Source organism: Mycobacterium sp. URHB0044 (assembly GCF_000620625.1).
Classification (GTDB): Bacteria; Actinomycetota; Actinomycetes; order Mycobacteriales; family Mycobacteriaceae; genus Mycobacterium.
Window position 1 is genome coordinate 1 of record NZ_JIAW01000020.1, and the last position, 113,932, is coordinate 113,932.

107 protein-coding genes, 1 tRNA gene and 1 riboswitch are annotated in these 113,932 nt (G+C 68.1%); of the genes, 43 read left to right on the top strand and 65 right to left on the bottom strand.

The annotated features are described in order from the left end of the window. The 3 genes from N536_RS39775 to N536_RS0128665 form a co-directional block, all read right to left on the bottom strand. The coding region (locus N536_RS39775) for a DUF222 domain-containing protein (RefSeq protein ID WP_036437990.1) at positions 1–268 on the bottom strand (268 nt) is incomplete at its 3' end. 69 nt (positions 269–337) lie between these two features. Further along, positions 338–1,084 carry a 3-hydroxybutyrate dehydrogenase gene (locus N536_RS0128660; RefSeq protein ID WP_029116755.1) on the bottom strand — a complete coding sequence of 249 codons (747 nt, stop codon included), beginning with the start codon at positions 1,082–1,084 and terminating at the stop codon, positions 338–340. After that, the gene (locus N536_RS0128665) at positions 1,081–2,472 is read right to left on the bottom strand and encodes an MFS transporter (protein WP_029116756.1); all 1,392 of its coding nucleotides are present in this window, start codon (positions 2,470–2,472) and stop codon (positions 1,081–1,083) included. The genes N536_RS0128660 and N536_RS0128665 overlap by 4 nt, the downstream gene beginning before the upstream one ends. A 70-nt stretch (positions 2,473–2,542) precedes the next feature. On the opposite strand from N536_RS0128665, the gene N536_RS0128670 reads away from it, so the two are divergent. The 3 genes from N536_RS0128670 to N536_RS0128680 are packed head-to-tail and all read left to right on the top strand — an operon-like array spanning position 2,543 to position 5,273. Then, positions 2,543–3,508, top strand: a complete 966-nt coding sequence (locus tag N536_RS0128670) for a LysR family transcriptional regulator (protein ID WP_051574841.1) — start codon at positions 2,543–2,545, stop codon at positions 3,506–3,508. Between the two features lie 44 nt (positions 3,509–3,552). Next, positions 3,553–4,329, top strand: a complete 777-nt coding sequence (locus N536_RS0128675) for an alpha/beta fold hydrolase (RefSeq protein WP_029116758.1) — start codon at positions 3,553–3,555, stop codon at positions 4,327–4,329. 17 nt (positions 4,330–4,346) lie between these two features. Continuing rightward, a complete protein-coding gene (locus N536_RS0128680; protein WP_155948778.1) occupies positions 4,347–5,273 on the top strand; it encodes a hypothetical protein in 927 nt (308 codons plus the stop codon). A gap of 12 nt (positions 5,274–5,285) precedes the next feature. On the opposite strand, the gene N536_RS42375 is transcribed toward N536_RS0128680, so the two are convergent. The 5 genes from N536_RS42375 to hsaA all read right to left on the bottom strand — a co-directional run bounded on the left by N536_RS42375 (position 5,286) and on the right by hsaA (position 10,605). Beyond that, complete coding sequence (locus N536_RS42375; RefSeq protein WP_155948779.1) at positions 5,286–6,857, bottom strand: PGRS repeat-containing protein; 1,572 nt, start codon at positions 6,855–6,857, stop codon at positions 5,286–5,288. A 172-nt stretch (positions 6,858–7,029) separates the two neighbouring features. Next, entirely contained in the window at positions 7,030–7,593 is a 564-nt protein-coding gene (hsaB, locus tag N536_RS0128690; protein WP_029116760.1) for a 3-hydroxy-9,10-secoandrosta-1,3,5(10)-triene-9,17-dione monooxygenase reductase subunit, read from the bottom strand. 38 nt (positions 7,594–7,631) lie between these two features. After that, on the bottom strand, positions 7,632–8,531 hold the full coding sequence (hsaC, locus tag N536_RS0128695; protein ID WP_029116761.1) for an iron-dependent extradiol dioxygenase HsaC: 900 nt from the start codon (positions 8,529–8,531) through the stop codon (positions 7,632–7,634). Beyond that, positions 8,528–9,421 (bottom strand): 4,5:9,10-diseco-3-hydroxy-5,9,17-trioxoandrosta-1(10),2-diene-4-oate hydrolase, encoded by an 894-nt coding sequence (hsaD, locus tag N536_RS0128700; RefSeq protein ID WP_029116762.1) that lies wholly within the window; start codon positions 9,419–9,421, stop codon positions 8,528–8,530. Before hsaD ends, hsaC begins: the two co-directional genes overlap by 4 nt. Continuing rightward, on the bottom strand, positions 9,421–10,605 hold the full coding sequence (gene hsaA, locus N536_RS0128705) for a 3-hydroxy-9,10-secoandrosta-1,3,5(10)-triene-9,17-dione monooxygenase oxygenase subunit (RefSeq protein ID WP_029116763.1): 1,185 nt from the start codon (positions 10,603–10,605) through the stop codon (positions 9,421–9,423). Before hsaA ends, hsaD begins: the two co-directional genes overlap by 1 nt. 178 nt (positions 10,606–10,783) lie before the next feature. Between hsaA and N536_RS0128710 the strand changes: the two genes are divergently transcribed. From N536_RS0128710 to N536_RS39785, 3 genes are all read left to right on the top strand, one after another. Further along, complete coding sequence (locus tag N536_RS0128710) at positions 10,784–11,842, top strand: ferredoxin--NADP reductase (protein WP_029116764.1); 1,059 nt, start codon at positions 10,784–10,786, stop codon at positions 11,840–11,842. 58 nt (positions 11,843–11,900) lie between these two features. Then, on the top strand, positions 11,901–12,446 hold the full coding sequence (locus tag N536_RS0128715; RefSeq protein ID WP_036437992.1) for a hypothetical protein: 546 nt from the start codon (positions 11,901–11,903) through the stop codon (positions 12,444–12,446). Between the two features lie 218 nt (positions 12,447–12,664). Then, positions 12,665–13,129 (top strand): nuclear transport factor 2 family protein, encoded by a 465-nt coding sequence (locus tag N536_RS39785; protein ID WP_051574843.1) that lies wholly within the window; start codon positions 12,665–12,667, stop codon positions 13,127–13,129. On the opposite strand, the gene N536_RS0128725 is transcribed toward N536_RS39785, so the two are convergent. Next, complete coding sequence (locus tag N536_RS0128725; protein WP_029116766.1) at positions 13,126–15,240, bottom strand: acyl-CoA dehydrogenase; 2,115 nt, start codon at positions 15,238–15,240, stop codon at positions 13,126–13,128. The genes N536_RS39785 and N536_RS0128725 overlap by 4 nt on opposite strands. 279 nt (positions 15,241–15,519) lie before the next feature. Here N536_RS0128725 and kstR point away from each other — a divergent pair, with 279 nt between their 5' ends. Next, positions 15,520–16,125 carry a cholesterol catabolism transcriptional regulator KstR gene (gene kstR / locus N536_RS0128730; RefSeq protein ID WP_197040260.1) on the top strand — a complete coding sequence of 202 codons (606 nt, stop codon included), beginning with the start codon at positions 15,520–15,522 and terminating at the stop codon, positions 16,123–16,125. Positions 16,126–16,164: 39 nt separating this feature from the next. Beyond that, on the top strand, positions 16,165–16,908 hold the full coding sequence (gene otsB / locus N536_RS0128735; RefSeq protein WP_029116768.1) for a trehalose-phosphatase: 744 nt from the start codon (positions 16,165–16,167) through the stop codon (positions 16,906–16,908). Positions 16,909–17,038: 130 nt separating this feature from the next. On the opposite strand, the gene N536_RS0128740 is transcribed toward otsB, so the two are convergent. From N536_RS0128740 to N536_RS0128760, 5 genes are read right to left on the bottom strand one after another with little or no spacing between them, the layout of a single operon-like run. Then, positions 17,039–18,139, bottom strand: a complete 1,101-nt coding sequence (locus N536_RS0128740; protein ID WP_029116769.1) for a LacI family DNA-binding transcriptional regulator — start codon at positions 18,137–18,139, stop codon at positions 17,039–17,041. Between the two features lie 11 nt (positions 18,140–18,150). Continuing rightward, positions 18,151–19,056 carry a metal ABC transporter permease gene (locus N536_RS39790; protein ID WP_051574844.1) on the bottom strand — a complete coding sequence of 302 codons (906 nt, stop codon included), beginning with the start codon at positions 19,054–19,056 and terminating at the stop codon, positions 18,151–18,153. Further along, positions 19,056–19,838 carry a metal ABC transporter ATP-binding protein gene (locus tag N536_RS0128750; RefSeq protein ID WP_029116770.1) on the bottom strand — a complete coding sequence of 261 codons (783 nt, stop codon included), beginning with the start codon at positions 19,836–19,838 and terminating at the stop codon, positions 19,056–19,058. Before N536_RS0128750 ends, N536_RS39790 begins: the two co-directional genes overlap by 1 nt. Further along, complete coding sequence (locus N536_RS0128755; protein WP_036437996.1) at positions 19,825–20,784, bottom strand: metal ABC transporter solute-binding protein, Zn/Mn family; 960 nt, start codon at positions 20,782–20,784, stop codon at positions 19,825–19,827. Before N536_RS0128755 ends, N536_RS0128750 begins: the two co-directional genes overlap by 14 nt. A 32-nt stretch (positions 20,785–20,816) precedes the next feature. Further along, positions 20,817–21,644, bottom strand: coding sequence for a sulfurtransferase (locus tag N536_RS0128760; protein ID WP_036437999.1), 828 nt, complete (start codon positions 21,642–21,644; stop codon positions 20,817–20,819). A gap of 80 nt (positions 21,645–21,724) precedes the next feature. On the opposite strand from N536_RS0128760, the gene bluB reads away from it, so the two are divergent. Genes bluB through N536_RS0128780 form a run of 4 tightly spaced genes read left to right on the top strand, consistent with a single transcriptional unit; the run spans position 21,725 to position 25,306 of the window. Continuing rightward, positions 21,725–22,393 carry a 5,6-dimethylbenzimidazole synthase gene (bluB, locus tag N536_RS0128765; protein WP_029116773.1) on the top strand — a complete coding sequence of 223 codons (669 nt, stop codon included), beginning with the start codon at positions 21,725–21,727 and terminating at the stop codon, positions 22,391–22,393. 2 nt (positions 22,394–22,395) lie between these two features. After that, a complete protein-coding gene (locus N536_RS0128770) occupies positions 22,396–23,151 on the top strand; it encodes a LamB/YcsF family protein (RefSeq protein ID WP_029116774.1) in 756 nt (251 codons plus the stop codon). Next, the gene (locus N536_RS0128775; protein WP_029116775.1) at positions 23,151–24,071 is read left to right on the top strand and encodes an MBL fold metallo-hydrolase; all 921 of its coding nucleotides are present in this window, start codon (positions 23,151–23,153) and stop codon (positions 24,069–24,071) included. Before N536_RS0128770 ends, N536_RS0128775 begins: the two co-directional genes overlap by 1 nt. Beyond that, a complete protein-coding gene (locus tag N536_RS0128780; protein ID WP_155948780.1) occupies positions 24,062–25,306 on the top strand; it encodes an SLC13 family permease in 1,245 nt (414 codons plus the stop codon). The genes N536_RS0128775 and N536_RS0128780 overlap by 10 nt, the downstream gene beginning before the upstream one ends. Here the strand turns inward: N536_RS0128780 and rlmB are convergent. From rlmB to carD, 4 genes are read right to left on the bottom strand one after another with little or no spacing between them, the layout of a single operon-like run. Beyond that, positions 25,303–26,247 carry a 23S rRNA (guanosine(2251)-2'-O)-methyltransferase RlmB gene (rlmB, locus tag N536_RS0128785; protein ID WP_029116777.1) on the bottom strand — a complete coding sequence of 315 codons (945 nt, stop codon included), beginning with the start codon at positions 26,245–26,247 and terminating at the stop codon, positions 25,303–25,305. The genes N536_RS0128780 and rlmB overlap by 4 nt on opposite strands. Next, positions 26,247–27,656, bottom strand: a complete 1,410-nt coding sequence (gene cysS / locus N536_RS0128790) for a cysteine--tRNA ligase (protein WP_029116778.1) — start codon at positions 27,654–27,656, stop codon at positions 26,247–26,249. The genes rlmB and cysS overlap by 1 nt, the downstream gene beginning before the upstream one ends. Before the next feature lie 58 nt (positions 27,657–27,714). Next, entirely contained in the window at positions 27,715–28,194 is a 480-nt protein-coding gene (gene ispF / locus N536_RS0128795) for a 2-C-methyl-D-erythritol 2,4-cyclodiphosphate synthase (RefSeq protein ID WP_029116779.1), read from the bottom strand. 14 nt (positions 28,195–28,208) lie between these two features. Continuing rightward, positions 28,209–28,697 (bottom strand): RNA polymerase-binding transcription factor CarD, encoded by a 489-nt coding sequence (gene carD / locus N536_RS0128800; RefSeq protein WP_029116780.1) that lies wholly within the window; start codon positions 28,695–28,697, stop codon positions 28,209–28,211. A 348-nt stretch (positions 28,698–29,045) separates the two neighbouring features. Here carD and N536_RS0128805 point away from each other — a divergent pair, with 348 nt between their 5' ends. From N536_RS0128805 to disA, 3 genes are read left to right on the top strand one after another with little or no spacing between them, the layout of a single operon-like run. Then, positions 29,046–29,642 (top strand): hypothetical protein, encoded by a 597-nt coding sequence (locus tag N536_RS0128805; RefSeq protein WP_036438003.1) that lies wholly within the window; start codon positions 29,046–29,048, stop codon positions 29,640–29,642. 43 nt (positions 29,643–29,685) lie between these two features. Then, a complete protein-coding gene (gene radA / locus N536_RS0128810) occupies positions 29,686–31,077 on the top strand; it encodes a DNA repair protein RadA (protein WP_029116782.1) in 1,392 nt (463 codons plus the stop codon). 8 nt (positions 31,078–31,085) lie between these two features. Next, a complete protein-coding gene (gene disA / locus N536_RS0128815; protein WP_029116783.1) occupies positions 31,086–32,207 on the top strand; it encodes a DNA integrity scanning diadenylate cyclase DisA in 1,122 nt (373 codons plus the stop codon). Between the two features lie 4 nt (positions 32,208–32,211). Here disA and N536_RS0128820 read toward each other — a convergent pair whose 3' ends face one another. Continuing rightward, positions 32,212–32,997, bottom strand: coding sequence for a hypothetical protein (locus N536_RS0128820; RefSeq protein WP_197040261.1), 786 nt, complete (start codon positions 32,995–32,997; stop codon positions 32,212–32,214). Positions 32,998–33,057: 60 nt separating this feature from the next. After that, a complete protein-coding gene (locus N536_RS0128825) occupies positions 33,058–33,678 on the bottom strand; it encodes a carbonic anhydrase (RefSeq protein WP_029116785.1) in 621 nt (206 codons plus the stop codon). 28 nt (positions 33,679–33,706) lie between these two features. Between N536_RS0128825 and N536_RS0128830 the strand changes: the two genes are divergently transcribed. Next, positions 33,707–34,603 (top strand): A/G-specific adenine glycosylase, encoded by an 897-nt coding sequence (locus N536_RS0128830; protein ID WP_029116786.1) that lies wholly within the window; start codon positions 33,707–33,709, stop codon positions 34,601–34,603. A gap of 9 nt (positions 34,604–34,612) precedes the next feature. After that, the gene (locus tag N536_RS0128835; protein WP_029116787.1) at positions 34,613–36,031 is read left to right on the top strand and encodes an adenylate/guanylate cyclase domain-containing protein; all 1,419 of its coding nucleotides are present in this window, start codon (positions 34,613–34,615) and stop codon (positions 36,029–36,031) included. On the opposite strand, the gene N536_RS0128840 is transcribed toward N536_RS0128835, so the two are convergent. Next, positions 35,980–36,957, bottom strand: a complete 978-nt coding sequence (locus tag N536_RS0128840) for a GlxA family transcriptional regulator (protein WP_029116788.1) — start codon at positions 36,955–36,957, stop codon at positions 35,980–35,982. The two genes, N536_RS0128835 and N536_RS0128840, sit on opposite strands and share 52 nt — an antisense overlap. Positions 36,958–37,028: 71 nt before the next feature. Between N536_RS0128840 and N536_RS0128845 the strand changes: the two genes are divergently transcribed. Together N536_RS0128845 and N536_RS39795 are read left to right on the top strand one after the other, a co-directional pair. Continuing rightward, positions 37,029–37,250, top strand: a complete 222-nt coding sequence (locus tag N536_RS0128845) for a hypothetical protein (protein WP_029116789.1) — start codon at positions 37,029–37,031, stop codon at positions 37,248–37,250. Between the two features lie 112 nt (positions 37,251–37,362). Beyond that, positions 37,363–37,572, top strand: a complete 210-nt coding sequence (locus tag N536_RS39795) for a hypothetical protein (protein WP_036438005.1) — start codon at positions 37,363–37,365, stop codon at positions 37,570–37,572. Positions 37,573–37,593: 21 nt separating this feature from the next. Here N536_RS39795 and N536_RS0128855 read toward each other — a convergent pair whose 3' ends face one another. Beyond that, the gene (locus tag N536_RS0128855) at positions 37,594–38,355 is read right to left on the bottom strand and encodes an alpha/beta fold hydrolase (protein WP_029116790.1); all 762 of its coding nucleotides are present in this window, start codon (positions 38,353–38,355) and stop codon (positions 37,594–37,596) included. A gap of 52 nt (positions 38,356–38,407) precedes the next feature. Here N536_RS0128855 and mhuD point away from each other — a divergent pair, with 52 nt between their 5' ends. Then, entirely contained in the window at positions 38,408–38,719 is a 312-nt protein-coding gene (gene mhuD / locus N536_RS0128860; protein WP_029116791.1) for a mycobilin-forming heme oxygenase MhuD, read from the top strand. A gap of 17 nt (positions 38,720–38,736) precedes the next feature. Next, a complete protein-coding gene (locus N536_RS0128865) occupies positions 38,737–40,110 on the top strand; it encodes a serine hydrolase (protein WP_029116792.1) in 1,374 nt (457 codons plus the stop codon). A gap of 1 nt (position 40,111) precedes the next feature. Here the strand turns inward: N536_RS0128865 and N536_RS0128870 are convergent, their stop codons facing one another. From N536_RS0128870 to ftsH, 17 genes are all read right to left on the bottom strand, one after another. After that, positions 40,112–40,663 (bottom strand): histidine phosphatase family protein, encoded by a 552-nt coding sequence (locus N536_RS0128870; RefSeq protein WP_029116793.1) that lies wholly within the window; start codon positions 40,661–40,663, stop codon positions 40,112–40,114. Between the two features lie 13 nt (positions 40,664–40,676). Further along, positions 40,677–41,471, bottom strand: coding sequence for a CbtA family protein (locus N536_RS0128875; protein ID WP_029116794.1), 795 nt, complete (start codon positions 41,469–41,471; stop codon positions 40,677–40,679). 1 nt (position 41,472) lies between these two features. Continuing rightward, positions 41,473–41,688 (bottom strand): CbtB-domain containing protein, encoded by a 216-nt coding sequence (locus tag N536_RS0128880; RefSeq protein ID WP_029116795.1) that lies wholly within the window; start codon positions 41,686–41,688, stop codon positions 41,473–41,475. A 38-nt stretch (positions 41,689–41,726) separates the two neighbouring features. After that, a riboswitch (cobalamin riboswitch) is annotated at positions 41,727–41,830 on the bottom strand. A gap of 75 nt (positions 41,831–41,905) precedes the next feature. Beyond that, entirely contained in the window at positions 41,906–44,452 is a 2,547-nt protein-coding gene (locus tag N536_RS0128885; protein WP_029116796.1) for an ATP-dependent Clp protease ATP-binding subunit, read from the bottom strand. Between the two features lie 262 nt (positions 44,453–44,714). After that, the gene (lsr2, locus tag N536_RS0128890; RefSeq protein ID WP_029116797.1) at positions 44,715–45,056 is read right to left on the bottom strand and encodes a histone-like nucleoid-structuring protein Lsr2; all 342 of its coding nucleotides are present in this window, start codon (positions 45,054–45,056) and stop codon (positions 44,715–44,717) included. Between the two features lie 109 nt (positions 45,057–45,165). After that, positions 45,166–46,689, bottom strand: coding sequence for a lysine--tRNA ligase (gene lysS / locus N536_RS0128895; protein WP_029116798.1), 1,524 nt, complete (start codon positions 46,687–46,689; stop codon positions 45,166–45,168). A gap of 123 nt (positions 46,690–46,812) precedes the next feature. Beyond that, positions 46,813–47,628, bottom strand: coding sequence for a type III pantothenate kinase (locus N536_RS0128900; protein ID WP_029116799.1), 816 nt, complete (start codon positions 47,626–47,628; stop codon positions 46,813–46,815). Between the two features lie 5 nt (positions 47,629–47,633). Continuing rightward, positions 47,634–48,041, bottom strand: a complete 408-nt coding sequence (gene panD, locus N536_RS0128905; RefSeq protein ID WP_029116800.1) for an aspartate 1-decarboxylase — start codon at positions 48,039–48,041, stop codon at positions 47,634–47,636. Next, positions 48,041–48,985 (bottom strand): pantoate--beta-alanine ligase, encoded by a 945-nt coding sequence (panC, locus tag N536_RS0128910; RefSeq protein ID WP_029116801.1) that lies wholly within the window; start codon positions 48,983–48,985, stop codon positions 48,041–48,043. Before panC ends, panD begins: the two co-directional genes overlap by 1 nt. Continuing rightward, positions 48,982–49,941, bottom strand: a complete 960-nt coding sequence (locus tag N536_RS0128915; protein WP_036438009.1) for a DUF2520 domain-containing protein — start codon at positions 49,939–49,941, stop codon at positions 48,982–48,984. The genes panC and N536_RS0128915 overlap by 4 nt, the downstream gene beginning before the upstream one ends. Before the next feature lie 57 nt (positions 49,942–49,998). After that, positions 49,999–51,417, bottom strand: a complete 1,419-nt coding sequence (locus N536_RS0128920) for a DUF6779 domain-containing protein (protein WP_029116803.1) — start codon at positions 51,415–51,417, stop codon at positions 49,999–50,001. Positions 51,418–51,493: 76 nt separating this feature from the next. After that, on the bottom strand, positions 51,494–51,970 hold the full coding sequence (locus N536_RS0128925; protein ID WP_029116804.1) for a DUF3180 domain-containing protein: 477 nt from the start codon (positions 51,968–51,970) through the stop codon (positions 51,494–51,496). Further along, on the bottom strand, positions 51,970–52,485 hold the full coding sequence (folK, locus tag N536_RS0128930) for a 2-amino-4-hydroxy-6-hydroxymethyldihydropteridine diphosphokinase (RefSeq protein ID WP_029116805.1): 516 nt from the start codon (positions 52,483–52,485) through the stop codon (positions 51,970–51,972). Before folK ends, N536_RS0128925 begins: the two co-directional genes overlap by 1 nt. Then, entirely contained in the window at positions 52,482–52,853 is a 372-nt protein-coding gene (gene folB, locus N536_RS0128935) for a dihydroneopterin aldolase (RefSeq protein WP_029116806.1), read from the bottom strand. The genes folK and folB overlap by 4 nt, the downstream gene beginning before the upstream one ends. Beyond that, the gene (gene folP / locus N536_RS0128940; protein WP_029116807.1) at positions 52,853–53,653 is read right to left on the bottom strand and encodes a dihydropteroate synthase; all 801 of its coding nucleotides are present in this window, start codon (positions 53,651–53,653) and stop codon (positions 52,853–52,855) included. The genes folB and folP overlap by 1 nt, the downstream gene beginning before the upstream one ends. Positions 53,654–53,697: 44 nt before the next feature. Beyond that, positions 53,698–54,306, bottom strand: a complete 609-nt coding sequence (folE, locus tag N536_RS0128945; protein WP_029116808.1) for a GTP cyclohydrolase I FolE — start codon at positions 54,304–54,306, stop codon at positions 53,698–53,700. Between the two features lie 18 nt (positions 54,307–54,324). Then, the gene (gene ftsH / locus N536_RS0128950) at positions 54,325–56,688 is read right to left on the bottom strand and encodes an ATP-dependent zinc metalloprotease FtsH (protein ID WP_029116809.1); all 2,364 of its coding nucleotides are present in this window, start codon (positions 56,686–56,688) and stop codon (positions 54,325–54,327) included. A 152-nt stretch (positions 56,689–56,840) separates the two neighbouring features. Between ftsH and N536_RS0128955 the strand changes: the two genes are divergently transcribed. From N536_RS0128955 to N536_RS0128965, 3 genes are read left to right on the top strand one after another with little or no spacing between them, the layout of a single operon-like run. Beyond that, positions 56,841–57,803 carry an alpha/beta fold hydrolase gene (locus tag N536_RS0128955; protein WP_029116810.1) on the top strand — a complete coding sequence of 321 codons (963 nt, stop codon included), beginning with the start codon at positions 56,841–56,843 and terminating at the stop codon, positions 57,801–57,803. Continuing rightward, the gene (locus N536_RS0128960) at positions 57,800–59,017 is read left to right on the top strand and encodes an LLM class flavin-dependent oxidoreductase (protein ID WP_029116811.1); all 1,218 of its coding nucleotides are present in this window, start codon (positions 57,800–57,802) and stop codon (positions 59,015–59,017) included. Before N536_RS0128955 ends, N536_RS0128960 begins: the two co-directional genes overlap by 4 nt. A gap of 10 nt (positions 59,018–59,027) precedes the next feature. Next, positions 59,028–59,765 carry an SIMPL domain-containing protein gene (locus N536_RS0128965; protein ID WP_029116812.1) on the top strand — a complete coding sequence of 246 codons (738 nt, stop codon included), beginning with the start codon at positions 59,028–59,030 and terminating at the stop codon, positions 59,763–59,765. Between the two features lie 10 nt (positions 59,766–59,775). Here the strand turns inward: N536_RS0128965 and N536_RS0128970 are convergent, their stop codons facing one another. From N536_RS0128970 to dacB, 5 genes are read right to left on the bottom strand one after another with little or no spacing between them, the layout of a single operon-like run. Next, positions 59,776–62,028: a molybdopterin-dependent oxidoreductase gene (locus tag N536_RS0128970; protein ID WP_029116813.1), complete on the bottom strand. Its 2,253-nt coding sequence runs from the start codon at positions 62,026–62,028 to the stop codon at positions 59,776–59,778. Positions 62,029–62,071: 43 nt separating this feature from the next. Next, positions 62,072–62,659: a hypoxanthine phosphoribosyltransferase gene (gene hpt, locus N536_RS0128975; RefSeq protein ID WP_029116814.1), complete on the bottom strand. Its 588-nt coding sequence runs from the start codon at positions 62,657–62,659 to the stop codon at positions 62,072–62,074. Positions 62,660–62,717: 58 nt separating this feature from the next. Continuing rightward, a complete protein-coding gene (tilS, locus tag N536_RS0128980; RefSeq protein WP_029116815.1) occupies positions 62,718–63,677 on the bottom strand; it encodes a tRNA lysidine(34) synthetase TilS in 960 nt (319 codons plus the stop codon). Further along, entirely contained in the window at positions 63,656–64,714 is a 1,059-nt protein-coding gene (locus tag N536_RS0128985) for a zinc-dependent metalloprotease (protein ID WP_029116816.1), read from the bottom strand. Before N536_RS0128985 ends, tilS begins: the two co-directional genes overlap by 22 nt. After that, positions 64,711–66,099, bottom strand: coding sequence for a D-alanyl-D-alanine carboxypeptidase/D-alanyl-D-alanine-endopeptidase (gene dacB, locus N536_RS0128990; RefSeq protein ID WP_029116817.1), 1,389 nt, complete (start codon positions 66,097–66,099; stop codon positions 64,711–64,713). The genes N536_RS0128985 and dacB overlap by 4 nt, the downstream gene beginning before the upstream one ends. 135 nt (positions 66,100–66,234) lie before the next feature. Between dacB and N536_RS0128995 the strand changes: the two genes are divergently transcribed. The 4 genes from N536_RS0128995 to N536_RS0129010 all read left to right on the top strand — a co-directional run bounded on the left by N536_RS0128995 (position 66,235) and on the right by N536_RS0129010 (position 69,540). Beyond that, entirely contained in the window at positions 66,235–66,723 is a 489-nt protein-coding gene (locus N536_RS0128995; protein WP_029116818.1) for an inorganic diphosphatase, read from the top strand. A gap of 62 nt (positions 66,724–66,785) precedes the next feature. After that, positions 66,786–67,307 carry a 2-oxo-4-hydroxy-4-carboxy-5-ureidoimidazoline decarboxylase gene (locus tag N536_RS0129000; RefSeq protein WP_029116819.1) on the top strand — a complete coding sequence of 174 codons (522 nt, stop codon included), beginning with the start codon at positions 66,786–66,788 and terminating at the stop codon, positions 67,305–67,307. A 29-nt stretch (positions 67,308–67,336) separates the two neighbouring features. Continuing rightward, on the top strand, positions 67,337–68,377 hold the full coding sequence (gene alc / locus N536_RS0129005) for an allantoicase (RefSeq protein ID WP_029116820.1): 1,041 nt from the start codon (positions 67,337–67,339) through the stop codon (positions 68,375–68,377). Positions 68,378–68,394: 17 nt separating this feature from the next. Then, entirely contained in the window at positions 68,395–69,540 is a 1,146-nt protein-coding gene (locus N536_RS0129010) for an EstA family serine hydrolase (protein WP_029116821.1), read from the top strand. Here the strand turns inward: N536_RS0129010 and N536_RS39800 are convergent. From N536_RS39800 to N536_RS0129060, 10 genes are all read right to left on the bottom strand, one after another. Beyond that, the gene (locus N536_RS39800) at positions 69,522–70,853 is read right to left on the bottom strand and encodes an acyltransferase (RefSeq protein WP_064751598.1); all 1,332 of its coding nucleotides are present in this window, start codon (positions 70,851–70,853) and stop codon (positions 69,522–69,524) included. The genes N536_RS0129010 and N536_RS39800 overlap by 19 nt on opposite strands. Before the next feature lie 476 nt (positions 70,854–71,329). Next, the gene (locus N536_RS0129020) at positions 71,330–72,310 is read right to left on the bottom strand and encodes a 2-hydroxyacid dehydrogenase (protein WP_029116822.1); all 981 of its coding nucleotides are present in this window, start codon (positions 72,308–72,310) and stop codon (positions 71,330–71,332) included. Positions 72,311–72,315: 5 nt separating this feature from the next. After that, entirely contained in the window at positions 72,316–73,677 is a 1,362-nt protein-coding gene (locus tag N536_RS0129025; RefSeq protein WP_029116823.1) for an enolase C-terminal domain-like protein, read from the bottom strand. 91 nt (positions 73,678–73,768) lie between these two features. Further along, entirely contained in the window at positions 73,769–74,578 is an 810-nt protein-coding gene (locus N536_RS0129030; RefSeq protein ID WP_036438018.1) for an IclR family transcriptional regulator, read from the bottom strand. After that, entirely contained in the window at positions 74,575–75,297 is a 723-nt protein-coding gene (locus tag N536_RS0129035; RefSeq protein ID WP_029116825.1) for a sulfite exporter TauE/SafE family protein, read from the bottom strand. Before N536_RS0129035 ends, N536_RS0129030 begins: the two co-directional genes overlap by 4 nt. Then, positions 75,294–76,316 (bottom strand): ABC transporter ATP-binding protein, encoded by a 1,023-nt coding sequence (locus tag N536_RS0129040; protein ID WP_029116826.1) that lies wholly within the window; start codon positions 76,314–76,316, stop codon positions 75,294–75,296. Before N536_RS0129040 ends, N536_RS0129035 begins: the two co-directional genes overlap by 4 nt. Beyond that, positions 76,309–77,331, bottom strand: a complete 1,023-nt coding sequence (locus N536_RS0129045) for an ABC transporter ATP-binding protein (RefSeq protein WP_029116827.1) — start codon at positions 77,329–77,331, stop codon at positions 76,309–76,311. The genes N536_RS0129040 and N536_RS0129045 overlap by 8 nt, the downstream gene beginning before the upstream one ends. Next, positions 77,328–78,320 (bottom strand): ABC transporter permease, encoded by a 993-nt coding sequence (locus N536_RS0129050; protein ID WP_029116828.1) that lies wholly within the window; start codon positions 78,318–78,320, stop codon positions 77,328–77,330. The genes N536_RS0129045 and N536_RS0129050 overlap by 4 nt, the downstream gene beginning before the upstream one ends. Positions 78,321–78,342: 22 nt before the next feature. Next, the gene (locus N536_RS0129055) at positions 78,343–79,269 is read right to left on the bottom strand and encodes an ABC transporter permease (protein ID WP_029116829.1); all 927 of its coding nucleotides are present in this window, start codon (positions 79,267–79,269) and stop codon (positions 78,343–78,345) included. A 20-nt stretch (positions 79,270–79,289) separates the two neighbouring features. Next, positions 79,290–80,870 (bottom strand): ABC transporter substrate-binding protein, encoded by a 1,581-nt coding sequence (locus tag N536_RS0129060; protein WP_029116830.1) that lies wholly within the window; start codon positions 80,868–80,870, stop codon positions 79,290–79,292. Between the two features lie 309 nt (positions 80,871–81,179). On the opposite strand from N536_RS0129060, the gene N536_RS0129065 reads away from it, so the two are divergent. After that, positions 81,180–82,142: a 2-hydroxyacid dehydrogenase gene (locus tag N536_RS0129065; protein WP_036438021.1), complete on the top strand. Its 963-nt coding sequence runs from the start codon at positions 81,180–81,182 to the stop codon at positions 82,140–82,142. On the opposite strand, the gene N536_RS0129070 is transcribed toward N536_RS0129065, so the two are convergent. From N536_RS0129070 to N536_RS0129090, 5 genes are all read right to left on the bottom strand, one after another. Then, the gene (locus N536_RS0129070; RefSeq protein ID WP_029116832.1) at positions 82,139–83,068 is read right to left on the bottom strand and encodes a LysR substrate-binding domain-containing protein; all 930 of its coding nucleotides are present in this window, start codon (positions 83,066–83,068) and stop codon (positions 82,139–82,141) included. The genes N536_RS0129065 and N536_RS0129070 overlap by 4 nt on opposite strands. A 68-nt stretch (positions 83,069–83,136) precedes the next feature. Continuing rightward, complete coding sequence (locus tag N536_RS0129075) at positions 83,137–84,408, bottom strand: glucarate dehydratase family protein (protein ID WP_029116898.1); 1,272 nt, start codon at positions 84,406–84,408, stop codon at positions 83,137–83,139. Next, complete coding sequence (locus N536_RS0129080) at positions 84,405–85,343, bottom strand: 5-dehydro-4-deoxyglucarate dehydratase (protein WP_029116833.1); 939 nt, start codon at positions 85,341–85,343, stop codon at positions 84,405–84,407. Before N536_RS0129080 ends, N536_RS0129075 begins: the two co-directional genes overlap by 4 nt. 32 nt (positions 85,344–85,375) lie before the next feature. Beyond that, the gene (locus N536_RS0129085; RefSeq protein WP_029116834.1) at positions 85,376–86,974 is read right to left on the bottom strand and encodes an aldehyde dehydrogenase (NADP(+)); all 1,599 of its coding nucleotides are present in this window, start codon (positions 86,972–86,974) and stop codon (positions 85,376–85,378) included. 109 nt (positions 86,975–87,083) lie between these two features. Further along, positions 87,084–87,458, bottom strand: a complete 375-nt coding sequence (locus tag N536_RS0129090; protein ID WP_036438027.1) for a hypothetical protein — start codon at positions 87,456–87,458, stop codon at positions 87,084–87,086. A 76-nt stretch (positions 87,459–87,534) separates the two neighbouring features. On the opposite strand from N536_RS0129090, the gene N536_RS0129095 reads away from it, so the two are divergent. Genes N536_RS0129095 through N536_RS0129120 form a run of 6 tightly spaced genes read left to right on the top strand, consistent with a single transcriptional unit; the run spans position 87,535 to position 95,730 of the window. After that, positions 87,535–88,164 (top strand): DedA family protein, encoded by a 630-nt coding sequence (locus N536_RS0129095; RefSeq protein ID WP_029116836.1) that lies wholly within the window; start codon positions 87,535–87,537, stop codon positions 88,162–88,164. Between the two features lie 12 nt (positions 88,165–88,176). Next, positions 88,177–92,100, top strand: a complete 3,924-nt coding sequence (locus N536_RS39805; RefSeq protein WP_036438030.1) for a Pls/PosA family non-ribosomal peptide synthetase — start codon at positions 88,177–88,179, stop codon at positions 92,098–92,100. Beyond that, the gene (locus N536_RS0129105; protein ID WP_029116837.1) at positions 92,097–93,419 is read left to right on the top strand and encodes a M1 family metallopeptidase; all 1,323 of its coding nucleotides are present in this window, start codon (positions 92,097–92,099) and stop codon (positions 93,417–93,419) included. The genes N536_RS39805 and N536_RS0129105 overlap by 4 nt, the downstream gene beginning before the upstream one ends. Further along, positions 93,416–94,669: a hypothetical protein gene (locus N536_RS0129110; RefSeq protein ID WP_029116838.1), complete on the top strand. Its 1,254-nt coding sequence runs from the start codon at positions 93,416–93,418 to the stop codon at positions 94,667–94,669. Before N536_RS0129105 ends, N536_RS0129110 begins: the two co-directional genes overlap by 4 nt. 9 nt (positions 94,670–94,678) lie before the next feature. Continuing rightward, positions 94,679–95,383, top strand: coding sequence for a glycosyltransferase family 2 protein (locus N536_RS0129115; RefSeq protein ID WP_036438033.1), 705 nt, complete (start codon positions 94,679–94,681; stop codon positions 95,381–95,383). Further along, positions 95,380–95,730, top strand: coding sequence for a DUF2304 domain-containing protein (locus N536_RS0129120; protein ID WP_029116840.1), 351 nt, complete (start codon positions 95,380–95,382; stop codon positions 95,728–95,730). Before N536_RS0129115 ends, N536_RS0129120 begins: the two co-directional genes overlap by 4 nt. On the opposite strand, the gene N536_RS0129125 is transcribed toward N536_RS0129120, so the two are convergent. Beyond that, the gene (locus N536_RS0129125) at positions 95,721–96,656 is read right to left on the bottom strand and encodes a GDP-mannose 4,6-dehydratase (RefSeq protein ID WP_029116841.1); all 936 of its coding nucleotides are present in this window, start codon (positions 96,654–96,656) and stop codon (positions 95,721–95,723) included. The genes N536_RS0129120 and N536_RS0129125 overlap by 10 nt on opposite strands. Positions 96,657–96,707: 51 nt before the next feature. Between N536_RS0129125 and N536_RS0129130 the strand changes: the two genes are divergently transcribed. The 5 genes from N536_RS0129130 (at position 96,708) to N536_RS0129150 (ending at position 102,829) form a co-directional block, all read left to right on the top strand. Further along, a complete protein-coding gene (locus N536_RS0129130) occupies positions 96,708–98,486 on the top strand; it encodes a hypothetical protein (protein ID WP_029116842.1) in 1,779 nt (592 codons plus the stop codon). Positions 98,487–98,542: 56 nt separating this feature from the next. After that, entirely contained in the window at positions 98,543–100,708 is a 2,166-nt protein-coding gene (locus N536_RS0129135) for an EspA/EspE family type VII secretion system effector (RefSeq protein WP_231514676.1), read from the top strand. Continuing rightward, positions 100,705–101,520 carry a hypothetical protein gene (locus tag N536_RS0129140; RefSeq protein ID WP_029116844.1) on the top strand — a complete coding sequence of 272 codons (816 nt, stop codon included), beginning with the start codon at positions 100,705–100,707 and terminating at the stop codon, positions 101,518–101,520. Before N536_RS0129135 ends, N536_RS0129140 begins: the two co-directional genes overlap by 4 nt. Before the next feature lie 24 nt (positions 101,521–101,544). After that, on the top strand, positions 101,545–101,913 hold the full coding sequence (locus tag N536_RS0129145; RefSeq protein ID WP_029116845.1) for a carboxymuconolactone decarboxylase family protein: 369 nt from the start codon (positions 101,545–101,547) through the stop codon (positions 101,911–101,913). A gap of 127 nt (positions 101,914–102,040) precedes the next feature. Further along, on the top strand, positions 102,041–102,829 hold the full coding sequence (locus tag N536_RS0129150) for an alpha/beta fold hydrolase (protein WP_231514669.1): 789 nt from the start codon (positions 102,041–102,043) through the stop codon (positions 102,827–102,829). 89 nt (positions 102,830–102,918) lie between these two features. Here the strand turns inward: N536_RS0129150 and N536_RS0129155 are convergent. Continuing rightward, a tRNA-Thr gene (locus N536_RS0129155) sits at positions 102,919–102,991 on the bottom strand. Positions 102,992–103,057: 66 nt separating this feature from the next. Next, a complete protein-coding gene (locus N536_RS0129160; RefSeq protein ID WP_029116847.1) occupies positions 103,058–104,269 on the bottom strand; it encodes a DNA polymerase III subunit delta' in 1,212 nt (403 codons plus the stop codon). 80 nt (positions 104,270–104,349) lie between these two features. Here N536_RS0129160 and N536_RS0129165 point away from each other — a divergent pair, with 80 nt between their 5' ends. Then, a complete protein-coding gene (locus N536_RS0129165; protein WP_029116848.1) occupies positions 104,350–105,945 on the top strand; it encodes an adenylate/guanylate cyclase domain-containing protein in 1,596 nt (531 codons plus the stop codon). Here N536_RS0129165 and topA read toward each other — a convergent pair. The 3 genes from topA to N536_RS0129180 form a co-directional block, all read right to left on the bottom strand. Continuing rightward, positions 105,942–108,773 (bottom strand): type I DNA topoisomerase, encoded by a 2,832-nt coding sequence (topA, locus tag N536_RS0129170; RefSeq protein WP_029116849.1) that lies wholly within the window; start codon positions 108,771–108,773, stop codon positions 105,942–105,944. The genes N536_RS0129165 and topA overlap by 4 nt on opposite strands. Positions 108,774–108,908: 135 nt before the next feature. Further along, positions 108,909–109,502, bottom strand: coding sequence for a hypothetical protein (locus N536_RS0129175; protein WP_029116850.1), 594 nt, complete (start codon positions 109,500–109,502; stop codon positions 108,909–108,911). 125 nt (positions 109,503–109,627) lie between these two features. Then, complete coding sequence (locus N536_RS0129180) at positions 109,628–109,831, bottom strand: cold-shock protein (protein ID WP_029116851.1); 204 nt, start codon at positions 109,829–109,831, stop codon at positions 109,628–109,630. Positions 109,832–110,126: 295 nt separating this feature from the next. Here N536_RS0129180 and N536_RS0129185 point away from each other — a divergent pair, with 295 nt between their 5' ends. Beyond that, on the top strand, positions 110,127–112,466 hold the full coding sequence (locus N536_RS0129185; protein WP_029116852.1) for a DEAD/DEAH box helicase: 2,340 nt from the start codon (positions 110,127–110,129) through the stop codon (positions 112,464–112,466). A gap of 300 nt (positions 112,467–112,766) precedes the next feature. Further along, positions 112,767–113,837: a PAS domain-containing protein gene (locus tag N536_RS39810; protein ID WP_036438039.1), complete on the top strand. Its 1,071-nt coding sequence runs from the start codon at positions 112,767–112,769 to the stop codon at positions 113,835–113,837. Positions 113,838–113,932 lie beyond the last annotated feature (95 nt).

Sequence of the window (113,932 nt, forward strand, 5' to 3'; positions counted from 1 at the left end):
TCGCCACCATCGGTAGCCGCTCACACAAGGTGCGCCCATAGTTGATCTGGCCCACCGCGCGGGCATGGCTGACGTTCTGCGCCGCCGACACTTCGGCAGCCACCTCGGCGGTCACATCGTTACGCCACGTATTCCACTGCGCCAACTCCACCGCCCGACGGGCATACAACCTGCCCACCGCCAACAACCGCTGCGCCACCGCCGTCGACTCATCACGCGTCGCCTCACCCATCACCTCGATGAGCTCAAACTCCGGACCGTCGAACACATGTGCGAGTCTACAAGGACCCACCGACGCGTTGACTCATCAAAAATGCGCGCGAAGGGCCGACATTGGTCAGCGCGCGCTCCAGCCGCCGTCCATCGTGTACGACGCGCCGGTCACCATTCCAGCACTCGGTGATGCCAGCCAGCCGACCAGCGCCGCTACCTCCTCGGGTTCGACCAGTCGCTTGATCGCACTCTCGGACAGCAGGATGGTCTCCACGACCTCCTGCTCGGGCACGCCGTGGGTGCGGGCCTGATCGGCGATCTGCTTGGCTACCAATGGCGTTCGGACGTAACCCGGGTTGACGCAGTTGCTTGTCACGTCGTGCGGCCCGCCTTCGAGCGCGGTCACCTTGGACAGGCCCTCGAGCCCATGCTTGGCCGTCACATAGGCCACCTTGAACTCCGACGCCCGCAGGCCGTGCACCGACGAGATGTTGACGATCCGCCCGAAGCGCTGCTCGTACATGTGCGGCAGCGCGGCGCGGATCAGCAGAAACGGCACCTCGACCATCAGAGCGAGCATCGACCGGAAGCGCTCGGGCTCGAAGTCGACGATCGGGTCGACGGTCTGCACGCCCGCGTTGTTCACCAGCACGTCGACGTCGAGCCGAAGCGACTCGAGCGCACCGACGTCGAGAAGGTCTACGGCCCAGGCCTTTCCGCCGACCTCGTGAGCGAGCGCCTTGGCCGCCACGTCGTCGACGTCGGCAACCGTCACGGTGGCCCCGCGCCCCGCGAGCTCGCGCACACAGGCCGCGCCGATGCCGCTCGCCCCGCCAGTGACGAGGGCCGTGCGTCCGCTCAGGTCGGTCATACCGCGGCGCCCCTTCGCGCGTCGGACTTCGCCACGTCCTCGGCATCGGCCACGTCGAGGGCATTCAGGTCGATTCCGTTGGTCTCGCGGGTGAACAAAACCGCGACGAGAGTGATGGCGCAGGCTGCGGCGAGGTAGATGGCGATCGGCACCGAGGAGTCGTAGATCTCGAGCAGCTTCACGGCGATGAGCGGCGCCAACGAGCCCGCCACGATCGAGGTGACCTGATAGCCAAGGGACACACCGGAATAACGCATCCGGGTCGGGAACATCTCCGCCATGATCGCCGGTTGCGGCGCGTACATGAAGGCGTGGATCATCAGGCCGAGCGTGACGGCGGCCGTGATGACGACGTAATTGGCGCTGTTCATCATCGGGAAGGCGAAGAAGCCCCACGTGGCGCCCAGTACCGCGCCGACCATGTACACCGGGCGCCGCCCGAAGCGGTCGGACAGCCACCCGACGAGGGGAACGATCGCGAAGTGCACCGCGTGCGCGAAGAGCAGGTACCACAGGATCGAACTGGTGTTGGCGCCCACCTGCACCTTCAGATACGTGATGGAGAAGGTGACCACTAGGTAGTACATGATGTTCTCGCCGAACCGCAGCCCCATCGCGGTGAAGACGCCGCGCGGGTAGCGCTTGAGCACCTCGACCACGCTGAACGACGTCGCCTTGATTCGCTCCGCCTCCTGTTGCGCCGCAACGAAGATCGGCGCGTCGGTGACCTTGGTGCGGATGTAGTAGCCGATCAGCACGACCACCGCCGACAGCCAGAACGCGACCCGCCAGCCCCACGACAGGAAGGCGGCGTCGTCCAGCGTCCCCGTCAACACCAGCAGGACCACGGTGGCGAGCAGGTTGCCCACCGGCACCCCCGCCTGCGGCCAGCTGGCCCAGAACCCGCGTTGCCTGTCGGGGCTGTGTTCGGCGACGAGAAGCACCGCACCGCCCCACTCGCCGCCGACCGCGAAGCCCTGAATGAATCGCAGAGTCACCAACAGCCCGGGCGCCCAGTAGCCGATCTGTCCGAACGTCGGCAGACAGCCCATGAGGAACGTCGCGGCGCCGACCAGCAGCAGGCTGAACTGCAGCAGTTTCTTGCGGCCGAACTTGTCGCCGTAGTGGCCGAACACCACCCCGCCGACCGGACGCGCGACGAAGCCGACGGCGTAGGTGGCGAACGCCAGGAAGATGGCGTTGAGCTCGCTGGTGGTCTCCGAGAAGAAGATCTTGTTGAACACCAGGGTGGCCGCGGTGCCGTAGAGGAAGAACTCGTACCACTCCACGACCGTGCCTGCCATCGACGCGACGACGACTCGTTTGAGCCCAGTCGAGATGGGCCCGGGCTTGGTGTCCTCGGGCCGTGGCTGGTCGCCGACGCTCATCGCTGCTCCTCTAATTGTGATGCCCACCACATGCTTGTCGTGAGTATTCCTGCAGATACCCCGTGCTGCAATGGCCAAAACTGCAGGAGCTATCTGCAAAAATGCAGTTGTGCCGCCACAGAAGATTCAGCCATCGGCCCGCCGGCCAAGCGCCGACGACCTGCTCGTGTTGCTGGCCGTCGGCCGATCCGGCCGATACAACACCGCGGCGGAGGAGTTGGGGCTCAACCACACGACCATCTCGCGGCGCATCGCCGCATTGGAGCAGGCGATCGGGGGCCGCGTCCTGGCCCGGGTGGCCGGCGGCTGGGAGCTCACCGATCTTGGGCGCGACGCGCTGGCGGCCGCCGAGGCCGTGGAATCGGCGGTGCGTTCGCTGACCGTCGACCCTGGCGGTGAACGCACCCTGGAGGGCCTGGTGCGGATCTCGGCCACCGACGGTTTCTCGGCCTACATCGCGGCCCCTGCCGCCGCGCACGTGCAGCGCCGGCATCCCAAGGTCGCGGTCGAGATCGTCACCGCGACGCGTCGCGCCACCCAGCAGCGCTCGGGCCTGGACATCGAGGTGGTGGTCGGTGAACCCCAGGTGCACCGCGCGGAGGCCATCCGCCTCGGCGACTACCGACTGGGCCTGTACGGGTCGGCTGACTACCTCGCCGAGCACGGCACACCGGCGTCGCGGGCCGAGCTCGCAGGCCACCCGCTCGTCTACTTCATCGACTCCATGCTGCAGGTCGACGATCTCGACCTGGCGCGCAGCTTCGCCCCCACGATGCGGGAATCCATCACGTCCACCAACGTCTTCGTGCACGTCGAGGCGACAAGAGCGGCAGCCGGTCTCGGTCTGTTGCCGTGTTTCATGGCCGACCGGCACGCCGACCTGATCCGGGTGTTGCGCGACGCGGTGGCGATCCAGTTGAGCTACTGGCTGGTGACCCGGCCGGAGACGTTGCGCCGACCGGAGGTGTCCGCCGTCGTCGACGAAATCCGCGCCAGGATGGCGGAGCAGCGTGACGTGCTCCTCGGAGACACCTGATCGAATCCCTTGCGCGGACACGGTTTTCCTGGTGCAGTCTGGGCATGCCATTTCTGGACACCGACGGCGGCAAGGCGTACTACCGGCACTGGGGCGCATTGCGGCCTCGCGCCGCCGTGATCTTCCTGCACGGCTTCGGCGAGCACACCGGCGTGTACCACCGGTACGGCTTCGCGCTCAACGCCGCCGACATCGACCTGTGGGCCGTCGACCAGTTCGGCCACGGACTCAGCCCCGGCGATCGCGGTGACTTCGGCTCGCTTGAGGCAAGCGCCGGGCTTGCCGATCAGCTCGTGACGCTCGCCCAAGCCGAGACTTCCGGCATTCCGCTTGTCGCGCAAGGTCATTCGTTCGGCGCGGTAGTCACCCTGGCACGCCTGATCGACGACCCCGGCCCGTATCAGGCTGGGGTGATCTCGGGGGCGCCGCTGGTCCCGATCGCCGGGATGCTCGATGCCGACAGCTCATTCGACCTCGACCCGAGCTGGTTGTCCGCCGACCCCTTCTACCTGGATTCCCTCGAGAACGATCCGCTGGCCTTCGTCGACGCCGACGGTGCGCCGCTGACCCGGGAACTGGACCGGGCGTGGGACCGGTTCGGCGCAGACCTGCCGAAGCTGCGGGTACCGACGCTGGCGATCCACGGCAGCGACGACCCGGTCGCCGACGTGGGCGCGGTGCGGGCCTACGCCGAGCAGATCGACGCGCTCCGGCTCGAGGAGATCGCCGGCGGACGGCACGACATCCTCAACGACACCGCCCACCGCGAGGTGGCGGCCGCGGCGATCGAGTTCGTGCTCGGCGTCGCGCCGTCGCAGTGAAATCAAGGTCGCTGGCGGTGGCGGCCTGCCTCGTGCTGGCCGCCTGCTCCTCCACCGATACGCCGCCGCCCCCACCATCCTCCGAGCACGTGTTCGATGGCACGTTCGCCGTCCAGTTCGGTCCGCGGACCACCGTGCAGGGCACCGAGGTTCCCGATACGACGATCGCCGTCACCTGGGTGGCGCGCTCCGTGTGCGGAGGCGACGGATGTGTCGCTACCGCAACGGAACTCACCCCGGCGAAGCCCGGCGATCCACGGCCGCCCAAGATGGTCTTCGACTTCATCGACGGAAGGTGGGTGTCGGTCAGGGAGGTGCCGTCGCAGTGCGTCACCGCCGAGGGGCAGACGATCGACGTCCAGGGCTGGCAGGCGTACACGCTGGAACCCAAGCCCGACGGCACGCTGGTCGGCAGGTACACCAACCGGTCTTCGGTCGGCGGCGCATGCCAAAGCTCGTCGCAATCGGTCACGCTCAGGCGGACGGGTGACGCCCAACCCGACGTGCAGGTCGCCGATCCCGCAGCCCAACCGACGCGGATCTCCTCACCCGGTGCGGCGTTGTGGGGCGACTACCGACAGACGCAGACCAACCCGCAGACCGGCGAGGTGTACCCGCCGGCCACCTATGGCGGCAACACCCAATGCCTTCGCACGGTCGATCGCTGCCTGAGCTACCTCGTCGACCCGCAGACGAAGGCCGTCCTGGTGCTGACCTTCGCGTCGGGCGGGTGGACGTCCACCAGCGCACCGGTCGACTCACCATGCCCCAGCGGCCGCCCGGGATCGTCGGTGCTGACCGGTGAATTCGATCTGCCACAACCGGTTTCGGATCCGATCCTCAAGTTGACGGGTACCCAAAGCACCACGCGAACCGGCGTCTGCCCCGGCGCGCTGACGCTGGACGTCACGCTCGAACGCACCGGAGACGGTCCCGGCCGGTGACGAGTGGTTCGGCTAGGTGCCTGCCGCGTGCTTGACGCCGTCGGCCCCGTCCTGGCCGTCGGCACCCTTGGCGCCGGTGTCGCCCGTGGTGCCAGTGCCGCCCGTGCTGCCCGACGCGGCAGTGCCGCCGCCGCTCAAGACTCCGCTGTGGCCGCCCGCGCCAGCCGCTCCGCCGTCGCCGCCGGTTCCACCGCTGCCACCGGCGCCGCCGGTACCGCCCTGGCCACCTTTGCCGGGAGCACTGCTGTCCTCGGACCCCGGATCGAACAGCTGGAACAGGCCGTCGCCACCCTTGCCGCCGTTTCCGGCGTCGCCGCCCTTGCCACCAGTACCGCCCGTGCCGCCGGTGCCACCGGCACCGCCCGTACCGCCGGTGCCCATTACCAGGCCACCGTTTCCGCCCTTGCCGCCAGCACCACCGGTCGTGCCGGTCCCCCCGGTCGCACCGGTTCCGCCGTTGCCGCCATTGCCACCGTCGTTGCCGAACGAAAAGACGACTTGCGAGTAGCCGTATCCCCCATCACCACCGTCGCCGCCGTTCGCACCGGTACCGCCGTTGCCGCCGTCACCGCCCTTGCCGCCCAACGCTCCGGAGGTGTGTGAAGTCCCGTTGCCGCCTGCTCCACCATTCCCGCCGGGAGCTCCCGCGCCGCCATCACCGCCATCACCGCCGTCGCCGCCCAGGCCGTGCCCCTCCTCGCTGTAGGTGAACCAGGTGCCGCCGCCACCAGCGCCGCCATCGCCACCGGCCCGCCCTGGGATGCCGCCGTCGATTCCCGGGCCACCTGGCCCGCCAATCGCATCGTTGGTCGGGGGGTGCGGCGCGCCGTCGAGCCCGTAGATCACGTTCGCGCCGGGGGCACCGTTGGGTGATTTCGATCCGTCGGCAGCGGGTGCTGTCCCGACCGCGCCCTGAAGGCCGGCGCCGCCCTTACCGCCGTTGCCACCATTGCCGAACAGTCCGGCGTTGCCGCCGTCGCCACCGTTCTGGCCTGCCAGACCGTCGCCGCCGTTTCCGCCGTTGCCGAACAAGAATCCGCCACGGCCGCCGTTCTGGCCGGCCGCGCCGTTGGCGCCATTGCCGATGAGCAGGCCCGCGTCGGGGTGCTCCAGGGTGCCGTCGCTGATGAACACCGCGATCAGCGCGAGGATCGGATTGGTCATCGTCGGGGACGGCGCGAGCGACAGCGCGCGACCGATACCGGCTGTGGGCACGGTCAGGGGGTCGGCGAGGGTCGGCGTCGATTGGCCCCCGCCGCCGACGGAAATCCGCGCCGCGGCCAGTGCCGTGGTGGTGGGCGTGAAGAAGGAGCCGGGAATTACTTCGGCCGGCGTGAAATCGGTTCGGGACGCCGACATGAACGCAAGGGGGCCTTCTTCGGCAATCGGTGCGCCGGTGAAGACCCGGATTGGCTGGGGGCCTGGGCCGTTCGCCCCCGCCACCAGTGGTTCGGTCGCCGCGGTCAGTGCGGGTGTCAATGCCGGAGCCGGCGCCGGAGCCGGCGCCGACGGGCCCGAGGCTGCGGAACCGTCCCAGTCGCTGTGGGTCGTAGCTATGCCGGCCGCGCTCACGGTGCCGCTCACTACGAGCATTCCGGTTGCCAGCGCGGCGGTGATGCGAGGTTGAGTGTGGCGGCCCCTACGATGGCGGCCCCTGCCGGTCACAGCATTCTTCACGCGATCATTCATGTGGGTCACGCCCGCGAACGTAACTTTCGCCCGCGCCACAAGATATAGGGTGTTTCCCTATAGAAGCCTAGAGCCAGGTATCGGCGGTCGTGGTCGTGATGAAGGCCTCGAGGTCGTCGCGCCACTGGGCGGGCGTGGTCTTGTCCGGTTCGATGCCGGTGTACTCGCCGCGGTAGAACAACAACGGTCTGGGCTTCTTCTTCGGCACCTCGGAGAGCGAATGCACCGCGCCGAACACCACGAAGTGGTCGCCGCCGTCGTGAACGGAGTTCACCGTGCAGTCGATGTGGGCCAGCGTGCCGTCGATCACTGGCGAGCCCAGCGGTGAAGGTCGCCAGTCGATTCCGGCGAACTTGTCGGGCTCCTTGGAACCGAACCTGGCCGAGACGTCCTTCTGCTTCTCGTGCAGCACGTTGACGCAGAACTTGCCGCTGGCCTCGATGGCCTGCCAGGAGCGCGACTGCTTGGTCGGGCAGAACAACACCAGCGGAGGATCCAACGACAAGGCCGCGAAGGACTGGCAGGCGAATCCGACCGGTACGTCGTCGTGCACCGTGGTGATGATCGTGATGCCCGTGCAGAACTGTCCCAGTACCTGGCGGAAGGTGCGCGGGTCGAGCTGGTCGGCCATGGTCAGATGTTCTTCGCGCAAGCGCTCATCGCGGCCGTCTACTTGAAGCCGACGGTGAAGTCGTGGCCCCACAGGCTGACGGCCGTGCTCTCCCGGGCAATCCAGTCGTCGTCGGCGACTTGGCGTCCCTCGCAACCGAATTCGATGTCGAAGCCGCCAGGCGTCTTCATGTAGAACGACAGCATCAGGTCGTTGACGTGCCTGCCGAGGGTGGCCGACATCGGCACCTTGCGGCGCAGCGCGCGATCCAGGCACAGCCCGACGTCGTCGCTGTTGCCCACCTCGATCATCAGGTGGACGATGCCGCTGGGTGTCTCGCCGGGCATGAACGCGAGGCTGTGGTGGCGCGGGTTGACGCCGAAGAATCGCAGCCACGCCGGGGGACCGTCGGCGGGCCTGCCCACCAGCTGAGGTGGCAGCCTCATCGAGTCACGCAGTTTGAAGTCGAGCACGTCGCGGTAGAAGTGCAGCGACTCCGCATCGTCACGGGTGGTCAACACCACGTGGCCGAGGCCCTGCTCTTCGGTGATGAACTTGTGGCCGTACGGGCTCACCACCCGACGGTGCTCGAGGGCCGCGCCGTGGAACACCTCCAGCGTGTTGCCGGACGGATCGTCGAAGACGATCATCTCGTCGACCCGACGGTCGGCCAACTCGGTGGCGGTGGCCTCCTTGTACGGCGTGCCCTCGACGTCGAGGCGCTTCCGAATCTCCTGCAGGCCTTGGGCATTCGCGGTCTCCCAGCCGGACGACATCAGCCGGTCGTGCTCGCCGGGAACGATGACCAGCCGGGCCGGGAAGTCGTCCATGCGCAGGTAGAGCGCGCCATCGGTCGAACCCTTGCCCTCGACCATGCCGAGAACCTTCAACCCGTACTCACGCCATGCCGCCATGTCGGTGGCCTCGATGCGGAGGTATCCCAGTGACCGGATGCTCACTTCTTCGCTCCATCCAGGAAATCGATGGTCAGCTTGTTGAATTCGTCGAACTTCTCGAGCTGGGCCCAGTGCCCGCACTGACCGAAGACGTGTAGCTGAACGCGGGGGATCTGCTTGAGCGCCACCAGCGCACCGTCGAGCGGATTGACCCGATCCTCACGGCCCCAGATCAGCAGCACCGGCTGGCGCAGCTTGTACACCTCGCGCCACATCATGCCGAGCTCGAAGTCCGTGCCGGCGAACGACTTTCCCATCGCCCGCGCGGCGGCCAGCGATTCCGGCTGACTGGCGATGGCGAAGCGTTCGTCGATCAGCTCGGGGGTGACGAGCTTCTGGTCGAAGACCATGATGCGCAGGAACTTCTCCAGGTTCTCGCGCGTGGGCTCGACCGTGAACTTGCCGAGCAGCTTGACGCCCTCAGTGGGGTCGGGTGCGAACAGGTTCACCGAAAGTCCGCCCGGACCCATCAGCACCAGCCGGCCGGCGCGCTTCGGGTTGTCGAGCGCGAACCGTACCGCGGTGCCGCCGCCAAGCGAATTGCCCACCAGCGCAGCGCGTTCGATGCCGAGATGGTCGAACAGGTTCAGCAACGCAGTGGCGCTGTACCGGTTGTACTGCTCGTGTTCGGTGTGCTTGTCGGAGTGCCCGTAGCCGGGCTGATCCACCGCGAGAACGTGGAAGTGCCGTGCCAGCACCGCGATGTTCTTCGAGAAGTTCGACCAGCTCGACGCGCCGGGACCACCGCCGTGCAGCAGGACCACCGTCTCGGCGTTGCCGACACCCGCTTCGTGGTAGTGCAGGCGCATGTCGTCGCGGACCTGCGCGTACCGCGAAGTCGACTCGAAGGTGATCTCGACCTGTTGTTCGGTCTCTTGGATGTAGGACGTCATCAGACCATCGTGTCCTGGGGCGGCAGCCCGAACTCGTTGTTGCCGAAGATGAGGTATGCCCGCTCGGGCTCGTTCGCCGCGTGTACGCGCCCGGCGTGGGCGTCACGCCAGAACCGTTGCACCGGAGCGTCATTGTTCAACGCGGTGGCACCCGACGCCTCGAAGAGCCGGTCGACCGACGAGATCGCGCGGGCGGTGGCACGCACCTGGTCGCGACGCGCGCGGGCCCGCAGCTCGAACGGAATCTCCTTGCCCGCCTCGAGCAGCGCGTACTCGTCGGCGACGTTGCCCATCAGCTGACGCCAGCCCGCGTCGATGTCACTGGCCGCCTCCGCGATGCGCACCTTGGCGAACGGGTCGTCCTTGGACTTCTCCCCCGCGAACGCCGCGCGCACACGCTTGCCCTGATGCTCGACGTGCGCGGCGTAGGCGCCGTACGCCATGCCCATGATCGGCGCCGAGATGGTGGTGGGATGCACGGTGCCCCACGGCATCTTGTACACCGGGGCGGTGTTGTTCTCCAGGCCACCGGCGGTGCGGTCGTTCATCGACTTGTACGACAGGAAGCGGTGCGACGGCACGAACACGTCCTTGACCACCACGGTGTTGCTACCAGTGCCGCGCAGTCCGACGACGTGCCAGACGTCGTCGATGCGGTACTCGCTGCGCGGGATCAGGAAGCTGCCGAAGTCGACCGGGCGGCCGTCCTTGATGACCGGACCGCCGAGGAACGCCCACGTCGCGTGGTCACAACCCGAGGACCAGTTCCACGAACCGCTCACCAGGTAGCCGCCGTCGACCACGGTTCCGGCGCCCATGGGGGCGTAGGAGGAGGAAACGCGCACGGTCGGGTCGTCACCCCAGACCTCGTCCTGTGCCTTCTGATCGAACAGTGCGAGGTGCCAGTTGTGCACGCCGATGATCGAGCCCACCCAGCCGGTGGAGCCGCACGCGCTGCCGAGCCGGCGGACCGCCTCGTAGAAGATCGTGGGGTCGCACTGCAGGCCGCCCCACTGCTCGGGCTGCAGCAGCTTGAAGAAGCCGACCTCGTCGAGCTCGGCGACCGTCTCATCGGGCAGCCGCCGCAGGTCCTCGCAGGCCTGCGCACGCTTGCTGATCAATGGCAACAAGTCATCGATGCCATCTAGGACGGACTGCACGTCACGTTGTTCAATGGACGTCACTGGTTGCCTCCAGGATCGGTGGGCTAGATATCGAGAGTATCCAGAACTGTTCAAAGATTAGAACACGTTACGATTTGTGTCGAGCAGGGCATTCCTACGGTGGCTAGACCTGCGGAAGCGCATTTTTGTAACATGTTCTAGTTCTGGCCCCCGCAGCACGACGAAAGGAACACCGACCGTGACGGACGAGCCGCTCGGCAGCCACGTGCTCGAGCTGCAATTGGCAGACGTGGTCGCCGAGACCGCGGATGCGCGTTCGCTGGTCTTCAAGGTGCCCGACGGATCCGCGATTCCGCCCGAGCGGCTGCGGTACGCGCCGGGGCAGTTCCTCACCCTGCGGGTGCCCAGCGACCGCACCGGCTCGGTGGCCCGCTGCTACTCGCTGTGCAGCTCCCCGTTCACCGACGATGCACTGACCGTCACCGTCAAGCGCACCGACGGCGGATACGCGTCGAACTGGCTGTGCGACAACGCCCATCCGGGCATGCACCTGCACGTGCTGGCGCCGTCGGGGACGTTCGTACCCAAGACCCTGGACACCGACTTCCTGCTGCTGGCCGCGGGCAGCGGGATCACGCCGATGATGGCGATCCTGAAGTCCGCGCTGTCGGAGGGCAGCGGAAAGGTGGCGTTGATCTACGCCAACCGCGACGAGAAGTCGGTGATCTTCGCGACGGCGTTGCGCGAGCTCGCGGCCAAGTACCCCGACCGGCTGACCGTGGTGCACTGGCTCGAGTCGGTGCAGGGTTTGCCGTCCACGACGGCGCTTGGCGAGCTGGTCGGGCACTTCCACGGCCACGACGCGTTCATCTGCGGTCCGGGCCCGTTCATGGCGGCCGCCGAGCAGGCCCTCAAGACCGCGGGCGCCGCACCCGAACGAATCCACATCGAGGTCTTCAAGTCGCTGGAGTCCGACCCATTCGCGGCCGTGGTCATAGAAGACGACGACAGCGACGAGGGTCCGGCAACCGCGGTGGTGACGCTGGACGGCGAAACCCACGAGATCAGCTGGCCGCGCAACGCGAAACTGCTCGACGTCCTGCTCGACAAGGGCCTCGACGCGCCGTTCTCGTGCCGCGAAGGGCACTGCGGTGCGTGCGCCGTGCTCAAGAAGAGCGGCGACGTGGAAATGGAGATCAACGACGTACTCGAGGCGTCGGATCTCGACGAGGGCCTGATCCTCGGATGCCAGGCGAAGCCCAAGTCCGATTCGGTCGAAGTCACGTATGACGAATGAGTCGCGGGCTAACATGCGCCGAACCACGAGGCGCCGGATCAGAAGGCAAGGGAGCACCATGAAGCGGTTTGCCGGCTCAGCCGCACTGATCTCAGCGGCCTGGCTCGCCTTGGCGCTCATCACGCCGACGGCCGTGTCGTCCGCCGCCGAGAATTCGGCCACCGCATCGATCCCCGTCGACCCCGTGACCACGCTGGAGATCCACACCACCGCCAACTGCGTGAAGGCGGCCAACCAGTGTTACTTCACCTCCGCGGCGAACCTGCTCACGCCGGACGGGCCGACGGGCTTCCCGCCCCAGTTCTATGCGCGGCAGAACACCACGCTGCGGTCGATGGACCGCCTCGCGTACCTGGACACCGACTTCAATGCGCCCAACACCCGGATGTTCAAATCCATTGGGCCCGTTGAACTCAGCACCGTTTACTTCGACGGTGGCCCGCCCGAGAAGTTCACCGTCAACGGCAACACCTGGACCACCGACTGGTCCACCGGCCAGCCGAAGCTGGATGCGGACTTCATCGTGTGCTCGTACATCCAGGTGGTCTACGCGAACGTCAACCTGACTTCGCCAACGGCCTGCGCACGCACGACGTACTCCTGAGAGTTCTTCTCCAGCGGACCAACCCGCGTCGCGACCGTGCGGTTTGGTACGCGAGATCGGCGCGTCCCGTACGACTCCGCACACTTGACGTTCCCTGCGTCAGCTGCATGCCCATCGTTGACATACATGCAGTCGGTACGTAACTTACGTACTGTCTGTATGCAAATGAGAGGGGTTCACATGCAAGACTTGATTCAGCGCTACACCGACGCGTCGCAATGACCGTCCAGGGCGCGACCAAGACGTCGGCCTCCGAGTTCGTCGAATTCTTCGCGGCGGGTTGGAAACTCGGAGCGCGTGACGCGGAGGGATTCTTCCGGCACTTCGGCCCCCGTATGCACCCCGACACCGTGTTGGTCCAGCCGATCGCTTCACCGGCCCGAGGGCCTGGCGCGTTGAAGGAGCTATTCGGACCGCTATTCACGGCCATGCCCGACCTGCACGGAACGATCACACGATGGGGTGAGACCGCGGACGGGGTGTTCATCGAACTCGTGTTGAGCGGCCACCTCGGTCGCAAGTCACTCGAGTGGACGGTCGTCGACCGAATCATTCTGGAGGACGGCCTGATTCGGGAGCGCCGGTCGTACTTCCACCCCGCACCCGTGCTGAGGGCGGTGGCCAGCCGGCCGTACGCTGCGCGTGCGCTCCTGTCAGCGGTGTTCCGCAGGTCCCGCGGCTAGCGCGGCAGACCCAACAGCCGTTCCCCTGCCACCGTGAGCAGGATCTGCTCGGTGCCGCCCGCGATGGACAGGCAGCGGGTGTTCAGGAAGTACCGCACGTCGGGCGAATCGACGATCCCCGAGCCGTCGTAGGACTCCATGATCGTCTCGGCCAGCGACTGCCGGTAACGCACGCCGATCAGCTTGCGCACGCTCGACGCCGCACCCGGATCATGGCCGCCCACAGCCATCTTCGCGATGAGCTGGTCGAGCAGCGAGCCCACCTGAGCCGCTGCGATCAGCACGCCCAACCGGTCCAGTTCGACGGCGTCCAAGTCGCGACCCTCGACGACGTCGAGCAGGTGCTCCATGCCCTTGTCGAGCGCGCCGCCACTGGCCATCGCGACCCGCTCGTTGGCCAGCGTGGTGCGGGCCAGCGGCCAGCCGCCGTCGACGGTGCCGACCACCATCTCGTCGGGCACGAACAGGTCGTCGAAGAACACTTCGTTGAACAGGTTTTCGCCGGTGATCTCACGCAGCGGCCGGATGTCGATGCCCGGTGAACGCATGTCGACCAGGAAGTAGGTGATGCCCTTGTGCTTTGGCGCATCCGGGTTGGTGCGCGCCAGGCACACACCCCAGTCGGCGCGGTGCGCGTTCGACGTCCACACCTTCTGTCCGGTCAGCAGCCAGCCACCGTCTGTGCGAACGGCCTTGGTGCGCAACGACGCAAGGTCCGAACCGGCGCCAGGCTCGCTGAACAGCTGGCACCAATACACCTCGCCGGTGAGCGTGGCGGGAATGAATCGCTCGATCTGTTCGGGCGTGCCGTGCTCGAGGATGGTCGGCGCGGCCCACCAGCCGATCGAGATGTCGGGCCGCTGCACACCGGCTGCGGCCAGCTCCTGATCGATCACCAGCTGCTCGGCAGGCGAGGCACCCCGGCCGTACGGCTTGGGCCAGTGCGGCGCCATCAACCCGGTCTCGGCCAGCGCGACCTGTCGCTTCTCCTGCGGCAGCACGGCGATGTCCGCGGCGATGGCCGCGATCTCGGGCCGGATGTCGTCGGCACCGGTGACGTCGACGTGCAGTTGCCTGCGCACCCCGGCCCTGGTCAGCTCCGCACTGCGACGCAGCCAGCGCGACTTGCCGCCGAGGAACTGCGCCAAGGCGTAGGCCCGGCGCATGTACAGGTGCGCATCGTGTTCCCACGTGATACCGATGCCACCGAGGACCTGAATGCAGTCGCGCGCGTTGACCTTTGCCGCCTCGATGCCGATGGCAGCGGCGACCGCGACCGCGATCGACAGCTGTGACTCGTCCGGGTCGGTTACGGCGCCTGCGGCGTCGGCGGCCGCGACGGCGACCTGCTCGGAGCGCAGCAGCATCTCGGCGCACATGTGCTTGACCGCCTGGAAACTGCCGATCGGCTTGCCGAACTGCTCGCGCACCTTCGCGTACTCGTTTGCGGTCTCCAGCATCCAGCGCGCCAGCCCGGCGGCCTCGGCGGCCAGGACCGTCGCGGCGAGGTCACCGAAGCGCTGCCGTGACACGTCGAGCACCGTCGCGGGTGCCGACGACAGCGTGACGCGCGCCAGTGGGCGGGAGAAGTCGGTGGCGGCCAACGGTTCGACGGTGACGCCGTCAGCGGTGGCGTCGACCAACAACACCTGCTCACCGGCGACGAGCACCAGCACGCCATCCGCCAGCCCGCCCAACACGAACTCGGCGGTGCCGGTCGCGGTGCCCGACTCATAGGCGATGTCCGACTTCAGCGCGACGCCCGCGGTGCGCTCCCCCGAAGCGAGCGCTTCGAGCACCGTCCCGTCGGCGATGACCAGGGTGGCCAACGCCGTCGTCGCGACTGGCCCTGGGACGAGCGCGGCGGCGGCTTCGTCGACCATGAGGCAGAGATCTTCGACGCTGCCGCCCGCACCGCCCAGTTCCTCGGGAAGCGCGACGCCGAAGATGCCGAGGCCGGCGAGTCCCCGGTACGGGGCGCGCCACGCGTCGGGATCACCCTGCTCGACGGCGCGCACGGCCGCGATCGAGCCCGAACCCCCCGCCCAGCTACGGACCATGTCGCGCACGGCAAACTGTTCGTCAGTGATGGTGGCGGATGCAACAGGCATCTCCGGCCTCCTAGGCTTGGTGCGAGAAGACGATGCTTCCCACTAGAACGTGTTCTAATGGTGACAGCGTTCGAACGTCAAGTCGACCGCCATAACAGCAGGACACTCCGGTGTCCCGGCGCACCGGAGGTGGGAAATCAGAGTTCGGCTTGCGTATCGTTTTCACCCAGTGCGCAATGTGAAGGAGCTGCCCGCCGAATGTCTGGGTCGTCGCTGCCAGCCGCAACCAATCCGGGTCGGGGGTCCGATTCGGCCTCCGGTCCGCGTCAGGTGATCAACGTGGCCGTTCTTGCCGAGTCCGAACTCGGATCCGAAGCGCAACGGGAGCGCCGCAAGCGCATCCTCGATGCCACCCTCGCCATCGCCTCCAAGGGTGGTTACGAAGCAGTTCAGATGCGTGCCGTGGCCGAACGCGCGGACGTCGCCGTCGGCACGCTGTACCGCTACTTTCCGTCGAAGGTGCACCTGCTGGTCTCCGCGCTCGGCCGCGAATTCGAACGCATCGACGCCAAGACCGACCGGGCGTCGCTCATGGGCGGCACCCCATATCAGCGGCTCAACGTCATGGTCGGCAAGCTCAACCGCTCGATGCAGCGCAACCCCCTGCTGACCGAGGCCATGACGCGGGCATTCGTGTTCGCCGACGCGTCCGCCGCAGGTGAGGTTGATCACGTCGGCAAGTTGATGGACGGCATGTTCGCGCGCGCCATGAGTGACGGCGAACCCACCGAGGACCAGTTCCACATCGCCCGGGTCATCTCCGACGTGTGGCTGTCCAACCTGCTGGCGTGGCTGACGCGCCGGGCATCGGCCACCGACGTGAGCAAGCGTCTGGACCTCGCGGTCCGGCTGCTCATCGGCGATGGGGAGCACCCTAAGATCTGACCGGTGGGCAGGAGCGGCAGCGACTCGGGGGATGTACCGGTGGGACTCCCGCCAGACCTCGTCCGCGCACTCGACGGCGCCGCTTCGACTGCGCGCCTGCTCGTCGCGTCGGACTTCGACGGCACCCTCGCACCGATCGTGAGCAATCCGGCGGACGCCCGTCCGCTGCCCCACGCCGCCGACGCCTTGCTGGCCCTGGCCGAGCTGCCGTCCACCTCCGTCGCGCTGGTATCCGGGCGCGCCCTGGCCACGTTGCGGGAGCTGTCGTCGATGCCGTCGGCGGTGAACCTGATCGGCAGCCACGGCGCCGAGTTCGACAGCGGGTTCGCCCACCCGATCGACCGTGACTTGCTGGACCGGATCACGGCCGACCTGACCGCGATCGCGTCGAGCCGGCCGGGCGTGACCGTCGAACCCAAGCCCGCCAGCGTCGCGCTGCACGTGCGCAATGCCAGCGAGGCCGACGGCGCGGACGCACTCGACGCGGCGCGGGCCGCGGCGCGCGAGTGGGATGCCGAACTCACCGAGGGCAAGGCGGTGGTGGAGTTCGCGGTGATCTCGACCGACAAGGGTGAGGCCATCGACATCGTCCGCGAGCGCGACGACGCCACCGCGGTGGTGTACTTCGGCGACGACGTCACCGACGAGAAGGCGTTCCGGCGGATGCGCGACGGCGACGTCGCGGTCAAGGTCGGCCCCGGCGACACGTTGGCCGGCTACCGCGTGGAATCGCCTGAGGACGTCGCGAGCGCGCTGGAATACCTTCTGGCGCAACGTCGCTAGATCCCCAACGACTCTCGTCCAGATTTCGCGGGAATTTTGCCGAGATCTGCACATGAGTCGTGGTCCGTGTCGCGCAACGACGCTCCTGCAGAAATCGGCGTGGAAGTCGCGAGATCTGCTCCAGGGCGGGTTAGACCGGCGGGCCCGACGTGCGGCCGCGCACCAACTCGGTGGCGAGCAGCTCGAGCACCGGCAGGCCGGACCGTGGCGGGTTGTGCAACAGCCGCCCGGCGCGACGGCCCTTGTCGACGCTGGGTTGCTTCACCGTCGTGAGGCCACGCGCCAAAGCGTCTGGGATGCCGTCGAATCCGGTCACCGTCATCTGTCCGGGTACGTAGATCCCCCGTGCCCGCAGGTGGTCCATCGCCGAGAGCGCCAGCACGTCGGCGGTACACATCAGCGCGGTGATCCGCGGATTGGCCTCCAGTGCAACCTCGGCGGCCGCCCCACCGGAGGTGGGCAGGTGCTCGTAGCTCTCCACGACGGTCAACGATCCCGGGTCCAGCCCGGCGTCGAGCATCGCCTCGTAGACGCCGCTGATGCGTTCGCGCTGGACGTGGAAGTGCGGGGTCTTCAGCCGCTCCGGATCGGCCAGCGCGGGACTGGACAGCCCGTGCGGCCACTCGCGCCCCAATCGCATTGTGAGCAGCCCGATCTCGCGGTGGCCGAGGCCGAGGACGTAGTCCGCCATCGCACGCATCGCCGCACGGTCGTCGATGCCGACGCGGGAGGCGCCCGGCACGTCCTTGGGCTGGTCGACGACCACGACGGGAAGGGCACGCTGCGCCACCACCGGAAGGTACGGGTCGTCGTCGGAGGCCGAGTAGACCACGAATCCGTCTACGCCAGCGGCCAGGACGGCTGCGGTGCCGTCGTCCACGGTGCGGTTGGGCCCGACCGCGACGAGCAGCAGACCCTGCCCCGCCTCCTCACACGACTCGGCAAGGCCGGCGACGAAGTCCAGCGCGGCCGGGTCGCTGAACGAGTAGTTGAGCGGCTCGGTGATCACCAGGCCGACGGCGCCTGCCCTGCGCGTGCGCAGGGAACGCGCCACCGGGTCAGGTCCGGCGTAACCCAACCGCTTGGCCGTCTCCAGCACGCGCTCCCGCAAATCGGCCGAGAGTTGGTCCGGCCGGTTGTAGGCATTGGAGATCGTGGTGCGCGAAACCTTGAGTTCGGCGGCCAACGAGGCCAGGGTCGCGCGCCGTCGCGGAGCAGGACCTCTGGACATGCTCCATGAGGCTAATGGATGTGACGTCCGTCATCGGCGCCAACCGCCCCGTGGCTCGCCGTCGGGATCTTGCGATCGGTTCCGGTGCGCTGCGCGACGGACCACACCGCGAGCCACACGACGCACACGATGCTCACGATGACGAAGCTCGGCGGCACGTTGAACATCGCCGAAACCGCGAGGCCCGCCCACACCGAGAACACGGCGAGCACCGTCGACACCGCCATCGCCAGTCCCGGCCGGGCGACCAGCATGATGGCCGTCGCGGCCGGTGTTACCACCAACGCGAACAGCAACAGGGTGCCAACGGCCTGCACCGCCATCGTCACCGCGAGGCCCAACAGCGCCATGAAGATTACCGACAGCGCACGCACCGGCACGCCCTTGGCTTCGGCTACCTCTGGATTGACCGACGCGAACAGCAGCGGCCGGTAGACGAAGGCCACGACGACGGCGACGACGGCCACCGCCCCGGCAAAGATCATCAATTGGTCACTCGTCACCGCGAGCAGGTTCCCGAACAGGACGTTGGTGACGGTGCTGCTGCTCTTGGTCGCCAGGGAGCTGAAGAACAGGCCCAACCCCGTCGCGGCGGCCAGCACCGTTCCGGTGGCGACCTCGCGTTCGTCGGCGCGCTTTCCCAAAGCTCCAATGATCAGCGCACCGCCGATGCAGAACGTGGCGAGGCCGACGGTGACCGGCAGCCCGAAGAGCACCGCGCCCGTTGCACCGGGAAAGCCGATGTGCGCCAATGCATGTGCGGCGAACGCACTGCTGCGCACCACGATGAAGTAGCCGATCAGACCTGCGGCGAGCGCGACGAGCGTGCCACCCACCAAGGCGTTGCGCATGAACGACGACGTCAGGATCTGCACCCAATTGTCCTGGTAGCCAAGGGCCAGCACCGACGCCCGCATCAGACGCTCCGCATGTAGAGATCGCCCTGCGGCGTGTGCACGACTTGGATCGAGGTGCCGTAGAGGTGGCTGAGCAGGTCCTCGCTGACCACCTCGTCCATGGTGTCGAAGTGGGCGTGGCCGTCGAGCAGGTAGATGGCGCCGTCGAGCACTCCGAGCAATGGGTTGAGGTCGTGCGCGACGACCATGATCGTCACGCCGAGGTCCTCCCTGATCTTCGCGAGCAGCTTGACGATGTCGCGCTGGTTGCGCACGTCGAGCGCGGTCAGCGGTTCGTCGAGGATGAGCAGGCGGGGTTGCCCGACGAGCGCCTCGGCGATGGCGATGCGCTGGCGTTGTCCACCGGACAGCTGGGACAGTCGTCGGTGGGCGAACGCGCCGGCGTCGACCGCCTCGAGGATCTCCGCCACGCGGCGCCGCTGCTCGGCGGTCGCACGGCCGAAACCCCAACGGCTGCCGGTCAATCCGAGCAGCACCGCGTCACAGGCACGAATCGCATTGCCCGCCGCGACGGCGTAGTTCTGCGGCACGTAGCCGATCAGCCCGGTCGCCGCGCCTGGTGCCTTGCCGAGCACCCTGATCTCACCGGACGCCGTTGGGATCATGCCGAGTACGGCGTGCAGCAGCGTCGTCTTGCCCGAGCCACTCGACCCGATGATGGCGAAGACCCCGCCGGACGGCACGTTGAAGGTGCCCTCCGACCAGATCAACCTGCCGCCGCGGACGACGCTGACGTCGTCGAACGACAGTGCCGGCGCCGCGAGGTGTTCAGGCTCTGACACCGAGGGCCTTGGCTAGAGCGGTGAGTTGGTCCACCTGCCAAGCCTCGAACGATTTCGCGTCCGGCGCCACCGTTTCGGTCACGTTGACCACCGGGATGCCCGCGCTCTCGGCCGCGCTGCGGATCTGCTCGGGCACCGATCCCTCGGTCTGGGTGTTGTAGATCAGCACGTCGACGCCCTTGGCGGCGAGCAGTTTGAGGAACGCGTCGAGATCCGCCGGTGACGGGTCGGCCTCGTTGCTCGCGGCGGCCTGGTAGCCATCGGGCGTCTTGTTCTGCAGGCCCACCGCGGTCGCCATGTAATCGAAGACGCTCTCGGTGGTGGCGTAGGTCTTGCCGGACGCACCGGCCTTGATGGCGCTGATCTCGTCGGTGTAGGGCTTCATGGCGTCGGTGAACGCGCTGCGCTGCTTGGCGAAGTAGTCGCCTGCCTCCGGGGCCAGCTTGGTCAGTTCCGCGGTCACCGCGTCGGCGACGGCAGTGACGGTGGCGGGGTTGTACCAAACGTGCGGATTCGCGGTGTCGCCGCCAACCTCGGCGGCGTCGATGGTGGCGGCGTCCGGGGCCGATCCGGCGGCGAGCTTGCTGGCCCACTCGTCGTAGTGGGCGCCGTTGACGACCACCAGCTTGGCGCCTTCGAAGGTCGCGGCGTCCGCGGGGGACGGCTCGTAGTCGTGCGGGTCGACCGATGAACTGGCCAGCACGGTCTTGACCTGAGCGCAGCTGCCACCCAGTTCGGAGACGATGTCGCCCCACTGATCGACACTGACCACCACGTCGACGGGTGTGGTCGGGCAGGCTCCGGCCTGCGCCGTCGACGAGGCCGACGGCTGGTCACCGCCACTGGAACACGACGCGACACCGAAGGGGGTGGCCAACAGGGCGGCGGCCGCGACGGCACGCAGCGCAGACTTTTGCATCACGACGATAACGATAACCGTTTCCATTAGGGCCCGTACAGCGGACCCTCCTTGGCATGTCAGTCGCCGGTGGCCACGGGGTGCGCGCGATCGGCACACCACTGCGACCACGATCCCGGAAACAGGGCCACATCCACCCCGGCAGCGGCCGCCGCCGCGACGACCACCGACGCCGTGACACCGGACCCGCAATACGCCCCCACCGCATCACCCAACGCCCGCCGCAACTCTGGTTCGGGAAGGAAGGCACCGTCGGCCAGCAGCGCCGTGCTGGGGACGTTGGTGGCGCCCGGGATGTGCCCGGCGACTGGATCGACGGGTTCGGTGTCACCGCGGAAGCGTTCGGGCGCTCGCGCGTCGACCAGCCGGGCACTCAGCGCCGCTGCGTCGTCGGCGCTCAGCGTCTGCATGGCACCCGCGTACAGGTCGTCGTGCGCCACGGTGACGTCTCCGGGCTCGGGGGTGACGCGGCCCGTCTCCAGCGCTCCACCCGCTGCGGTCCACGCCGCCAGCCCGCCGTCGAGGATCCGCACGTCGGGCAGTCCCGCGGCCTTGAGCACCCACCACGCCCGTGCCGAGCCGGCGCGGTTCCAGTCGTCGTATGCCACGACCGTGCTGTCCTTGCCGATCCCCCACCGCCGAGCGGCCGCCTCGACGGCCCTTCCCGAGGGCAACGGATGCCTGCCCCGGCCGGGCGCGGTGTGATCGGTGAGATCGTCCTCGAGCGACACGTAGACCGCGCCGGGGACGTGGCCCGCCTCATACGCCTCGCGGCCGTCGGGGTGAGCGAGTTCCCAGCGCACGTCCAGGATCGCCACCGGTCCGCCCTTCGCCAGGAGTCGTTCGAGTTCGGTTGCGGTGACCAGCACCTCGGCACGCTCGTCCATGTTCGTCCTTCCTTTTCGTCTCATGATTCCAAAGGCCCACTTTTCAAAGGCCTACGGTTCAAAGGCTTACGCTTGCCCGCGTGGGCGAGCACGGGTTCAGTACTTCAGAGCGGCAGGCCGTCTACCGGGTCATCTCGGAACGCCGGGACATGCGCCGGTTCGTGCCCGGCGCGGTGGTGCCCGACGACGTGCTGGCCCGGCTGCTCGGCGCGGCGCACGCCGCTCCGAGTGTCGGCCTGATGCAGCCGTGGCGGTTCATCCGCATCACCGATGACGCATTGCGCCGAAACATCCACGGGCTCGTCGACGAGGAACGGGTGCAGACCGCTCGTGCGCTGGGCTCGCGCAGCGACGAGTTCCTTGCGCTGAAGGTGGAGGGCATCCTCGAGTGCGCCGAACTGTTCGTCGTCGCGCTCGGTGAGGGCCGTGGCGACCACGTGTTCGGCCGTCGCACCTTGCCGCAGATGGACCTGGCCTCGGTGTCCTGCGCCATCCAGAATCTGTGGCTGGCCGCGCGCGCGGAAGGTCTCGGGATGGGCTGGGTGTCGATCTTCGACCCGGTCCGGCTCGGCCGGCTGCTCGGCATGCCCGACGACGCGGAGCCCGTGGCGATCCTGTGCCTCGGCCCGGTGCCCGCGTTCCCCGACCGGCCGGCGTTGGAGCTCGACCAGTGGGCGTTCGGACGGCCGCTGGCGGAGTTCGTCTCGGAGAACGGCTGGCCTGCGCCGGCCGTGGGTGTGCCGTCGTGACCGTGACCGTCGACCTGAACGCCGACCTCGGCGAGGGCTTCGGGGTGTGGCGTCTCGGCGACGACGACGCCATGCTCGACGTGGTCACCAGCGCCAACGTGGCGTGCGGCTTCCACGCCGGCGACCCGTCGCTGCTGTTGCGGACGTGTAAGGCGGCCGCCGACAGGGGCGTTCGGATCGGCGCGCAAGTCAGCTACCGCGACCTCGCGGGGTTCGGCCGCCGCTTCATCGACGTGCAGGCGGGTGAACTGACCGCCGAGATCATCTACCAGATCGGCGCGCTGCAGGCCCTGGCAAGCGTCGCCGGCTCGACGGTCGGCTACGTCAAACCCCATGGCGCGCTGTACAACACGATCGTGACCGACCGCGACCAGGCCGAGGCGGTCGCCAAGGCCGTACACGCCGTGGACCCGGCATTGCCGGTGCTGGGCCTCGCCGGTTCGGCGTTCTTCCAGGCCGCCGAACGACTGGGCCTGCGCACGGTGCCCGAGGCCTTCGCCGACCGTGCGTACCGCCCCGACGGACGGCTGGTGTCGCGTCGGGAACGCAATGCCGTGCTGCACGACGTCGACAAGATCGCCGAGCGGGTGGCATCGATGATCGGGCGCGGACAGGTCACCGCGGTCGATGGATCCACCATCCCGATAACCGTGGAATCGGTTTGCGTGCACGGTGATTCACCCGGCGCCGTGGACATCGCCACGGCGGTGCGCTCGCGGCTGGTGGCCGATGGCGTCACGCTGGAGGCGTTCACCTGATGCGGATCAAGTTCGGCCGCCCCGATCTGGCGGATTACGCGGCCTATTTCGACCAGCCCGCCGCCACCGACTCCTCGCCGCTGACGGTGACGTGGGCGGGCGTCACCACACTGCTGATCGACGACGGCGAGTCCGCGGTGATGACCGACGGCTTCTTCTCCCGGCCCGGTCTGCTGACGGTCGGGACGCGTGCGCTGTCGCCGTCGCTGCCGCGCATCGACGGCTGTCTGGCCCGCCTGAAGGTGGACCGGCTGGACGCGGTGCTGCCCGTGCACACTCACTTCGACCATGCGATGGATTCCGCGGTGGTCGCCGAGCGCACCGGGGCCGCACTCGTCGGCGGGGTGTCGGCCGCCCAGGTCGGTCGCGGTGGGGGCCTGCCGGATGATCGCCTCGTCGTCGCGACGCCCGGATCTCCGCTGACGCTAGGCGCATTCGACGTGACCCTCGTCGAAGGTGACCACTGTCCGCCGGACCGGTTCCCCGGCCCCATCACCGCGCCGGTCGTCCCGCCGGTCAAGGCTGCCGCCTACAAGTGCGGCGAGGCGTGGTCCACCATGATCGCGCATCGGCCCAGCGGTCGTCGCCTGCTGATCGTCGGCAGCGCAGGCTACGTTCCAGGCGCACTGGCCGAACACCGCGCCGACGTGGTGTATCTCGGCATCGGACAACTCGGACTGCAGCCGGAGCGCTATCTGGTCGAGTATTGGTCGGAGACCGTCCGTACCGTCGGCGCGCGACGCGTGGTGCTCATCCACTGGGACGACTTCTTCCGGCCGCTGCACCAGCCGCTGCGCGCATTGCCCTACGCCGGTGACGATCTCGACGTGTCGATGCGGGTGCTGTCCCGCCTCGCGCGCGAAGACGGTGTGGCCCTTCATCTTCCGACACCGTGGGAGCGCGCCGACCCGTGGAGCTGACGCTGGCGCTCGTCGCGCTGGCCGTCGTGCTGGGATTCGCGATGTTCCGTCCCCGCGGCTGGCCGGAGGCCGTCGCCGCGCTGCCCGCCGCCGGCCTGTTGATCGCGACCGGGGTTGTCTCGACCGACGACGCGCTGGCAGAGGTGAACCAGCTGCTGCCCGTCGTGGGCTTCCTCGCGGCGGTGCTGGTGCTGGCGAAGCTGTGCGACGACGAGGGCCTGTTTCAGGCCGCCGGCGTTGCGATGGCCCGGCGCAGCGGCGGTGAGCCCCGCAAGCTCCTGGGCACCGTGTTCGTCACCGCCGCCTGCACGACGGCCGTCCTGAGCCTGGATGCGACCGTCGTGTTGCTGACGCCGGTGGTGCTGGCGACGGCACGGACGCTGGGCATCCCGTCCCGGCCGCACGCCTATGCCACCGCGCATCTGTCCAACAGTGCGTCGCTGCTGTTGCCGGTGTCGAACCTGACCAACCTGCTGGCCTTCACCGCTGCGGGGTTGAGCTTCGAGCACTTCAGCGCCGTCATGACGGCGCCGTGGTTGTTGGCCATCGCGGCCGAGTACGTCGTGCTGCGCGTGGTGTTCCGGCGTGAACTGGCCGACGGCCCCCGCAATGCCGAGCCGCCGCCACCGATCGACATGCCCGTCGTCGTGCTCGTCGTGCTCGCCCTGACGCTGGCCGGTTTCGCAGGCACGTCACTGCTCGGCGTGGCCCCGGCCTGGGCGGCGCTGGCGGGCGCCGTCGTGCTGGGAATCCGCGGCCTGGTGCGCGGCCGCAGCACGATCACCGGCATCGCCGGCGCCGCCAACGTGCCGTTCCTGGCGTTCGTGCTCTGCCTCGGCGTGGTGGTGACCGCGGTGATGAACCATGGCCTGGCGAGCGCGATGCGCGACGTCCTGCCCACCGGAACCACGTTGCCTGCGCTGCTCGGCATCGCCGTCGCCGCCGCGCTCCTGTCGAACGTCGTCAACAACCTACCCGCCGTGCTGGTGCTGTTGCCGCTCGTCGCAGGCGCAGGTCCCGCCGCCGTGCTGGCCGTACTGATCGGCGTGAACGTCGGGCCCAACCTGACCTACCCAGGTTCATTGTCGAATCTGCTGTGGCGCAGCGTCGTCCACCGCGAAGGCCTTCCGGCCGGGTTCGGTGAGTTCAGCCGGATCGGCGCGTGCACGGTGCCGGTGACGTTGATCGTTTCCGTGCTGGGCCTGTGGCTGGGTATCCGGCTGTTCGGGCTCTAACGCCGTCGCTGGCGGGCGATCTCGGCCAGCACGACGCCCGCGGCCACCGAGGCGTTCAGCGACTCCGTGCGTCCGGCCATCGGAATCGACACGATCGCGTCGCAGTTCTCCCGGACCAGCCGCGAGAGCCCCTTGCCCTCCGAACCGACCACCACGACCATCGGTCCCGTGCCGTCGATCTCGTCGAGCGGGGTGTCACCGTCGGCATCGAGACCAACCACCTGCAGACCGCCGTCGGCCCAACTCTTCAGCGTCCGAGTCAGATTCGTGGCACGCGCGACGCGTAGCCGGGCCGCAGCGCCAGCACTGGTGCGCCATGCGACGGCAGTCACCGAGGCCGACCTGCGCTGCGGGATCAACACGCCGTGACCGCCGAACGCAGCGACCGACCGCACGATGGCGCCGAGGTTGCGCGGGTCGGAGATGTTGTCCAACGCGACCAGCAGCGCGGGCGACGCCTCTGCCTTGGCCTCCCGCAGCATGTCGTCGGGGTGCGCGTAGTCATACGGCGGCACCTGCAGCGCGATGCCCTGGTGCAGACCGTTGGTGCTCATCCGGTCCAGATCGGTGCGCGGTACCTCAAGGATGGCGATCCCGGAGTCGGCGGCGCGGGTGACCGCCTCCGTCATCCGCTCATCGGTCTCGGCCCCGAGCGCGACGTACAGCGCCGTGGCGGGCACTCCGGCGCGGAGGCATTCCACCACCGGGTTGCGGCCAAGCACGATCTCGGTCTCGTCCGTCTTGCGGGGAGCCCTGCCACGCTGCTGCTTGGCGGCCTTCGTCGCGCGCTTGGCGGCCGGATGGTGCGGTCGCTGACTCGCGGGCGGCGTAGCGCCCCTGCCCTCCAGGCCGCGTCGCCGGACGCCACCCGAACCGACCGTCGGCCCCTTCTTGGTGCCCGCCTTGCGCACCGCGCCGCGCCGCTGTGAATTTCCAGCCATTACTTCGTATTCCCGTCCAGCAACGACCACTGCGGTCCATCGGCAGTGTCAGTCACGTCTATGCCCGCTTCCTTGAGCTGGTCGCGGATCTTGTCGGCCTGCGCCCAGTCCCGCGCTTCGCGGGCCTCGTTCCGCTGCGTCAGCGCCCACTGCACCAGCACGTCGACCGCGGCCAGCGCCGCCGACGTCTCGTCCCCGGACTCCCAGCGCTCGTCGAGCGGGTCGCAACCCAAGATCGCCATCATCGCCCGGATCGACCGTGCCTGCGTCATCGCCATCTCGTGGTCGCCTGCGTCGAGCGCCCGGTTGCCCTCGGCGCGAGCGGCGTGCACCTCGGCCAACGCCATGGGCACCGACAGGTCGTCGTCGAGCGCGGCGGCGAACTTCTCCGTCGGCTCGCTCGGCACGACCGTCCCCACGCGGTTGCGCACCCGGTGCAGGAAGTCCTCGATCCCCGCGTAGGCCTTCACCGCGTCCTGCAGTGCGGTCTCGGAGAATTCGAGCATCGACCGGTAGTGCGCGCTGCCAAGGTAGTAGCGCAGCTCGGCGGGCCGCACCCTGCTGAGCACCGCGGGAATGGAGAGCACGTTGCCGAGCGACTTGCTCATCTTCTCGCCGCCCATGGTCACCCAGCCGTTGTGCAGCCAGTAGCGCGCGAAGCGATCGCCCGCGGCTTCTGCCTGCGCGATCTCGTTCTCGTGATGTGGGAACACGAGATCCATGCCGCCGGCGTGGATGTCGAATTCCGAACCGAGGTACGCCTCGCACATCGCGACGCATTCGGTGTGCCAACCCGGCCGCCCGCGCCCCCACGGCGTCGGCCACGACGGCTCACCCGGCTTGGCGCCCTTCCACAGCGTGAAGTCGCGCTGGTCGCGCTTGCCGGTGGCGACGCCCTCGCCCTGGTGCACGTCGTCGATCCTGTGGCCCGACAACTTTCCGTAGTCGGCGAGGCTGTGCACGTCGAAGTACACGTCACCGCCGCCGGCATATGCGTGACCCCGCTCGATCAGCCGCTCGATCAGCTCGATGATCTGGGTGATGTGCCCGGTGGCCCGCGGCTCTGCCGACGGCGGCAGCACCCCCAGCGCGTCGTAGGCCGCCGAAAACGCCCGCTCGAAGGTCGCGGCCCACTCCCACCACGGCCTGCCTGCGTCGGCGGCCTTGTTCAGGATCTTGTCGTCGATGTCGGTGACGTTGCGGATGAAGGCGACGTCGTAGCCCTTGGCGGTCAGCCAGCGCCGCAGCACGTCGAACGCGACACCGCTGCGCACATGTCCGATGTGGGGCAGGCCCTGAACGGTTGCGCCGCACAGGTAGATCGACGCGTGGCCGTCGCGCAACGGGACGAACTCACGCACGCCACCCGTCATGGTGTCGTGGAGTCTCAGGCCCCCGCGATCGGTCACGACGGGCCAGCTTACCGGCCCATTCGTGCTCACCCGACAACACCGACCACATCCTCGATCACGAGAGGATCACGAGCGCGGTGGCGATGGCGGCCAACCCCTCTCCGCGACCGGTCAGCCCGAGGCCGTCGGTGGTGGTGGCCGACACCGAAACCGGCGCGTCGAGTAATTCGGAGAGCACGTTCTGCGCCTCGGCACGACGCGGCCCGATCTTCGGTCGGTTGCCGATCACCTGGACCGCCGCGTTGCCGATCCGGTAGCCCTCGGCAGCCAGCAACGAATGCACGTGGCGCAGCATGTCGGCGCCGCCAACGCCGCGCCACTCCGGGCGATCGGTGCCGAACACGTCGCCAAGGTCACCTAGGCCGGCTGCACTCAGCAACGCGTCGCACAGTGCGTGCGCTGCGACGTCACCATCGGAATGCCCGGCGCAGCCGTCAGCGTCGTCGAACAACAAGCACAGCAGCCAACACGGCCGGCCTGGCTCGATCGGATGCACGTCGGTGCCAAGACCAATTCGAGGCACCGCTTCCGTCATCGATTCATGCCGCGTCAGGAGGCGGCAGCCAGCACCTCGTCGAGGATGGTCTCGGCCTTCTCGTCGTCGGTGTTCTCGGCAAGCGCGAGTTCACCGACGAGGATCTGCCGCGCCTTCGCCAGCATGCGCTTCTCGCCTGCGGACAGGCCACGCTCCTGATCGCGACGCCACAGGTCGCGAACGACCTCGGCGACCTTGTTCACGTCTCCGGACGCCAGCTTCTCGAGGTTGGCCTTGTACCGGCGCGACCAGTTGGTCGGCTCCTCGGTGTGCGGGGCCCGCAACACCTGGAAGACCTTGTCCAGGCCTTCCTGACCCACGACGTCACGGACACCGACGTACTCGGCGTTGTCTGCAGGAACTCGAACGGTGAGATCGCCCTGGGCAACCTTCAGGACGAGATATTCCTTCTGCTCGCCTTTGATGGTTCGGGTTTCGATCGCCTCGATCAACGCAGCACCGTGATGTGGATAGACAACGGTGTCTCCGACCTTGAAAATCATCAGATTAGAGCCCCTTTCACCCCCTAATGCTAGCACGGGGCCCAGACACGTGCGGATCAACTATGCAGGTCAGGGGCACCGTGGGTGAAGACTAGGGGTTGACAGGGTGGTGTTTACGTGCAACGCAGCGCCTCACCAGCGAACCCTCGGGAGTGGTTGCGAGGCTACCTCCGGCGGGGCTTTCGGGCCGCCGCGAAGCGCTGAGCAAGCACGGTGGACTCCCCGCCGGAACCGGTTTCGGCCGCCGGGCGCCCTCGGCTACCGCGCTCAACCGTCACCTACTACTCTCCATAGTCGACACACCCCGACGACGCCACGGTCGTCGCGTGGGCCGAGCAGGAGGCTTGAGTGAACCGCCAAAGATCCCGCGCCTTCGCCGTCATCCCTGGCCTGAGTGCCTGCGGGCTGGCAGCAGCGGTCCTACTGTCCGGCTGCGGCGCGGGCCAGGTCTCCCAGACCGCCGTCCAGGAGCCCGCCATCAACGGCACCGCGGCCTGGGCCGGCGAGCCCACCTCCGGGGTGGCGTTGCGCAACGTTCACCTCCGCGCTCCTCAAACCAGCGACTACGTGCGGCCCGGCAGCAACGTCGAGCTGCTGTTCGTCGCCGTCAACGAATCTCCCGCCGAGGCGGACCGCCTGGTGTCCATCACGTCCGACGTCGCCTCCGTGACGGTGGCCGGGAACCCGACGGTGCCGCCCGGCGGCACGCTCGTCGTCGGCACGCCGGACGGCCAGCCCAGCCCACTGGACGCGACCGAGCGTGCCGACACCGTGCAGGCGGAGGTCACGTTGACCAAGCCGATCACCAACGGCCTGACCTACCCCTTCACGTTCAAGTTCCAGCGGTCCGGCGAGGTCACCGTCGAGGTGCCGATCTCCGCTGGGGAAAACCAGCGTCGCGAGGCCGAGGCCAAGGCCGAGCAGGACACGGGCGAAGCACACTAGGTCGCTACGGCGTTCTGTCGGCCACGACGGATACCGTCACTGAGTGGCTCGATCGGGTTCCAAGGCACGTTCGCAATTCCGTTGCTCGGAATGCGGGCACGTCGCCGCCAAGTGGGTGGGCCGCTGCCCGGACTGCAACACCTGGGGCACGGTCAACGAGGTCGCGGTCCTCACGTCGCTGAGCTCCACACCGGGCCGTGCGCTCGCCCCCGCCTCCCCTGCCGTCCCGATCAGTTCCATCGATCCAGGCGCGACGCGCCACTTCCGTACGGGGATAAGCGAATTGGACCGCGTGCTTGGTGGCGGCCTGGTCCCCGGATCGGTGACACTGCTGGCGGGCGATCCGGGGGTCGGCAAGTCGACGCTGCTGCTCGAGGTCGTCCACCGCTGGGCCGAATCGGGCCGCCGGGCGCTCTACCTGTCGGGTGAGGAGTCGGCCGGACAGATCCGACTGCGGGCCGAGCGCACCGGATGCACTCACGACGATGTGTTCCTGGCCGCCGAATCCGACTTGCAGACCGCGCTTGGCCACATCGAGGCGGTTCGGCCCACATTGGTCGTTGTCGACTCGGTGCAGACCATGACGACCGCAGAAGCCGACGGCGTCAGCGGTGGCGTCACCCAGGTCCGTGCGGTGACGACGGCGCTCACCATGGCGGCCAAGACCACTGGCATCGCGATGGTCCTGGTCGGCCACGTCACCAAGGACGGCGCCATCGCGGGGCCGCGCTCGCTCGAGCACCTGGTCGACGTCGTGCTGCACTTCGAGGGTGACCGGGCGTCCACGCTGCGCATGGTGCGCGGCGTCAAGAACCGGTTCGGCGCCGCCGACGAGGTCGGCTGTTTCCAGTTGCACGACAGCGGAATCGAGGGCATCGCCGACCCTTCCGGACTGTTCCGCGATCAACGGCCGACACCGGTCGCGGGCACCGCGGTGACGGTGACGCTGGACGGCAAGCGACCGTTGATCGGCGAGGTGCAGGCGCTCGTCGCCGAAGCGACCGCCGGCATCCCGCGCCGGGCCACCAGCGGCATCGATTCCTCCCGCGCGGCAATGATCCTGGCCGTGCTGGAGAAGCGGGCCAAGTTGCCACTCGGCAAGTGCGACGTGTACCTGTCGACGGTCGGCGGCATGCGACTCAGTGACCCTGCGTCGGACCTGGCCCTGGCCGCCGCGATCGCGTCCGCCGCCAGGGACGTGCCCATGCCCGCCGACGCGGTCTTCATCGGCGAGGTGGGGCTCGCCGGCGACATTCGGCGGGTCACGGGCATGGATCGCAGGCTCGCCGAGGCTGCACGGCTGGGCTTCAGATGGGCGATGGTGCCGCCCGGCGTCAAGGATGTGCCCGCGGGCCTGCAGACCATTACCTGCGAGGACATCGGCAGACTGTTGCAAGGCGTGCAGCGCATCGCGGACAATGGCGGCCGATCCTAGGAGACGAGATGGCTGTGAAGGCAGGCGGCAGGACCGCCCGCAGCACCGTCGTGCAACTCACCCGGCCGACACTGCGCGAGACGCTGGGCCGGTTGGCCCCCGGTACCGCGCTGCGCGACGGCCTCGAGCGCATCCTGCGTGGCCGCACCGGCGCGCTCATCGTGTTGGGCTACGACGACAGCGTCGAGGCCATCTGCGACGGCGGCTTCGAGCTCGACGTCCGGTACGCCCCCACCAAGCTGCGGGAGCTGTCGAAGATGGACGGCGCCGTCGTGTTGTCCAGCGACGGCTCCCGGATCCTGCGGGCCAACGTCCAGCTGGTCCCCGATCCGTCGATCCCCACCGACGAGTCCGGCACCCGACACCGCTCGGCCGAGCGCACCGCCGTGCAAACCGGCTATCCGGTGGTGTCGGTGAGCCACTCGATGAGCATCGTGACGGTGTACGTCGCCGGTGAGCGGCACGTCGTGCCCGACTCGGCGACCATCCTGTCGCGGACCAACCAGACCATCGCCACGCTCGAGCGGTACAAGTCCCGGCTCACCGAGGTCAACCGCCAGCTGTCCACCGCGGAGATCGAGGACTTCGTCACGCTGCGCGACGTGATGACGGTGGTGCAGCGCCTGGAGATGGTGCGCCGGATCAGCCTGGAGATCGACGCCGACGTCGTCGAACTCGGCACCGACGGACGTCAGCTCAAATTGCAGCTCGAAGAACTCGTCGGCGACAACGAGACGGCCCGTGAGCTGATCGTGCGCGACTACCACGCCAATCCCGATCCGCCCGACGCCACTCAGGTGATGGCCACGCTCGAAGAGCTGGACGCGCTGTCGGACAACGAACTGCTCGACTTCACCGCGCTGGCAAGGGTTTTCGGCTATCCCTCGACGCTGGAGGCGCAGGACTCGGCGATGAGTTCGCGGGGCTACCGCGCGATGGCGGGCATCCCACGGCTGCAGTTCGCCCACGTCGATCTATTGGTTCGGTCGTTCGGGTCGCTGCAGGGCGTGCTGGCGGCCAGCGCGAGCGACCTGCAATCGGTGGACGGCATCGGCTCGATGTGGGCCCGCCACATCCGGGAGGGTTTGTCCGCGCTGGCCGAGTCGACCATCGCCGACCAGCTCGCCTGACCGGTTAGCCCGGAACCGGCGCTCCACCCTCTGGCGCGGGTGCTCCCTCGGCAGGCGGCGGAGGCGGCTCCTCGCCGGGCGGCGGCGCAGCCGCGGGGTCGGCCAGGATGAACGGCACCGCAGCGGAGCGCAGATTGCCCAGCTGGACCACCAGGTTGTAGGTGCCGGGCCCGATCGGCTGCCGGGGCAGCGGGCAGTTCGGCGCCGAACCCATGCCGGTCCAGGTCACCTCGGTGGTGACCTGCTCACCGGGGCTGAACGTCTTGACCAGCGTCTCGTTGGACGGGGCGCAGTCCAGGTTCGACCACAGCCGCTCGTTGTTCAGCGAATACACGTACGCGGCGAGCACGGCCGCGCCGACGTCGCGCTTGCAGGCGACCAATCCGATGTTGGTGACCACCATGGTGAACTTCGGCTGATCACCGACGACGAAGTCGGGCTGGCTGGTGATGCCCTTCACCGCGAGCGTCGAGTCGGGGCAGTCGTCGCCCTCCTTGAGCACCGGCGGCGGCGTCACCGCGGCCGATGGGGTGGGCGTAGGCGGCGGCATTTGTTGCGCAGGCGGTTGAACCGGGGTCTTGACCTCGGGGTTCTCACCGGGAAGCGGGGTCGGAGGCGCGGCACTCGTGGAGGCAGAGGCGGTCTTGGAGTCGCCGGTGCTGTTGCTCACCACCAGGAACGCGATCGCGGCGACGATGGCCACCACGACCACGCCAACGCCGATCGCCAGTGCGCGCCGCCGCCAGTAGATCTGGGAGGGCAGCGGGCCATGCGGTTCGAGATCCAGCACGAGCTCCACGGTAAGGCCAGGTCACGCACACTCGTCCGACCCGGCTCGGCGTGTCGCGGCTCAGCCTTCGCCGATGTCGCCTATGTAGTCCCGCAACACGACGCGTCCGTCGGCCAGGTGGTAGGTGAGGCCGACGATCGCCACGCTGCCGTCGATGACCCGCTGGGCGATCGGCGCCGACCGGATCCGCAGCTGCGCGACGGTCTCGTTGACGTGCCGGGTTTCGAACTCGTCGACGCGGCTCAATCCCGAATGACGGCCGAGCAGGATCGACGGCGTGACGCGCTCGACGATGTCGCGCACGTAGCCGGTGGGCATTTCGCCGTTCTCGAGGGCGTCGAGCGTTGCCTGCACGGCGCCGCAGCTGTCATGGCCGAGCACCACGATCAACGGCACGTCGAGCACCGTCACGGCGTACTCGATCGAGCCGAGAACCGCCAAGTCGGCGACGTGACCCGCGGTGCGGACCACGAACATGTCGCCGAGTCCCGCGTCGAAGATGATCTCGGCTGCCACGCGGCTGTCGGCACAACCGAACACCACCGCAGTGGGTTTCTGGCCGTGCGCCAACCGGGCGCGGTCGTCGATGCCCTGGCTGGGGTGCTCGACATGGCCAGAGACGAATCGGTCGTTACCCTCTTTGAGTGCTTTCCATGCGGTTACTGGGCTGGTACGCGGCATGCCGATCATTGTGCCGGAGCGGAGCTCGATGATCGATTCGGGTGAGCTGCTGGCCTGGTACGAGCGCGAGCAGCGCGATCTGCCGTGGCGACGTCCCGGCACCAGCGCGTGGCAGATCCTGGTCAGCGAGTTCATGTTGCAGCAGACGCCGGTGGCACGGGTGGAGCCGATCTGGCGCGACTGGGTGGCACGCTGGCCGACGCCATCGGCGACGGCGGCCGCCAGCGCCGCCGACGTGTTGCGCGCCTGGGGCAAGCTCGGCTATCCGCGCCGCGCCAAGCGGTTGCACGAGTGCGCTGGGGTGATCGCCGAGCTGTTCGGCGGCGTGGTGCCGTCGGACGTCCCGACGCTGTTGACGCTGCCGGGCATCGGTGCCTACACCGCGCGTGCGGTGGCGTGCTTCGCCTACGGCCAGCGGGTTCCCGTCGTCGACACGAACGTGCGCCGCGTGGTCGCCAGAGCCGTGCACGGTCGGGCCGACTCGCCCGCCAGCGTCAGCGACCTGCTCGACGTCGACGCCTTGCTGCCCAATGACGATGCCGCGCCCCGGTTTTCGGTCGCCTTGATGGAGCTCGGCGCGACGGTGTGCACCGCGAGGTCGCCGCGCTGCGGCCTCTGCCCGCTGAGTGCGTGCGCGTGGCGGTCTGCCGGCTTCCCGGCCGCCAGCGCACCGGCCCGCAAGCCGCAGCGTTACGCGGGTACGGACCGCCAGGTGCGCGGCCGGTTGCTGGATGTGTTGCGCGGCAATGCGATTCCCGTTACGAGGGCGCAATTGGACGTGGCGTGGTTGTCCGACACCGCGCAGCGCGACCGTGCGCTGGACTCGCTGCTGATCGACGGGCTGGTCGAGCAGACCGCGGACGGACTGTTCGCACTGGCCGGCGAAGGTGGCGAAGCCGGGCCACCGCCCGTCCCGGTCAACTAGCCTGTGGCGGTGGCCTTAACTGGTGCGCAGCCACCGCGAACTCGCTACGCGTCGCGCGGTGACCTCGACATCGCCTACCAGGTGCTCGGCGACGGCCCGGCAGATCTGATCGTCATGCCGGGACCGTTCATCCCCATCGACTCGATCGACGACGAGCCCTCGATGTACCGCTTCTATCGCCGCCTGGCGTCGTTCTGCCGGGTGATCAGGTTCGACCACCGCGGCATGGGCATGTCGTCGCGGATTGGGTCGGCCGACACCATCACCCTGTCGTGTTGGGCGGAGGACGCCATCACGGTGCTGAATGCCGTTGGGTGCGAACGCGCTACGGTGCTCGGCTCCGGCATCAACGCCCTGAGCGCGCTGCTGTTGGCGGCTGATCATCCGGAGCGGGTGACGAGCCTGGTGATCGTCAACGGTGCCGCCCGCGCACTGTGGGCGCCCGACTACGAAGTCGGGGTCCAGGCGACGAGCGCCCATCCGTACACGACCGTGGCGTTGACGCCGGACGCAGTCGAGCAGGGCTTCGACGTCCTCGAGATGGTCGCGCCATCGGTCGCCGCCGATCACGCGTTCCGCAGGTGGTGGGACGTCGCAGGCAACCGCGCTGCGTCACCCAGCATGGCGCGCATGTCGAGCCGGGTGCTGGTCGAAGCCGATGTGCGCGCCAAGCTGCCCCTCATCACCGCGCCGACGTTGGTCCTGCATCGTGCCGACTCGGCGTTCGTGCGGGTCGGGCACGGCCGCTATCTCGCCGAACACGTCGTCGGCGCGCGTTACGTCGAGCTGCCGGGCGCCGACTCGCTGTACTGGGTGGGCGATGCCACCTCGATCCTCGACGAGGTCGAGGAGTTCATCACCGGGGTGCGCGGCGGCTCGGACGCGGAGCGCGTGCTGATCACCATCCTGTTCACCGACATCGTCGGTTCGACGGCACATGCCGCGGCGCTCGGCGACGACCGCTGGCGCGACCTACTCGACAACCACGATGCCGTCGTCCGCCACGAGCTCGCGCGGTTTCAGGGCCTCGAGGTGAATACCGCCGGTGACGGTTTCGTCGCGACGTTCATCAGCCCGAGCGTGGCGCTCGACTGTGCGGAGGCGATCGTCGATGCCGTTGCCGCGCTTGGCATCGCGGTGCGGGTGGGCGTGCACTCCGGCGAGGTGGAAGTGCGCGGCGACGACGTTGCGGGCATGGCCGTGCACATCGGCGCGCGGGTCAGCGGGTTGGCGGGACCGCACGAGGTCCTCGTCTCGTCGACCGTGCGCGAGATCGTGACCGGGTCACGCCGGACCTTCACCGAGCATGGCGAACACGAACTGAAGGGCGTGCCGGGCCGGTGGCGGATCTACGCCCTCGACCGCGACCGCCTGCGTCAAGCCGTTGCGGCGGACATGGAGTCGTCGCAGGAGAAGCGCCGACGGTAGTCCGACGGCGTGACACCGATGACCCGGCGGAAGTGGTGGCGCAGCAGCGTCGCCGTGCCGAAGCCCGATCGGTCCGCGATCCGGTCGATGTCGAGGTCGGTTTCCTCGAGCAGGCGGCGTGCGTACAGCACGCGCTGATCGGTCACCCACTGCATCGGGGTGCGGCCGGTCTCCTCGACGAAGCGGCGGGCGAACGTGCGTGCCGACATGTTCACCCGGCGGGCCAGCATGGCGACCGTCAGCGGTTTGTCGAGATTGGAGAGCACCCAGTCGAGGTGCGGGGCGAAGCCCTCCGAACATCGCACCGGGATCGGCTGGTCGATGTACTGGCGCTGTCCCCCGTCGCGTTGCGGCGGCACCACCATGCGGCGCGCGATCTTGTTGGTCACCTCGCTGCCGAGTTCCCGGCGGACCAGGTGCAGGCACGCGTCGATGCCCGCCGCGGTGCCTGCGCTGGTGATGAGATTGCCGTCGTCGACGAACAACACGTTGCGGTCGACCTTCGCCGTCGGATACAGCCGGGCGAGTTCGTCGGCGTGCATCCAGTGCGTGGTGCACGGCCTGCCGTCGAGCAGGCCGGCGGCGCCCGCCACGAAGGCGCCCGAGCAGACGGTGAGGATGATCGATCCCGAGTCGGCGGCGGCCCGGACGGCCTCGAGTGCCGCGGGCAGATAGCCGTCGTTCTGGCTGGCGATCGCGGGAATCGCCACCAGGTCGGCACCGACGAGGTCGTCGAATCCGTGGTCGGGGGTGATCGTCGCGCCGACCGACGTCCGAAGCGGCTTGCCCGGCTCGGGGCCGCAGACCTTGAAGTCGAAGTTGGGGACGCCGTCGGCCGACCGGTCGATCCCGAAGACTTCGCAGATGACGCCGAATTCGAAGACGGCGAGGCCGTCCAGCACCAACGTCGAAACGGTCTTGATCATGGCAGTATCTTATCGCAGGCGGGCAGTGCTGCCACTGTTGGCGGAATATTTCTCATTGAACGATTGCTGCCATGAACATGTTGCTGACCTTCCTGATCCTCACCGCACCGTTCGCTCTGGCCGCCGGTCTGAGCTGGGCTTCTCACCGCCGCCATCCCCTGCGCGCGTATCTGGCGGGCGTGGCCGAAGACCGTGACGACTATCGCGTCGAACACGATCTCGACGCCGTCAGAACGCGCTTCGAGCGGAATCCCACCTGGCCCGTCTCAGGCGTGAAGGGCGAACGACGCTAAGAACAAGCCGACGGCGCCGGGGTATTCCCATGATCGTTTTGGCAGTATTTGTCTGCAAGGTGTCGTTCCTGCCACTGTTGGCGGGATATACATCAAGAGCAGCATTACTGCCATGACCATTGCCCTGGTACTCCTCATCATGATCGCCCCCTTCGCTCTGGCAGCGGCGCTCAGCTGGACCGCCCGCCGCAGCGGCACGCTTCGCATCCACTACGACCGGTACCGCTGGTCCACCCCGGAATTGGGCCGGCTGTTCGAAGACGACCGGGACGGCTTCCGCATCGCGCACGACGTCGACGCGATCCGCACCCGCTTTGAGTAGCAACCCCTTTGGGTCAACCGGTCACCGAAGGGCGAGCGTCGACAAGAACGACTGGACCGCATCACGATAGTCCTGCGGAGCATCGTCGTGAACCAGATGCCCAGCGCCAGGAACGCGCAAATACGTTGTCCTATAGCCAGTCTCGTTCATCTCATGCATCTGCCCCGGTGGCGTCACCGAATTGCCCGCCTCGATCAGCAGCGCCGGTGCCCGCACCGAATGCCACTGCGCCCAATAGTCTCTGGTCCCCCACTCCGCGGCGATCTCGATCCAGCGCTCGGGCGGCCCGTGCAGCCGCCAACCCGTAGCCGTCCGGTCGAACGCCTCAAGGAAGTACTGCCCGGCAACGTCGCCGAACTCGTCGAAAACCTGCTGCTCCGAAGTGAACTCGGCAGGCAAGGCATGCAGCCACGGCTCCCACGGACCGGTGGTGCGGCCGCGGAAGTCGGGAGCCATGTCCTCGACCACCAGGGCCGCCACCAATTCCGGGCGAGCCGCCGCCAGACACCACGAGTGCAGGCCCCCCATCGAGTGCCCGATCAAGGTGACCGGCCCAATGTCGGAAACGGCGTCGGCGAGGTCGGTGACGAACCGCTCGGTGCTGATCGGGTGTGGGTCGGCGACGTCACGGCCGCGATGCCACGGCGCGTCGTAGGTGTACACCCGGCCCGCCTCCGTCAGCCAAGGGAGCTGACGCGACCACGTGCTGCCCCGGCCCATCAGGCCGTGGACGAGCACGATGGGCGCTCCGCTACCGCCCCTCGCGGTCAGTTCGGTGCGCATGCCGCCATCCTGCCTTCCCGCCGGTGTCGAGTCGGGCGGTAACCTGATGCCCATGCCCGTGGTGAAGATCAACGCGATCGAAGTTCCCCCCAACGCCGGTCCGGAGTTGGAGAAGCGGTTCGCGAATCGTGCACACGCCGTCGACAACCAGCCCGGTTTCCTCGGATTCCAGTTGCTGCGCCCGGTCAAGGGCGAGGACCGCTACTTCGTGGTCACGCAGTGGGAAACCGAGGAGGCGTTCCAGGCCTGGGCCAGCGGCCCCGCCGTCGAGGCGCACGCCGGGCAGCGCGCCAATCCCGTCGCCACCGGTGCGTCGCTCCTCGAATTCGAGGTCGTGTTGGACGTTCAGAAGTCGGGGGCGTAGCGACTTGGGGATCTACGTTGCGGGGACCGGCGCTTAGCTCAGGCCGGGGACGACGCCGCGCGGCCGGGCTCCCGGTCGTCTTCGCGCTCATCGTCGCCCTGGCTTGCGGCTGCGCCCACGCAGGCCCGCCTCCGGCAGAGGCCGCTGCCTACGGGGTGCACATCGACATCAACACCCCGCAGGGCCTGCACGCCAAGCAGACCCTGGACATGATCAACTCCGACTGGCCCATCGGCCCCGTTGGAGTCCGCACGCTCGCCGTCCCCGCTCAGGTCGACAGCGTCGTCGCTGCCCTTGATCGGCTGTGGTGGGACCGGCCGATCACCGTGACGAGCATCGACGTCGGTGCTGGCGCGGCGACGCTGCACACGCTGACGTCCTACGGGGCGGCTCAAGACATCGAATTGCGAACGAGCAATGGTGGTTTGGTGGACCGCTTCAAGGTCACCATCCAGCCGCCCCCGATCCGGAAATGGTCCGACATCGATGCGGAGCTGACGAAGTCCGGTGCCCGCTACTCCTACCAGGTGTCGAAGGTGAGCGACGGCAAGTGCACGAGGTTGGCGGGCAGCAACGTCGACCAGTCACTTCCACTGGCGTCCATCTTCAAACTGTATGTGCTGCTTGCCGTTGCGGACGCCGTCAACGCAGGCACGTTGAGCTGGACCGATCAGCTCACCATCACCGCCGAGGACAAAGCCGTCGGCTCGGCCGGCTTCGACCACCTTCCACCCGGCGCCAAGGTGTCGGTGCGCGACGCCGCCCAGCAGATGATCTCGGCCAGCGACAACATGGCCACCGATCTCCTCATTGGCAGGCTCGGCCCCGGCGCCGTCGATAGGGCCCTGGTGCGGGCCGGCCACCACGATCCCGCGAGCATGACGCCGTTCCCCACCGCACACCAGTTGTTCGCCATCGGTTGGGGCGATCCCGACATCCGCGAGCAGTGGAAGAAGGCCGTCGAGCACGGTGGGCCGCAGGCCCGCACGCAGGTACTCGCGATGACCAACGAGAACCCCTACGACCCCGATCCGTACCGAACCCACACGCCCGCTTCGGAATTCGGCGCCGAGTGGTACGGCAGCGCCGCCGACATCTGCCGGGTGCACGCCGCGTTGCAGACGGCGGCGGTCGGCCCCGCGGCGCCGGTCCGCGACATCGTGTCGGCCACCCCCGGCATCGATCTGGACCAGGCGAACTGGCGCTACATCGGCGCCAAGGGCGGAAACCTGCCAGGAGACCTGACCTTCAGCTGGTACGCCGAGGACCGCACCGGCCAGGCGTGGGTAGTGAGCTTCCAGCTGAACTGGCCGAAATACCGCAGCCTGGCGGCGGCCGAGTGGCTGCTCTCGATCGCAAAGCAGGCGTTCGGGCTCATCCCGGTTGGGTGAGTCAACCCGTCGACCGCAACGTCCACGCCTGCCCGCGGAAGTGCAGCACCGTCCGGCTGGCCGGGCCCACGTCGATGCGCCAGAACGACCTCGGCGGCGAATCGAGCACCACCAGGATCGCCGCACGGATCACGGACGGATGCGTCACGGCCACCAACCGGCCGCGCTGACCGCTCACCGAGCCCAGCCAAGCACGCACCCGGGCGATCAGGTCGACCACCGACTCACCGCCGTGCGGGGCCTGTGCGGGTTCGGTCAGCCACATCGCCAAGTCCGCAGGCAGCACTCCGCCGAGGACGTTGCCGCGCCAGGCGCCGCAGTCCAGATCGGCCAGCCGAGGTTCGGTGCGCGCGCGCAGGCCGAGTAGCTCAGCGGTCTGGCGGGTGCGTTTCTCGGGCCCGCACAGCGCCGCGTCGACGGGCCCGAGTTCGACGGTCGCATCCACCTGGCGATGACCGACGGCGTTCAGTGGTTCGTCGGTGGGAAATCGTCCGGCCGCCATCGCGTCGGTCATGGCGTGTGACACGAGGGTCAGCCGGACGACCTCACTCACTCAAAGCCCAAACTCACGTAGCAGCCGACACCGTCTTCGGCCGAGCCGTGTCCAGCAGCCGGGACACCAGTGCGCCGAACACCAGCCCGATCGTCGCCCACATCACGACCTGCGTTCCGAGCGAGTACAGCCGGAACTCGTACAGGTCGTCGGCGGGGAAGCCGCCGAACACGATGTTGCCTGCGTCGTCGCGCAGCGGACCGGGCGTCTCGTCGATCGTCGGCAGGATCAGCATGACGATCGCGACGGCCACGACGTAGCTGCCCGCCGCGGCCAGACCGGCGTTCCACCCTCCCAGTCGCGGCGCCAGCCGACGGCCCAGGTAGACCGCGGCCACCAGCAGCGCCACCGACAACACGACCATCAGCAGGTACAGCAGCGTGCGCTGCCGAATCGTCTCGTCCAGGCTGGTCGCCGGCGGGCTCGCCGGGTACTTGAGGAACGGAACGACGTAGACGCTCAACAACATTCCGCCTGCCACCAACAACGACAGCGCCCGCGCGGACACATTGGCGACGCGGCCGTACGCCACGCAGAACACGACCGCGAACAGCGCACTCATCGCCACGCTGAACGCGAGCACCCCGAACCCCATCCCGACGTTGGCCTGCACACCGCGGGTGAACAGTTCCACCCCGTGTTCGTGCCCGTGACCGCCGTGCGCGCCCTCGTGAGCGGCGCTGAGTCCGTCCTCGAAGGCGATGGCGCGCTCGATCACGGGTTCGACGAAGACCCGCGCGAAGGCGAAGGAGAGCACACCGGCGAGGGCGCCGGCCAGCAGACCGCGCCCGATGATTCGCTTTTCCATGTCAGTGGCAGGGGAAGCCGAGCAGGTGCCGGGCGTCGTGCACGAACTCGTGCACGTGGGTGTCGCTGCCGAAGATCGACGTCGCACCCTGGTCCATGCCGACGAAGTAGAGCACCAGAAGGGCCAGGAAGGCGGTGGCCGAGAGCCAGACGGCCGCCCGGGTCACCGAGAGATCGAGTGCGGGCGCTGCGCTGCGGCGAGCGTCGGAAGAGGTCATGTTTACGTTCCTTTCGGGATTTCGCGTCCCGTATCCAAGGGTGATGACGTACGTCGGGTCTGACTTTTCACAGTGGCGCGACCGTTCTGGATTTGCACCAGAATTCCGTCGTCCGTCGATTACCCGAGCATCATAAGCACGGCGGTCGTCACCGCCATGCCCGACAACGCAAAAGTCCCCGGAATCCGAAGATTCCGGGGACCTCGCTGGAGCAGTGTTACTCGGCGACCGTGGTGGCAGCGGGCGCGCCGGCGAGGGCGGAGTCTGCTGCCGCGTCGGCGGTGGTCCTGGCGGCACCCGAGAACGTGAACACCGCATCCTCGATGTTGTTGCTCTCGCCGTCCCAGTTGTCCACGTCGACCGTGACGAGCTGACCCGGTCCGACCTCGTCGAAGAGGATCTTCTCGCTCAACGCGTCCTCGATCTCGCGCTGGATGGTCCGCCGCAACGGGCGGGCACCCAGCACCGGGTCGAAGCCACGCTTCGCCAGCAGTGCCTTCGCCTTGTCGGTCAGCTCCATGGTCATGTCCTTGGCCTTGAGCTGCTTGCCGACCCGGCCGATCATCAGCTCCACCATCTGGACGATCTCCGGCTGCGTCAGCTGGTGGAAGACGATGATGTCGTCGATGCGGTTCAGGAACTCCGGGCGGAAGTGTTTCTTCAGCTCGTCGTTGACCTTCTGCTTCATCCGCTCGTAGTTGTTCTCGCCGCCACCCTGGGTGAAGCCGAGGCCAACCGCCTTGCTGATGTCAGACGTACCGAGGTTCGAGGTGAAGATCAGCACGGTGTTCTTGAAGTCGACCGTGCGCCCCTGACCGTCGGTGAGACGACCATCCTCGAGCACTTGCAGGAGGCTGTTGTAGATCTCCTGGTGCGCCTTCTCGATCTCGTCGAACAGCACGACCGAGAACGGCTTGCGCCGCACCTTCTCGGTGAGCTGGCCGCCCTCCTCGTAGCCGACGTACCCCGGAGGGGCACCGAACAGCCGCGAGGCGGTGAAGCGGTCGTGGAACTCGCCCATGTCGATCTGAATCAGTGCGTCGTCGTCGCCGAACAGGAACTCGGCCAGCGCCTTGGACAGCTCGGTCTTACCGACACCGGACGGGCCGGCAAAGATGAACGAGCCCGACGGACGCTTCGGATCCTTCAGCCCGGCACGGGTACGCCGGATGGCCTTTGAAACAGCACGGACGGCATCTTCCTGGCCGATGATCCGCTTGTGGATCTCGTCCTCCATGCGCAGCAGGCGCGTGGTCTCGGCCTCGGTCAGCTTGAACACCGGGATACCGGTCCAGTTGCCGAGCACCTCGGCGATCTGCTCGTCGTCGACCTCCGCGACCACGTCGAGATCGCCTGAGCGCCACTGCTTCTCACGCTCGGCCCGCTGACCCACCAGGGTCTTCTCGCGGTCCCGAAGGTTGGCCGCCTTCTCGAAGTCCTGCGCGTCGATCGCGGACTCCTTCTCCCTGCGGGCGTCGGCGATCTTCTCGTCGAACTCGCGCAGGTCTGGCGGCGCGGTCATGCGGCGGATCCGCATCCGGGCGCCGGCCTCGTCGATCAGGTCGATGGCCTTGTCCGGAAGGAACCGGTCGTTGATGTAGCGGTCGGCCAGCGTGGCCGCCGCGGCGATCGCACCGTCGGTGATCGAGACGCGGTGATGCGCCTCGTACCGGTCGCGCAGACCCTTGAGGATCTCGATGGTGTGCTCGACGGTCGGCTCGCCCACCTGCACGGGCTGGAAGCGGCGCTCCAGGGCGGCGTCCTTCTCGATGTACTTGCGGTACTCGTCGAGAGTGGTGGCACCGATGGTCTGCAGCTCGCCGCGGGCCAGCTTCGGCTTGAGGATCGATGCGGCGTCGATCGCGCCCTCGGCGGCACCCGCGCCGACGAGCGTGTGCAGCTCGTCGATGAACAGGATGATGTCGCCGCGGGTGTTGATCTCCTTGAGCACCTTCTTCAGGCGTTCCTCGAAGTCACCGCGGTAACGGCTGCCTGCGACCAGCGAACCGAGGTCAAGCGTGTAGAGCTGCTTGTCCTTCAGCGTCTCCGGAACGTCGCCGTGGACGATGGCCTGCGCGAGACCCTCGACGACGGCGGTCTTGCCGACGCCGGGCTCACCGATCAGGACCGGGTTGTTCTTGGTACGGCGGCTCAGCACCTGCATGACCCGCTCGATTTCCTTCTCGCGGCCGATGACGGGGTCGAGCTTGCCCTCCATCGCGGCGGCGGTCAGGTTGCGGCCGAACTGGTCGAGCACCAGCGACGTGGACGGGTTGCCCGCCTCGCCACCGCGGCCACCCGTGCCTGCCTCGGCGGTCTCCTTGCCCTGGTAGCCGCTCAGCAGCTGAATGACCTGCTGGCGCACGCGGGTCAGCTCGGCACCCAACTTGACCAGCACCTGGGCGGCGACGCCCTCGCCCTCACGAATGAGGCCGAGCAGGATGTGCTCGGTGCCGATGTAGTTGTGGCCGAGCTGCAGCGCTTCGCGCAAGCTCAGCTCGAGCACCTTCTTGGCGCGCGGGGTGAACGGAATGTGGCCCGACGGCGCCTGCTGGCCCTGGCCGATGATTTCCTCGACCTGGCTGCGGACACCCTCGAGGGAGATGCCCAACGACTCGAGCGACTTGGCAGCTACGCCTTCACCCTCGTGAATGAGACCCAGGAGGATGTGCTCGGTGCCGATGTAGTTGTGGTTCAGCATCCTGGCCTCTTCTTGGGCCAGAACGACGACGCGCCGTGCGCGGTCAGTGAAGCGTTCGAACATCGGTGGTTACCTGCTCTCCATAGATCGGGCAGCCCTGCGCACGGCGTGCCGTGCTCTGCACCTGCCGTCCACTCTAATGGGCGGCAAGCCGGGGTGCCCTTCCTGTCCCTGGCTAAACCAGGGCTCGTGCGCGATGAATTCCGCGCTGCAAGAGACCAACGCCTGGTAGACGTCAAACGTTTCCGCTGCGGGCTCCGATGAGTTCGCCGCTAGCGAAAGCGCGCACCGACCCGGTCGACGCCGGGTAGCTGGCAACGCTCGCTTACGTTGCCGCGTGGAACGCGTCGATGACGTCCGCCGGGATGCGCCCCCGCGTTGAGACGTTGTGCCCATTGCGGCGAGCCCAGTCCCGAATGGCGGCACTCTGCTCGCGGTCGATGGATGCCCGGCCGCGGCCAGAACCCGCCGACCGGCCTCTGCGACGGCCACCGACACGGCGGCCGGCCTCGACCCATTGCTTGAGTTCGTTTCGAAGCTTTGCGGCATTCTTGGACGAAAGGTCGATCTCATAGCTGACACCGTCGAGCGAAAATTCGACCGTCTCGTCGGCAGCTCCCTCACCGTCGAAATCGTCGACCAAGGTGACGGTTACTTTTTTTGCCATTACCTCACACTGACCCTTCTGCCTGGGCACACAGTCGTTTGATCTCGACTCCCGCCACAATGCTGACATAGGAACGCACGCCATTCAACAAGTGAGGCAATCTTAGGTATCAGCTGCCCTGTCTGCGCACTATCGGGAACAATACAGTCTCCCTAATCGACAGCCCCGTCAGGGCCATCAACAAGCGGTCGATACCCATTCCCGTTCCGGTGGTCGGAGGCATCGCATACTCCAATGCGGCAAGAAAATCGTCATCGAGAAGCATTGCCTCGTCATCACCGGCAGCTGCCGCACGTGCTTGCGCTTCGAAACGTTCCCGTTGAATCACGGGGTCGATCAGTTCGGAATAACCAGTCGCCAACTCGAACCGCCGGATGTACAGATCCCACTTTTCGGTGACACCGGGGATACTCCGGTGCGACCGCGTGAGAGGCGTGGTCTCAACGGGAAAGTCACGAACGAAGGTGGGCGCCCACAAGGTTTCGCCCACGGTGTGTTCCCAAAGTTCCTCGATCAGTTTTCCGTGCCCGTAACCCCGGTCCCGCGGAATCTCGACCCCCAAGCGATCGACAATCGACCACAAGTGCGCTGCAGTTGTCTCGGGTGTGATCTGCTCGCCCAAGGCCTCGGACAGCGAGGGATACATTTCGACGGTGGCCCATTCTCCGTCGAGATCGTAGGTGCTGCCATCGGGCAGGGGCACCTGGCGCGTGCCAATCGCCTCGTCGGCGACCTCCTGAATTATCTCGCGGGTGACGATGGCGGAATCCTCGTAGGTTCCGTACGCCTGATATGTCTCCAACATCGCGAATTCGGGGGAATGCGTGGAATCCGCCCCTTCGTTTCTGAACACGCGATTCAACTCGAAGACCTTCTCAAAACCTCCGACCAAGCATCGCTTGAGGAACAGTTCCGGTGCGATCCGAAGGTAGAGGTCGGCGTCGAGCGCATTGGAGTGCGTCACGAATGGACGCGCGGCGGCACCGCCCGCGAGGGTCTGCAGGATCGGAGTTTCGACTTCCAGAAAACCGCGCCGCTCGTATGCGGAACGCACGGCGCGCACGACCGCGATTCGCTGCCTGGCGATGGTCCTGGCCTCCGGCCGGACGATCAGGTCGACGTATCGCTGCCGCACGCGCGATTCCTCACTCATCTCCTTGTGCGCGACGGGAAGCGGCCGCAACGCCTTGGAGATGATTTGCCAGGAATCTGCGAGCACAGAAAGTTCGCCCCTACGCGAACTGATGACCTCGCCGTGCAGGAAGACGATGTCGCCGAGGTCGACGTCGGTCTTCCAGGCGTCGAGGGATTCAGCGCCCACCTTGTCGAAGCTCACCATCGCCTGCAGGTGGGTGCCGTCGCCTTCCTGCAACGTCGCAAAGCACAACTTTCCGGAATTTCGGGCGAACACCACGCGGCCCGCGACGCCGACGCTCTGCCCCGTCTCCGTGCCCGCTGGCAGGTCGGGGTACGCCGTGCGGATCTCGGCCAGCGTGTGGGTTCGGGGTACCTCGACGGGGTACGGGTCGCGGCCCTCGGCGATGAGCCGCTCGCGCTTGCCCTGGCGGATGCGGAACTGCTCGGGCAGGTCTGGGTCTGATGTCGCGGAGTCGCGCGTATCTGCAGAGCTCACGACGTGCCAGCTTAAATCAAAAGTCAGGCCCTGATTTCGCCGCGCCGCGACCGCCCTGGCGGCTTGTGAGCGCTTTCGTTCGTCAGCGAGCGTTTGCGCGCACAAATCGTAGGGGGCAGCGAGCTAGCGGGCCTGCTTCAGCTTGCCCCGTTGATTGTCGCGGTTGCGTTCGAACACCAGCCGCAGGCCGTCGAGCGTCAGGTGCTTGTCGTAGTGCTCGACGGTGTGCAGGTCGGGTAGCAGCAGCGGAGCGGTGTGCCCGGTGGCCACCACCGCGACGTCGTCACCGCCGAAGCCGTCGACGTCCTCGCGGATCCGGGTCACCAGGCCATCGACCAGACCGGCGAAGCCGAACACCGCACCTGCCTGCATGCACTCGACGGTGTTCTTGCCGATCACCGACCGCGGTCGGGTCAACTCGACGCGACGGAGGGCAGCCGAACGGGCGGCGGCGGCGTCCGACGACACCTGCACGCCTGGCGCGATGGCACCGCCGAGGAACTCGCCCTTGCGCGATACGACGTCGACGCAGATCGATGAGCCGAAGTCGACGACGATGGCCGGGGAGTGGAAGCGCTGGAACGCCGCAAGGCAGTTGACGATGCGGTCGGCGCCGACCTCCTTGGGATTGTCGACCAGCAGCGGAATACCGGTCCGCACACCGGGTTCGATCAGCACGTGCGGCACGTTGGGCCAGTACTGCTCGAGCATCAGCCTGATCTCGTGCAGCACGGACGGCACGGTAGACAGCCCGGTGGCACCGGTGAGGCGCTCCGCGTCGTCGCCGATGAGGCCGTCGATGATGAGCGCCAGTTCGTCTGCGGTGACTTCTGATTCGGTGCGGATGCGCCAGTTGTGCACCACCTTGGCGTGGTCGCCCGAACCCGAAACCAACCCCACGACGGTGTGGGTGTTGCGGACGTCGATGGCTAACAGCACGGGATCTACCGCGGTGACATCAGGTCGGCGGCATCGGCAGGCACGAAGGCGGGATCGTGGCCGAAGTCGATTGCCCGGTTCTGCCCGTCGACGAAGACGACCCTCGGTTGGTACGCCCTGGCCTCGGCGTCCTCCATGGTGGCGTACGCGATGAGGATCACCAGATCGCCGGGATGGATCAGATGCGCTGCGGCACCGTTGATCCCGATGACGCCGCTGCCCCGCTCACCGGTGATCGCATAGGTCACTAGCCGGTTGCCGTTGTCGATGTCGACGATCGTCACCTGCTCGCCCTCGAGCAGGTCCGCCGCGTCCATCAGGTCGGCGTCGATGGTGACCGAACCGACGTAGTGCAGGTCGGCCTGCGTCACCGTGGCGCGGTGGATCTTGGACTTCAGCATGGTGCGAAACATCAATTCCTCCAAGGTAATTCATGGCTCTGGTCCGACTCGACGCGGGAATGCCCGTCGATGCCGGCCGATGCGCCGATGTCTATGGCGATGTTGTCCAGAAGTCTGGTCTTGCCGAGGCGCGCCGCCACCAGCAGCCTGGCCGTGCCCTCCCGCGGTGCCGGTCCCAGCCACGGGTCTCGCACCTGCAGGTAGTCGACCTCGATGGCGGGTACCTCGACGAGCACGGCGCGCGCGGCGTCCAACGCCTCGGACGCGCCACGCGATGCGGCGTACATGCCTGCGAGCAGTGCTGCCGACAGTGCGCCTGCCTGTTCGCGCTGCACTTCGTCGAGGTATCGGTTGCGCGACGACAGGGCCAGCCCGTCCGGTTCGCGCACGATCGGCACGCCGACGATCCGCACCCCGACGTTCAGGTCATCCACCATCTGCCGCACCAGCACCAGCTGCTGGTAGTCCTTCTCACCGAAGAAGGCCCTGTCCGGCCGTACGATCTGGAACAGCTTGAGAACAACCGTCAGCATGCCGGCGAAATGCGTTGGGCGGGAATCACCTTCGAGCTCCGCTCCGAGAGGCCCCGGCAGCACCGTGGTGCGTGGGCCGTCGGGATACATGTCGGCCGCGGTCGGCGCGAACACGATCTCCACTCCCTCGGTACGCAACACCGCCACGTCGTCGTCGAACGTTCGCGGATAGCTTTCGAGGTCCTCGCTGGGACCGAACTGCAGCGGGTTAACGAAGATCGACACCACCACCACCGCGCCCGGCACCTGCTTGGCCGCCCGCACCAGCGCCAGGTGCCCCTCGTGCAGGGCACCCATGGTGGGCACCAGCATGACGCGGCGCCCGGTGGTCCGCAGTGCGCGGGACACGTCGGACATGTCGTCGGGCCTGGCGTAGACGTTGAGCTCTCCGGCCGTGAACTTCGGAGGTCTGCGGGCGGTCACGGCTGGCCTCCAGGTGTCGACGGTTCGGTCAAGGCGGCGAAGACGTCGGCCGGAGCGTGCGCACGCTGCGCTGTGCGCAACGAGATGGCCCGATACGCCTGCGCCAGTTCGGGATCCACCTCGGTGAGTGCCTGCAAGTGCGCGACGACGGCCGCCGCGTCACCGCGCGCGACGGGCCCGGTGAGAGCACCCTGGCCGCGCTGCAAAGCGTTCTCCAGCGAGGCGCGGGCGAGCGGCCCGATCACGCGCTCGGCGATGCCGCCGGGTGCGTCGCCGACCAGTTCCTGGCCGAGCAGCTCCTGGCCCCACAGCGCGCCGCGCAGCGCCTCGACGGCGTCGAGCAGAACGGTGATCACGTGATTGCCCGCGTGGGCCAGCGCCGCGTGGTACAGCGTGCGGGCGTCCTCGCGGACCCGAAAGGGCTCGCCGCCGATCTCGAGTACCAGTGACTGGGCGATGGCGTAGCCCACCTCGTCGGCGGCGGTGATGCCGAAGCAGGCTTCCGAGAGTCGGACGATGTCCTCGTCGGCGCCGGTGAAGGTCATCGCGGGGTGGATCGCGAGCGGGACGCAGCCCTGTTCGGTGAGCGGGTTCAGCAGCGTGATGCCGTTGGCGCCGGAGGTGTGCACCACGATGGTGCCCGGTCGCACGGATTCCGTGGCGGCCAGCCCGGTGACCAAACCGGCGAGTTCTGCGTCGGGAACGGCGAGAAGCAGCAAATCGGCCCTGCTCGCGACCTCGTGCACGGGCAGCACCAGGGTGTCGGGCAGCCGGCGTTCGGCGCGTTGGCGTGATGCCCGTGAAATCGCGCTGCAGGCAACCACGACGTGATCGGCGCGCTCCAGCGCCACACCCAGTGCCGTACCCACGCGACCGGCGGAGATGACGCCGACCGCGAGCCGAGCCGGCCGGAATCCGTTGGGGGTCCCCACTGCAGACGACCTCGCTGACGTCATGAGTTACTTCGTTCCAGTCCCTCGATACGGGTACCGGACGGTCGGCATCAGACTAACTCATTCCTCGCGACGTCGGCGTCGGCCGCCCTCCGTCGAGCTGACCTGCAAACGCGCCAACAGTTCGGATAACGGCTGGCCACCGATGTGCTGACCCTCCGCCGCGGTCGGCTCGTCGGCGCCACGGTGACGTGCGGCACGTTCCGATTCGGACGGCGGGGCCGGGGGCGGCGGCGGAGCGGAAGTCGGGGGCGGCGGCGATGTCGCCAGCGTCGGCGGGTGCAGGTGCCTGCCAGGGTCGACGTCGGAGGGAGCGGAGTGCCGCGCACGTCGCGGGGATTCCTCGACGGTCGGGCCTGCGTCGGCGTGGCGGCCCCTCGGCACCTCGGCAGGCGGCGGCGTCATCGCTGGCGCGGGTGGCGGCGGGGCAGGCGTCGCTGGTGGGGCGGGCTCCGGTGGAGTGGGCCGCTGCGCGGCCGAGCCGTTCTCCGTCGTCACCGGCGAAATCCAGTTGCTGCCGGGGTTGCCGGCGGGGATGAACTGGCCCTCGGCGGGAGCGGGACGCCACCCCTCCTCGCCGCCCGTGGTGTGCCGCGCCGGCTGGACGGGTTCCTGCCACGGCGACTGCGCGGCGGGTTGGGGCTGCGGCTCCGGTGCGGGTGGCGGGGGCGTCGGGGCGGGTGGTGGGGGGGGGGGTGGAGGCGTCGGCTCGGGTGCGGATGTGGGCTGCCAGCCGCGCTGCGCGGACTGCGCCTCCGACGCCCTGCGATGCGCACCGCCGAAGTCGGCAGCCGGACCCCAATCGTATTCCGGCGGTTCGGGTTCCACCGGCACGTCGATGATCGGACTCTCTTCGGTGTTGGGGTCGGTGTCGTCCTCGTCCTCGGTGTCGATCCGGCTGCTGATCACCCGGCCGGGACCCATGCCGCGGTCGTCCCCCGCAAGATGCCCTCGCCGCTCCTGCCCGCCGGCATTCTCCGGCGCGGCGTCCCAGTCGGGGAACGTGTGCACGCTGGTGCGCTCGGTTTCGATGGCGGGTCGATGCTGCAGGTCGGTGTCGAAGATGATCTCCAGGTTGGCGCGCAGCGCGGCCAGCTCCGCGCGCAGGCTGGCCACCTCGTCGGACGTCTGCGAACGCAGCTCCGCGGTGAGCTCACGCCTGAGTTGGGATTCAACGGACAGCTCGTATTCGCGCCGCGCGGAGATCTCACGATCGAGCTGCAAGTCGTAGACGAACTTGAGGTCGCGGGCCTTGGCTTGGTCGATGTCGGACTGGCGCCGGTAGATGAAGGAGACGAACGCGGCGACCACCGCCGCCCACAATGCGACGATTACGGCAAGCTTCAGCAACTCGACGCGATTGGTGAACACCAGGGCAGAACTGGCCACGATGGCGAGCACCAGCAACGTCGTCAGCAGTACCCAACCCGGCCTCCGAGTGACACGCCGAGAGCGTGCCGCACGGGTCGGATCGGTCATGGGCCGACTGTACCCGCCACAGGTCACTGAGCGTGTCGACCTCTACGGCGATTCGGCGTGCCAGGTGCGCCTTCGCCTATTCCGGCACTCCGTCGGGGTTTTCCGGCGGCTCCGGCGGGGACTTGCAGCAATGCTGTAACCACAGTGCGGCGATCACCAGCGCCAGTGCGCTCACCGCCGCAACCAGAGCGCCTGCGGTGTCCTCCCCCGCGACTCGCATCACGCCGCGCCGCGGGATCAGGTACACCAGTACGCCGACCCACCAACCGAGCACCAGCGCACCCACCCATGCCGACGCCTTTGCCGTTGTCACGGAACTCGCCACCGCGAGCGGATGCAGGCCACCAGGACCCGGGCCGATCTTGCCGTCGTTGACCTTCGCCCGGACATAGAACGCCCAACCGGCCTCACCCACCGCGACCACCAGTAGCGACAGCCCCGTCCACACGGTGATCGGCGGAAAGTACCGGTACAAACCGATCACCAGGACGTAGCCGGCGATGGCGGCGATCACCGTCGCGGCGGTGAGGTCGCGTTTGCGGGTCGGGCCCATCAGATGTCGAGCACCAGATCGGTGCGGCGGACGCCCGCCCGCTCGGCCGGGTCGATGTCGTCAAGCAGACGCGCGACGGACTGCGGCCGACCGTCGACGGTCAGCGTCGCGGCCGGATCCACCGCGAGCCACGGAATCAACACGAAGGCGCGCTGGTGTGCGAGCGGATGCGGCAGCACGAGCACCTCGTCGTCGGAGCGCACCTCGATCGGGCCGTCGTGGCAGGTGACCAGGTCCACGTCGAGTGTCCGTGGACCCCAACGCTGGTCGCGAACCCGACCGCCCGCCTCCTCCAGTTCCTGGCCACGCCGCAACCACCCGTGGCAGTCCAGATGGCGGTCGTCGGCAACGAGGACGGCGTTGAGGAACGCGCCCTGTTCGACGCCGCCCCATGCCGCGGTCTCGTACACCGGCGACACCGATCGAACGGCATCGCCGAGTCCGTCGACCACCGACTGCAGCAGCGCACGGCGGTCACCGAGGTTGGACCCGATCGACAACACGACGGTGCTCATCGCGCGCCCCGCCTCGAACGTCGAGCCACGACCGCGACGTCGGCGAACGTCAGCGGGATCGGCGCGCTGGGCTTGTGCACGACGACCTCGACGCCGTGCACCCGCTCGTCGGTCATCACGCCTTCGGCGATCTCGGCGGCGACGGTTTCGATCAGGTTGCGCGGCGGCCCCGCCACGACGTCGGCGGCCCGCTGCGCCAGCGCGCCGTAGTCCAAGGTGTCGACGAGGTCGTCGCTGGCTGCGGCGGCAGCGAGGTCGATCCACACCGTGATGTCGACGACGAAGTCCTGCCCGTCGCGGCGCTCGTGCTCGAAGACGCCGTGATGACCGCGAACGGTCAAGCCGCGCAACTCGATTCGGTCCGCCATTAAAGGTTTCCGCCCCACGCCTCGACGACCTTGACCGCGTCGACGCTCGCCCGAACGTCGTGCACGCGCACGCCCCACACACCGCACTGGGCGGCCAGCGCGGAGATCACCGCGGTGGCGGTCTCCCGACCTGCCGGATCCCTTGGCGTGCCGTCGGATTCGGCCAGCAGCGTGCCGAGGAAGCGCTTGCGCGACGCGCCGACGAGCACCGGAATGCCGCCGGCGACGAAGTCCGGCAGCGCCCGCAACAACGCCCAATTGTGTTCTGCGTTCTTGGCGAACCCCAGTCCGGGGTCGATGATCAGATTGGCCGGGTCGACCCCGGCCGCCACCGCGGCGTCCACGCAGCGCAGCAGTTCGGCACGGACGTCGGCGACGACGTCGGCGTACTCGGGCGCCTGGTGCGGGCGCTGCGCGCCGACCGAGCGCCAGTGCATCAGCACCCACGGCACCCCCGCGTCGGCGAGAAGTGGGGCCATGTCCGGGTCGGCCAGCCCACCGGAGACGTCGTTGACGATCCGCGCGCCGTTCTCCAGTGCGGCGCGTGCCACCGCGGCGTGCATCGTGTCGATGCTGACCGTAACCCCTTGCGAGGCAAGGGCTTTGATCACTGGCACCACGCGCGCCGTCTCGACGCTTGCGTCGATCCGGGTGGCACCGGGACGGGTGGACTCGCCGCCGACGTCGATGATCGCGGCGCCCTGTGCGGTCAGCTTCAGACCGTGCTCGACGGCCCGGTCACGGTCCAGGAACAGCCCGCCGTCGGAGAAGGAGTCGTCGGTGACGTTGACGACCCCCATCACGCGTGTACGCGTCCCTGAAGGGACCATCCGGCTGGCTGGGCTCACTTCCGCAGGATCAGATCCAACGCCTCGGCACGCGATGCCTTGTCGGTCTTGAACTGCCCGCGCACGGCCGACGTGGTGGTGACGGCGCCCGGCTTGCGGATGCCGCGCATCGCCATGCAGAGGTGCTCGGCCTCGATGACGACGATGACGCCCCGCGGATCGAGCTTGCGCATCATCGCGTCGGCGATCTGGCCGGTGAGGCGTTCCTGCACCTGCGGCCGTTTGGCGTACAGGTCGACGACGCGGGCGAGCTTGGACAGCCCGGTGATGCGGCCGTCCACCCCGGGGATGTAGCCGACGTGCGCGACGCCGTGGAAGGCCACCAGGTGGTGCTCGCACGTCGAGTACATCGGGATGTCCTTGACCAGCACCAGTTCGTCGTGTTGCTCGTCGAACGTGGTGTTGAGCACGTCGTCGGGATTGACGTACAGCCCGGCGAACATCTCCTTGTACGCCCTGGCCACCCGCGCCGGAGTGTCGAGGAGACCATGCCGCTCCGGGTCCTCCCCGATGGCGATCAGCAACTCGCGCACGGCGGCCTCGGCGCGGGGTTGGTCGAACTCGGGGACTGTGAGCGTGGTCGGATCGATCTGCGACCGCGTCATCTGGTGGCTCCGTTCGTATCAGCCAGGGGGCGGCGGATTTTGCCGGTCGTCCGACCGGTCACCGTGATTCTGCTCGTCGCGCGGGGTTGGCGCTGGAGCGCCTCCCTGCGGGGCGTGCTGCCCGGGCTGCGGGTACGGCTGGTAGGGCGGGTACTGCTGCTGCGGCGGCGGTGGCTGCTGCTGCCAGCCCGAGGGAGGCGGAGGCGGCGGCGGGTACCAGTAGCCCTGGGGATGTTGACCGGGATGTTGCGGCGGCCAGCCCGGCGCGTGCCAGCCCGCAGGGGCGCCGTAGTCGGGCTGGGTGGAACCAGGCTGAGAAGGAGCACCGTGGTTGCCGTTCACCGGGGAACCGTTGCCGCCGGCGCCGTTCGTGCCGTTGTGCCGCGCGGCGGCCTCGGCGGCGTGGGTGGCGGCGGCGATGGCCGCCTTGAACGCCGGCTCGGGTGTCGGCTTGGGCCACTCCTCACCGCGTTCGATGGCGAGCTCGCCGGGCGTCTTGATCGGCGGCTTGTCGGACGGCACGCGGCCACCGAAGTCGTCGAACATGGTCAGGCGCGGGCGCTTCTTCACGTCACCGAAGATGGCCTGCAACTCGGTGCGGTGCAGGGTCTCCTTCTCCAGCAGCTCGCCGGCCAGGATGTCCAGCACGTCGCGGTACTCGGTGAGGATCTCCCACGCCTCGGTGTGCGCGGCCTCGATCAGCTTGCGCACCTCGTCGTCGATGATCTGCGCGACCTCGTGGCTGTAGTCCGCCTGGTTGCCCATGGTGCGGCCCAGGAACGGATCGCCGTGCTCGGTGCCGTACTTGACCGCGCCGAGCTTGGAGCTCATGCCGTATTCGGTCACCATCGCGCGGGCGATCTTGGTGGCCTGATCGATGTCCGACACCGCCCCGGTGGTCGGCTCGCGGAACACGAGTTCCTCGGCCGCGCGCCCACCCATCGCGAAGACCAGACGCGCGATCATCTCCGAGCGGGTCATCAGACCCTTGTCGTCCTCCGGCACCGCCACGGCGTGCCCGCCGGTGCGTCCGCGAGCCAGGATGGTGACCTTGTAGATCGGCTCGATGTCCGGCATCGCCCACGCGGCCAGCGTGTGGCCACCTTCGTGGTAGGCGGTGATCTTCTTCTCGTGCTCGCTGATGATGCGGCCCTTGCGGCGCGGTCCGCCGACGACGCGGTCCACCGCCTCCTCGAGCGCGGCGCCGGTGATGACGGTGCCGTTCTCGCGGGCGGTCAGCAGCGCGGCCTCGTTGATGACGTTGGCCAGGTCGGCACCCGACATGCCGACGGTCCGCTTGGCGAGCCCGTCCAGGTCGGCGTCGGGCGCGATCGGCTTGCCCTGCGAGTGCACCTTCAACACCGCACGCCTGCCGGCGATGTCGGGGTTGGACACCGGGATCTGCCGGTCGAACCGGCCGGGCCGCAGCAGTGCCGGGTCAAGGATGTCGGGCCGGTTGGTGGCGGCGATCAGGATGACGCCCTGGCGTTCGCCGAAGCCGTCCATCTCGACCAGCAGCTGGTTGAGTGTCTGTTCGCGTTCGTCGTGCCCGCCGCCAAGCCCTGCACCACGCTGGCGCCCGACGGCGTCGATCTCGTCGACGAAGATGATGCAGGGGCTGTTCTGCTTGGCCTGCTCGAACATGTCGCGGACCCGGGATGCGCCAACGCCGACGAACATCTCGACGAAGTCGGAACCTGAAATCGTGAAGAACGGAACCCCTGCCTCACCGGCGACGGCCCGCGCCAGCAGCGTCTTGCCGGTGCCGGGCGGCCCGTACAGGAGCACGCCCTTGGGGATCTTGGCGCCAAGCGCCTGATAGCGCGTCGGGTTCTGCAGGAAGTCCTTGATCTCGTAGAGCTCCTCGACCGCCTCGTCGACGCCGGCGACGTCGGCGAACGTGGTCTTGGGGAGATCCTTGTTCAGCTGCTTGGCCTTCGACTTGCCGAAGCCGAAGCCCATCCGCCCACCGGACTGCATCCGGGAGAACATCACGAACAAGCCGACGAGCAGCAGCAGCGGCAGCAGGTAGATGAGCAGCGAGCCGAGCACGCTGCCCTGGTTCACCACGGTGTTGGTCTTGGCGTTCTTGGCGCTCAGCGCGTCGAACAGCGCCACGGCGTACCCAGTCGGGTACTTCGCGATGACCTTGTCGCTGTTCTCGGTGTCGCCGTTTCCGCTCTTCAGGTCGAGGCGAACCTGCTGTTCGCGGTCGTCGATCTGCGCGCTCTTGACGTTGTCGCCGTTGATCTGGGCCATCGCCACCGACGTGTCGACGGGCTTGTAGCCGCGCGTGTCATCGCTGAAGTAGAAGAAGGACCACCCGAGGAGTAAGACGACCGCAATGGCGGTCAGGGTGCGGATGACGTTCTTTCGGTTCATCGTTGTCTTCGGCCCGCGAGCGGATACGCCGGCCAGGTCCTTCCGGTACGCATAAGTAGTCAGTTCAGGCTACCGCTAGGACAACGTGGCGCAGTTCCCGACGGTGACATGGGCGCAGCCGGGGACTCTGACAGCCTTGCAAGACTGAGACCGTGATCACATCGGCCGAGCGGTTCGTCGACACCAACGGCGTCCGGTTGCGCGTCGTCGAGGCCGGTGAACGCGGCAACCCCGTCGTAGTCCTCGCCCACGGCTTTCCCGAGCTGGCGTACACCTGGCGGCATCAGATCCACGCGCTGGCCAGTGCCGGCTACCACGTGCTCGCGCCCGACCAGCGCGGCTACGGCGGCTCGTCGAAACCGGTCGACGTCGGCGCATACACCGTCGCGGAGTTGTCGGCCGACGTCGTCGGGCTGCTCGATGACGTCGGCGCAGAGGAAGCGGTGATCGTCGGCCACGACTTCGGCGGTGTCGTGGCATGGGGAGCCCCACTGCTGCACCCCGACCGCTTCTGCGGCGTCGTCGGCATCAGCTTTCCGCCGGTGCCGCGGTCCCGGATTCCGACCACCCAGGCTTTTCGGCGGATGTTCGGGGACAACTTCTTCTACATCCTCTACTTCCAGGAACCGGGGCCCGCGGACGCAGAACTCGCCTCAGATCCGGCGACCACGCTGCGCCGGCTGATGGCCGCACCGCGGCCCGACGACCACGGTGCGGCGGCGCGGATGCTCGCGCCGGGACCCGAGGGCTTCGTCGCCAGGTTGCCCGAGCCGGGGGGCATTCCGCCGTGGCTGACGCAGGACGAGTTCGACCACTACGTCGACCGATTCACCGACAACGGCTTCACCGGACCGCTGAACTGGTACCGCTACTTGGATCGCAACTGGGAACTGACGGCCCACACCCCGGCGTCGTCGATCGCCGTGCCCGCGCTGTTCATCGGCGGCACGGCGGACCCGACGCTCGCGTACACCCCGCGCGATCGGGTCCGCGAACTGGTCAGTGGTGACTACCGTGAGGTGATGCTCGACGGCGGCCACTGGCTGCCGGAGGAACGACCGGACGAGGTGAACCAGGCGCTCCTGGAGTTCCTCGGGGAATTGGAGTTGCAATGACGCGACCACTCAACTTCGGCGTGTTCATCACGCCATTTCATCCGGTGGGCCAATCCCCCACGCACGCATTGCAATACGACATGGATCGGGTCGAGGCACTGGACCGCCTCGGGTTCGACGAAGCGTGGTTCGGCGAGCACCACTCCGGCGGTTACGAGCTGATCGCCTGTCCCGAGGTGTTCATCGCCGCGGCGGCCGAGCGCACCAAGCACATCCGGCTCGGCACGGGCGTCGTGTCGCTGCCCTACCACCACCCGTTGATGGTGGCCGACCGTTGGGTGCTGCTCGACCACCTGACCCGCGGACGGGTCATCTTCGGTACCGGACCAGGCGCACTGCCGTCGGACGCCTACATGATGGGCATCGACCCGGTGGACCAGCGACCGATGATGCAGGAGTCACTCGAGGCCATCCTGGCGCTGTTCCGCGCGGCGCCCGACGAGCGGATCAACCGCAAGACGGACTGGTTCACGCTGCGCGATGCGGCACTGCACATCCGGCCCTACACCTGGCCCTACCCCGAGATATCCACGGCCGCAATGGTTTCCCCGTCCGGGCCGCGGCTGGCCGGCGCGCTCGGCACCTCACTGCTTTCGCTGTCGATGTCGATACCGGGTGGCTACGCCGCGCTGGAGACGACCTGGGACGTCGTCGGCGAACAGGCCGCCAAGTCGGGGCGTGCCGCACCGAACCGCGACGACTGGCGCGTGCTCGGCATCATTCATCTGGCCGACACCCGCGAGCAGGCCATCGAGGACTGCACGTACGGGCTGCAGGACTTCGCCAACTACTTCGGCGCTGCGGGCTTCGTTCCACTCAACAACGAGGTCGAGGGCAACCAGACCCCGCAGCAGTTCGTCGAAGACTATGCAAGCAAGGGCAATTGCTGCATCGGCACGCCAGCCGACGCGGTGACCTACATCCAGGATCTGCTCGACCGGTCGGGCGGCTTCGGCACCCTGCTGCTGCTCGGCCACGACTGGGCGCCGCCCGCGGCCACCTACCACTCATACGAACTGTTCGCGCGAGAAGTGATGCCGCACTTCAAGGGACAGCTCGCCGCACCGCACGCATCCCACGAATGGGCGAAGGGGATGCGGGATCAACTGCTCGGCCGCGCAGGCGAGGCCATCGTCAACGCGATCACCGAACACGTCGTCGAACAAAGCGACGGCGAACAACGGGACGGGGTCGAACAGAAGGCCAATCTGTAGGGTGCCTGATATGCCCATCGCCGTGCGGATGCCCACCCGACTGCTCATTGCCGCCGTGGCAGGACTCGCGATCACCGGCCTCTCGGCGTGCGACGCGACGTCGGGGCCAACCCCCTCGGCAGGCCCGGACTCCGCCGCCAGGCAGGTCACCGTCGTCGGCGAGGGCGAAGTCCAGGGCACCCCGGACACGTTAACCACCGACGTCGCGATCGAGTTCCTCGCACCCGACGTGACCACGGCGATGAACCAGACCAGCGAGCGTCAGCAGGCGGTGATCGACGCACTGGTCGGCGCGGGCATCGAGCGCAAGGACATCAGCACCACGCAGGTCAGCCTGCAGCCGCAGTTCGGTGACAACAGCACCATCGTCGGCTACCGGGCGAGCAACGCGCTCAATGTCAAGATCCGCAAGCTGGACTCGGCGTCGCAGGCGCTCGCGCTGATCGTCAGCACGGGCGGCGACGCCACCCGGATCAACTCGGTGAACTACTCGATCGAGGACGATTCGCAGCTGGTGAAGGACGCCAGGGCGCGGGCATTCAACGACGCCAAGGACCGCGCCGGACAGTACGCGCAGTTGTCCGGACTGGAACTCGGCAAGGTCGTCTCGATCTCCGAGGTGGCCGGTGCGCCGCAGCCGCCGCAGCCCATGCCGATGCCGCGCTCCGCCATGGCCGATGCCGTGCCGCTGTCACCGGGTCAGCAGACCGTCGGCTTCTCGGTGACGGTCATCTGGGAGCTCACCTAACTAGCAGGGTTCATTCCCCGGTCGCTTCGCTCCTGCCCGCCGCAGCCGAGATCTGCACCGGAATCCCGTTCAACACCGACGTGCCGGACAGCAGGTCCATCGACGTTCCGTCGTTGAGCTGGTTGACGTTCACGCCTGGTTGACCGGCGGCCACCGACTGCGTGGTTCCGCTGCGGTCGTGGCCCCAGCCGTGCGGCAGCGACACGACGCCGCGCCGGATGGCGTCGGTGATCTCGACGGGCGCCTCGAGTTCCCCGCCGGGGCCCTTGATGTGCGCGCGGTCCGTGACACCGAGATCGGCCGCGTCGGCGGGGTGGATCTGCAGCGTGCAGCGGTTCGTGCCGCCCGCCAGGGCAGGCAGGTTGTGCATCCAGCTGTTGTTCGACCTCAGGTGACGGCGCCCGATCAGGACGAAGTCGTCGGCTCCGCGGTCGAGCGCGGCGCGTAGCCTCACCACGTCGGCGACGATGGTCTCGGGGGCCAGTTCCACCTTGCCCGACGGCGTCCGCAACACCTCGGTCAGCCGTGGCCGCAGCGGCCCGAGGTCGATTCCGTGCGGCGCCTCGATGAGCCGATTCAACGTCAGCCCTTCGGGTTTCGCGCCGAACGCGTCCCCGTACGGCCCCAGCCGCAACATCATGTCCAGACGGCGTTCGTAACCGCGCGCCGCCGGGAGCATCGCGGTGAGCTCGTCCACCGCGCGGCCTGTCACGGGCGAATCGGGATCGGCGGTCTCCTTGACCAACGTCGTCGCGATCACCTGTTCGTCGGCAAGCGCGGGGTCGGCGGACGGGCCGAGTCCGTAGAGGATCAGTGCGAGGCGCGACAGGATCTCCGGCTCGTCCGGCCGGCCGTCGGCCAGTGGAAGCGCCGGTGGCGAGTAGCGCGCGTTGTTGCGCACCGACGCGTTGGCGAGCGCGACGTCGAAGTGGGCGCTCTGCGACGGCGGCGGTGGCGGGAGGATGACGTCGGCGTGCTTGGTGGTCTCGTTGAGGTACGGGTCGACGCTGAGCATGAAGCCGACGCCGTCGAGTGCGCGGCTGAGCCGGTCGCCGTCGGGGGCGGAAAGCACGGGATTGCCTGCGATGGTGATCACCGCCTTGACCTGACCTTCGCCTGGCGTCTCGATCTCCTCGGCGAGCGCCGCGGCCGGAAGTTCGGAGAGCACCTCCGGGTAGCCGGATACCCGGCTGTGCCAGCGCCCGGTCCGAAAGCCGCGGCCCGGCTTGGGCGGACGGGCCGCAGGTCCCACCGGCGACTGCGGGAACATCGCGCCGCCCGCCCGGTCCAGATTGCCGGTCAGCACGTTGATCACGTCGACCAGCCAGCTGCCGACGGTCCCGAATTCAACCGTGGAGGTGCCGATCCTGCCGTACACCGCCGCTGAGGATGCTCCCGCGATTTCGCGTGCGACGGTACGAATCTCCTCGGCGGACACCCCGCAGTGGGCGGCGACGGCCTCCGGCGCGAAATCCCTTGCCACCACCTGGACGTCGTCGACGCCCGTGACGTGGCCCGCCAAGTCGCCGAGGCCGACGAGCCCCTCGTCGAACAGCGTGTGCACCACCGCGAGGAGCAGGGCGGCATCCGTGCCGGGGCGCGGCGCGATGTGGTGATCCGCCATGGCCGCCGTGCGGGTGCGGGCGGGGTCGATCACCACCAGCCGTCCGCCGCGCTTGCGCAGCGCCTTGAGCTTGCCGCCGAAGTCCGCGGCGGTGGCCAGACTCCCGTTGGACACCAACGGATTCGCCCCGATGACGACGAGGTGATCGGTGCGGTCGAGATCGGGGACGGTGAATGCGATCGGGTTGCCGAACATGAAGCCCAACGCGACGTGCTTGGGCATCTGGTCCAGGGTGCTCGCCGAATACACCTGATGGGTGCCGAGGCCGCGGATGATCAGCGGCACGTATAGCGATCCGGCGATGGTGTGGGCGTTCGGGTTGCCGACGTAGACCGCCACCGACTCCCCGCCACTCTCGGCGACGACGGCGCCAAGACCGCGCGCGGCGGCCTCGAACGCCTCGTCCCAGCCGACCTCGACCAACTCGCCGTCCTTGCGGATCAGCGGGGCTGTCAACCGGTCGGGGTCGTTGTCGAGCTCGGCGAAGCTGGCGCCCTTGGGGCAGATGAAGCCCGCGCTGAAGACGTCGTCGTGGTCACCGCGGGCGCCGGTGACCCGGCCGTCGTGGATTTCGAGGGTGAGCCCGCAGGTGGCTTCGCAGAAGGGGCAGATTCGCAGCGCCGTCTGGGTGTCCGTCATGTCGCAGTTCCTTCCGTGACGGCCAACCACCGGGGCAGCGGGGTCAGCCCTGCTCGTAGACCTTGGGGTCGAGGGTGCCGATGTAGGGCAGGTCGCGGTAGCGCTCGGCGTAGTCCAGGCCGTAGCCGACGACGAACTCGTTCGGAATGTCGAAGCCGATGTAGGTGATGTCGAGGTCGACGCGGACGGCGTCGGGCTTGCGCAGCAACGTGCAGACCTTCAGCGACCGGGGACGGCGGGTGGCGAGGTTGCGAAGCAGCCACTTCAGCGTCAGGCCGGAGTCGACGATGTCCTCCACGATCAGCACATCGCGGTCGTTGATGTCGCGGTCGAGGTCCTTGAGGATGCGCACCACGCCCGACGACGACGTCGACGATCCGTAGGAGCTGACGGCCATGAACTCGAGCTGTGTGGGCAGCGGAATGGCCCTGGCCAGGTCGGTGACGAACATGACGGCGCCCTTGAGCACCGTGACCAGCAGCAGGTCCTGCCCGTTCTCGGCGACCGCGTCGCGGTAGTTGTCGGCGATGAGTTCACCCAGTTCGGCGGTGCGTGCCTGGATCTCGCTCTCGGACAGCAGCACCGACTTGATGTCACCCTGGTACGGCTCGGTGGCTGAATTCGCAGGCACGGCAACAGCGTGCCACGTTCGCGCGTCTGCGACCAATGCGGACCTCGAACCGGCTCGCTCAGACCGGTTCGCGGTAGGTGATCAGCAGGCCTGCGCGACGGCCCACGAACAACCGCTCGTTGCGCAGCGGGGACCCGACCGCGACGCCGCCCTGCCCCCGCCAGTCCGTGACGAGGCGGTCGACGCCACGGAGCTGGACGTCGGTGAGGCCGCTTGCCTCGCCGGTCAACAGCCAGCGACGAATCACCCGGCGCCGGACCGCGGTGGGCAGCTCGGACAGGGGCGCGGTATCGAGTCCATCCCCGGTCGTCACCGCTGCCGCGGCGAGGTCCGCGATGTCGTCGAGGGTGTCGGTGTCCTCGCGCAGCGCGGCGGCGGTGCGGGCCAGCGCCTCGGCCACCCCGCCACCGAGCACGTCCTCCAGCAGCGGCAGCACCTCGGCGCGCAGCCGCACGCGGGTGAACCGGCGATCGTCGTTGTGCGGATCCTGCCACGGCGTCAGCCCCAACTCCTCGCACGCGGCGCGAGTGACGGCGCGTCGCACGCCGAGCAGCGGCCGACACCACGGCGGATCCCAGGGCCGCATGCCGGCGATCGAGCGTGAGCCGGAGCCGCGGCCCAGCCCCAACAACACCGTCTCGGCCTGATCGTCGAGCGTGTGCGCGAGCAGGACCGGTGCACCGTCACGCGCGGCGTCAAGGGCCCCGTAACGCGCCGTTCGAGCGGCCGCCTCGGGACCGCCCGCCGAGCCGACATCGACCCGAAGCACGTGGGCCCCAACGCAACCCATGGCCAGCGCGTGATCGCGCGCGGTGGCCGCGACGTGCGCCGAGTCAGTCTGCAGCCCGTGGTCGACGATGAGCGCCGTGGTGGGACGCAGCCGCGCCGCGACCGCCGTGAGGGCCAGCGAGTCGGCGCCGCCCGACAACCCGACGCACCACGGCCCGTCGGTCAGGTGGAGCCGGGCGGCCTCGGCGACCGCCCGCTGCAGCGTCGCTAGAGAACCCGGTCGATCCATCTTTGCGGTTCGTCGACTTCGCTTGGCAGCGGCAGGGTTTCGGGACTCGTCCAGACGGTGTTGAACCTCGCCATGCCGACGGTTGACACCACGTGGTCGACGAACGCCTTGCCGCGGGTGTACTGGCTGAGCTTCGCGTCGAAGCCGAGCAGCGCCCGCACCACGCGCTGCAGCGGTGGCTGCTTGCGCCCGCGCCGTTCGTTGAACCGGCGCCGGATGGTCGCCACCGACGGCACCACGGCGGGCCCGACGGCATCCATCACGTGATCGGCATGCCCCTCCAGAAGCGTGCCCAGCACCAGCAGTTGATCGAGCGCCTCGCGTTGGGGTTCGGACTGGATGGCCCGCAGGATACCAAGCACGCCTTCGGAATTCGGTTCGGCGGAACCGTTTTCGGTGCCGTTGCGACGGGAGCGGACGAACTCGCCGAGCCTGGCGACGACCTGGCTCACCTCCTGGTCCGATTCGTCGGTGAGCACGGCAAGCGATCGGGCCATGTGATCGGCCAACCACGGGTTGGCCTTGAACTGGACCCGGTGGGTGACCTCGTGCAGACAGACCCACAGCCGGAAGTCGGCCGGCGAGACGCGGAGTTGACGCTCGACCGCGATCACGTTGGGGTACACCAACAGCAGTTCACCCCCGTTCGCCGCGAACGGGTCGTACTGCCCGAGGATGCCCGACGAGATGAAGGCCAGCACGGCTCCGGTCTGCGCGCCGGTGATGCGGCCGCTGATGAAGCCACTCGACTTGCCCTCGTCGCCGCCCGTCATCACGCGCATGGATTCCGTTGCGGCACGGACCCATTCGCCGCGGTCGATGATCCGGGCGTCGGCGATGTCAGCATCCTCGTTGAGCCCCGTGACGTCGCGCACCGGCAGTTCGGCGCGGCGGGAGGATTCCGCCAACTGCTCGATCGCCTGCCGCCGGGTGTACTCGGTCGCGGGCGGCGCAGGCCGGACCAGCTTGGTGCCGACGGAAGCCGCGAAGCCCCAGTCGACGCTGCGACCGACGGTGGGCGTGTCGCCCGGGCTCATGAGCCGCACCCGCACGACCGCAGCGTCGCGGCGAGTGCGTCGATCGCGGTCCGGCCGGTCGGTCCGGCGTTGTTGGAGAGCAGCGCGAACGTCAGCACCCGGCCGCTGGCATCGGTGACGATTCCGGCCAACGCGTTGGTTCCCGTCAGCGATCCGGTCTTGGCCCGCAGGAATCCGGCCGCGGCCTTGCCTGCGTCGGTGTCGAGGTAGCGGTTGGACAATGTGCCGCTGCCACCGGCGATCGGCAGCAGATCCACCAGTGGCCGCAGTTTGGGGGTCTCCCCGCCGGCGGCGGCATTGACCACTTCGTCGAGCGTCTCGGCGGTGAGCCTGTCGTCCACCGACAGACCACTGGAATCGACCAGTGCCGCACCGCCGGTGTCGATGCCTGCGCCGTTGAGCTGGCCGAGCACGGCCCGAACCGCGCCACTGAAGCTCTGCGGCTGGTTCACCTTGGCGGCGACCTCCCGCCCGATCGACTCGGCCATCACGTTGTCCGAGTTGTTCATCATCTCCCGCAGGCGCTCGATCAGCGGCGGCGATTGCACCGAGGCCACCTCCTTGGCCCCTGCCACCGGTGACGGCAGGAAGGTCACGGATGCGGGGTCGACGGCGAACGCGGCGGCCAGGGCGCGGCCCGCGTCGAGCGCGGGCGTCGCGGAGCGCCGTGACTCGACGCTGACCGGCTGGGTGCGGCCACCGTCGAGCATCACCGATTCCATCGGGGCGATGTCGCCGTTCTGGATGTCCAGCGGGTCCCAGCCCGGCGCCATGGTCGGCCCGCTGAAGGCGCTGGCATCGACGCGGACGGCGGTGACGGCGAGCCCTTCACGGCGGACCTGGTCGGCGAGGTCGCTGATCCTGGCGGCGTCCCGGTACCACGTCGGGGTGGAGGGCGGCGCCGCCGAGAGCGTGGGGTCGCCGCCGCCCTTGAGGATGATCAGGCCCGGTGTGTCGGGGTCGGTGACCACGGTGGTGGTCAGCCGTGCGTCGCGGTCGAGGGCAAGCAGTGCGGCGGCGGTGGTCAGCACCTTGTTGACCGACGCCGGTTGCATCGGGACGTCCGCGCCCTGCGCCCACAGCTGCGTGCCGGTGATCGCGTCGGTGATGCGGCCGGTGAAGGCGCCGAGGTTCGGGTCGGCGACGAAGGGCGCGATGGTGGCGGCAAGTCGGTCGGGTGTCGGCTTCGGAGCGGTGTCGGCCAGCGGCGTGACACCGGGGGCGGCAGAGGCCGCGGCCGGCTGGGGTTTGACGGCCTTGGCTTCACTGCTGGACTGGCCGCCCGAGGTGAAGACGGCACCTGCGGCGACCACTGCGGCGACGATCAACAGCACCGCAACGCCGACGACCACGTGCGTGGATCGACGCCACTGGGTGGGCCGCATGAGTCTCCTGGGTCGATGGGCTGACGGGCGGGCCCGCATGGAGCCCCCATTGGGGAAGCGTATCGCTCGTTTATGGTTGACCCGCGTCGTCACCCGACGACCCCTATGCCCAGCAGATATGAAGGAGCCGCGGCGGTGGAGTTCGACGTCGTCATCGAGATCCCTAAGGGTTCGCGCAACAAGTACGAGGTGGATCACGAGACGGGCCGGGTCAAGCTCGACCGCTACCTCTACACGGCGTTCGGCTACCCCGCCGACTACGGGTTCTTCGAGAACACCCTCGGCGAGGACGGCGACCCGCTGGACGCGCTGGTGCTGCTGCCCGAGTCCGTCTTCCCCGGTTGCATCGTCGAGGCGCGGCCGGTGGCGATGTTCAAGATGACCGACGAGGCCGGCGGCGACGACAAGCTGCTGTGTGTGCCCGCTGGGGACCCGCGATGGGACCACATCCAGGACCTGGCCGACGTGCCGCCGTTCGAACTCGAGGCCATCAAGCACTTCTTCGTGCACTACAAGGACCTCGAGCCAGGCAAGTTCGTCAAGGCCGCCGACTGGGCGGGCCGCGAAGAGGCCGAGGCCGAGTTGCAGCGGTCGATCGAACGGTTCAAGACCACCGGGCACTAAGTTTTTTCACCGCCGTAACACGCGGTAACGCGGTCGTGGCTTGAGGCTTCGATCATGGCGATGTGCTCCTTCATCAGGGTGTCGGGCTCGAGGCGTTCAACGCGTGGCCCGAGCGCAAGGCGGTGCATGCGCTCTACGAGTGCTGCAACTGTCTCGTCATGGCCCGTGAGCTGGCCCGCGGCCGCCCCTACGACGACCACGCGGCGTTGTTCCGTCGTGCCGACGCGCTGCTCTTCGCGCTGCCCGAGTCCACCATCGACCAGATCCTGGACGCCTGCCCGCACGTCGGACGCCGGCCACGCAGCGCGAAGTCGCAGGCCGAGCAGTGCTCGGTGTGGGACGACGACGCCGCGGTGATGGCCCGGCTCGCCGAGACGGCCAACGGATACCTGGACAAGTTCGGCTTCGGGTTCGTGATGTGCGTCGGCGGTCTTGCGGCTTCGGACGTCCTCGGCACGGTGACCGACCGCATGCACAACGACGTGGAGACCGAACGCAAGGTCGTCCGCAACGAGCTGGCGAAGATCAACCGGACCCGCCTGGAGCGCATGTTGGGACCCGAGGGCGGCTACCAGAACTGGTGACACGCCAAGCTCGCCCTAGGCTCGTCTGAGTGACGACCACCCCTTCCGAGAAGAACCGCGCGCACTCCCACTTCCTTTCGCTGCCCGATCTGGCGGCGCGCTCGTCGGGGGCGGCGGTGGTGTGGGCCAACGACGATCTGTTCGCCGAGAAGGAGAACCTGATCAAGCCCGGGGCCGCCGAGTTCCGGCCTGCCACCTTCGGGCACAAGGGCCAGGTGTACGACGGCTGGGAAACCCGGCGCCGGCGCGGGACGACGGACGACGCGCGCGACTCGGCGATCGTCCGGCTCGGCGTGCCGGGCATCGTGCGCGGCGTGGTGGTCGACACCGCCTGGTTCACCGGCAACTATCCACCGGAGATCTCGGTCGAAGCCGCCCATCTGCCGGGCCATCCGTCGGTCGAGGAGCTGGTGGACAAGGCTCGGTGGACGACGATCGTGCAGCGCAGTTCGGTCAACGGCGACACCCGCAACCCGTTCGAGGTCGACTCCGATCGGCGCTGGTCGCACGTCCGGTTGTCGATGTACCCCGACGGGGGCATCGCGCGGTTCCGCGTGCACGGCGAGGGTCTGCTGGACCCGCGGTTCGCAGGCGGGCTGCCGTTGGACCTGGCCGCGCTGGAGAGCGGTGGCCGAATCACGGTGTGCTCCAACATGTTCTATGGCTCACCAAACAACCTGCTGCTGCCGGGCACTGCCCGCACCATGGGCGACGGATGGGAGACGTCGCGACGGCGCGACGCCGGAAACGACTGGGTGCAGGTGCATTTGGCGAGCCAGGGTGTGCTGACCGCCGCCGAGTTCGACACGTCGTACTTCATCGGCAACGCGCCGGGCGCGGCCCGGCTGTCCGGGCGCGACGGTGACGGCGACTGGTTCGAGCTGCTCCCGACGACGGAGTTGCAACCCGACACCCGGCACCGGTTCCTGATCGACGACGACCGTCCCGTCACCGAGGCGCGGCTCGACATCTACCCCGACGGCGGGATGGCGCGGCTGCGACTGTTCGGCACGCTCACGCCGGACGGCTTGCGCCGCATCCAGGAGAAGTGGGACGCCAGCGGCCTCTGACGTTGCATGATGGCGCGATGACCGACCTTCATGGACATTGCGACGCCCGCTTCGCGAAGGTCGCCGACGCGCTCGGCCGGGCGATCGCCGACGGCGAGGAGGTCGGCGCCGCCATCGCCATCGACATCGACGGTGAAACCGTCGTCGACATCTGGGGTGGCTACGCCGACGCCGCCAGGACCACGCCGTGGACCGAGCACACCATCGTCAACGTGTGGTCGTCGACCAAGACCATCACTGCGCTGGCAGGCCTGATGCTGATCGACCGCGGCTTGATCGAACCGACCACCCCGGTCGCGAGCGTCTGGCCCGAATTCGGCGCGAACGGCAAGGAAGCCATCGAGTTTCGGCACCTCCTCTCCCACACCTCGGGAGTGTCCGGATGGGACCAGCCGGTCGTCGTCGACGACCTCTTCGACTGGGAGAGGTCGACGGCCGCGCTCGCCGCGCAGGCGCCGTGGTGGGAACCGGGCACCGCGTCGGGCTATCACGCGATCACCTTCGGCCACCTGATCGGTGAGGTACTGCGCCGAGTCACCGGCCTGTCACTCAAGCAGTTCGTCCGCGACGAGATTGCGGGGCCGCTCGGCGCGGACTTTCAGATCGGCGCGGTACCCGACGACTCGGCCCGCATCGCCGAGATCATCGCTGCCACTGATCCATTCGAGGGCATCCCGCCCATGGATCAGTGGCCCGAGCCGATGCTGAAGACGTTCACCGGTCCCGCCCCGGATCCCTTGGTGGCCAACAGCCCGCAGTGGCGTGCGGCCGACATGGGCGCCGTCAACGGTCACACCAATGCGCGGGCGCTGGCGCGGATCCTCTCGTCGATCTCGTTGGGTGGCACGGTAGATGGCGTCCAACTGTTGCGTCCGGAGACCATCGAGAAGATCTTCGAGGTGCAGTGCGAAGGACCCGATCTGGTGCTCGCGCTGCACCCCATCAAGTGGGGCCTCGGATTCGGCTTGCCGCAGCCGCAGACCTTCCCCTACATCCCCGACGAGAAGGTCTGCTTCTGGGGTGGCTGGGGCGGCTCTTGGGAGACGATGAACCCCGACCGCCGAATGACGACGGCCTATGTCATGAACAAGATGGGTGCGGGCATCGAGGGGTCGGAGCGGACCGCGCGTTACTCCACGCTGATCTACGAGGCGCTTTCCTGACCGACGATGACCGGTGCGAGCTTCGGATCGTGCGGGACGGCCACCTTCTTGGCGCGCATCTTCTTCGCGTACTTCATCCCCGGCTTCTCGATGCCGTAGTAGGTGACGGTCGCCGCGAGGATCGTCACCGATAGCAGGACCACGATGTTGCGCAGCATTCCTGGCAGGTCGTCACCGGCCATCCAGCCGATCCTGCCCAGCAGGAGCAGCAACGGGAAGTGCCAGAGATACGCCGACAGTGAGACCTCGCCGACGTAGCGGATCGGACGGGCGTCGAGCCACACCGCCAGCTTGGTCTTCTCCCCGCGCCCGAGCGGGGCGACGATGACGAGGATCATCAGCGCGGCGACGACGCTGACGCCTGCGGTCGCGAACTGGTTGGCGACGACGAGCAGCACACCCGACACCAGGAACACCGGGATGATCGCCAGCGCGCAGATCATGCGCACCCGCCTGCTGAGGCGTTCCGAGAGCACGCGGTGCTCGAGTGCGACGAACACGATGGCGGCGAACATGCCGAGTGCGAAGTTGTCGGCATTGGTGAGGAAGCTCTTGGTGAACACCGCGGCCCAGTTCGGGCCCCAGTTCAGCAGCATGAAGTCGGTGGTACTCGAGAAGGAGAACACCACAGGGGTCAGCGCCCGGCCCACCAGCCCGATCACCAGCAGGATGAGTGGCGCCAAAGCGGCCAGCAGGAACGGATTCCTCGTCGAGCGCTTGCGCAGCTTGAACAGCAGGAAGCCGAGCAGCGGCAGCGATGCGTAGAAGGCGTATTCCAGCGTCAGCGACCACGACGGGTTGATGCCCGTCTGGATGTAGGCGGGGAAATAGGTCTGCACCAGGAAGAGGTTGGCGATCAGCTCGCCGGGATCGGTGATCATCCCTGTGCCGGCATCGGTGCCAACCGGCTGTATGGCGGGATTTTGGACGTATGCCACCCGCAACACGAAGTTGACGATCAGGAAGATCACCAAATAGACCGGAATGATTCTCGCCAGGCGGTGGACGACGTAATCCTTGACGTCGGGCATCTTGCCCAGCGAGCGTTCTTCGACGAGATTGCGGACGTACGGAAGAAACAACAGAAAGCCACTCAGTACGAAGAAGTACACGAGTGAGAACCCGAAGAGACTGGTCTGCCAGGTCGCTGCCGTCTTCGGCGAATAATGCGTCGTCACGTGCGTGACGGCTATGCACAGGCACAGCAATCCGCGCACGCCGTCCAGTCCGATGATTCGCACCCGTTTGCGACGGGCGGGAATGGCAGGCTCCTGCGCTGCCGCCGTGACGGAACTGGTTGCTTCCTGGGTCATACGCACTGGTCCCTCTACGTGTTGATGTCGTGCCCGGCAAGCAGCACCGCTTTGCCGGAGCATCACCCGTCCGCTGGCTGTCGGACCCATGGCAACATCGTTGATTCTGTCGTTGATGCTCCCGCATTTCCTTGCGAACGCCAAATTATCAGCACTTCGTAAGCGTCTGATATCGAATTGAGTTCAACGCGGAAGAAAAGTTGCTGTGTACGCGGATCGGGCACGCCGAAATTCGCGCGGCAAACACCGCGCCAACATTGGCGTCAAGATCGATTTTCGTGGCCACGAATGAAAATTCTGGCTATGCGCGAGCGGCTGTCATAATCGAGACCATAGTGGCACTATCGCGTGATCTTGGATGGCTGGCTAATAATCGACGCGTCGATGACTGCTGCGGGGCCCGCAGCCATTCGGCGTTCACCACGCAATCGCGGTCGAGCCGCGGCGGGGGTTGCTGCCAGCTGCGCAGTCTGCGTTCAGCGTGCGACGAGGTTGCGCAACGCCTCGCCGCGGGCGAGCCTGCCGATGTTCGCGGCGATGTCGTCGACCCGGCCGGTGAAGGTGTCCGAGGTGACTCCCGACGAGTGTGGCGTCATCAGAACGTTGGCCAGTTCGCTGAACGGCAGCGTGGCCGGGGCGCTCGTCTCCCCGGGGCCGGCCGGATACCGGTACCAGACGTCGATGGCGGCGGAACGGATGTCGCCGTTGCGCAGCGCATCGAACAGCGCACGTTCGTCGACCAGGGCTCCGCGCCCCACGTTGATCAGCACGCCGTCGGGACCGAGTGCCCGAAGCTGGTCGGCGCCGATCATGCCCTCGGTCTCTCGCGACAGCGGCGCGGACAGCACCAGGACGTCCGACTCGTGTAGGAGCACGTCGAGCCTGGTGACGTCGCCGGCCCAAGAGAGACCGTGGGCAACGGCGTCCACCCGCCCCGATCCGGTGACCGCGGCGCCGGCCGAACCGAACGCCCGGAACAACTCCCAGCTGCACTGGCCGATGTGGCCGAATCCGACGAAGCCGATTCGGGTGTCCCGCAGGGTCTTTGGCTGCTCGATGGCGTCGTCGTACACCGGCGTCGCCCACACCTCGCGGCGCAGTGATCGGTCCTGGGCCAGGAAGTTGCGCCGCAGCACGATCGCGGCCGCCAGCACGTACTCGGCGATCGACCGCTCGTGGTGAAAGGTGTTGGCCACCATCACGTCGGCGGGCAGCGCGTCGAAGTCGATGCGGTCGGTGCCTGCGCCTGCCACGTGGACGAGTCGCAGCTTCTCGGCGACGCCCGCCATGTCCGCGGTGAATCGACTGCCGACGTACACCTGGGCGTCGCGCAGCTCGTCGAGCACGGTCGACGGCTCCGCGCCGACGCACCACACGACGTCGGCTTCTGCGGGCAGGGCGACTTCGAACCGCGCGCGGTGCGGTACCACGTTGCGGTCGGCGACGATGATCTTCAACTGCGTCAGTTCCGTTGCAGTGCTGGGCGTTTGCCGTCGAAGGTCCAGCCGGGGACCAGGTACTGCATGGCGACCGCGTCGTCGCGGACGCCGAGCCCCTCGGCGAGGTAGAGCTCGTGGGCGGCTGCGACCGCGTCCTCGTCGAGTTCCACGCCGAGGCCGGGCTCGTCGGGGACGTCGAGGTAACCGTCGACGATCTGGTACGGCCGCTTGGTGATGCGCTGACCGTCCTGCCAGATCCAGTGGGTGTCGATGGCGGTGATGGCACCGGGTGCGGCGGCGGCCACGTGGGTGAACATCGCCAGTGAGACGTCGAAGTGGTTGTTGGAGTGCGAACCCCAGGTGAGCCCCCACGCGTCGCACAGCTGGGCGACGCGCACGGATCCGCTCATCGTCCAGAAGTGCGGGTCGGCGAGCGGGATGTCGACGGCGCCGGCGCGGATGGCGTGGCCGAGCTCGCGCCAGTCGGTGGCGATCATGTTCGTGGCGATCGGCAACCCGGTGGCGCGCTTGAACTCCGCCATCACCTCGCGGCCGGAGAACCGGCCTTCCGGGCCGACGGGATCCTCCGCGTAGGCGAGTACGCCCGCCAGTTCGCGGCACGTCGTGATCGCGTCGGCGAGCAACCATCCGCCGTTGGGATCCAACGTGATTCGCGCGTCGGGGAAGCGGTCGGCCAGCGCGATGACGGCCTTGGCCTCGTCCGGGGCGGGAAGCACGCCGCCCTTGAGCTTGAAGTCGCGGAAGCCATAGCGTTCCCGCGCGGCCTCGGCCAGCCGGACGACGGCCTCCGGGGTCAACGCCTCCTCGTGCCGGATCCGCATCCAGTCGTCGGCGTCCGGCGCCTCGTCGGCCGCGGACCGGTAGGCCAGGTCGGTCTTGGTGCGGTCGCCGACGAAGAACAGGTAGCCGAGCGCCTGCACCCGGTCCCGTTGCCGTCCGTCGCCGAGCAGTGCCGCGACCGGCACGCCGAGGTGCTGACCGAGCAGGTCGAGAAGTGCGGACTCCACCGCGGTTACGGCGTGCACGGCGACGCGCAGGTCGAACGTCTGGGCGCCACGTCCGCCGGCGTCGCGGTCGGCGAATGCGCGTCGCATGTCGGCGAGCACGGCGTGGTAGGCCCCGATGCCGCGGCCTTCGACGATCCCGCGGGCGTCCTCGAGGGTGCGCTGGATGGGCGCGCCGCCCGGCACCTCACCGACACCGGTGTTGCCGTCGGAGTCCTTCAGTATCACCAGGTTTCGGGTGAAGAACGGCCCGTGCGCGCCGCTCAGGTTCAGCAGCATGTCGTCGTGTCCGGCGATGGGGACCACCCGCATCTCCGTGACGACAGGGACGCTACTCGCAAGGCTCCTCGCAAGACTCATGGAATCAGCCTACGAACGCTCGCTGATGCGGTCCAACACTGAAATCGCATGGATTGATCCACCGAACGCATCGGCGAGCTGGCCCCGGGCGTCACTGGGCGAACCACTTGTCGCCGTTCGCGAGGGGCCGCAACACCCTGCTCACCTTGTCGCCCACACTGCTCAGGGCCTCCACGACCTCGCGTTCGCGCTCGGGAGTCAACCTCGCGATCGGAATGGATGCGCTGATCGCGTCCTGTGCGGGGCGGGCGTACCGCAGCGCGACGGCGAAACACCGCAGCCCGGCGGTGTTCTCCTCGTCGTCGGTCGCGTAGCCGCGGATGCGGACGGTTTCGAGTGCCTCCTCCAACGCGGCCCGGTCGGTGAGGGTGTGCGGGGTGAGCGCGGTCAGCTCCTCGGGAATGTGGTCATCGCGATCGGCGCCGAATCGCTCGGCCAGCAGCGCCTTGCCCAGTGCAGTGGTGTAGGCGGGAAGGCGCCGTCCCACCCGGCTGGTGATGCGTTGATACTGCCGCGACTCCCTGGTGGCGAGGTAGACCACGTCGGGCCCGTCGAGCCTGCCGACGTGGAAGGTCTCGTCGAGCTGTTGCCGCAGATCCTCGAGGAACGGCGTGATCATCGGGAGGTACGGGTCGCTGTCGAGGTAGCTCGTTCCGACCAGCAGCGCGCGAATGCCGATGCCGTACAGCGTCCCGGAGTCATCGGCGCGGACCCAGCCCTGCGCCATCAGCGTCCGCAACAGGGCGTGCGCACTGCTGCGCGGCATGTCGAGCGCCTCGCTGATCTCACGGATGCGCGCGGGCCGGTCCTGCCGACCGGCGAGGTACTCGAGCAGCGCGACGGTGCGAACGGCCGACTTCACCTTGCGCACGGCGACATCCGACGACGGTTCGGGCGTCACAGCAGCCCCGCCTGCTGGGCGACGAGCACGGCAGCGCCCGCGGCGGAGACGCCGATCGCGGTCCACCGCTGACGCTGCGGGTTGAGTAGTCGATTGGCGAAGCGCGACAACGCATATCCGGCGATCGCCGCGGGCACCAGAACGGCGAACGCGCGCAGGGTGTGCGTGTCGACCTCACCGGTCAACGTCAGCATGCCGAGCGACATCAACGATCCGATCAGGAAGAAGCCACTCATCGTGCCACGCAGTTGCGCACCGCTGTTGCGCTGCCACACCAGGGCCATCGGCGGCCCACCGATGGAGGTCGCCGTGCCGAGGACCCCGGAGGTGGCTCCGGCCAGCACGAGGTTGCGTCGATGCGGCACGGGAATCCAGCCGAAGCTCGTCACCGCCACACCGACCAGCACCACTGCGGCGATCAGGATCGCCAGTGCGCGTTCGGGTATCGCCGTCAACAGCAGGGCACCCGCAATGGTGCCCGGCACCCGTCCGATCAGCGCCCAACCGGTGCCGGACACGTCGATCGCAGTCCGCTCGCGAATCACCACCAGCAGGGTGAGCAGGGCGGCCAGCATGATCAGCGTGCCCGGGATGAGCGCCGGGTCGACGACTGCGACGACGGGTGCCGCGAGCATGCCCATGCCGAAGCCGATCGACGCCTGCAGGCACGACGCGAACAGGATCGCCACCGCGATGATCGAGTAGTCGAGGACGCTCACGCGCTGTGGGACAACGCGGATTGCTCGTCGAGCAACGGATGGTGGCACTCCGCGCTGTGGCCCGCGACCTGCAGGTCGAGCGCGACGGGCGGCCGCTCCTTGGCGCAGACGTCGGTGGCCCGGTGGCACCTGGTCCGGAACCGGCAACCCGATGGCGGGTCCAGCGGCGAGGGCACCTCGCCCTTGAGCAGGATCCGCTCGCCGCGCTGCGCCGCGTCCAGCTTGGGCGCCGCCGACATCAGCGCCGCGGTATACGGATGGTTGGGCCGGTCGAAAACCGCTTCGGTGGGCCCGTTTTCGATGATGCGACCCAGGTACATCACGGCGACCCGGTCCGCGACGTGGTGCACCACCGACAGGTCGTGGGAGATGAACACGTACGAGATCTGCAGCTGCTTCTGCAGGTCGTTGAGCAGGTTGAGCACCTGCGCCTGCACTGAGAGGTCCAGGGCCGAGACGGGCTCGTCGCAGATGATGACGTCGGGGTCGAGCGCGAGCGCCCTGGCGATGCCGATGCGTTGCCGTTGGCCGCCGGAGAACTCCTGCGGGTACTTGTCTATCGCCTTCGCGCCGAGACCGACGAGGTCCAGCAGCCCCCGCACCCGCATGTCGCGGTCGCGCTTCGACGGGTGCAGCGTCTTGTGGGTGCGCCACGGCTCGGCGATGATGTCGCCCGCCGTCATCCGGGAGTTCAGCGAGGCGTAGGGGTCTTGAAAAACCATCTGGACGCGGCGCCGGAACTTGAGCAGGTCCTTGCCGCGCAGGCTGAACGGATCGGTGCCGTCGAAGCGGATCGTGCCGGAGTCGGGGCGTTCGAGCATCAGCAGCGTGCGGGCCAACGTCGACTTGCCGCAGCCGGATTCACCGACCAGGCCGAGGGTCTCACCGCGGCCCAACTCGAGGTTGATGCCGTCGAGGGCGCACAACTTGGCCTTGCCACCACGCCCGCCGGGCACCCGGAAGGACTTGCGCAGGTCGCGGACGGTGAGCAGTGGTTCATCCGTTTTCTGATTAGACATTGGGAACCTCTTCGGGGAAGTGGCACGCGGACTTGCGTGCGGCGCCGACGGTTTGGAGGGCCGGACGGGTGGTGCGGCAGAGCTCGCGGGCCAGCGGGCAGCGTGCCTGGTACACACAGCCCTCGGGAATCGACTGCAGGTCCGGTGGCGAACCGCCGATCGACTTGAGTTCGGCGCCGCGTTCGGCGTTCACCGGCACCGAGTTCAGCAGGCCCTTGGAGTAGGGGTGTTTCGGGTCGGCGAAAACCTCTGCTACCGAACCGGTTTCGACGATGTTGCCCGCGTACATCACCGCAACGCGGTCGGCTTCCTCGGCGACGAGCGCCAGGTCGTGGGTGATAAGTACGAGCGCCATCTGGTATTCGGCACGGAGGTCCCGCAGCAGCGCCATGATCTGCGCCTGCACGGTCACGTCCAGCGCGGTGGTGGGCTCGTCGGCGATCAGCACCCGCGGATTCAGCGCGACGGCCATCGCGATGAGCAGTCGCTGGCGCATGCCTCCGGAGAACTGGTGCGGGTAGGAGTTCATCCGCGACTCCGGCTGCGGAATCCCCACCCGCGTCATCAGTTCGACGGCCTTGCGCTTGGCGTCCTTGGCCTTCATGCCGTGGTGGATGCGGAACGGCTCGGCGAGCTGAGTGCCGACGGTGTACAGCGGGTTCAGCGCGGTGAGCGCGTCCTGGAAGACGATCGCCAGCTCGGTACCCGCCAGCTTGCGCCGCGTCTTGCGGTCCACGGAGAGGATGTCCTTGTCGGCCAGCATCGCCGTCCCGGCGACGACGTCGGCGACCGGCTCCAGCAGCCCCACCAACGCCGTTGCGGTCATCGACTTGCCACAGCCGGACTCGCCGAGCAGGGCCAGCGTCTGGCCGCGGTGTGCGGCGAAGGACACCTTGTCGACGGCGCGCACGGTGCCGTTGATGGTGCGGATGTCGACGGTGAGGTCCTCGACCCGCAATGCCGGGTCGGCGTCCAAGCGTTCGTCGGGCGCGTGCTCTGCGACGGAGGCGGTCATGAGAGGGCCTTTCCGGTCTTGGTGAAGCGGGACAGGCGCTTCTGGGGAACCGTCAATCGCCAGCGCTGTCCCGGGTCGGTGGCGATGCGGGCCCAGGCGGCGAGGATCGTCGCCGACACCGTCGTGATGACGATGGCCAGGCCGGGGAAGAACGACAGCCACCACGCGGTGTGCAGGTAGGTACGGCCCTGCGAGACCATCAGGCCCCAGCTGACGTCGGGTGGCTGGATGCCGATGCCGAGAAAGCTCAGCGAGCTCTCCGCCAGCATCACGTAGCAGAAGTCCAGCGTGGCGACGGTCAGCAGCGTGGGCAGCACGATCGGCAGGACGTGGCGGGTGATGATCGATCGCCCGCTGGCACCGAATGTTCGTGCAGCGTCGACGAATACCCGGCTGGCCAGCTCGGCCGACTCGGCGCGGGCGGTGCGCAGGTACACCGGAATGCGGGTGATGGCGAGCACCACGACGATGTTGGCCGCGCTCGGCGAGAAGACGTACAGCACGACGACGGCCAGCAGCAGCGACGGGAAGCTCATGATCACGTCGGCCACGCGCATGGCGACGGTCTCGCGCCAGCCGCGGAAGAAGCCGGCCCACATGCCGATCACCGAGCCCACGACGGCCGAGATCACCACCGCCGGGATGGCCACCGAAAGCGTTGTGCGGCAGGCAACGATGAGGCGGGCCAGCATGCTGCGGCCCAGCGGGTCGGTGCCCAACACGTTGGCCCAGCCGTGCGCCAGCGTGAACGGCGCCTGGTTGGAGTTGTCCAGGTCGATGTGCGTGGCGAGGTTGCCGACCAGCATCGGGCCGAAGATGGCGGTGAGGAACACCAGTCCGAGGACCACCGCTGCCGCGGCGGCGACGCGGTCGTTCGCCAACAGCCGGAACCACACCGAGCGGCCCGACTTGCGGGCATCCCCTGCGTCCGGCTCGCCGACGATGGCGGTGGTCGGCTTGACGGGCACCAGATCGAGTTGCGTGCTCATTCGCGTTGTTCTCCAGTCCTTCTCAGACCTTGGCCGGTTCCCGCACGCGAGCGTCGAGCAGCGCGTAACAGGCGTCAATGGCGATGTTCAGTAGGAAGATGCTGACCGCGGTGAGCAGCACGGCGGCCTGCAGCACGGCGAAGTCGCGTTGCAGGATGGCGTCGATCATCAGCTTGCCGATGCCGGGCCAGCCGAAGATGGCCTCGACCACCACCGCGCCGTTGATCAGGCCGACGGCCAGGTCGCCTGCAACGGTGAGGGCGGGTGCGGCGGCGTTGCGCAGGGCGTGGTGGGACACCACGCGGAAGTCGCTGGCGCCCTTGCTGCGTGCCAGTCGCACATAGGGTGCCGACAGCGCGGAGACCATGGCGCCGCGCACCACCTGGGTGAGCACGCCGAGCGGGCGGATCATCAAGGTGGCGATGGGCAGGATCCAGGACAGTGCGCCGTCGGTACCGGACGTCGGCAGGACACCGAGCAGAACGGCGAACAGCCACACGCCGGTGATGGCGAACCAGAAGTCGGGGATGCTGGCGGCGGTCATGGACAGGAGGCTGGAGAACCGGTCGGCCAGCGAGTTGGGCCGGTATGCGGCCCAGCATCCGATGATCACGGCCCCGACGATCGCCAGCAGCATCGTGGTGACGGCGAGCTGCAGCGTGGCGGGGAAGGCCCGGAAGGCCATCTCCGACGCCGACTCCCCGGTACGCATCGACGTGCCGAAGTCGAAGTGCAACACACCCTTGAAGTAGTCGATCAGCTGGCTGAGGATCGGCTGGTCGAAGCCGTTCTTCTCCGCGAACGCCGCACGCTGGTCCGGGGTGGCGGACTCGGGCAGATAAAGGTTGGACGGGTCGCCGGTGAGGCGGGCCAGTAGGAAGACACCCAGCAGCACGATGATCAAAGGCAGTGCGCTGGTGTACATCCGGCGGCGAACGAAGGAAAACATGGGTTACAGCCTCCCGCTTCTTACTGCTGGTCGGTGCGGTCGGTGGACGCGAACTTCATGTCGGCGAGACGCATCTCGTCGCCGGTCGCGGAATTCGGTTGATAGTCGACCCGTGGCGACACGGCGAGCACACCGTTCATGTGCGCGATGTACGCGAACTGGGCGACCTCGTTGGGTTCCTCAGCGAACAGCTTGGCGTAGGCGTCCTGCCGCTGTTCACCGGTGAGTTCCCCCGCCGCATCGATCTTGCGGTCGAAAGCGGGTGTGCCGTAGCCGTTTTGCGCGCCATCCGTGCGCATGTACTGGTCGACGCTGAATGCCGCGTCACCGGCCTGGTTGCCGTGCATGATCAACGCCACGAATGGTCCGCTGTTGTCCGGGAACGGTCGTAGCTGGTACTGCAACTGACCTGCCGTGTCCATCATTTCGATCTTGACGTTGAGGCCGGCCTGGCTCAGCTCGTTCTGGATGACCTCCACCGTCTCCGTGATCTTCGGGAACTGCGCGGTGCGCCCGATCAACCGGATCTGCTTGTCGACGGGTACGCCGTCGGCCCGTGCCTCGTCGACGAGTTGCTTGGCCTTCTCGGGATCGTGCGGCCACAGTTGCAGATCGGGGTTGAAGCCGACGACCCCTTCGGGAATGAGCTGCGCGGCCGGCTCACCCATCCCCCGGAACAGCGCCTTGACGATGCCGGTTCGGTTCACCGCGTAGTTGATGGCCTGGCGGACACGGATGTCATTGAGCGGCGCTTCGGTGCCGGTGATGCGCAGGGCGGTGGTTTCGTTGTTCGGGAACGCCACGCCGAGATCGCCTGCACCGTCCTCAGGACCGAGCAGGGTGCCGATGTCGGCCTCGTCGTTCACGACCATCGCGGCGCGGACGCTTCCCTCGCTGCGCCATTGGTATTCGGCGTTCGCGAAGGCGGGCTTCTTGCCCCAGTAGGTGTCGTTGCGCACGAGGCGCAGCTTCTGTCCGTACTCCCAGTCGTCGATCGCGTAGGGGCCGGTGCCGATGGGCTCGCGCACCTTCGCCGTGGTGCTCGTCGACTTGGGCACGATCTCGACGAACGAAATTCGCAGCGGCAGAATTGGATCGGGCTTCTCGGTGCCGACCGTCACCGTGGTGTCGTTGGGCGCGGCCACGGCGAGCTTCTCGTCGCCGAACACGTATCCGTCGACGTTGCATTGCAAGTCGGAGTTCACCGCGCGGTCGATGGAGAATGCGGCGTCGGCGGCGGTGAAGGGTGATCCGTCGGAGAAGGTGACGCCCTTGCGGACGTCGAAGGTCCATTCGGTCGGCGAGGTCTGACGCCACCCGGTCGACAAGAGCGGTTGCAGGTCGCCCGTGTTCGGGTCGCGCTCGACGAGCGGCTCGGTGATGTTGGAGCGGACCACGACGCCGGTCGACGTCAGCGAGCTCTCGCAGGGTTCGAGCGTCGGCGGTTCCTCTTGCAGCACGATGCGCAGGGTGTTGACGTCGTAGCCGCCGTGGCCGGTGTTGGCGACCGTGCAGCCGCTGGCGATGAGACAGGCACCGGTCAGCGCTAGGGCGGCGGTCCCTGCCCGGCGGAGCCGCGGTGCGGACGCTGTCGGGGCCATGTAATTCCTCCCGGTCGGATGAGCTGTGACGTCTACGTATGTGGATGAATCCTGTGACGGTAGACACAAGGTAGGAGTGCGGTTCGAGACCCGTCAACCCGGCCTGAACGGCCCGATTGAGGCTCAGGTTAGGGCGCACTGACCTCCCCGAACCGGCTTCAGAACCGCGCTGAGCTGGGCATTCGACCCCGCCATGCGGCCGCCGATACCTTGCCGACGCCCGCAATCCGTCGCCCATGCAAGTTGGGCATAAGCCGATGCTAATTCCGGCTTGGACGGGTATCCGCAGGTCGCCGTACCGTGGTCGACATGACTCAGACCGTCTTGCAGGTCGGACCGCTGAAGCCGTCATTGGAGCAGAGGCTCGCAGAGACCTATGCGGCCGTCGTGCTGCCGGATGGGCAATCCGAGCGCGAGACGTTCCTGGCCGCCCGCGGCGCCGAGATCACCGCGGCGGTGACCTCGGGGCGCACCGGCGTGAACGCCGACTTGATGGCAGCGCTGCCCAACCTGGGCGCGGTGGTGAACTTCGGCGTCGGCTACGACACCACCGACGTCGACGCCGCCGCCGCGCGCGGGATCGGGGTGAGCAACACCCCCGACGTACTGACCGACTGCGTGGCCGACACCGCCGTGGGTCTGACGATCGACGTGATGCGTCAGTTCTCGGCAGCCGACCGGTACCTGCGGGCGGGGCGCTGGCCCGTCGACGGCAACTACCCGTTGACCCGGCAGGTCAGCAACACCCGGGTGGGGATCATCGGACTAGGCCGGATCGGCAGCGCAATCGCCAAGCGGCTCAACGCGTTTGGCTGCACGATCTCCTACCACAACCGCAACGAGGTCGAGGGATCGGTGTACCGCTACGTCGGCTCGCCGGTCGAATTGGCCCGGGATGTCGACGTCCTCGTCGTCGCCGCGGCAGGCGGATCGGGGACGCGGCAGTTGGTCGACCGTGACGTGCTGGATGCGCTCGGCGCCGACGGCTATCTCGTCAACATCGCCCGCGGCAGCGTCGTCGACGAGGAGGCGTTGGTCGACGCGCTGACGGCAGGCCGGCTCGCCGGGGCTGGTCTGGACGTCTTCGCCGACGAGCCCAACGTGCCGTCCGAGCTTCTGACTTTGGACAACGTCGTGCTGCTGCCACACGTCGGCAGTGGGACAGTCGAAACCCGCGCGGCCATGGAGGAACTCACGCTGCGCAACCTGGACGAGTTTCTGACCACGGGGCGTCTGGTGACGCCGGTCGTGGAGCCCAGCGTCCGCGTCTAGGCGCCGACGAACTCGTCGACCAGATCGTCGGTGGTCCACTCCCGCGGCGGCAGGACGTCGCGCAGCAGGCGCAGTAGCGCGGGGTTGGTGCTGTCGCCGCGCCACGCGGCATCGAGCTCCACCGGCCGCTCCCTGAACGCCCCGATGGACCGGAACACGACCCCTTCGGGATGCAGCGTCGCGGCCGAGGCGGGCACCAGCGCGATCCCGATGCCCGAGCGCACCAACACCAGCATGGTGTGCACCTGCGTGACGAACTGGACGTAGCGCGGTGTGGCGCCCGCGATGGTGAACGTGCTGATCAGCAGCTCGTTGAAGTACCGCGCCTGCACGGGCGAGTACATGATCACGTCCTGCCCGTCGAGGTCGTTGAGGGTCAGCTGCCGGGTCTGCCCAACCAGGGGATGGCCGGCGGGCAGTGCGGCCACCAGCTGTTCGTGCAGCAGCGGCCGCGACACGATGCCCGGCCGCTTCAGGGGCGGCCTTGCCATCCCCAGGTCGATCTCACCGGTCATCAGAGCCTCGATCTGCACGGCCGAAACCATCTCGCGCAGATCGAGTTTCACGTCCGGCAGCTGCGCGCGGGTCCGCTCGAGCAGACGGGGAAGCACGGCGTGCGCCGACGCGGCGGTGAACCCCACCACCACGGTGCCGAGGTCGCCTGCGGGAACACGCCTCACCGTCAGCGACGCGCTCTCGGCCAGCTGCAGGATCCGGCGCGCGTCGGGAAGAAACGCCACTCCCGCAGGCGTGAGCGTGACCGACCTGGTGGTCCGGTCGATGAGCTGCACGCTCAGTTCGGCCTCGAGCTGCTGGATCTGCCTGCTCAGCGGCGGCTGGGTCATGTGCAGCCGTTCGGCGGCGCGGCCGAAGTGCAGTTCCTCTGCGACGGCGATGAAGCACGACAGTCGGGCAAGGGAGAACACCGATGCACTCCTAGCATCACTGCAGCCGCCGGATGCGGCAGTCGTGCATCAGTGTAGGACGGCGGTCCTCACCATCGCGGGCTGATGGCGCGATAGCCGGGGTCGATGCTCTGCATGTAGCCGGTGTCGTCGCGGTCCCGGATGCCGCACCGCACGTACTGCTCGTGCAGCGCGCCGAGCGCGTCCTCGTCGACCTCGATGCCGAGCCCGGGCGTGGTCGGTACGGCCACGGCGCCGTCACGGAATTCGAGGACGCCGGGCTTGATCACCTCTTCGGTCTTCCACGGCCAGTGCGTGTCGCAGGCGTAGCTGAGGTTCGGCGTGGCGCCGGCCAGGTGCACCATCGCGGCCAGGCTGATGCCCAGATGCGAGTTGGAGTGCATGGACAGTCCCAGCCCGAACGTGTCGCAGATGCCTGCGAGTAGCCGGGAGCGGTGCAGACCGCCCCAGTAGTGGTGGTCCGAAAGCACGACGCTGACCGACTTTTCGGCGATCGCGGGTGCCAGGTGGTCGAATGCCACGACACACATGTTGGTGGCCAGCGGCATCGGCGCCTGCGCGGCGACTTCGGCCATGCCGTCCAGGTCGGGCGTCGGGTCCTCCAGGTACTCGAGGATGCCCGCGAGTCCGGCCGCCACCTTGACCGACGTCTGCGGAGTCCACGCGGCATTCGGATCGAGCCGCAGCGGATGCCCAGGGAACGCCTCGCGCAGCGCCTCGATCGCCTTCATCTCCTCGTCGGGCGGAAACACGCCGCCCTTGAGTTTGATTGCGGTGAAACCGTATTCGCCGATCATGCGTTTGGCCTGCGCAACGATGCCCGCCGGATCCAGCGCTTCTCCCCATGCGTCGGGTTCGGCCCCGGGGTGCGCCGCCCACTTGTAGAAGAGGTAGGCACTGAAGGGCACTTCGTCGCGGACCGCGCCGCCGAGCAGGTCGGACACCGGGCGTCCGGTCGCGTGCCCCTGCACATCGAGGCACGCCACCTCGAACGGCGAGAACACCCGGTCCACGACACTGGCCGACGTGATCATGCCCGCCAGTCCTGAGCCGTCGCCGGTACTGTCGCCACCCAGCCGGTCGGAGATGGCCGCGCGAATCGCGTTGAGTGCGAACACGTCCAGCCCCGTGATCGCGTCCGCTGCGGCCTGCAGCCGCTGCAGGTGCACGACGTCGGCGTACGTCTCCCCCAGCCCGACCAGACCCGCATCGGTGTCGAGCTGGATGATCGCGCGCAGCGCGAACGGCTGGTGCACGCCGACGGTGTTGAGCAACGGCGGGTCGACGAACGCCACCGGGGTGATGCGGGCGCCCGTGATGCGGATCCGACCGCCCATCAGCGCGCGGCGGCGAGCTCGTCGGCGATGACCGCGCGGCCCGCCTCGATGATCTGTCCCAGCTCGGTGAGCGCCTCGGGCGTCGGCATGATCAGCGGTGCCCGTACCGCGCCCGCTTCGATGCCTTCCATGGTGACGCCTGCCTTGATCAGCGAGACGGCGTAGCCGGGCACGGTGTCGCGCAACCGGACCAGCGGGTGGAAGAACTCGCGCAGCAGCGCCGCGACCAGCTTCTCGTCGTCGCGTTCCAACCCCTCGTAGAACGCGAGCGCCAGTTCGGGGGCGAACGCGAACGTGGCCGACGAGTACAGCGTGACGCCGATGGCGCGGTAGGCCTGTTGCGAGACCTCCGCGGTGGGCAGGCCGTTGAAGAACTGGAACGGTTTGCCGGTCGGCGCGAGCGCGTCGGTGACGGCGCGCACGATCCGGGCCACCCGGTCCACGTCGCCGGTGCCGTCCTTGAACCCGACGACGGTCGGCAGGTGAGCGACCTCGATCGCCGAAGCCTCGGTGTAGCGGGCGTTTCCGCGGTTGTAGACGATCACCGGCAGCTCGGTGGCCGCCGCCACCTCGCGGGTGTAGGCGACCAGTCCGGCCTGCGGCATCTGCACCAGGTAGGGCGGCAGCAGCAGCAGCCCGTCGGCGCCGGCCTCGGCCGCCACCCGCGCGAAGATCTTGGCCTGCGCCACCGATCCTCCGGTGCCGGCGTAGACCGGGACCCGTCCGGCGGTCGCCTCGACGGCGGTGCGGACGATGCCCGCGAATTCTCCGGTCTCCAAGGCGTGGAATTCGCCTGTGCCGCAAGCGATGAACACACCACCGGGTCCGGCGTCGACGCCCTTGGCGACGTGCTCGGCGAGCCGGGTCAGGTCGACCTCACCCGATTCGGTGAAGGGGGTGACGGGGAAGAAAAGAACGCCTTCGAGGCCGTCGTGCATGTCGGGAGTCTCCTAGCTGGGAATGGGTTCGGTCAGGCTTGGGTGAGGCGGCCGTCGATGCGGCGCCAGAGCCCGTCGGGATTGCCGTCGGCAATCGCGCTGGGCAGCAATGAGTTCGGTACGTCCTGGTAGGCCACCGGCCGCAGGAACCGTTCGATCGCGCGGGCTCCGACCGACGTGGTGCGCGAGTCGGACGTCGCGGGGTACGGCCCACCGTGGACCATCGCGTATCCCACTTCCACTCCGGTGGGCCAGCCGTTGAACAGGATCCGGCCTACCTTGGTCTCCAACGTGGGCAGCAGCTTGCCCGCCTCGTCGTAGTCGGACTCGTCGGCGTGCACGGTCGCGGTCAGCTGTCCTTCGAGACCCGCTGCGACGGTGCTCATCTCGTCGGCGTCGGCGCATCGAATCACGACGCTGGACGAACCGAACACCTCGGCCTGCAATACCTCGGAGGACTGGAAGCTCGCCGCGTCGGTCGCGAACAGCGCGGCCTGGCAGCTCGTCGGGCTCTCGGCAGGCGTACCGCGCGCGACGAGCTCCGCCTGCCCGCTCAGCGCGGTGACTCCCTTGGCGTAGTTCTCGGCGATGCCCGGCGTGAGCATCGGGGTGGCCGGGGACTGCGTCAGCGCCTCGCTCGCAGCCGCGATGAAGGCGTCGAGGCCGGGCCCGTCGACGGCGATCACCAGCCCGGGGTTGGTGCAGAACTGGCCCGATCCCATCGTCAGCGACCCGACGAAGGCGCGACCGAGGTCGGCCCCCCTGCTCGCCAATGCCCCGCCGAGCAAGAACACCGGGTTGATCGAACTCATCTCGGCGTAGACCGGGATGGGCTCGGGCCGACCGGCGGCCGCGGCAACCAGAGCGGTTCCGCCGGAACGGGATCCGGTGAATCCGACGGCCTTGATCCGCGGGTCGGTGACCAGCGCGCCGCCGAGCCCGGGGCCCGAACCGAACAACAGCGAGAACGTCCCCTTGGGCAGGCCTGCGGCGCTGACCGCGTCGGTGATGGCACGACCCACCAGCTCGGAGGTCCCGGGATGTGCGTCGTGCGCCTTGACCACCACCGGGCAACCCGCTGCGAGAGCCGACGCTGTGTCGCCGCCGGCGACGGAGAACGCCAGCGGGAAGTTGCTCGCCCCGAACACGGCCACCGGTCCCAGCGGGATGGCGCGTTGGCGGATGTCCGGCCGTGGCAAGGGGGTGCGGTCGGGTTGGGCGGGGTCGATGCGCGCGCCGGTCCAGCTGCCCTCGCGCAGGACGTCGGCGAACATGCGCAGTTGACCGGTCGTGCGTCCGACCTCGCCGGTGATGCGGCCCTCGGGAAGGCCGGACTCCGTCACGGCGCGGGCGACCAATGCGGGCTTGATGGCTTCGAGGTTGGTGGCGATGGCTTCGAGGAAGCTCGCGCGCTGTTCGGAGGTCGTCGCGCGGTAGCCGGGGAAGGCCTCCGCGGCCGCGGCGCATGCGGCGTCGACGTGGCTGGCGTCGCCGTAGCGGTACGGGGGCTCGACGGCGGTGCCTGCCGCGGGATCGAATCCGCGGATCTCGTCACCCGTCCCGGTGACGAGCGCACCGGCGATGATCATCTGTCCGGTCAGTTGCGTGGCGTCGGCGATCGTTGCTGTCACGCGGCCAACGCTATGACCCCAACCGATTCATGTCCAAGACCGATTTGGTGGCAACTAATCCAAGGATTGGATCAGTTGGGGCGAGCGAAGCGACGGGGGCAATGCGCGGTCACGCGCTTGCCTGCTCCCGGGTGGCCAGTCGGTGAAGTACGTCGTGGCCGAGTGTGCGCAGATCCTGCCGGGGCAGGCCGGCCGCGGGAACCAGCGTGACGCCGTCGGCGACGTCGGCCGAATCGATGTCGGCGATCAACCCGGCAAGCCCGTCGACGGTGCCCGCATATCGCACTGTCTCGTCGGTGCCTGCGGAGCGGAAGTCGCCTGGCACCGCCACGGCGACGTCCAGGATGACCGCGACGTCGCGCCCCTCCGCCCGCAGGCGCGTCGCACCACGCTGGGCGTGCTTCAGGTCGCGGGCGGTCAGCCGCACCACGGGTCCGCCTCCCGACGTCAACTCGGTGACGTTGTCACCCGTCTCATCTGTCACGAATAACCGCACGTCGGCCAGGCTATGGCCGACGACACGTCGCTGCCATGGTTGCGATCAGCCAGAATCGATCGGAATGACCGACACCGAATTGCCCGGCGTCTTCGGCGACGTTCAGCCGGTGCTCGAACACTACGGCTACCTCGCCGTCGGCGGGTTCGTGCTGCTCGAGGACTTCGGGGTGCCCGTGCCAGGGGAGATCATGCTGATCTCGGCTGCACTCTTCGCCGGTGCCGGTCACCTGAACATCGCGGTGGTGATCCTCGTCGCGGTGATCGGCGCGGTCATCGGGGACAACATCGGTTACGCGGTCGGCCGGCTGGGCGGGCGGCCGTTGGCCGAGCGGTGGGGCCGCTACGTGTTCCTCACGCCCGCCCGGCTGGATCGTGCCGAGACCTTCTTCGACGCCCACGGCGGCAAGGTCGTCACCGTCGCCCGGTTCATCGAGGGCCTGCGCCAGGTCAACGGACTGCTCGCCGGGATCGCCGGCATGCACTGGCTGAAGTTCCTCGGCTTCAACGCGCTCGGCGCGGTGCTGTGGGTGGGTACGTGGGCAGGATTCGGCTTCCTGGCCGGTGAACACGTGGTCGCCATCTACTCGGCGTTCGAGCACTACAAGTGGTACGTGATCGGCGTCCTGGTGATCGCCGTCGCAATCGTTATCGCGAACCGCGTGCGGCGTGGGCGGGCGCAGCGCGGCGGTTAGTAGTTTGTAGTCGTGGCAGCGGACCCCGGGCGCAGCATTCCCGCCCAGTACCTCTCATCAACGTCCGCGCCCGAACCGCGGACGCTGATCGACATTCTCTATGCCACCGCGGAACGGCATCCCGACTCACCGGCGATCGACGACGGCGAGGTCCAGCTCACCTACGCCGAGCTGATCGTCGACATCGAGGAGAGCGTCGAGTGGCTCGCCGCGCGCGGGATCGGCCGCGGCGACCGCATCGGGATCCGGATGCCGTCCGGAACCTATGCGCTGTACGTGGCCATCCTGGCGACGCTGGCCACCGGCGCGGCCTATGTGCCGGTCGACGCCGACGATCCCGAGGAGCGGGCCGCGCTGGTGTTCGGCGAGGCCGGCGTCGTCGGCGTCATCACCGAACACGGCCTGATCCGCGGCCACGGTTCGTCGCGCGGGTGGCGCGCCGGCAGGCCGTTGCCCCGCGACGACGCGTGGATCATCTTCACGTCCGGTTCGACCGGGACGCCCAAGGGTGTCGCCGTGACCCATCGGAATGCGGCGGCGTTCGTCGACGCCGAGGCCCAGATGTTCTTGACGAACAACCCGATCGGCCCGAACGACCGCGTGCTGGCCGGGCTGTCCGTCGCGTTCGACGCGTCGTGCGAGGAGATGTGGCTGGCCTGGCGGCACGGCGCCTGTCTGGTGCCTGCACCGCGGTCGCTGGTGCGCAGCGGGATGGACCTCGGCCCGTGGTTGGTGTCCCGCGACATCACCGTCGTGTCCACGGTGCCCACGCTGGCGGCGCTGTGGCCCGCCGAAGCGCTGGAGGCGGTGCGTCTGCTGATCTTCGGTGGCGAGGCGTGCCCGCCCGACCTGGCCGCGCGACTGGCCGTCGACGGTCGCGAAGTGTGGAACACGTACGGACCCACGGAGGCGACGGTCGTCGCCTGTGCGGCGCCGCTCGACGGGAAGGGTCCGGTCAGCATCGGTCTGCCGTTGCCGGGCTGGGACCTGGCCGTCGTCGACCAAAAGGGGGAGCCGGTCACCCTCGGCGAGGTCGGTGAACTGGTCATCGGCGGCGTGGGTCTGGCCCGCTACCTGGATCCCGACAAGGACGCCGAGAAGTACGCGCCGATGCCCACCCTGGAGTGGGCCAGGGCCTACCGCAGCGGTGACCTGGTCCGCCTCGAAGCCGACGGCCTGTACTTCATGGGCCGCGCCGACGACCAGGTCAAGGTCGGCGGCCGCCGCATCGAGCTCGGCGAGGTCGACGCGGCCCTGGTGAATCTGCCCGGCGTCAGCGGTGGAGCCGCGGCCGTGCGGCGCACCCCCAGCGGCACCCCGCTGCTCGTCGGCTACGTCGCCAGCGCGGACCCTGACTTCGATATCGTGAAGGCCCGTGCCGCCCTTGCGGATTCACTGCCCGCCGCGCTGGTGCCACGACTGGTCCTCGTCGACGAACTCCCCACCCGCACGTCCGGCAAGGTGGATCGCAACGCGCTGCCGTGGCCGGTGGCCGTCGACACCGGCGCCGACGCGGCGGACCTCGGGGGCACCACGGGCTGGCTGGCCGGGCTGTGGCGTGACGTGCTCGCCGCCCCCGTCGACGGGCCCGAGGCGGACTTCTTCGCCCTCGGCGGCGGCTCGTTGTCGGCGGCGCAGTTGGTCGCAGGCATGCGCGCCCGTCACCCGCAGGTGACCGTCGCAGACCTGTACGACCATCCGCGACTCGGATCGCTGGCCGGCTACCTCGACGAACTCGATCCGCCACCGCACGTCGAAACCCGCACGGTTCAGCCGGTTTCGCGGCTCACCCAGACGGCGCAGGTGCTCGCGTCGCTGCCGTTGGCCACCCTGACGGGCATGCAGTGGGTGGTGTGGCTGGCCCTGGCCAACAACCTCGCCGTCGAACTGGACGCGGTGCCGTGGGCAGTGCCCGTCAACTGGTGGTGGGTGCTGGCGGGCTTCCTGATCTTCGTCACCCCGATCGGGCGGATGGGCATTGCCGTGCTCAGCGCGCGGATGCTGCTGGGCGGTCTGCAACCCGGCACGTACCGCCGCGGCGGCCCCGTGCACCTGCGGGTCTGGCTCGCCGAACGTCTCGGTGAGGCCAGCGGCGCCGAGAACATGGCCGGCGCGCCCTGGCTGGTCTACTACGCGCGGGCACTGGGCAACCGGATCGGCAAGGGCGTCGACCTGCACTCCGCTCCCCCGGTCACGGGAATGCTCACACTCGGCCACCGCTGTTCGATCGAACCGGAGGTCGATCTGACGGGGCACTGGGTCGATGGCGACGTGTTCCACGTGGGGCGCATCGAGGTGGGCAACGACGCCACCGTCGGCGCGCGGACCACGCTGCTGCCCGGCGCGGTGATCGGCAAGAACGCCGACGTGGCGGCCGGATCCGGCGTGGTCGGCAAGGTGAAGGCCGGGCAGTACTGGAAGGGCTCTCCTGCTGCGAAGTCCGGCAAGGCACGGCATCCGTGGCCGGAGCAACGGCCGCGCCGCGCCCCGCTGTGGGTGGCGGTGTACGGGGTGACGTCGGTGTTGCTCGGCAGCCTGCCGCTGCTCGCGCTCGGCGCGGGGCTCGCGGTGCTGGGCTGGGCGGTGCGCGCCACCGAGACTCTGGCCGACGCGATCCTGCCTGCCGGGCTGTGGACGCCCGTGGCCACGGTGGTGGCGGTGGTGGTCTATGCGGTGCTGACGGTGCTCGGCGTCCGCGTGCTGTCGCTCGGCCTGAGCGAGGGATACCACCCCGTGCGCAGTCGGGTCGGCTGGCAGGTGTGGGCCACCGAACGGCTGATGGACGCCGCGCGCAACTACCTGTTCCCCGTGTACGCCAGCCTGCTCACGCCGGGATGGTTGCGGCTGCTCGGCGCGAAAGTCGGTCGCGGAACGGAGATCTCGACGGCGCTGCTGACCCCGAAGTTCACCGTCGTGGAGGACGGTGCCTTCCTCGCCGACGACACCATGGTGGCGTCCTACGAACTCGGCGGCGGCTGGATCCACATCGCCAAGGCCACCGTCGGCAAACGGGCGTTCCTCGGCAACTCGGGCATCACCCAGCCGGGCCGACGCGTGCCCGACGACGGTCTGGTGGCCGTCCTGAGTGCCACACCGCACAAGGCGAAGGCCGGCTCGTCGTGGCTGGGCAGTCCGCCGATCAGGTTGCGCAGGCAGCCGACGGCAGCCGACGTGCTGCGCACGTTCCATCCGTCTCGGCAATTGAAGGTGAAGCGCGCGCTGGTGGAGACGTGCCGGTTGCTGCCCGTCGTCGTGACTTTCGCGATTGGGGTGGCCGTGTTGGGTGCCCTGCAGTACGTGACGGTCGAATTCGGTTATCTGTGGACCGCTTTGGCGGGTGGGGTCGTCCTGCTCGTCGCGGGCGCGGTGGCCGGTGGGATCGCCGTGGTGGCGAAGTGGCTGTGGGTCGGCCGCATTCGGGCCATCGAACATCCGCTGTGGTCGTCGTTCGTGTGGCGCAACGAGGTGTCCGACACGTTCGTTGAAACGGTCGCTGCGCCGTGGTTCGCCCGTGCCGCCACCGGCACGCCGGTGATGAACCTGTGGCTGCGGGCGCTTGGCGCGCGGATCGGCCGGGGCGTGTGGTGCGAGACGTACTGGCTGCCCGAGGCGGACCTGGTCACGCTGGGCAAGGGCGCCACGGTCAACCGCGGCTGCGTGGTGCAGACCCATCTGTTCCACGACCGCATCATGCGGATGGACACCGTTGTGCTGGAAGAGGGTTCGACGCTCGGCCCGCACTGCGTGGCGTTGCCCGCCGCCAGGATCGGTGCCGGAGCCACCGTCGGTCCGGCCTCACTGGTGATGCGCGGCGACGAGGTACCCGCGTCGAGCCGCTGGCAGGGCAATCCGATCGCACCGTGGAATCCCTTCCGCAAGAAGCGCGGTGGCCGGGCGGGCAAGGGGTCGAAGAAGGCCGGGGAAACCGCCGCGTGACGCGCTCCAAGAAACGAATCGTCCCCGTCATCGATCCCTACCTGCCGGCCAACGGCAACTTCGGCTACCGGGCGTCCCGCTACGAGCTGGAACTCGAATACAAGGTGCACATCAACCGGCTCTCGGGCGTCGCCACGATCACCGCGGTCACCCTGGCGTCGTTGAAGACGTTCAGCCTCGACCTCTCGGACGCTCTGACGGTGTCCAAGGTGTCGGTCAACGGCCGTCGCCCGGCGTCGTTCAAGTGCTCGCACGGCAAGCTGGACGTCACGTTGAGCTCAGCGCTGCCCGCGGGCGCGTCGATGACGATCACCGTGCGCTACGCGGGGACGCCCCGACCGATCCAATCCCTCTGGGGCGAAGTGGGTTTCGAGGAGCTGACCAACGGCGCGCTCGTCGCCGGGCAGCCGAACGGCGCGGCGTCGTGGTTCCCCTGCGACGACCACCCGAGCAGCAAAGCCAGCTACCGCATCGCGATCAGCACCGACAACCCTTACTACGCACTGGCCAACGGCGAGCTGATATCGCGCCGCACACGCGCCGCGATGACCACGTGGACCTACGAGCAGGCCGAGCCGACGTCGACCTATCTGATCACCCTGCAGATCGGCGACTACACGAGTTACCGACTAGCCAAGACTCCCGTGCCGATGAACGCCGTTCTGCCGCAACGGTTGCGCCGCGAGTTCGAGTACGACTTCGAGCGTCAGCCACAGATGATGAAGCTCTTCGTCAAGCTGTTCGGTCCGTACCCACTTTCCACCGGGTACACCGTGGTGGTCACGGACGACGATCTGGAGATTCCCCTTGAGGCACAAGGTATCTCGATCTTCGGGGCCAACCACTGCGACGGGGAGCGCAGCGCCGAACGGTTGATCGCCCACGAACTGGCCCACCAGTGGTTCGGCAACTCGGTGACCGCGCGGCGCTGGCGTGACATCTGGCTGCACGAGGGATTCGCCTGCTACGCCGAGTGGCTGTGGTCGGAGGACTCCGGCGGCCGCAGCGCCGACGAGCTCGCCAAGCACTACCACCACAAGCTGGCCTCGTCACCGCAGAACCTGCTGCTCGCCGACCCCGGGCCGCGCGACATGTTCGACGACCGCGTCTACAAGCGGGGCGCGCTCGTCCTGCACGTGCTGCGGCGCACCATCGGCGACGACGACTTCTTCGCCCTGCTTCGCGATTGGACCACCCGGCATCGGCACGCCACGGCCGTCACCGACGACTTCACCGGGTTGGCGGCCAACTACGCCGACCAGTCGCTGCGGCCGCTCTGGCAGGCCTGGCTGTATTCGACGGACGTCCCCGACCTGTGACCGACGGCGCGTCGACCGTCCCCTCCCAGGGACCGGTGACCAGGGGCAGCTTCGCCCGGGTCGGCGTCGCGACCGTGATCAGTGCGCTGTTCGGCTACGCGGTGCTGTACCTGGCCGCGCGTGACCTCGAGCCAGCTGGCTTCTCCGTGTTCGCCGTGTTCTGGGGTGCCTTCGGGCTGCTGGCCGGGGCGGCCAACGGGCTACTGCAGGAGTCGACGCGCGAGGTCCGGCAGGCGCAGCAGGTCGCGCCTGGAACGGGTCCGCGGATCCATCCGCTGCGGGTGGCCGTCCTGGTCGGCGTGTTCGCCGCGGTGGCCGTCGTCGGCACTTCGCCACTGTGGTCCAGCCACGTGTTCGTCGAATCGCGGCTGCTCAGCGTCGCGCTACTCGCCGCGGGCATCGCGGGGTTCTGCGTGCACGCGACGCTGCTTGGCGTGCTGGCCGGGGTGAACCAGTGGTCGCAGTACGGCTCGCTGATCGTCGGCGATGCGGTCGGCCGCGTCACGGTGGCCATCGCGACGTTCCTGGTCGGCTGGGGGCTGGTCGGCTACCTGTGGGCGACGGTGGCCGGGTCGATGGCGTGGCTGGTGCTGCTGTTGGCGTCGCCCGCAACACGGGCGGCGGCGCGACTGCTCACGCCCGGCACCACGTGGGTGTTCCTGCGGGGCGCGTCGCATTCGATCGCGGCTGCGGGAGCCAGCGCCATTCTCATCATGGGCTTCCCCGTGCTGCTGAAGGCCACCTCGCAGGATCTTGGTGCCGCCGGTGGCGTGGTGATCCTGGCGGTCACGCTGACCCGCGCGCCGCTGCTGGTGCCGCTGACGGCGATGCAGGGCAACCTCATCGCGCACTTCGTCGATCAGCGCGATGCCCGGTTGCGGGCGCTGGTGTTGCCGGCGTTGGTGGTGGCGGGGCTGGGAGTGGTGGCGGTTCTCGTCGCCGGACTGGCCGGGCCGTGGCTGCTGCAGTTCGCGTTCGGGCCCGAATATCGTGCGGGCGGAGCGCTGTTGGCGTGGTTCACGGCGGCGGCCATCGCCATCGCGCTGCTCACCCTCACCGGCGCCGCGACGGTCGCGGCCGCCCAGCATCGGGCGTACGCCGCGGGCTGGATCGGCGCCACGCTGGCCTCGGCCCTGCTGTTGCTGTTGCCGGTGCCGCTGGAGACGCGCACCGTCGTGGCGTTGATGTGTGGACCGCTGGTCGGGATTGCCGTGCACCTCGTCGCTCTGTGCAGGATTCCGGCACCGTGAGCGTGTAGTTTGGTCGCCATCGACACCCGCTACCACGACGTTTGGATCGTCGTCCCCGCCTTCAACGAGGCGAGCGTCATCGCCGACGTCATCGCCGACGTTCGCTCCGTCTTCGGCAACGTGGTGTGCGTCGACGACGGCAGCCGCGACGACACCGGGGAGCGGGCGCTTCGCGCGGGCGCCCACCTGGTGCGGCATCCGGTGAACCTCGGCCAGGGCGCGGCGATCCAGACCGGCGTCGAGTACGCCCGCAGCAGGCCCGGCGCCGCCGTGTTCGCCACGTTCGACGCCGACGGCCAGCACAGGGTCAAGGACGTCTTGCGGATGATCGACCGGCTCACCGCAGAGGACCTCGACATCGTGATCGGCACCCGCTTCGCCGACGGCCCGCCCGAGCGGATGCCGAAGCTCAAGCGGCTACTGCTGCCGATCGTCGCCAAGTTGAGCCCGGCCAGCCGGACGCTCGGTCTGACCGATGCGCACAACGGGCTGCGGGTGTTCAACAAGACCGTCGCCGATGGGCTGAACCTCACGATGAACGGAATGAGCCACGCCAGCGAGTTCGTCGCACTCATCGCGGAGAACCGGTGGCGAGTGGCGGAGGAGCCCGTCGAGATCCTCTACACCGACTACTCGATGTCGAAGGGGCAGCCGCTGGTCAACGGCGTCAACATCCTCTTCGACGGCCTGCTGCGCGGAAGGATGCGCCGATGAACTGGATTCAGGTTCTGCTGATCGCGGCGATCGTCGCGCTGTTGGTGTACCTGCTGCGGTCGCGGCGCAGCGCGCGTTCGAAGGCGTGGGTGAAACTCGGCTACGTGCTCTTCGTGGTCGCTGCGGTCTACGCGATCGTCCGGCCCGATGACACCACGGTGGTGGCGAATTGGCTTGGGGTGGACCGCGGCGCCGACCTGATCGAGTACGCGCTCGTCATCGCCTTCCTGTTCACGACGTTGAGCGCCTACATGCGGTTCAAGGACCTGGAACTGCGCTACGCCCAACTGGCTCGGGCTGTCGCGCTCGAGGGGGCGCGGGCTCCCGGGGACGCTCCTCAGTCCTGACGGAAGAAGTCGACGGTGCGCGGGATGCCGTCGGCCAGACTGACCTTGGGCGTCCAGCCGAGCACCGCCTTGGCGCGGCTGATGTCGAGGCAGGAGCGCTTCAGGTCGCCGAGACGGTGCGGGTGCATCTCGGGTTCGTCGGGTGCGCCGGCCGCCGCGGCAATCGCCGAATGTAGTTGCCGCACCGAGGTTTCCACCCCCGTGCCGACGTTGAAGCGCTGACCTCCCCCGGCCTCGCCGGCCGCCCGCACGAAGGCGTCGACGACGTCGTCGACGAAGACGTAGTCACGGGTGTCGGTGCCGTCGCCGAAGATCTTGGTCGCCCGACCCGCCAACAGCGCCTGGGAGAAGATCGCGACGACGCCGGCCTCACCGTGCGGATCCTGGCGGGGCCCGTACACGTTGGCGGGTGCGATGTGTGAACAGTCCAGCCCGTAGAGATTGCGGAACATGTTGAGGTACACCTCGCCGCAGACCTTGCTCGCGGCGTAGGGCGAGGCGGGGTCGGTCGGGACGTCCTCGGGCGTCGGGTACACCGGTGGCGTGCCGTACACCGAGCCGCCCGACGACGTGTGCACGATCTTGCGCACGCCTGCCCTGCGTGCGGCCTCCGCCAGTCGCACCGTGCCGACCACGTTGACGCTCGAATCGAACGACGGGTCGTCCACCGAGTGCTTGACCGAGATCTGCGCGCCGAGGTGGAACACCGCCTCCGGCTTCGTGTCGGCGAGCAGGCCGATCAGATCGGCGTCGACGATGTCGGCCTTGACGAACTCGAACCCGTCGTGATTCTCGGCCTGCCCGATGTTGGTGCTGCGCCCCGTGCTGAGGTCGTCGACGCCGACGACGCTATGCCCGTCGGCCAACAATCGGTCTACCAGCGTCGATCCAATGAATCCGGCTGCGCCGGTGACCAGTGTCCGCACCGGCTCACCATACCGATGCGTTCTGAAATCGTCCCCGTACAGTCGTCGGGAGTGAAAGTCCGGTGGGCAGGAGTCGCCCGTATCGCCGTCGCGCTGATCGCGCTGCAGCTGGTTCTTCGGGCGGTGCTGGCGTTTCAGGGCTACTTCTACTGGGACGACCTGATCCTCACCGGACGTGCGGGGACGCAGGGTCTGCTGTCGCCGTCGTACCTGTTCGACGACCACGACGGGCACGTCATGCCCGCCGCGTTCCTCGTCGCGGGCGGCATCACCCGGCTGGCGCCGTTGAACTGGATTGGTCCGGCGATCAGCCTGGTCCTGCTGCAGTTGGTCGCGTCGCTGGCGTTGTTGCGCGTGCTGCACGTCATCCTCGGTTGGCGGCCGGTCCTGCTGGTGCCGCTGACCTTCGCGTTGTTCACGCCGCTCGGCGTGCCCGCGTTCGCCTGGTGGGCGTCGGCGCTGAATTCGTTGCCGATGATCACCGCCATGGCCTGGGTGTGCGCCGATGCGATCCTGCTGGTGCGCACCGGGCGTCAGCGCTACGCCCTGACCGGGGTGCTGGCGTTCCTCGGCGGACTGTTGTTCTTCGAGAAGGCCGCGGTGATTCCGTTGGTGGCGTTCGCCGTCGCCGCGCTGCTGGCGTACGTGACGGGTGACCGTGCAGCCGTGGTGACGGTGTGGCGTCGAGGTGTTCGGCTGTGGTCGGCGTCGTTGGCGCTGACGGCGGCCTGGATCGCTCTGTACCTGGTCGTCGTGGACCAGAAGCGGTGGAGCTTCGATCTGGGCATGACGTGGGACCTGCTGCGCCGGTCGGTGACGCACGGGATCGTGCCAGGGCTGGCCGGGGGGCCGTGGGACTGGCAGCGCTGGGCGCCGGCCTCGCCGTGGGCGACACCGCCGTTGATCGTGATGATCCTGGGGTGGGTCGTGCTGGCCGTGGTGCTCGCCGTGTCGCTGGTCCGCAAGGAACGCATCGGCGCGGTGTGGGGGGTGGCCGTCGGTTACGCCGTCGCCTGTCAGGTGCCGATCTATCTGATGCGGTCGTCGCGGTTCACGGCACTGGAACTGGCGCAGACGCTTCGCTACCTGCCGGACCTGGTGGCGGTCCTCGCCTTGCTGGCCGCCGTCGGGCTGTGCGCGCCGAACCGGGCGCGGTCGACGTGGCTGAACGCCGGGCGCGCCCGCGACGTGGTGGTCGGCTGCTGCGTGCTGCTGTTCGTGGCCAGCAGCGTGTACTCGACGGTGACGTTCACCCGCATCTGGCGTGACAATCCGACGCGGCACTACCTGCAGACGGCGCAGGCGAGCCTGGCCCTGGCGAACGCGACGTCCAACGCCCCGATGCTCGACCAGGAGGTCGACCCGCTGGTGCTGCAGCGCGTCGCCTGGCCGGAGAACCTCGTCAGTCACATGTTCGCGTTGCTGCGAGATCGTCCCGAATTCGCTTCGAGCACAACTGATCTGCGGATGCTCGACATGACGGGCAGACTGCTGCCGGCCCAGGTGACGTGGGTACGTTCGATCCGGCCCGGCCCCGACCCGCGATGTGGCTACTTCCTGCAACCCGACGCCCCGGTGCGGATGCCGCTGGACGGGCCGCTGCTGCCGTCGGACTGGACCGCCGAGATCAACTACCTGGCCAACAACGACGGGACGATCACGCTGTCGCTGACCGAGGGCGTCGAATCCAAGGTCAAGGTGCGCCCCGGCCTCAACCGCGTGTTCGTGCGACTGTCCGGAGCCGGCGATGCCATCCTGGCGCGCGCAAACACGTCCGCGCTGTCGGTGTGCCTGGCGTCGGGACCCGTCGGATATGTGGCACCGAGGTAGCTGCGCACGGGAGATAATCGGTAGATGTTCGAGTTCCTCAGGGGGGCGCGGTGAGCGTGCTCGACGGCTTCTTCTCCACGTGGTCGAACGCGAAGGCCACCTTCGGTGAGGGCACCCCGCAAACCGGTGATCAGTTCGATGGCAGCCCCGCACTCAGTGAGGCGCAGTCCACACTCGATTCGGCGGCGCCCGGGTCGTGGTGGACCGGTGGCGCGGCGTCCGCCTATGGAGCGGCGAATACCAACCATCAGCGGGTGATCGGCGAGATCGGCGCGCTGGACAAGACCCTCGCCGCCCAGGTCAACAAATCCGCCGAGGTGGTCGCGAACGGCCGCACCCAACTCGACGCCGTGCGGCAGTGGGTCGTCGACGCCGCAGCGAGCGTTCCGCCCGGCAAGAACCGCGACCAGCTGCTGCTGCCGATCGCGAATAAGGGCGTCGGTGACGTCATGGGCATCGTCCAGAAGACCAACAGCGAGCTCGGGACTATCGGCAACACGATCCAGGGCCTAACGGGCAAGTACGACAAGCTCGCCGGTGAGACGTTCACGCCGAAGGAGGACAAGCCGGAGATTCAGGGCGTCAAGGGTGACGAGGAGAATAAGGACGAGGCCGAGAAGCGCGCCGAGGAAGACGTCAAGAAGACGCTAGCGGGCGATCCGGCGGCTGCCGCACGCGTCGATGAGGTCCTACGCGGAGTCAAACCCTACGAGACCTTGTCCCCAGAGGAAGCGGCCTATCTGCACCAGATGCAGGTGCAGCAGAAGGACATGTCCATCCAGGACATTCACGCCGCAGAGCAGAAATTGGGCGATCACAAGAACGTGATCGGCGACTCGTGGCAATTGATGAGCAACGACGACGTCAAATACGACGATCCCGACCACCCTGGACAGCAGATCACCGGAAGTCGCGACCAACTTCCCGAACACGTCAAGACCATGATGACGCTGGGAACCATCGCGGACGATTTCAACCGGACGGGCGAGACCGAGGTCAGGGACATGTCGCAGATCCTCAAGGACGGCAGGGTCGAACTGCAGACCGGCACAGAAGTCGACCGCGGGATGATCGAACTGTCAGATCGGTTGATGGACAACCCATCCCCCACCAACGAGCAAGCAGTTCGCGACATCTTTGATTCCGCGGGACGCGACCATCAGATCATTACCGACCAGCTGCTCGGACGGAATGAGGGTGGCCGGGACGGCTTCCTCGAGGACATCAATTCAATGGACTGGCGCGACGACGGCAAGTCGGCAGGCAACCTCTTCAATTGGACAAACGAAGCGGTAGGGACTCCGGAGGCCGGTATCGCCTCACAAGCGGCCGAGCAGTACGCGGAATACATCGGCAAGCATCCGGAACTGCTTCACATGCCCGGCCTCGGCGCCGATCAGACCCTAGGTCAATACAATCCCGAGCTTGTCAAGGCCTACGCTCACGGTCTCACCCCGTACATGGCGGACATTGCAAGCGTCAGTGGTGGCGCTGCCGACGATTTCGAACCGCTCGAGTCCGATTCCACGCGTCCCCTTGCCAAGAACATCTTCGCCGTACTGGGAACCGACGTCGCCGCATATCGCGAGTTCAATACGGCGGCCAACAAACTCGCGCTCGAAAACAGCTACGAGTGGGCGAACGCCGTAAAGGACCACGAACAGGTATTCGCCAATGACGAGAGAATGAGTGCAGCAGCGACACTGAAGGGACTCATCGATCACGGCACCGCAGAAGGCTTGGCGGCCATAGGCATGCATCAAGATCAAATGATTGATCTGAAGAAATCTGTATACAGCGAAGCCGTGGGTGCCTTGTCCGCGGCCGGGGGCCCCTACGGCAAGGCCATCGGCATGTTCGGCGGCGCCCTCGGGGACAGCTTCTTTGGCAACGGCTCTGACATTTCCGGAGACGTGAAACCAATGTTCGCAGACGAGTCAGCACGTTTCGCGACCAACGCGCTCCTGGCGGTCGGTGTCGACGTTCCGGGAACCGACAAGTACCTAGTCCCGAATAAGGACATGTTCGGCAACGTCATCTTGGATGAGGCCGGACAACCCACGACTCGCCTCGGCAACCTCGCGGAACTCCGGAAGATCAACCTCAGCATGACCGACGACGCGTACGGAGGCCTCCTGAATCAAAAGATCGAGGAGATCGTTGGCGTCGGCCGCAATCCCGCTGGCCCGTTCGGGGATCAGTATGAGGACGTCACGCGGTGATCGGTCGCGCGGGCCTGAGCCTGTTAGCAACGGTCGCGATCGCCGTTTCGTCGGCCGCGTGTACCTCCAGAGGCGACGCGGCGAGCATCGATCGTTCGAGCGGTCCTTTGGCGGAGCAGAGCTACCAATGGTCCGCGGGCCCCGACGTCGATCTCACAGCAGGGCCTGCAGTCCCCATCCGCGCTTATATCGAGTCGAGGCTGGATGCTCAGACGATGGGCAATCTCGACTACGCATATCCCGGCTTCGATCGAGCTGTAGCCCCGGTGACCGACGACGACCGTGGTGACATCCTGAAGAACAATCTGCGACCGGACGTCGACCGCGGACCAGTCGAGAAGCCACCGGTAGGTGACAACCTCTTCAGAATTCAAGTCGTGACCCGTGCCGGCGCGACGGCCACTGCCACGCTCTGCAACTACCGCTATCGCACGGCGCTCGAAAACGACAACGGGTCCTTCTCCAGTGTCGCAAGCACTTTCCGCAACGACGACGGCATCGACGCCATGCGTCTCACACTTACTGCGCCGTCGAACGGGGAAAGTCAGCTGCCCCGACAAGCTGGCCCTGCAGTCGCGCCGACAGTCGACGTCTTCGGGTCTTGGCAGATCAGCAGCTTTCTTACTTCGTGGTTTGATTCGGACTCGCAATTCGCGGCAGCGTGGCCGACGTACGAGGCCGACTTAGCGAAGTGCGTAGCCGAAGCCCCTGATCCACCGGACCGACGAGCGTTCCTCATCGACGGCCAGCATCCGCGGAGCGCCTTTCCCACGTCTCCCCCAATGCCCGGCTGGCCGGAACCATCCAAGTAACAATGTCGTGCCAAACTACTAAGCATGCCTAACTTACGTGACGAGGGTCTGCAGGTCTTCCGCGAGTTGCTGCCCGGGACACTTCCCGACGGCGACGTCGACTTCGGCAGTGGCTTCGCCTCCGAGCTGATGGAAATGGGCGTCGAGAGCGTGTTCGGCAGGCTCTGGGCACGCGACGGGCTGACTCGGCGCGACCGCAGCCTCGTCACGCTCGGCATCCTCATCGCGCTGCGGGCCACCGACGAGTTGAAGTCCCACTTCCAGATCGCCCGCAACAACGGCTTGACCGACGACGAACTCGCCGAGGTCATCTACCACGCCAGCGGCTACGCGGGCTTCCCCGCGGCGAACACCGCGAAGAACGTGGCGGTCGAGGCGCTCGGCACGAAGTGACCGTTTAGCGCTGCGCCACAGGGGCAATGGCTCAGATGTGCCCCTCGCGCCGATACGCCATCTGAGAGCCACCGTCGATGGAATCGACACCTTCTATCGGGAAGCCGGACCAGCCGACGGTCCCGTCGTGCTTCTGCCGCACGGCTATCCGGCATCCTCGTACGTGTACCGCAACCTCATGGCCGCGCTCGGCGGGCGATACCGCCTCGTCGCCCCCGACCTACCCGGATTTGGTTACAGCGCAACGCCTTCGCCATCGGACTTCGGCTACACCTTCGACGCGTACGCCGCATTCCTGCAGTCGTTCGTCGACGGGCTGAAGTTGGACCGCTACGTCATCTGGCTGCACGACTACGGTTCGCAGTTCGGCTTCCGTCTCGCCCTGCACGCACCCGAGCGCGTCGCCGGCCTCGTCATCCAGAACGGTGACATCTACGAGGATGCCTTCGGCCCCAAGTACGACTTCCTCAAGGAGTCGTGGAACAACCCGGGCCCCGACGCCCGCCGCAAGATCGCCGAGCACGTCACGCTGAGGGGCTTCGAAAGCGAGTTCCGCGGCGAGCTGCCCGACGACGTCGCCGACCGCATCAGCCCCGACCTGTGGACGCTGCACTGGACGCTGATGTCGACGCCGGAGCGCATCGCCAACCTCATCCACCTGCTGGAGGACCAGCCGAACACCCTCGAGTGGTTCGGCAAGGAGCAGGCCTACCTCCGCGAGCACCAACCGCCAACGCTGATCGTGTGGGGACCCCACGACGCCTACATGCCCGAGAAGTCGGCGCAGGCCTACCGTCGCGACCTTCCCAACGCCCCGATCCACCTACTCGGTGGCGGGCACTGGCTGCTGGAAACGCATCTCGACGAAGTCGTGCCGTTGGTCGACGACTTCCTGTCGACGGTGTACGCACGGTGAAACCGCCTCGAAGGTGCGAAGAGTGTTCACCGATCGCGGCGTGTCGTGCAGCAGACGCGCACGCACGCGCAAGGGAAGAGGGAAGTGAGAGCCGCCTAGGAGAATCGAACTCCTGACCTTCTCATTACGAGTGAGACGCTCTACCGACTGAGCTAAGGCGGCGTGCCCGCGCCTGAGTGCGGGCGGGACGAGTCTACGGCAGGCCTAGGCGCGCGCCCAAGTTGCCGGCTATGAGCGACGCAGGGCCTGCCCCAGGGTCGCGACCATGGCGTCGACCGCGAACTTCGGCTTCACGTTGACGGCGAGCGCCTCCCGGCACTCCAGCACCGCCTCGATGCACCGCAGCAGCCGGTCCGGTGGCACCACCGCCGCCATCGAGGCGACCTTGTCGGCCATGTCGGGATGGTTGGGCTGCACCTGCCCGGCACCCGCCGAGACCAGCAGCGCGTCGCGGAAGTAGGTGGCCAGATCGATCAGCGCGCGGTCGAGGGCGTCGCGGGACGCCCTGGTGTGGCGTGATTTCTGTCTCTTCTCAAGGTCTTTCAACGCGCCCGTCGCGCCGCGCAGCGCACCGGCGGTGCCCTTGCCCGTGCCGCCGGCACCGAGGGCGGTGCGGAGCTCCTCGGTCTCGCTTTCGTTGCGGTCGCCGGTCAGCGCCTTGGCCTCGGCCTCGGCGGTGGCAACCAGCTCCTCGGCCGCGGCGTAGGCCCGGGACGGCGTCGCCGCGTCGCGCGCCAGGCCCAGCGCCCGCTCCCTGCGCGTCCGCGCCTGCTCGTCGGTCGCGAGCCGTCGCGCCCGGCCCACGTGACCCCCGCTGACCGACGCCGCCCACCGGGCGTCCGCTTCCGACAGGCCGTCGGTGTCGACGAGCACCTGCGCGATCGCGTCCACTCGGGGCGTTACCAACGCGACGTGCCGGCAGCGCGACCGCAGGGTGATCGAGATGTCCTCCGGATCCACCGACGGCGCACACAGCAGGAACACCGTCGAGGGTGGCGGCTCCTCGACCACCTTGAGCAGCGCATTCGCCGCGCCCTCGGTCAACCGGTCGGCGTCTTCGACCAACACGATCTGCCAGCGCCCGGTGCCCGGCCGGCGCGAGGCGATCTGCACGATGTTGCGCATCTCGCCCACCCCGATCGAGAGGCCCTCGGGAATGATGCGCCGCACGTCGCCGTGAGTGCCTGCCATGGTCGTCGTGCAGGCGCGGCACTCCCCACAGCCCGGCACGCCGTCCGACGTGCATTGCAGCGCCGCCGCGAAGCACAGCGCGGCAATCGAACGTCCCGACCCCGGCGGGCCCGTGATCAACCAGGCGTGCGTCATGATCCCGGTAGCCATGGCACTGTGAGTGGAATCACCGCGGGCCGCCGTCGCCGCGGCCACCAACTCCGCTTCGACGGCGTCCTGGCCCACCAGACGCGAGAACACACCGCTCATCGGGACTCAACACTAGTGGCGAACCCGACACGACCTTTCAGACAGCGGCGCTAAGCGTCGCCGTCTCCCGATACGGTTGTGTGGTGACCGAAGCGATACCGATTGGGCGAATCAGCGCATTCGTCCGTTGGGTCGCGCGTACGCCGTGGCCGGTGTTCACCCTCGGCATGGTGCAGTCCGACATCATCGGGGCGCTGTTCGTCCTGGGCTTCCTGCGCTTCGGGTTGCCACCGGAGGACCGCATCCAGCTGCAGGACCTGCCCGCGTTCAACCTGGCCATGTTCCTCGGCTACCTGTTCGTCTCCTTCACCGTCCTGGCGTGGCTGAGCCTGCGCCTGCTGCTGCCGGTGATTCGCTGGCAGCGCCGCGACACGCTGCTGCGCGACGGCGACCCGGCACTCACCGAGTTGGCCAGGGCCCGGGCGCTGAAGATGCCCTTCTACCGGTCGGTGATCAACGTCGCGAACTGGTGCCTTGGCGGCGTCGTGTTCATCGTCGCTAGCTGGCCGGTCGCCAGCCGCTCGGCGCCGGTCGTCGCGGTGGCAGTCGGGCTGGGAGCTACCGCCACGGCGATCATCGGCTACCTGCAGTCCGAGCGCGTGCTGCGCCCGGTCGCGGTCGCGGCGCTGCGAGGCGGCGTGCCCGAGGGCTTCCGGGCGCCCGGCGTCATCCAGCGCCAGGTGCTGACGTGGGTGCTGTCCACCGGCGTGCCGATCCTGACCATCGTGCTGGCGCTGGTGGCCAGCAAGTTCGAGATCCTGACCGCACCGGCCGAACGCCTCAACACGCCCATCCTGCTGCTGGCCATCGCCGCGCTGGTGATCGGGCTGGCGGGCACGGTGCTCGTCGCCATGTCCATCGCCGACCCGCTGCGCCAGCTGCGCTGGGCGCTGGGTGAGGTGCAGCGCGGCAACTACAACGCCCACATGCAGATCTACGACGCGAGCGAGCTCGGGTTGCTGCAGGCCGGGTTCAACGACATGGTCCGCGACCTCGCCGAGCGGCAACGCCTGCGGGACCTGTTCGGCCGCTACGTCGGTGAGGACGTCGCGCGTCGCGCGCTCGAGCGCGGAACCGAACTCGGCGGCCAGGAGCGCGACGTCGCCGTGCTGTTCGTCGACCTGGTTGGCTCGACGCAACTCGCGTCGAAGATCCCGGCGTCCGAGGTGGTGAACCTGCTCAACGAGTTCTTCCGCGTCATCGTCGACACCGTCAACCGGCACGGCGGATTCGTCAACAAGTTCCAGGGTGACGCGGCGCTCGCCATCTTCGGGGCGCCCATCGAGCACCCGGACGCGTCGGGCGCCGCGCTGGCGGCTTCACGCGAGCTGCACGACGAACTGATCGAGGTGTTGGGCCAGACGGAGTTCGGCATCGGCGTCTCCGCGGGCCGTGCCATCGCCGGGCACATCGGCGCGCAGGCTCGCTTCGAGTACACCGTGATCGGAGACCCGGTCAACGAGGCCGCCCGACTGACGGAGCTGGCCAAACTGGAGCAGGGCCACGTGCTCGCGTCCGCGATCGCAGTCAGCGGCGCGCTGGATGCCGAAGCGCTGTGCTGGGACGTCGGCGAGATCGTCGAACTGCGCGGCCGCATCGCCCCCACCCAGTTGGCGCGGCCGGTGAATCTCGTTTCGCCCGACCGGGTTCCGAGCGAGTTGCAGCGCGAGAGCTAGCTGCGCTTGGCGGCCTTCTTGGCCGGCGCCTTCTTGGCAGGCGACTTCTTGGCGGCAGCCTTCTTGGTGGTCTTCTTCGCAGGCCCGCGCGCACGTCGATCGGCGAGCAACTCCGACGCCCTGGCATCGGTGATCGACAGCACGTCGTCGCCCTTGCGCAGGCTGGCGTTGGTCTCACCGTCGGTGACGTACGGACCGAACCGGCCGTCCTTGATCACCATCGGCTTGTCCGAGACAGGGTCGGTGCCGAGTTCGCGCAGCGGCGGTGTGGCCGCTCCCTGCCCGCCGCGGCGCTTGGGCTCGGAGTAGATCTTCAGGGCCTCGTCGAGGGTGATGGTGAACATCTGCTCCTCGTTGGCCAGCGAGCGAGAGTCCGTGCCGCGCTTGAGGTATGGGCCGTAGCGCCCGTTCTGCGCGGTGATCTCCTCACCGTTGGACGGATCGACGCCGACGACCCGCGGCAACGACAGCAGCCGCAGCGCGTCCTCCAGCGTCACCGTCTCGAGGTCCATCGACCGCAGCAGTGAGCCAGTGCGCGGCTTCGGACCGGTCGGCTTCTTGCCCTTCTTCGCCGGAGCGCCATCTTCTGGCTCGGGCGGTTCCGGCAGGACCTCGGTGACGTACGGCCCGTATCGGCCATCCTTGGCGAGGATTTCGTGGCCGGTCTCGGGGTCCACGCCGAGCGAGCGCCCCTCCTGCGGTGTGGAGAACAGCTTCTCGGCGAGCTCGAGGGTGAGCTCGTCCGGCGTCAGTTCGTCCTTCAGGTTGGCGCGCTGCGGCGTCAGCTCACCATCGTCACCGATGACCATCCGCTCCAGGTACGGCCCGTTGCGGCCGACGCGGACGTTGATCGCGCGCCCCTGATCGTCGTCAAAGAGCTTGATGGAGTTGACTTCTCGCGCGTCGATCTCTTCGAGGTTGCCACCGACGAGCTTCTTCAGTCCGCCGGAGCGGGCGATCGAGCCCTCCACGCCGTGCTGGCCGCCGAAGTAGAAGTTGTTGAGCCAGTTGGTCCTTCGCTCGTTGCCGGAGGCGATCTCGTCGAGCTCGTCCTCCATGGCGGCGGTGAAGTCGTAGTCGACGAGCCTGCCGAAGTGCTGCTCCAGCAGCCCGATCACCGCGAACGCCACCCACGACGGCACCAGGGCGCTGCCCTTCTTGTGCACGTAGCCGCGGTCCTGGATGGTCTTGATGATCGACGAGTACGTCGACGGCCGTCCGATGCCGAGTTCTTCCAGCGTCTTGATCAGCGACGCCTCGGTGTAGCGCGCGGGCGGGCTGGTGGTGTGCCCGTCGGCGGTCAGGTCGGCGGCGTCGACGCGCTGCCCCTGGGTCAGGTTCGGCAGCCGGCTCTCGGCGTCGTCGGCTTCACCGCCGGACTGCTCGTCGAGGCTCTCGACGTACGCCTTCAGGAAGCCCGCGAAGGTGATGGTGCGGCCGCTGGCATTGAAGACGACCTGCTCGCCGGAGCGCGCCGCCCCCGAGATCCGCAGCGACAGCGTGGTGCCGCGGGCGTCGGCCATCTGCGAGGCCACGGTGCGCTGCCAGATCAGCTCATAGAGCCGGAACTCGTCGGTGTCGAGCGCGGCGTGCAGCTGGCCCGGCGTCTGGAACACGTCGCCTGCCGGCCGGATGGCCTCGTGCGCCTCCTGGGCGTTCTTGACCTTGCGGGTGTACTGGCGCGCCGTCGGGTGCACGTACTCCTCGCCATAGAGCTGGCGGGCCTGGTTGCGGGCGGCGTCGATGGCCGACTGCGACAGCGTCGTCGAGTCGGTACGCATATAGGTGATGTAGCCGTTCTCGTACAGCCGCTGCGCGATGCTCATGCAGCGCTCCGAGGAGAACCGCAGCTTGCGGCCCGCCTCCTGCTGCAGCGTGGAGGTCATGAACGGCGGATACGGCTTGCGCGTGTAGGGCTTCTGCTCGACGGACGACACCGCCAGCTGCGCGCCGCGCAGGCCGGTGGCCAGGGCGCCCGCGGCGGCCTCGTCCAGCACCAGCACCTCGTCGGGCTTCTTGAGTGCGCCCAGCGAATCGAAGTCCCGGCCGGCGGCCACCCTGCGGCCGTCGACCTGGTTGAGCTTCGCGGTGAACTTCGGCGGCGCGGCCTGGGGGTCGGACACGCTGGCGTCGAGCTCAGCGGTGACGTCCCAGTAGCCGGCGGTGCGGAACGCCATGCGCTCCCGCTCGCGCTGCACGATGATGCGCGTCGCCACCGACTGCACGCGTCCCGCGGACAGCTTGGGGGCCACCTTCTTCCACAGCACGGGGCTGACCTCGTAGCCGTACAGGCGGTCGAGGATGCGACGGGTCTCCTGGGCGTCGACTAGGTCGATGTCCAGGTCACGCGGGTCTTCGGCCGCGGCCCGGATCGCGGGTTCGGTGATCTCGTGGAACACCATCCGCTTGACCGGGACGCGGGGCTTCAGCGTCTCGAGCAGGTGCCACGCGATGGCCTCGCCCTCGCGGTCGCCGTCCGTGGCCAGATAGAGCTCGTCGACGCCCTTGAGCAGTTCCTTGAGCTCGCTGACCGTGCTCTTCTTCTCGGGGCTGATGATGTAGAGCGGTTCGAAGTCGGCGTCGACGTTCACGCCAAGGCGGGCCCACGGTTCGGACTTGTACTTCGCCGGCACGTCGGCGGCGTTGCGTGGCAGGTCGCGGATGTGCCCGCGCGATGACTCCACGACGTAGTTCGAGCCCAGATAACCGGCGATTTTGCGCGCTTTGGTAGGCGACTCGACTATGACGAGTCGCCGTACGGTCGGTCCCGTGGTCGATCGTCCACGCGGCGCTGTGCCGTTTCCGCCGCTGCCCTCCTGGTCAGCCAACTCTGTCTACACTCCACTTCCGTGCCGCCGGCCGGTGCCGGACGATGAGCGTCCATGGTCGATCCGGCCTGACGGCAACTGACAATTTCGCACTCTAGGCGAGCCTACGCAAACTGGATTACCCAGGTCCGGGCCTCAAGTCCGTGGCCACTGCGAGAACGCCTCGGTATCGCCCGGCGGTTCCCCCACGTTCTCTACCAGGCGTAACAGCCTTCGACGACCACTTATTCGCAGGGCCGGACGGGCCCCTCGGGTGCCGATCAATGTTGGTGCGATTCCCACCCGCATCATCGCAGAAGCGAGCGCCGAATGCGTGTCGGGCGCGTGCGGGTCGAGGCCCAGCAAGTACCGGTCGTCCGCCTCCGGTAGGCCTGCGGCCAACGTCCAGGCCCGTAGTTCTCGCGGCCCGGGCAACCAGTGCGGCGGGACGGTCTTCACCGCACCGCGGGTCCACTCCGCGGCGATGGCCGTCAACCGCCGATCGATCCCGGTCCGAACCAACGGGCTGTTCTCGTCGGTGCGGGCGATCTCGGGCGTGAGCCCGGCTTCGGCGATCATCTCGGCAAGTGCCTCGGCGCGCCACAGGCGATCCACCACCACCGACAACCGCGCCGCCTGCTCCACACCGCTACCGACCAGGACTGCCTGGCCCGGCGCTGCGAGGATCCCGGTCAAGTCGGCGACCGCAGGCGGCACCGACTCAGCCGAGAAGAACGACAGCTGACTCACGAAACCGACACTAGGCCAGCAGTGCACTCCCGAGGGCGTCACCGGGCCGCACGGCTGCAGTAGATAAGGAAAACCCCGCACGTCCGGAGGGGAGGTGCGGGGGTTTCCGTCAGATCGTCGTCGAGTCAGACGGCGCGGACGCTGAGCGCCTGCGGCCCCTTGGGGCTCTGCTCGATCTCGAACTCGACCTTTTGATTCTCCTCGAGGGTGCGGAATCCGTTGGACTGAATCTGCTTGTAATGGACGAAGACGTCGCCGCCGCCGTCTTCCTGCTCGATGAACCCGTAGCCCTTTTCCGGGTTGAACCACTTAACAGTTCCCTGAGGCATCTGTACTTCTTTCCTTCTACTACTGCGGGTGCGGTCCACCGTGCTTCGGTGGGCCGGGCCCGTTCCGATCGCCATACCTTCGTGGAAGCGCCGGAACTGGCCGACCCACAACCCTCGCAGGAACCGCGATCGCAACGACGTTCCTGCGAGTGCTGACACACGAACACAGAAGCTGCGACCACGCTAAGTCAAGCATGTTCGGGGGCTCCGCGACAGTCTCGTTGTGATCATGTGGTTAACAATTTATTGGGGCCCGTAATCGCTGCGGCGTCCCCTCGTTCGAGGAGGTTGGACAGTGTCGGGTGGGGCGTCGGACTTCGGTCGCGAACTGCTCGGCTGCGCCGTCGAAGGCACCGATCCATCGGAGCATCCGGTACGCCACGTTGCGGACTTGGCGCCGCGCCGCGCCCGCTCGCAACCGTGGCCCCGGTGGGCCGATCCGGACGTGGTGGCCGCGTTCGTCGATCGCGGTATCACGCAACCGTGGTCGCACCAGGTCGCCGCCGCGGATCTGGCGCATTCGGGACGCCACGTGGTGCTCAGTACCGGCACGGCGTCGGGCAAGTCGTTGGCCTACCAGTTGCCGATCGCGACGGCACTGGCCGCCGATCCCCGCGCCAGGGCGTTGTACCTGTCCCCCACCAAGGCGCTCGGACACGACCAGCTGCGCGCCGCACAAGCTTTGACGAACGCCGTTGCTTGCCTCGCGGACGTGGGGCCCAGCGCCTACGACGGCGACAGCACCCAGGAGGCCAGGCGCTTCACCAGGGAACGATCGCGGTGGATCTTCTCCAACCCCGACATGATCCATTTGTCGATGCTGCGCAACCACGCCAGGTGGGCGGTGTTCCTGCGCAACCTCAAGTTCATCGTGGTCGACGAATGCCATTACTACCGAGGCATCTTCGGCTCGAACGTGGCGATGGTGTTGCGCAGGCTGATGCGGCTGTGCGCGCGCTACGGACCGGACGGCACGGGGCCGACGGTCATCTTCGCCAGCGCGACGACGGCCGCCCCGGCAGCCACGGCCTCGGAGTTGCTCGGGCACACCGTCACCGAGGTGACCGAGGACGGGTCACCGCAGGGTGGCCGCACGATCGCGCTGTGGGAGCCGGCGCTGCTGACCGATCTGATCGGCGAGAACGGCGCGCCGGTGCGGCGTTCGGCCGGCGCGGAGGCGTCGCGCGTGATGGCCGACCTGGTCGCCGAGGGCGCCCGCACGTTGACGTTCGTCCGCTCGCGCCGCGGCGCCGAACTCACCGCACTGGGTGCGCGGGCCCGCCTCGAGGACGTCGCGCCGGAGCTCGCGGAACTGGTCGCCTCCTACCGCGCCGGGTACCTCGCCGAGGACCGTCGCGCCCTGGAGACCGCCCTGACCGACGGCCGGCTGCGCGGGCTGGCGACCACCAACGCCCTCGAGTTGGGTGTCGACATCGCGGGGCTGGACGCCGTGGTGCTGGCCGGCTTTCCGGGCACGGTCACCTCGTTCTGGCAGCAGGCGGGCCGGGCGGGCCGGCGGGGTCAGAGCGCGCTGATCGTGCTGATCGCCCGCGACGACCCGCTCGACACCTATCTCGTCCACCATCCGGGCGCACTCCTGGACAAACCGATCGAGCGGGTGGTCATCGACCCCGTGAATCCGTACGTGCTGGGACCCCAACTACTCTGTGCCGCAACGGAACTACCACTCACCGACGCCGAGGTGCGGACGTGGGACGCCGAGGCCGTGGCCAGTACCCTCGTCGACGACGGCCTGCTGCGACGCCGGCCCAGCGGCTACTTCGCCGCACCGGGCCTCGATCCGCATTCGGCCGTCGACATCCGGGGATCGTCGGGTGGGCAGATCGCGATCCTCGAGACGGGCACCGGCCGCATGCTGGGCAGCACCGGCGCGGGTCAGGCGCCCGCGTCGGTGCACCCCGGTGCCGTGTACCTGCATCAGGGCGAGAGCTATCTCGTCGACTCACTGGACTTCGAGGACGGCATCGCGTTCGTGCGACCCGAGGACCCCGGATACACGACCTCGGCGCGGGAGCTCACCGACATCGTCGTGACGGGGGCAGGCACCCGACGCACGTACGGCCCGGTCACCATCGGCCTGGTGCCGGTGTCGGTGTCGCACACCGTGATCGGCTACTTGCGGCGCCGGCTGAACGGCGAGGTGATCGACTTCGTCGAACTCGACATGCCGACCCACACCTTGGACACCGTCGCGGTGATGTGCACGATCACCCCGGAGGCATTGCAGCACAACGGGATCGACCCGCTTCGGGTGCCCGGCTCACTGCACGCGGCCGAACACGCGTCGATCGGCCTATTGCCCCTGGTGGCGAGTTGCGACCGCGGTGACATCGGTGGTGTGTCGATGGCGATCGGTCCCGAGGACGGAACACCGACGATATTCGTCTACGACGGTTATCCCGGCGGGGCCGGATTCGCCGATCGCGGTTTCCGTCAGATCGTCACGTGGTGGGGAGCGACCGCGGCCGCGATCGACGCCTGCGAATGCCCGGAAGGTTGCCCATCGTGCGTGCAGTCGCCGAAGTGCGGCAACGGCAACGATCCACTGGACAAGGCGGGAGCAGTGCGGGTGCTACGTCTGGTGCTCGACGAGTTGGCCCGTCACGGTGGATGACGGGCCCCGCGGAACGACCTACCCCTCGACGGTCGTCGTCCACGGATCGGCGTCGAGGCGTCGATCAGCCTCGCCGAACACAGACGGTGCGACAACGGCCGGACAACGCGATCCGTTCTCAAACCCGGGCGACCGGGTGCTCACGCAAAATACCTTGTGGCCTCGGGGCCTGCAAACCAATTCGACGAACTCGGGCAGGGGCAAGATCAAACGTGGCAACTGACAACCGGCGGCGTCCTTCGGATTTCGTCGCGCCGTTACCTGCGGGAACGCAGCTGACCGACGAGTAAGCTGCGCGCCATGACCCCGGATTGGCTCCTCGTCGAAACACTTGGCGACGAGCCCGCCGTGGTGGCTCAGGGCACGCAGACCAAGAACCTCGTTCCCATCAGCGCCTTCCTCCGCCGCAATCCCAACCTGATGGCGATCCGGACGGCGATCGGCGAATCGGTCCGGGCGGGCCAGGCGCTGAGCAGCATCACGCCGAAACACGACCGAGTGATCCGCACCGAGGTGGTGCAGATGACGGACGGCCGCGTGCACGGCGTGCACGTCTGGGTCGGTCCACCCGACGACGAACCGCCGCAGCGCGTCATCCCCGGTCCGTTGAAGTGGGATTTGACCAACGGAATCGCCACCGACACCACGGAGTCGTTGTTCAACAGCGGGCTGGACCCGTCCGTCGAGGCCACCCAGGGCCGAGCGTTCGCGGAGGACCTGCCCACCCGCGACCTCAACCCGAGCGAGGCCGAGGTGCTGGCGGTCGCCATCAAACCGGAGCCGGGCCGCACCTTCTCCAGCACGTGGGACGTCACCGATCACGCGGGCAATCCGATCACCGTCGGCTTCGTCGCCCGGGTGATGGTCGAGAGCGACGACGGCGGACGCGATCTGCTGATCTGCCGCGCGATGAACTGGCGCAGCGTGCGGGACGAGCCGCCGGTGGCGCAGAAGGACCTCGCGCAGCGCATCCTCAATGGCCTGGCCCAACCCGGTGTCCATCGCGCCCTCATCGACCTGAAGACGTGGACTCTGCTCAAGTGGCTCGACGATCCCTGCCCGTTCTACGACTGGCGCGCCAAGGAGGAGGAGCGCCTACCGCTCGTCCATCCCGATGACGAGCAGGCCGCGGCATCGATGACGACGGACTTCCAGTCGGGATCCGCGGCGGCGGTGATGCGGCTGCGTGCACACGGTGGCGGCTGGACGCCGATTCACGTCACGCTGCACCGCGTCGAACTTGAGGAGAACACCTTCGCCGGCCTGCTGTCCCTGCGCCTGCCCACCGACGACGAGCTCGCTTCGGTTCCGACGGGCGAAGCAGAACCACGCCAATCGGGACGACGGACCCGCACGCGAAAGACGAAGTAGCACCGCCGCGCCGCATTCATTTCCATGAATGAATTCGCCTTGTTTGCATCCACAACTAAGTGGTGCGCGGATAACATTCGTTTCGCACGCCCGGT

What these genes read in the sequence shown, in the direction of transcription:
- hsaD (WP_029116762.1), bottom strand. Translation starts at nt 9,421, where the DNA reads ATGACGTCCTACATCCAAGAGACCGAACAACAGGTCGAGATCACCTTC.
- N536_RS0128855 (WP_029116790.1), bottom strand. Translation starts at nt 38,355, where the DNA reads ATGCGCACCGAACTGACCGCGAGGGGCGGTAGCGGAGCGCCCATCGTG.
- folB (WP_029116806.1), bottom strand. Translation starts at nt 52,853, where the DNA reads ATGGCGGACCGAATCGAGTTGCGCGGCTTGACCGTTCGCGGTCATCAC.
- N536_RS0129180 (WP_029116851.1), bottom strand. Translation starts at nt 109,831, where the DNA reads ATGCCTCAGGGAACTGTTAAGTGGTTCAACCCGGAAAAGGGCTACGGG.
- N536_RS0128825 (WP_029116785.1), bottom strand. Translation starts at nt 33,678, where the DNA reads ATGCCGCGTACCAGCCCAGTAACCGCATGGAAAGCACTCAAAGAGGGT.
- N536_RS0128920 (WP_029116803.1), bottom strand. Translation starts at nt 51,417, where the DNA reads ATGACCGATCCGACCCGTGCGGCACGCTCTCGGCGTGTCACTCGGAGG.
- disA (WP_029116783.1), top strand. Translation starts at nt 31,086, where the DNA reads ATGGCTGTGAAGGCAGGCGGCAGGACCGCCCGCAGCACCGTCGTGCAA.
- N536_RS0129055 (WP_029116829.1), bottom strand. Translation starts at nt 79,269, where the DNA reads ATGTTTTCCTTCGTTCGCCGCCGGATGTACACCAGCGCACTGCCTTTG.
- N536_RS0128755 (WP_036437996.1), bottom strand. Translation starts at nt 20,784, where the DNA reads ATGGAAACGGTTATCGTTATCGTCGTGATGCAAAAGTCTGCGCTGCGT.
- folP (WP_029116807.1), bottom strand. Translation starts at nt 53,653, where the DNA reads ATGGGGGTCGTCAACGTCACCGACGACTCCTTCTCCGACGGCGGGCTG.
- N536_RS0129120 (WP_029116840.1), top strand. Translation starts at nt 95,380, where the DNA reads ATGAACTGGATTCAGGTTCTGCTGATCGCGGCGATCGTCGCGCTGTTG.
- N536_RS0128675 (WP_029116758.1), top strand. Translation starts at nt 3,553, where the DNA reads ATGCCATTTCTGGACACCGACGGCGGCAAGGCGTACTACCGGCACTGG.
- N536_RS0128840 (WP_029116788.1), bottom strand. Translation starts at nt 36,957, where the DNA reads ATGATCAAGACCGTTTCGACGTTGGTGCTGGACGGCCTCGCCGTCTTC.
- N536_RS0128740 (WP_029116769.1), bottom strand. Translation starts at nt 18,139, where the DNA reads ATGTCCAGAGGTCCTGCTCCGCGACGGCGCGCGACCCTGGCCTCGTTG.
- rlmB (WP_029116777.1), bottom strand. Translation starts at nt 26,247, where the DNA reads ATGGCTGGAAATTCACAGCGGCGCGGCGCGGTGCGCAAGGCGGGCACC.
- carD (WP_029116780.1), bottom strand. Translation starts at nt 28,697, where the DNA reads ATGATTTTCAAGGTCGGAGACACCGTTGTCTATCCACATCACGGTGCT.
- N536_RS0128885 (WP_029116796.1), bottom strand. Translation starts at nt 44,452, where the DNA reads ATGTTCGAACGCTTCACTGACCGCGCACGGCGCGTCGTCGTTCTGGCC.
- ispF (WP_029116779.1), bottom strand. Translation starts at nt 28,194, where the DNA reads ATGACGGAAGCGGTGCCTCGAATTGGTCTTGGCACCGACGTGCATCCG.
- N536_RS0128665 (WP_029116756.1), bottom strand. Translation starts at nt 2,472, where the DNA reads ATGAGCGTCGGCGACCAGCCACGGCCCGAGGACACCAAGCCCGGGCCC.
- N536_RS0128970 (WP_029116813.1), bottom strand. Translation starts at nt 62,028, where the DNA reads ATGACGGACACCCAGACGGCGCTGCGAATCTGCCCCTTCTGCGAAGCC.
- N536_RS0128880 (WP_029116795.1), bottom strand. Translation starts at nt 41,688, where the DNA reads ATGACCTCTTCCGACGCTCGCCGCAGCGCAGCGCCCGCACTCGATCTC.
- folK (WP_029116805.1), bottom strand. Translation starts at nt 52,485, where the DNA reads ATGAGCACCGTCGTGTTGTCGATCGGGTCCAACCTCGGTGACCGCCGT.
- N536_RS0129060 (WP_029116830.1), bottom strand. Translation starts at nt 80,870, where the DNA reads ATGGCCCCGACAGCGTCCGCACCGCGGCTCCGCCGGGCAGGGACCGCC.
- N536_RS0128915 (WP_036438009.1), bottom strand. Translation starts at nt 49,941, where the DNA reads ATGACGTCAGCGAGGTCGTCTGCAGTGGGGACCCCCAACGGATTCCGG.
- N536_RS0129160 (WP_029116847.1), bottom strand. Translation starts at nt 104,269, where the DNA reads ATGAGCGGTGTGTTCTCGCGTCTGGTGGGCCAGGACGCCGTCGAAGCG.
- ftsH (WP_029116809.1), bottom strand. Translation starts at nt 56,688, where the DNA reads ATGAACCGAAAGAACGTCATCCGCACCCTGACCGCCATTGCGGTCGTC.
- N536_RS0128775 (WP_029116775.1), top strand. Translation starts at nt 23,151, where the DNA reads ATGCGGATCAAGTTCGGCCGCCCCGATCTGGCGGATTACGCGGCCTAT.
- N536_RS39785 (WP_051574843.1), top strand. Translation starts at nt 12,665, where the DNA reads ATGACCGTCCAGGGCGCGACCAAGACGTCGGCCTCCGAGTTCGTCGAA.
- dacB (WP_029116817.1), bottom strand. Translation starts at nt 66,099, where the DNA reads ATGCGGCCCACCCAGTGGCGTCGATCCACGCACGTGGTCGTCGGCGTT.
- panD (WP_029116800.1), bottom strand. Translation starts at nt 48,041, where the DNA reads ATGTTTCGCACCATGCTGAAGTCCAAGATCCACCGCGCCACGGTGACG.
- N536_RS0129010 (WP_029116821.1), top strand. Translation starts at nt 68,395, where the DNA reads ATGACCGACCTTCATGGACATTGCGACGCCCGCTTCGCGAAGGTCGCC.
- lsr2 (WP_029116797.1), bottom strand. Translation starts at nt 45,056, where the DNA reads ATGGCAAAAAAAGTAACCGTCACCTTGGTCGACGATTTCGACGGTGAG.
- N536_RS39795 (WP_036438005.1), top strand. Translation starts at nt 37,363, where the DNA reads ATGACCATTGCCCTGGTACTCCTCATCATGATCGCCCCCTTCGCTCTG.
- N536_RS0128830 (WP_029116786.1), top strand. Translation starts at nt 33,707, where the DNA reads ATGATCGATTCGGGTGAGCTGCTGGCCTGGTACGAGCGCGAGCAGCGC.
- N536_RS39800 (WP_064751598.1), bottom strand. Translation starts at nt 70,853, where the DNA reads ATGACCCAGGAAGCAACCAGTTCCGTCACGGCGGCAGCGCAGGAGCCT.
- N536_RS0128985 (WP_029116816.1), bottom strand. Translation starts at nt 64,714, where the DNA reads ATGAGCCCGGGCGACACGCCCACCGTCGGTCGCAGCGTCGACTGGGGC.
- N536_RS0128965 (WP_029116812.1), top strand. Translation starts at nt 59,028, where the DNA reads ATGCCCATCGCCGTGCGGATGCCCACCCGACTGCTCATTGCCGCCGTG.
- N536_RS0129080 (WP_029116833.1), bottom strand. Translation starts at nt 85,343, where the DNA reads ATGCACGACGGCCTCGAAGGCGTTCTTTTCTTCCCCGTCACCCCCTTC.
- N536_RS0128725 (WP_029116766.1), bottom strand. Translation starts at nt 15,240, where the DNA reads ATGCCTGTTGCATCCGCCACCATCACTGACGAACAGTTTGCCGTGCGC.
- mhuD (WP_029116791.1), top strand. Translation starts at nt 38,408, where the DNA reads ATGCCCGTGGTGAAGATCAACGCGATCGAAGTTCCCCCCAACGCCGGT.
- N536_RS0129050 (WP_029116828.1), bottom strand. Translation starts at nt 78,320, where the DNA reads ATGAGCACGCAACTCGATCTGGTGCCCGTCAAGCCGACCACCGCCATC.
- N536_RS0128875 (WP_029116794.1), bottom strand. Translation starts at nt 41,471, where the DNA reads ATGGAAAAGCGAATCATCGGGCGCGGTCTGCTGGCCGGCGCCCTCGCC.
- N536_RS0128660 (WP_029116755.1), bottom strand. Translation starts at nt 1,084, where the DNA reads ATGACCGACCTGAGCGGACGCACGGCCCTCGTCACTGGCGGGGCGAGC.
- N536_RS0129145 (WP_029116845.1), top strand. Translation starts at nt 101,545, where the DNA reads ATGCCTAACTTACGTGACGAGGGTCTGCAGGTCTTCCGCGAGTTGCTG.
- N536_RS39810 (WP_036438039.1), top strand. Translation starts at nt 112,767, where the DNA reads ATGACCCCGGATTGGCTCCTCGTCGAAACACTTGGCGACGAGCCCGCC.
- hsaB (WP_029116760.1), bottom strand. Translation starts at nt 7,593, where the DNA reads ATGGCCGACCAGCTCGACCCGCGCACCTTCCGCCAGGTACTGGGACAG.
- N536_RS0128925 (WP_029116804.1), bottom strand. Translation starts at nt 51,970, where the DNA reads ATGGGCCCGACCCGCAAACGCGACCTCACCGCCGCGACGGTGATCGCC.
- N536_RS0129040 (WP_029116826.1), bottom strand. Translation starts at nt 76,316, where the DNA reads ATGTCTAATCAGAAAACGGATGAACCACTGCTCACCGTCCGCGACCTG.
- folE (WP_029116808.1), bottom strand. Translation starts at nt 54,306, where the DNA reads ATGACGCGGTCGCAGATCGATCCGACCACGCTCACAGTCCCCGAGTTC.
- N536_RS0129065 (WP_036438021.1), top strand. Translation starts at nt 81,180, where the DNA reads ATGACTCAGACCGTCTTGCAGGTCGGACCGCTGAAGCCGTCATTGGAG.
- N536_RS0129045 (WP_029116827.1), bottom strand. Translation starts at nt 77,331, where the DNA reads ATGACCGCCTCCGTCGCAGAGCACGCGCCCGACGAACGCTTGGACGCC.
- N536_RS39790 (WP_051574844.1), bottom strand. Translation starts at nt 19,056, where the DNA reads ATGCGGGCGTCGGTGCTGGCCCTTGGCTACCAGGACAATTGGGTGCAG.
- N536_RS0128845 (WP_029116789.1), top strand. Translation starts at nt 37,029, where the DNA reads ATGAACATGTTGCTGACCTTCCTGATCCTCACCGCACCGTTCGCTCTG.
- N536_RS0128760 (WP_036437999.1), bottom strand. Translation starts at nt 21,644, where the DNA reads ATGGACGAGCGTGCCGAGGTGCTGGTCACCGCAACCGAACTCGAACGA.
- N536_RS0128715 (WP_036437992.1), top strand. Translation starts at nt 11,901, where the DNA reads ATGAAGCGGTTTGCCGGCTCAGCCGCACTGATCTCAGCGGCCTGGCTC.
- N536_RS0128670 (WP_051574841.1), top strand. Translation starts at nt 2,543, where the DNA reads ATGGCCAAAACTGCAGGAGCTATCTGCAAAAATGCAGTTGTGCCGCCA.
- tilS (WP_029116815.1), bottom strand. Translation starts at nt 63,677, where the DNA reads ATGGATCGACCGGGTTCTCTAGCGACGCTGCAGCGGGCGGTCGCCGAG.
- N536_RS0129025 (WP_029116823.1), bottom strand. Translation starts at nt 73,677, where the DNA reads ATGAGTCTTGCGAGGAGCCTTGCGAGTAGCGTCCCTGTCGTCACGGAG.
- N536_RS0129095 (WP_029116836.1), top strand. Translation starts at nt 87,535, where the DNA reads ATGACCGACACCGAATTGCCCGGCGTCTTCGGCGACGTTCAGCCGGTG.
- N536_RS0128960 (WP_029116811.1), top strand. Translation starts at nt 57,800, where the DNA reads ATGACGCGACCACTCAACTTCGGCGTGTTCATCACGCCATTTCATCCG.